The sequence below is a fragment of the Leclercia sp. UBA5076 genome (assembly GCF_002416465.1).
Lineage (GTDB): Bacteria > Pseudomonadota > Gammaproteobacteria > Enterobacterales > Enterobacteriaceae > Enterobacter.
On record NZ_DIAO01000012.1, the window covers coordinates 1 to 114750 of the forward strand.

The 114750-nt window shown below is 56.1% G+C and carries 109 protein-coding genes, 2 tRNA genes, 1 other RNA gene and 4 pseudogenes (1 of these 116 only partly in view); 74 read left to right on the forward strand and 42 right to left on the reverse strand.

The features are described 5' to 3' along the window. Positions 1-248: 248 nt before the first annotated feature. Positions 249-1595 (reverse strand): argininosuccinate synthase, encoded by a 1347-nt coding sequence (gene argG / locus B3X29_RS11665; protein ID WP_114316586.1) that lies wholly within the window; start codon positions 1593-1595, stop codon positions 249-251. 286 nt (positions 1596-1881) lie between these two features. On the opposite strand from argG, the gene B3X29_RS11670 reads away from it, so the two are divergent. The 12 genes from B3X29_RS11670 to mtr all read left to right on the forward strand — a co-directional run bounded on the left by B3X29_RS11670 (position 1882) and on the right by mtr (position 15552). Next, a tRNA-Met gene (locus B3X29_RS11670) sits at positions 1882-1958 on the forward strand. A gap of 207 nt (positions 1959-2165) precedes the next feature. Continuing rightward, positions 2166-2618: a ribosome maturation factor RimP gene (rimP, locus tag B3X29_RS11675; RefSeq protein ID WP_139156304.1), complete on the forward strand. Its 453-nt coding sequence runs from the start codon at positions 2166-2168 to the stop codon at positions 2616-2618. A 28-nt stretch (positions 2619-2646) separates the two neighbouring features. Continuing rightward, on the forward strand, positions 2647-4134 hold the full coding sequence (gene nusA, locus B3X29_RS11680) for a transcription termination factor NusA (RefSeq protein WP_290540012.1): 1488 nt from the start codon (positions 2647-2649) through the stop codon (positions 4132-4134). A gap of 24 nt (positions 4135-4158) precedes the next feature. Further along, positions 4159-6846, forward strand: a complete 2688-nt coding sequence (gene infB, locus B3X29_RS11685) for a translation initiation factor IF-2 (RefSeq protein ID WP_103177166.1) — start codon at positions 4159-4161, stop codon at positions 6844-6846. A gap of 101 nt (positions 6847-6947) precedes the next feature. Further along, positions 6948-7349, forward strand: a complete 402-nt coding sequence (gene rbfA / locus B3X29_RS11690; protein WP_103177165.1) for a 30S ribosome-binding factor RbfA — start codon at positions 6948-6950, stop codon at positions 7347-7349. Next, complete coding sequence (gene truB / locus B3X29_RS11695; RefSeq protein WP_159339891.1) at positions 7349-8293, forward strand: tRNA pseudouridine(55) synthase TruB; 945 nt, start codon at positions 7349-7351, stop codon at positions 8291-8293. The genes rbfA and truB overlap by 1 nt, the downstream gene beginning before the upstream one ends. 152 nt (positions 8294-8445) lie before the next feature. Further along, positions 8446-8715 (forward strand): 30S ribosomal protein S15, encoded by a 270-nt coding sequence (gene rpsO / locus B3X29_RS11700; protein ID WP_032614416.1) that lies wholly within the window; start codon positions 8446-8448, stop codon positions 8713-8715. A 240-nt stretch (positions 8716-8955) separates the two neighbouring features. Continuing rightward, a complete protein-coding gene (gene pnp / locus B3X29_RS11705) occupies positions 8956-11091 on the forward strand; it encodes a polyribonucleotide nucleotidyltransferase (RefSeq protein ID WP_103177163.1) in 2136 nt (711 codons plus the stop codon). 110 nt (positions 11092-11201) lie between these two features. Continuing rightward, a complete protein-coding gene (gene nlpI, locus B3X29_RS11710) occupies positions 11202-12086 on the forward strand; it encodes a lipoprotein NlpI (protein WP_103177162.1) in 885 nt (294 codons plus the stop codon). Between the two features lie 106 nt (positions 12087-12192). Further along, entirely contained in the window at positions 12193-12273 is an 81-nt protein-coding gene (yrbN, locus tag B3X29_RS22590) for a protein YrbN (protein WP_103177161.1), read from the forward strand. Beyond that, positions 12266-14164, forward strand: a complete 1899-nt coding sequence (locus B3X29_RS11715; RefSeq protein WP_103177160.1) for a DEAD/DEAH family ATP-dependent RNA helicase — start codon at positions 12266-12268, stop codon at positions 14162-14164. The genes yrbN and B3X29_RS11715 overlap by 8 nt, the downstream gene beginning before the upstream one ends. 143 nt (positions 14165-14307) lie before the next feature. Continuing rightward, positions 14308-15552 carry a tryptophan permease gene (gene mtr / locus B3X29_RS11720; RefSeq protein ID WP_156655271.1) on the forward strand — a complete coding sequence of 415 codons (1245 nt, stop codon included), beginning with the start codon at positions 14308-14310 and terminating at the stop codon, positions 15550-15552. A gap of 82 nt (positions 15553-15634) precedes the next feature. Here the strand turns inward: mtr and B3X29_RS11725 are convergent, their stop codons facing one another. The 3 genes from B3X29_RS11725 to ubiU form a co-directional block, all read right to left on the reverse strand. After that, positions 15635-16642 carry a luciferase-like monooxygenase gene (locus B3X29_RS11725; protein WP_103824913.1) on the reverse strand — a complete coding sequence of 336 codons (1008 nt, stop codon included), beginning with the start codon at positions 16640-16642 and terminating at the stop codon, positions 15635-15637. A 78-nt stretch (positions 16643-16720) separates the two neighbouring features. Beyond that, the gene (locus B3X29_RS11730; RefSeq protein ID WP_156655270.1) at positions 16721-17599 is read right to left on the reverse strand and encodes a U32 family peptidase; all 879 of its coding nucleotides are present in this window, start codon (positions 17597-17599) and stop codon (positions 16721-16723) included. 8 nt (positions 17600-17607) lie between these two features. Next, a complete protein-coding gene (gene ubiU, locus B3X29_RS11735; protein WP_103177156.1) occupies positions 17608-18603 on the reverse strand; it encodes a ubiquinone anaerobic biosynthesis protein UbiU in 996 nt (331 codons plus the stop codon). 220 nt (positions 18604-18823) lie between these two features. Here ubiU and ubiT point away from each other — a divergent pair, with 220 nt between their 5' ends. Both ubiT and B3X29_RS11745 read left to right on the forward strand, forming a co-directional pair. Then, a complete protein-coding gene (gene ubiT, locus B3X29_RS11740) occupies positions 18824-19348 on the forward strand; it encodes a ubiquinone anaerobic biosynthesis accessory factor UbiT (protein WP_103824910.1) in 525 nt (174 codons plus the stop codon). Beyond that, complete coding sequence (locus B3X29_RS11745; protein WP_103177154.1) at positions 19342-19845, forward strand: GNAT family N-acetyltransferase; 504 nt, start codon at positions 19342-19344, stop codon at positions 19843-19845. Before ubiT ends, B3X29_RS11745 begins: the two co-directional genes overlap by 7 nt. Here the strand turns inward: B3X29_RS11745 and B3X29_RS11750 are convergent. After that, on the reverse strand, positions 19832-20131 hold the full coding sequence (locus tag B3X29_RS11750) for a GIY-YIG nuclease family protein (protein ID WP_103177153.1): 300 nt from the start codon (positions 20129-20131) through the stop codon (positions 19832-19834). The genes B3X29_RS11745 and B3X29_RS11750 overlap by 14 nt on opposite strands. Before the next feature lie 55 nt (positions 20132-20186). Here B3X29_RS11750 and B3X29_RS11755 point away from each other — a divergent pair, with 55 nt between their 5' ends. Continuing rightward, entirely contained in the window at positions 20187-20615 is a 429-nt protein-coding gene (locus tag B3X29_RS11755; RefSeq protein WP_159339892.1) for a YhbP family protein, read from the forward strand. Here B3X29_RS11755 and B3X29_RS11760 read toward each other — a convergent pair. Beyond that, positions 20601-21119 carry a type 1 glutamine amidotransferase domain-containing protein gene (locus B3X29_RS11760; RefSeq protein WP_103824906.1) on the reverse strand — a complete coding sequence of 173 codons (519 nt, stop codon included), beginning with the start codon at positions 21117-21119 and terminating at the stop codon, positions 20601-20603. The two genes, B3X29_RS11755 and B3X29_RS11760, sit on opposite strands and share 15 nt — an antisense overlap. Before the next feature lie 126 nt (positions 21120-21245). Here B3X29_RS11760 and B3X29_RS11765 point away from each other — a divergent pair, with 126 nt between their 5' ends. Further along, complete coding sequence (locus B3X29_RS11765) at positions 21246-21890, forward strand: NAD(P)H-binding protein (protein ID WP_103177150.1); 645 nt, start codon at positions 21246-21248, stop codon at positions 21888-21890. Between the two features lie 33 nt (positions 21891-21923). Here the strand turns inward: B3X29_RS11765 and dolP are convergent, their stop codons facing one another. From dolP to B3X29_RS11785, 4 genes are read right to left on the reverse strand one after another with little or no spacing between them, the layout of a single operon-like run. After that, positions 21924-22499: a division/outer membrane stress-associated lipid-binding lipoprotein gene (gene dolP / locus B3X29_RS11770; RefSeq protein WP_103177149.1), complete on the reverse strand. Its 576-nt coding sequence runs from the start codon at positions 22497-22499 to the stop codon at positions 21924-21926. 9 nt (positions 22500-22508) lie between these two features. Continuing rightward, on the reverse strand, positions 22509-23099 hold the full coding sequence (diaA, locus tag B3X29_RS11775; protein WP_032614385.1) for a DnaA initiator-associating protein DiaA: 591 nt from the start codon (positions 23097-23099) through the stop codon (positions 22509-22511). A gap of 21 nt (positions 23100-23120) precedes the next feature. Further along, the gene (locus B3X29_RS11780) at positions 23121-23516 is read right to left on the reverse strand and encodes a YraN family protein (RefSeq protein ID WP_103177148.1); all 396 of its coding nucleotides are present in this window, start codon (positions 23514-23516) and stop codon (positions 23121-23123) included. Then, positions 23474-25591 (reverse strand): penicillin-binding protein activator, encoded by a 2118-nt coding sequence (locus tag B3X29_RS11785; protein ID WP_290540027.1) that lies wholly within the window; start codon positions 25589-25591, stop codon positions 23474-23476. The genes B3X29_RS11780 and B3X29_RS11785 overlap by 43 nt, the downstream gene beginning before the upstream one ends. Positions 25592-25653: 62 nt before the next feature. Here B3X29_RS11785 and rsmI point away from each other — a divergent pair, with 62 nt between their 5' ends. Beyond that, a complete protein-coding gene (gene rsmI / locus B3X29_RS11790; RefSeq protein WP_103177146.1) occupies positions 25654-26517 on the forward strand; it encodes a 16S rRNA (cytidine(1402)-2'-O)-methyltransferase in 864 nt (287 codons plus the stop codon). Between the two features lie 4 nt (positions 26518-26521). Continuing rightward, the gene (locus B3X29_RS11795) at positions 26522-27526 is read left to right on the forward strand and encodes a Fic family protein (RefSeq protein WP_290540029.1); all 1005 of its coding nucleotides are present in this window, start codon (positions 26522-26524) and stop codon (positions 27524-27526) included. 127 nt (positions 27527-27653) lie between these two features. On the opposite strand, the gene garD is transcribed toward B3X29_RS11795, so the two are convergent. Then, positions 27654-29225, reverse strand: a complete 1572-nt coding sequence (gene garD, locus B3X29_RS11800; protein ID WP_103824902.1) for a galactarate dehydratase — start codon at positions 29223-29225, stop codon at positions 27654-27656. A gap of 418 nt (positions 29226-29643) precedes the next feature. Between garD and B3X29_RS11805 the strand changes: the two genes are divergently transcribed. The 8 genes from B3X29_RS11805 (at position 29644) to B3X29_RS11840 (ending at position 37803) form a co-directional block, all read left to right on the forward strand. Then, a complete protein-coding gene (locus B3X29_RS11805) occupies positions 29644-30978 on the forward strand; it encodes an MFS transporter (protein ID WP_103177143.1) in 1335 nt (444 codons plus the stop codon). A gap of 15 nt (positions 30979-30993) precedes the next feature. Then, positions 30994-31764 carry a 2-dehydro-3-deoxyglucarate aldolase gene (gene garL / locus B3X29_RS11810; protein ID WP_103177142.1) on the forward strand — a complete coding sequence of 257 codons (771 nt, stop codon included), beginning with the start codon at positions 30994-30996 and terminating at the stop codon, positions 31762-31764. Positions 31765-31795: 31 nt separating this feature from the next. Next, on the forward strand, positions 31796-32686 hold the full coding sequence (garR, locus tag B3X29_RS11815) for a 2-hydroxy-3-oxopropionate reductase (RefSeq protein ID WP_103177141.1): 891 nt from the start codon (positions 31796-31798) through the stop codon (positions 32684-32686). A 60-nt stretch (positions 32687-32746) separates the two neighbouring features. Continuing rightward, the gene (gene garK, locus B3X29_RS11820; protein WP_159339896.1) at positions 32747-33892 is read left to right on the forward strand and encodes a glycerate 2-kinase; all 1146 of its coding nucleotides are present in this window, start codon (positions 32747-32749) and stop codon (positions 33890-33892) included. 32 nt (positions 33893-33924) lie between these two features. Further along, positions 33925-34302: RNase P RNA component class A (gene rnpB, locus B3X29_RS11825), an RNA gene on the forward strand. Positions 34303-34451: 149 nt separating this feature from the next. After that, the gene (locus tag B3X29_RS11830) at positions 34452-34862 is read left to right on the forward strand and encodes a Spy/CpxP family protein refolding chaperone (protein WP_159339897.1); all 411 of its coding nucleotides are present in this window, start codon (positions 34452-34454) and stop codon (positions 34860-34862) included. A gap of 283 nt (positions 34863-35145) precedes the next feature. Next, positions 35146-36477, forward strand: a complete 1332-nt coding sequence (locus B3X29_RS11835) for an amino acid permease (RefSeq protein ID WP_159339898.1) — start codon at positions 35146-35148, stop codon at positions 36475-36477. 21 nt (positions 36478-36498) lie between these two features. Then, positions 36499-37803, forward strand: coding sequence for a serine dehydratase subunit alpha family protein (locus B3X29_RS11840; RefSeq protein WP_159339899.1), 1305 nt, complete (start codon positions 36499-36501; stop codon positions 37801-37803). Positions 37804-37841: 38 nt separating this feature from the next. On the opposite strand, the gene B3X29_RS11845 is transcribed toward B3X29_RS11840, so the two are convergent. Then, positions 37842-38543: a pirin family protein gene (locus B3X29_RS11845; RefSeq protein WP_159339900.1), complete on the reverse strand. Its 702-nt coding sequence runs from the start codon at positions 38541-38543 to the stop codon at positions 37842-37844. A gap of 105 nt (positions 38544-38648) precedes the next feature. On the opposite strand from B3X29_RS11845, the gene yhaJ reads away from it, so the two are divergent. Further along, positions 38649-39545 (forward strand): DNA-binding transcriptional regulator YhaJ, encoded by an 897-nt coding sequence (gene yhaJ, locus B3X29_RS11850; RefSeq protein WP_159339901.1) that lies wholly within the window; start codon positions 38649-38651, stop codon positions 39543-39545. A gap of 39 nt (positions 39546-39584) precedes the next feature. On the opposite strand, the gene B3X29_RS11855 is transcribed toward yhaJ, so the two are convergent. The 11 genes from B3X29_RS11855 to B3X29_RS11905 all read right to left on the reverse strand — a co-directional run bounded on the left by B3X29_RS11855 (position 39585) and on the right by B3X29_RS11905 (position 46946). Beyond that, a complete protein-coding gene (locus B3X29_RS11855) occupies positions 39585-39950 on the reverse strand; it encodes a DUF805 domain-containing protein (protein WP_103177134.1) in 366 nt (121 codons plus the stop codon). Positions 39951-40057: 107 nt separating this feature from the next. Continuing rightward, positions 40058-41044: a glutathione S-transferase family protein gene (locus B3X29_RS11860; protein ID WP_159339902.1), complete on the reverse strand. Its 987-nt coding sequence runs from the start codon at positions 41042-41044 to the stop codon at positions 40058-40060. A gap of 65 nt (positions 41045-41109) precedes the next feature. Then, positions 41110-41502 (reverse strand): DoxX family protein, encoded by a 393-nt coding sequence (locus tag B3X29_RS11865; protein ID WP_168191992.1) that lies wholly within the window; start codon positions 41500-41502, stop codon positions 41110-41112. 220 nt (positions 41503-41722) lie between these two features. After that, complete coding sequence (locus B3X29_RS11870; RefSeq protein ID WP_103177131.1) at positions 41723-42037, reverse strand: YqjK-like family protein; 315 nt, start codon at positions 42035-42037, stop codon at positions 41723-41725. Continuing rightward, positions 42034-42432: a phage holin family protein gene (locus tag B3X29_RS11875; protein WP_103177130.1), complete on the reverse strand. Its 399-nt coding sequence runs from the start codon at positions 42430-42432 to the stop codon at positions 42034-42036. The genes B3X29_RS11870 and B3X29_RS11875 overlap by 4 nt, the downstream gene beginning before the upstream one ends. Before the next feature lie 2 nt (positions 42433-42434). Next, entirely contained in the window at positions 42435-42740 is a 306-nt protein-coding gene (locus B3X29_RS11880) for a DUF883 family protein (protein ID WP_103177129.1), read from the reverse strand. A 29-nt stretch (positions 42741-42769) separates the two neighbouring features. After that, the gene (locus B3X29_RS11885) at positions 42770-43138 is read right to left on the reverse strand and encodes a DUF1090 domain-containing protein (RefSeq protein WP_103177128.1); all 369 of its coding nucleotides are present in this window, start codon (positions 43136-43138) and stop codon (positions 42770-42772) included. Between the two features lie 154 nt (positions 43139-43292). After that, a complete protein-coding gene (mzrA, locus tag B3X29_RS11890) occupies positions 43293-43676 on the reverse strand; it encodes an EnvZ/OmpR regulon moderator MzrA (protein ID WP_103180990.1) in 384 nt (127 codons plus the stop codon). Positions 43677-43680: 4 nt separating this feature from the next. Next, on the reverse strand, positions 43681-44343 hold the full coding sequence (gene yqjA / locus B3X29_RS11895) for a DedA family general envelope maintenance protein YqjA (RefSeq protein ID WP_059307126.1): 663 nt from the start codon (positions 44341-44343) through the stop codon (positions 43681-43683). A gap of 350 nt (positions 44344-44693) precedes the next feature. Continuing rightward, positions 44694-45470, reverse strand: a complete 777-nt coding sequence (gene exuR / locus B3X29_RS11900) for a transcriptional regulator ExuR (RefSeq protein WP_159339903.1) — start codon at positions 45468-45470, stop codon at positions 44694-44696. Positions 45471-45647: 177 nt separating this feature from the next. Next, complete coding sequence (locus B3X29_RS11905; protein WP_159339904.1) at positions 45648-46946, reverse strand: MFS transporter; 1299 nt, start codon at positions 46944-46946, stop codon at positions 45648-45650. Positions 46947-47417: 471 nt separating this feature from the next. On the opposite strand from B3X29_RS11905, the gene uxaC reads away from it, so the two are divergent. After that, the gene (uxaC, locus tag B3X29_RS11910) at positions 47418-48830 is read left to right on the forward strand and encodes a glucuronate isomerase (RefSeq protein ID WP_159339905.1); all 1413 of its coding nucleotides are present in this window, start codon (positions 47418-47420) and stop codon (positions 48828-48830) included. A gap of 17 nt (positions 48831-48847) precedes the next feature. Then, positions 48848-50335, forward strand: coding sequence for a UxaA family hydrolase (locus B3X29_RS11915; RefSeq protein ID WP_159339906.1), 1488 nt, complete (start codon positions 48848-48850; stop codon positions 50333-50335). An 86-nt stretch (positions 50336-50421) separates the two neighbouring features. Here B3X29_RS11915 and sstT read toward each other — a convergent pair whose 3' ends face one another. From sstT to B3X29_RS11935, 4 genes are all read right to left on the reverse strand, one after another. Continuing rightward, positions 50422-51663: a serine/threonine transporter SstT gene (gene sstT, locus B3X29_RS11920; RefSeq protein WP_159339907.1), complete on the reverse strand. Its 1242-nt coding sequence runs from the start codon at positions 51661-51663 to the stop codon at positions 50422-50424. Positions 51664-51960: 297 nt separating this feature from the next. Continuing rightward, positions 51961-52929, reverse strand: coding sequence for a TerC family protein (locus B3X29_RS11925; RefSeq protein WP_103177120.1), 969 nt, complete (start codon positions 52927-52929; stop codon positions 51961-51963). 272 nt (positions 52930-53201) lie between these two features. Continuing rightward, complete coding sequence (locus tag B3X29_RS11930) at positions 53202-54200, reverse strand: Gfo/Idh/MocA family protein (protein ID WP_103177119.1); 999 nt, start codon at positions 54198-54200, stop codon at positions 53202-53204. A gap of 70 nt (positions 54201-54270) precedes the next feature. Continuing rightward, positions 54271-54774 (reverse strand): YgjP-like metallopeptidase domain-containing protein, encoded by a 504-nt coding sequence (locus tag B3X29_RS11935; protein ID WP_103177118.1) that lies wholly within the window; start codon positions 54772-54774, stop codon positions 54271-54273. Between the two features lie 85 nt (positions 54775-54859). Between B3X29_RS11935 and rlmG the strand changes: the two genes are divergently transcribed. After that, positions 54860-55996 (forward strand): 23S rRNA (guanine(1835)-N(2))-methyltransferase RlmG, encoded by a 1137-nt coding sequence (rlmG, locus tag B3X29_RS11940; protein WP_159339909.1) that lies wholly within the window; start codon positions 54860-54862, stop codon positions 55994-55996. Positions 55997-56078: 82 nt separating this feature from the next. On the opposite strand, the gene B3X29_RS11945 is transcribed toward rlmG, so the two are convergent. The 3 genes from B3X29_RS11945 to lsrR all read right to left on the reverse strand — a co-directional run bounded on the left by B3X29_RS11945 (position 56079) and on the right by lsrR (position 60869). Next, positions 56079-58100 (reverse strand): NADPH-dependent 2,4-dienoyl-CoA reductase, encoded by a 2022-nt coding sequence (locus tag B3X29_RS11945; RefSeq protein WP_159339910.1) that lies wholly within the window; start codon positions 58098-58100, stop codon positions 56079-56081. 184 nt (positions 58101-58284) lie between these two features. Continuing rightward, complete coding sequence (gene lsrK, locus B3X29_RS11950) at positions 58285-59865, reverse strand: autoinducer-2 kinase (protein ID WP_159339911.1); 1581 nt, start codon at positions 59863-59865, stop codon at positions 58285-58287. Positions 59866-59897: 32 nt separating this feature from the next. Beyond that, the gene (gene lsrR, locus B3X29_RS11955) at positions 59898-60869 is read right to left on the reverse strand and encodes a transcriptional regulator LsrR (protein ID WP_103177114.1); all 972 of its coding nucleotides are present in this window, start codon (positions 60867-60869) and stop codon (positions 59898-59900) included. 214 nt (positions 60870-61083) lie between these two features. Between lsrR and lsrA the strand changes: the two genes are divergently transcribed. Genes lsrA through lsrG form a run of 6 tightly spaced genes read left to right on the forward strand, consistent with a single transcriptional unit; the run spans position 61084 to position 66769 of the window. Beyond that, on the forward strand, positions 61084-62571 hold the full coding sequence (lsrA, locus tag B3X29_RS11960) for an autoinducer 2 ABC transporter ATP-binding protein LsrA (RefSeq protein ID WP_159339912.1): 1488 nt from the start codon (positions 61084-61086) through the stop codon (positions 62569-62571). Then, complete coding sequence (lsrC, locus tag B3X29_RS11965) at positions 62568-63599, forward strand: autoinducer 2 ABC transporter permease LsrC (protein WP_159339913.1); 1032 nt, start codon at positions 62568-62570, stop codon at positions 63597-63599. The genes lsrA and lsrC overlap by 4 nt, the downstream gene beginning before the upstream one ends. Continuing rightward, the gene (gene lsrD, locus B3X29_RS11970) at positions 63600-64577 is read left to right on the forward strand and encodes an autoinducer 2 ABC transporter permease LsrD (protein WP_159339914.1); all 978 of its coding nucleotides are present in this window, start codon (positions 63600-63602) and stop codon (positions 64575-64577) included. Position 64578: 1 nt separating this feature from the next. Continuing rightward, positions 64579-65580 (forward strand): autoinducer 2 ABC transporter substrate-binding protein LsrB, encoded by a 1002-nt coding sequence (lsrB, locus tag B3X29_RS11975; protein WP_103177110.1) that lies wholly within the window; start codon positions 64579-64581, stop codon positions 65578-65580. 11 nt (positions 65581-65591) lie between these two features. After that, a complete protein-coding gene (lsrF, locus tag B3X29_RS11980; RefSeq protein WP_103177109.1) occupies positions 65592-66479 on the forward strand; it encodes a 3-hydroxy-5-phosphonooxypentane-2,4-dione thiolase in 888 nt (295 codons plus the stop codon). After that, positions 66476-66769 (forward strand): (4S)-4-hydroxy-5-phosphonooxypentane-2,3-dione isomerase, encoded by a 294-nt coding sequence (lsrG, locus tag B3X29_RS11985; RefSeq protein WP_103177108.1) that lies wholly within the window; start codon positions 66476-66478, stop codon positions 66767-66769. Before lsrF ends, lsrG begins: the two co-directional genes overlap by 4 nt. A 191-nt stretch (positions 66770-66960) precedes the next feature. Here lsrG and B3X29_RS11990 read toward each other — a convergent pair whose 3' ends face one another. After that, a complete protein-coding gene (locus B3X29_RS11990; RefSeq protein WP_159339915.1) occupies positions 66961-67650 on the reverse strand; it encodes a B3/B4 domain-containing protein in 690 nt (229 codons plus the stop codon). Between the two features lie 63 nt (positions 67651-67713). Here B3X29_RS11990 and B3X29_RS11995 point away from each other — a divergent pair, with 63 nt between their 5' ends. Then, entirely contained in the window at positions 67714-68295 is a 582-nt protein-coding gene (locus tag B3X29_RS11995) for a helix-turn-helix domain-containing protein (RefSeq protein ID WP_409454955.1), read from the forward strand. A gap of 68 nt (positions 68296-68363) precedes the next feature. Here the strand turns inward: B3X29_RS11995 and ygjG are convergent, their stop codons facing one another. Next, positions 68364-69743 (reverse strand): putrescine aminotransferase, encoded by a 1380-nt coding sequence (ygjG, locus tag B3X29_RS12000; RefSeq protein WP_201304744.1) that lies wholly within the window; start codon positions 69741-69743, stop codon positions 68364-68366. A 420-nt stretch (positions 69744-70163) separates the two neighbouring features. Between ygjG and B3X29_RS12005 the strand changes: the two genes are divergently transcribed. Both B3X29_RS12005 and B3X29_RS12010 read left to right on the forward strand, forming a co-directional pair. After that, a complete protein-coding gene (locus B3X29_RS12005; protein WP_103177105.1) occupies positions 70164-71684 on the forward strand; it encodes a methyl-accepting chemotaxis protein in 1521 nt (506 codons plus the stop codon). Positions 71685-72019: 335 nt separating this feature from the next. Further along, positions 72020-73570 carry a methyl-accepting chemotaxis protein gene (locus tag B3X29_RS12010; RefSeq protein ID WP_103177104.1) on the forward strand — a complete coding sequence of 517 codons (1551 nt, stop codon included), beginning with the start codon at positions 72020-72022 and terminating at the stop codon, positions 73568-73570. On the opposite strand, the gene B3X29_RS12015 is transcribed toward B3X29_RS12010, so the two are convergent. Next, positions 73567-74109, reverse strand: coding sequence for a PadR family transcriptional regulator (locus B3X29_RS12015; protein WP_159339918.1), 543 nt, complete (start codon positions 74107-74109; stop codon positions 73567-73569). The genes B3X29_RS12010 and B3X29_RS12015 overlap by 4 nt on opposite strands. Positions 74110-74345: 236 nt before the next feature. Here B3X29_RS12015 and B3X29_RS12020 point away from each other — a divergent pair, with 236 nt between their 5' ends. After that, positions 74346-75110 carry a siderophore-interacting protein gene (locus B3X29_RS12020; RefSeq protein ID WP_159339919.1) on the forward strand — a complete coding sequence of 255 codons (765 nt, stop codon included), beginning with the start codon at positions 74346-74348 and terminating at the stop codon, positions 75108-75110. Here the strand turns inward: B3X29_RS12020 and B3X29_RS12025 are convergent, their stop codons facing one another. Continuing rightward, entirely contained in the window at positions 75111-76280 is a 1170-nt protein-coding gene (locus B3X29_RS12025) for a DNA repair protein (protein WP_159339920.1), read from the reverse strand. It abuts the gene before it with no gap. Positions 76281-76437: 157 nt separating this feature from the next. Between B3X29_RS12025 and B3X29_RS12030 the strand changes: the two are divergent. From B3X29_RS12030 to B3X29_RS12055, 6 genes and pseudogenes are all read left to right on the forward strand, one after another. After that, positions 76438-76716: pseudogene (locus B3X29_RS12030) on the forward strand (VENN motif pre-toxin domain-containing protein); the annotation flags it as partial. Positions 76717-76758: 42 nt separating this feature from the next. Beyond that, complete coding sequence (locus tag B3X29_RS12035) at positions 76759-77106, forward strand: hypothetical protein (RefSeq protein ID WP_103177100.1); 348 nt, start codon at positions 76759-76761, stop codon at positions 77104-77106. Then, positions 77103-77543 carry a hypothetical protein gene (locus tag B3X29_RS12040; RefSeq protein WP_156655252.1) on the forward strand — a complete coding sequence of 147 codons (441 nt, stop codon included), beginning with the start codon at positions 77103-77105 and terminating at the stop codon, positions 77541-77543. The genes B3X29_RS12035 and B3X29_RS12040 overlap by 4 nt, the downstream gene beginning before the upstream one ends. A 39-nt stretch (positions 77544-77582) precedes the next feature. After that, positions 77583-77805, forward strand: a pseudogene (locus tag B3X29_RS22595) (VENN motif pre-toxin domain-containing protein); the annotation flags it as partial. Positions 77806-78084: 279 nt separating this feature from the next. Then, the gene (locus tag B3X29_RS12050) at positions 78085-78558 is read left to right on the forward strand and encodes a ribonuclease domain-containing protein (protein ID WP_197431825.1); all 474 of its coding nucleotides are present in this window, start codon (positions 78085-78087) and stop codon (positions 78556-78558) included. Next, the gene (locus B3X29_RS12055) at positions 78555-78851 is read left to right on the forward strand and encodes a barstar family protein (protein WP_103177098.1); all 297 of its coding nucleotides are present in this window, start codon (positions 78555-78557) and stop codon (positions 78849-78851) included. Before B3X29_RS12050 ends, B3X29_RS12055 begins: the two co-directional genes overlap by 4 nt. A 38-nt stretch (positions 78852-78889) precedes the next feature. Here B3X29_RS12055 and B3X29_RS12060 read toward each other — a convergent pair whose 3' ends face one another. Continuing rightward, positions 78890-79027, reverse strand: a complete 138-nt coding sequence (locus B3X29_RS12060) for a SymE family type I addiction module toxin (RefSeq protein WP_156655251.1) — start codon at positions 79025-79027, stop codon at positions 78890-78892. A 63-nt stretch (positions 79028-79090) separates the two neighbouring features. On the opposite strand from B3X29_RS12060, the pseudogene B3X29_RS12065 reads away from it, so the two are divergent. The 15 genes and pseudogenes from B3X29_RS12065 to B3X29_RS12135 form a co-directional block, all read left to right on the forward strand. After that, positions 79091-79363 (forward strand): annotated as a pseudogene (locus B3X29_RS12065) (hemagglutinin repeat-containing protein); the annotation flags it as partial. A 313-nt stretch (positions 79364-79676) separates the two neighbouring features. Continuing rightward, on the forward strand, positions 79677-80354 hold the full coding sequence (locus B3X29_RS12070) for a CsgG/HfaB family protein (protein ID WP_159339922.1): 678 nt from the start codon (positions 79677-79679) through the stop codon (positions 80352-80354). A gap of 12 nt (positions 80355-80366) precedes the next feature. Then, positions 80367-80711: a DUF4810 domain-containing protein gene (locus B3X29_RS12075; RefSeq protein ID WP_159339923.1), complete on the forward strand. Its 345-nt coding sequence runs from the start codon at positions 80367-80369 to the stop codon at positions 80709-80711. An 11-nt stretch (positions 80712-80722) separates the two neighbouring features. Next, entirely contained in the window at positions 80723-81385 is a 663-nt protein-coding gene (locus B3X29_RS12080) for a DUF799 domain-containing protein (RefSeq protein WP_103177093.1), read from the forward strand. A 460-nt stretch (positions 81386-81845) separates the two neighbouring features. Continuing rightward, positions 81846-82418, forward strand: coding sequence for a cellulose biosynthesis protein BcsO (bcsO, locus tag B3X29_RS12085; protein WP_103177092.1), 573 nt, complete (start codon positions 81846-81848; stop codon positions 82416-82418). After that, positions 82409-83215 (forward strand): annotated as a pseudogene (gene bcsQ / locus B3X29_RS12090) (cellulose biosynthesis protein BcsQ). The gene bcsO and the pseudogene bcsQ overlap by 10 nt, the downstream one beginning before the upstream one ends. 22 nt (positions 83216-83237) lie before the next feature. Next, positions 83238-85358, forward strand: a complete 2121-nt coding sequence (gene bcsA, locus B3X29_RS12095; protein ID WP_114316629.1) for a UDP-forming cellulose synthase catalytic subunit — start codon at positions 83238-83240, stop codon at positions 85356-85358. Next, positions 85355-87814 carry a cellulose biosynthesis cyclic di-GMP-binding regulatory protein BcsB gene (bcsB, locus tag B3X29_RS12100; RefSeq protein ID WP_159339924.1) on the forward strand — a complete coding sequence of 820 codons (2460 nt, stop codon included), beginning with the start codon at positions 85355-85357 and terminating at the stop codon, positions 87812-87814. The genes bcsA and bcsB overlap by 4 nt, the downstream gene beginning before the upstream one ends. Positions 87815-87827: 13 nt before the next feature. Next, entirely contained in the window at positions 87828-91700 is a 3873-nt protein-coding gene (locus B3X29_RS12105) for a cellulose biosynthesis protein BcsC (RefSeq protein WP_159339925.1), read from the forward strand. Continuing rightward, on the forward strand, positions 91700-92167 hold the full coding sequence (gene bcsD, locus B3X29_RS12110) for a cellulose biosynthesis protein BcsD (protein ID WP_103824860.1): 468 nt from the start codon (positions 91700-91702) through the stop codon (positions 92165-92167). Before B3X29_RS12105 ends, bcsD begins: the two co-directional genes overlap by 1 nt. A 9-nt stretch (positions 92168-92176) precedes the next feature. Then, a complete protein-coding gene (locus B3X29_RS12115) occupies positions 92177-93166 on the forward strand; it encodes a glycosyl hydrolase family 8 (protein ID WP_159339926.1) in 990 nt (329 codons plus the stop codon). A 337-nt stretch (positions 93167-93503) separates the two neighbouring features. Next, positions 93504-93956, forward strand: a complete 453-nt coding sequence (locus B3X29_RS12120) for a hypothetical protein (RefSeq protein WP_103177085.1) — start codon at positions 93504-93506, stop codon at positions 93954-93956. Positions 93957-94271: 315 nt separating this feature from the next. Continuing rightward, positions 94272-95693, forward strand: coding sequence for an integrase family protein (locus B3X29_RS12125; RefSeq protein ID WP_290540059.1), 1422 nt, complete (start codon positions 94272-94274; stop codon positions 95691-95693). Continuing rightward, positions 95690-96415, forward strand: a complete 726-nt coding sequence (locus B3X29_RS12130) for a hypothetical protein (RefSeq protein ID WP_290540061.1) — start codon at positions 95690-95692, stop codon at positions 96413-96415. Before B3X29_RS12125 ends, B3X29_RS12130 begins: the two co-directional genes overlap by 4 nt. A gap of 142 nt (positions 96416-96557) precedes the next feature. Continuing rightward, positions 96558-96767: a helix-turn-helix domain-containing protein gene (locus B3X29_RS12135; protein WP_290540063.1), complete on the forward strand. Its 210-nt coding sequence runs from the start codon at positions 96558-96560 to the stop codon at positions 96765-96767. 296 nt (positions 96768-97063) lie between these two features. Here the strand turns inward: B3X29_RS12135 and B3X29_RS12140 are convergent, their stop codons facing one another. Further along, the gene (locus B3X29_RS12140; protein ID WP_097363435.1) at positions 97064-97243 is read right to left on the reverse strand and encodes a hypothetical protein; all 180 of its coding nucleotides are present in this window, start codon (positions 97241-97243) and stop codon (positions 97064-97066) included. A 130-nt stretch (positions 97244-97373) separates the two neighbouring features. Between B3X29_RS12140 and B3X29_RS12145 the strand changes: the two genes are divergently transcribed. The 10 genes from B3X29_RS12145 to B3X29_RS12190 all read left to right on the forward strand — a co-directional run bounded on the left by B3X29_RS12145 (position 97374) and on the right by B3X29_RS12190 (position 104851). Continuing rightward, positions 97374-97625, forward strand: coding sequence for a host cell division inhibitor Icd-like protein (locus tag B3X29_RS12145; protein WP_290540066.1), 252 nt, complete (start codon positions 97374-97376; stop codon positions 97623-97625). After that, positions 97618-97929 carry a hypothetical protein gene (locus B3X29_RS12150; protein ID WP_290540068.1) on the forward strand — a complete coding sequence of 104 codons (312 nt, stop codon included), beginning with the start codon at positions 97618-97620 and terminating at the stop codon, positions 97927-97929. Before B3X29_RS12145 ends, B3X29_RS12150 begins: the two co-directional genes overlap by 8 nt. Beyond that, on the forward strand, positions 97926-98294 hold the full coding sequence (locus B3X29_RS12155) for a hypothetical protein (protein WP_290540070.1): 369 nt from the start codon (positions 97926-97928) through the stop codon (positions 98292-98294). The genes B3X29_RS12150 and B3X29_RS12155 overlap by 4 nt, the downstream gene beginning before the upstream one ends. Then, a complete protein-coding gene (locus B3X29_RS12160) occupies positions 98291-100090 on the forward strand; it encodes a DNA primase family protein (RefSeq protein WP_290540071.1) in 1800 nt (599 codons plus the stop codon). The genes B3X29_RS12155 and B3X29_RS12160 overlap by 4 nt, the downstream gene beginning before the upstream one ends. Positions 100091-100619: 529 nt before the next feature. Beyond that, complete coding sequence (locus B3X29_RS12165) at positions 100620-101111, forward strand: hypothetical protein (RefSeq protein ID WP_290540073.1); 492 nt, start codon at positions 100620-100622, stop codon at positions 101109-101111. 449 nt (positions 101112-101560) lie between these two features. Further along, positions 101561-101752, forward strand: coding sequence for a hypothetical protein (locus B3X29_RS12170; protein WP_290540075.1), 192 nt, complete (start codon positions 101561-101563; stop codon positions 101750-101752). After that, positions 101749-103656, forward strand: coding sequence for a ClpP-like prohead protease/major capsid protein fusion protein (locus tag B3X29_RS12175; protein ID WP_290540077.1), 1908 nt, complete (start codon positions 101749-101751; stop codon positions 103654-103656). Before B3X29_RS12170 ends, B3X29_RS12175 begins: the two co-directional genes overlap by 4 nt. A 224-nt stretch (positions 103657-103880) precedes the next feature. Continuing rightward, positions 103881-104057 (forward strand): DUF1441 family protein, encoded by a 177-nt coding sequence (locus B3X29_RS12180; RefSeq protein WP_146052347.1) that lies wholly within the window; start codon positions 103881-103883, stop codon positions 104055-104057. Further along, positions 104054-104653 (forward strand): tail assembly protein, encoded by a 600-nt coding sequence (locus B3X29_RS12185; RefSeq protein ID WP_103822936.1) that lies wholly within the window; start codon positions 104054-104056, stop codon positions 104651-104653. The genes B3X29_RS12180 and B3X29_RS12185 overlap by 4 nt, the downstream gene beginning before the upstream one ends. 6 nt (positions 104654-104659) lie before the next feature. Next, positions 104660-104851, forward strand: a complete 192-nt coding sequence (locus tag B3X29_RS12190; protein WP_103822935.1) for a hypothetical protein — start codon at positions 104660-104662, stop codon at positions 104849-104851. A 38-nt stretch (positions 104852-104889) separates the two neighbouring features. On the opposite strand, the gene B3X29_RS12195 is transcribed toward B3X29_RS12190, so the two are convergent. Next, a complete protein-coding gene (locus tag B3X29_RS12195; RefSeq protein WP_103822934.1) occupies positions 104890-105177 on the reverse strand; it encodes a DUF3892 domain-containing protein in 288 nt (95 codons plus the stop codon). A 486-nt stretch (positions 105178-105663) separates the two neighbouring features. Further along, a tRNA-Ile gene (locus B3X29_RS12200) sits at positions 105664-105739 on the reverse strand. Between the two features lie 125 nt (positions 105740-105864). On the opposite strand from B3X29_RS12200, the gene mug reads away from it, so the two are divergent. Continuing rightward, on the forward strand, positions 105865-106371 hold the full coding sequence (gene mug, locus B3X29_RS12205) for a G/U mismatch-specific DNA glycosylase (RefSeq protein WP_103177016.1): 507 nt from the start codon (positions 105865-105867) through the stop codon (positions 106369-106371). A gap of 61 nt (positions 106372-106432) precedes the next feature. On the opposite strand, the gene rpoD is transcribed toward mug, so the two are convergent. From rpoD to rpsU, 3 genes are all read right to left on the reverse strand, one after another. Then, entirely contained in the window at positions 106433-108322 is a 1890-nt protein-coding gene (gene rpoD, locus B3X29_RS12210; protein ID WP_255410825.1) for an RNA polymerase sigma factor RpoD, read from the reverse strand. A 122-nt stretch (positions 108323-108444) separates the two neighbouring features. Beyond that, positions 108445-110190 carry a DNA primase gene (dnaG, locus tag B3X29_RS12215; protein ID WP_103177014.1) on the reverse strand — a complete coding sequence of 582 codons (1746 nt, stop codon included), beginning with the start codon at positions 110188-110190 and terminating at the stop codon, positions 108445-108447. A gap of 116 nt (positions 110191-110306) precedes the next feature. Continuing rightward, positions 110307-110522 carry a 30S ribosomal protein S21 gene (rpsU, locus tag B3X29_RS12220; RefSeq protein WP_001144069.1) on the reverse strand — a complete coding sequence of 72 codons (216 nt, stop codon included), beginning with the start codon at positions 110520-110522 and terminating at the stop codon, positions 110307-110309. Between the two features lie 237 nt (positions 110523-110759). On the opposite strand from rpsU, the gene tsaD reads away from it, so the two are divergent. Further along, a complete protein-coding gene (gene tsaD / locus B3X29_RS12225; protein WP_159339927.1) occupies positions 110760-111773 on the forward strand; it encodes a tRNA (adenosine(37)-N6)-threonylcarbamoyltransferase complex transferase subunit TsaD in 1014 nt (337 codons plus the stop codon). A 20-nt stretch (positions 111774-111793) separates the two neighbouring features. On the opposite strand, the gene B3X29_RS12230 is transcribed toward tsaD, so the two are convergent. Beyond that, positions 111794-112462, reverse strand: a complete 669-nt coding sequence (locus B3X29_RS12230) for a response regulator transcription factor (protein WP_103177012.1) — start codon at positions 112460-112462, stop codon at positions 111794-111796. Between the two features lie 369 nt (positions 112463-112831). Here B3X29_RS12230 and B3X29_RS12235 point away from each other — a divergent pair, with 369 nt between their 5' ends. Continuing rightward, on the forward strand, positions 112832-114750 hold the 5' portion of the coding sequence (locus B3X29_RS12235; RefSeq protein ID WP_159339928.1) for a S8 family peptidase. The gene runs 166 nt beyond the window's last position; the window shows 1919 of its 2085 coding nt (coding positions 1-1919); its start codon is at positions 112832-112834; its stop codon lies beyond the right edge, outside the window.

The following is a 114750-nucleotide window of genomic DNA, read 5'->3' on the forward strand; positions in this document are numbered from 1 at the left end:
GAGGTGGTGGAATTGGTAGACACGCTACCTTGAGGTGGTAGTGCCCTAACGGGCTTGTGGGTTCGAGTCCCATCCTCAGTACCAATATTCCGAAAGAAAGACGTCGAAAGACGTCTTTTTTTTCGTCTGTGCGTTGTCTTTTCGTAGGCCCGGCAAGCGTTGCACCGCCGCGCTTGCCCGCCCTACATGTCACGAAATTCGGCAATAAAAAAGGCGCCCTCAGGCGCCTTTTGCATCTTAATTCGCGATTACTGCTTATCGCTGTTTTCCAGATTCTCAACCTGCGGCAGGCCGTTACCGGTGGAGACGGAGAGCAGACCGTTCTCGGTATAGGTGAACAGCTTGGCGCGGGTATCGGTGATATCCAGATTACGCATCGTCAGCTGACCAATACGGTCGTCCGGCGAGAAGACAGAATCACCTTTTTCCATGGTCAGACGCTCTGGCTGGTAGGTCAGGTTGTCAGAGACCGTATTCAGAATCGAGTAGTCATTGCCGCGACGCAGTTCTAAGGTCACTTCACCGGTGATGGCGCTCGCCACCCAACGCTGCAGGGCATCACGCAGCATCAGCGCCTGCGGATCGAACCAGCGGCCCTGGTACAGCAGTTTACCTAACTGGCGACCGTGGGAGTGATACTGCTCGATGGTATCTTCGTTATGAATGCCGGTCAGCAGACGCTCGTAAGCGATGTGCAGCAGCGCCATCCCCGGGGCTTCATAGATGCCACGGCTCTTCGCTTCGATGATACGGTTTTCAATCTGATCGCTCATACCCAGACCGTGACGGCCACCAATGCGGTTAGCTTCCAGCATCAGTTCCACGTCGTCAGAGAAGGTCTGACCGTTCAGGGCAACCGGGTGGCCGCGTTCAAAACGCACGGTCACTTCTTCTGCCTGGATTTTGACGTTTTCGTCCCAGAACTTCACGCCCATGATCGGGTTGACGATCTTCACGCTGGAGTTCAGGTATTCCAGGTCTTTTGCTTCGTGGGTAGCACCCAGCATGTTGGAGTCGGTTGAATAGGCTTTCTCGACCGACATTTTGTAATCGAAACCGCAGGCGATCATAAATTCAGACATTTCATGACGGCCGCCCAACTCATCGATGAAATCGGTATCGAGCCACGGCTTGTAGATCTGCAGCTCGGCGTTAGTCAGCAGGCCGTAACGATAGAAGCGCTCGATATCGTTGCCTTTATAGGTACTGCCGTCGCCCCAGATGTTGACGCCATCTTCTTTCATGGCAGCAACCAGCATCGTACCGGTAACAGCACGGCCCAGCGGCGTGGTGTTGAAATAGGTCAGCCCGCCGGTAGTGTTGTGGAAAGCGCCGCACTGAATAGCAGCGATACCTTCGGCAACCAGCTGCTTACGGCAGTCAATCAGGCGTGCGTTCTCTGCACCGTACTCCATGGCGCGACGCGGGATGGCTTCGTAATCGTCCTCATCCGGCTGACCCAGGTTCGCAGTATATGCATACGGAACCGCTCCCTTCTGGCGCATCCACAGCAGTGCAGCGCTGGTGTCCAGACCGCCGGAAAAAGCGATGCCAATACGTTGTCCTTGCGGAAGATGCTTGAGAATCGTCGTCATAAAATAAAACCCTGCTTGATTGACTGATGAGTGATCGCTTCACTCTAAAATGCATGTTTATGCAGAATAAGTGAGTTTTCATTTAATCATCTTTTGGCAAGTACCGAAAGAGATTCATGTATTTTTTGTAAAAATTTCCCGCCTGAATCGCTGCTGTTCACAGGGTTGACAGCGGGGGTACGCTATCAATATACTGTATGCCGATTTTACGTCCCGTCCTCGGTACCAAATCCCAGCATTATTTGCATTTTTTACCCACAGCGAGTAGAATTTGCCACGTTTCAGGCGCGGGGTGGAGCAGCCTGGTAGCTCGTCGGGCTCATAACCCGAAGGTCGTCGGTTCAAATCCGGCCCCCGCAACCACTTTCCTATAAAGTCCTTTTTCAAATATACTGTGAAGACTTAGCGCCTTCGTAGCTGGATTTGAAAAAATTCTTTTTGAAAGTGCTCCAGGCCACAGTTGTGGCTATAGGGTTCAGTTATCTAAAGCCCCGATTTATCGGGGTTTTTTGTTATCTGACTACAGAATAACTGGGCTTTATGCCCTTTTTTTACGTCTTGGGGGTGGGCTTGTCCACATTAGAGCAAAAATTAACAGAGATGATTACAGCACCGGTCGAAGCACTGGGCTACGAACTGGTCGGCATCGAATTCGTTCGGGGTCGTACATCCACGCTGCGCATCTATATTGATAGTGAAGATGGCATCAATGTTGATGATTGTGCTGATGTCAGCCACCAGGTGAGTGCGGTTCTTGACGTTGAAGATCCCATTACTGTTGCCTACAACCTGGAAGTTTCCTCGCCTGGTCTCGACAGACCAATGTTCACGGCTGAACACTACACGCGCTTTACTGGTGAAGAAGTGGCTCTCGTTCTGCGCATGGCCGTACAGAACCGCCGTAAATGGCAAGGCGTTATTAAAGCCGTTGATGGTGAGATGATCACGGTTACAGTCGAAGGCAAAGATGAAGTGTTCGCGCTGAGTAATATCCAGAAGGCGAACCTGGTTCCCCACTTTTAACAGTCTGGATTGAGGTGAAAAGCCCGCGATGAACAAAGAAATTTTGGCTGTTGTTGAAGCCGTTTCCAACGAGAAAGCCCTGCCGCGTGAGAAAATTTTCGAAGCGCTGGAAAGTGCACTGGCTACGGCAACCAAGAAAAAATATGAACAAGAGATCGATGTCCGCGTTGAAATCGATCGCAAAAGCGGTGACTTCGATACTTTCCGTCGTTGGCTTATCGTTGAAGAAGTGACCCAACCCACGAAGGAAATCACCCTCGAAGCGGCGCGTTTCGAAGATGAAAGCCTGAACATTGATGATTACGTTGAAGATCAGATCGAATCTGTGACCTTCGACCGTATCACCACGCAGACCGCGAAACAGGTTATCGTACAGAAAGTACGTGAAGCTGAGCGTGCGATGGTTGTTGACCAGTTCCGCGAGCACGAAGGTGAGATCATCACCGGCGTGGTGAAAAAAGTTAACCGCGACAACATCTCCCTGGATCTGGGTAACAACGCGGAAGCGGTTATCCTGCGTGAAGATATGCTGCCACGCGAAAACTTCCGTCCGGGCGACCGTATTCGCGGCGTACTCTATTCCGTGCGTCCAGAAGCCCGCGGTGCTCAGCTGTTCGTGACCCGTTCTAAGCCTGAGATGCTGATCGAACTGTTCCGCATCGAAGTGCCGGAAATCGGCGAAGAAGTTATCGAGATTAAAGCAGCTGCCCGCGATCCGGGTTCCCGTGCGAAAATCGCGGTGAAAACCAACGACAAACGTATCGATCCGGTCGGTGCTTGCGTCGGTATGCGTGGCGCGCGCGTTCAGGCCGTTTCGACTGAACTCAGCGGCGAGCGTATTGATATCGTTCTGTGGGACGACAACCCGGCGCAGTTCGTGATTAACGCGATGGCTCCGGCGGATGTTGCCTCTATCGTCGTCGACGAAGATAAGCACACCATGGATATCGCCGTTGAAGCCGGTAACCTGGCACAGGCGATTGGCCGTAACGGTCAGAACGTCCGTCTGGCGTCGCAGCTGAGCGGCTGGGAACTCAACGTGATGACCGTTGACGACCTGCAGGCGAAGCACCAGGCTGAAGCCCATGCAGCGATTGATACCTTCACTAAGCATCTGGACATTGACGAAGAGTTCGCCACCGTTCTGGTTGAAGAAGGCTTCTCTACGCTGGAAGAACTGGCCTATGTGCCAATGAAAGAACTGCTGGAAATTGACGGTCTGGATGAAGCCACCGTTGAAGCCCTGCGTGAACGCGCTAAAAACGCACTGACCACCCTGGCACTGGCTCAGGAAGAAAGCCTTGGTGATAACAAGCCGGCTGATGACCTGCTGAATCTGGAAGGTCTTGATCGTGCGATCGCGTTCAAGCTGGCTGCCCGTGGTGTTTGTACGCTGGAAGATCTCGCTGAGCAAGGCGTTGATGACCTGGCCGATATCGAAGGTTTAACCGACGAGAAAGCCGGCGAACTCATCATGGCCGCACGTAATATCTGCTGGTTCGGCGATGAAGCGTAATAAACTGTAGCAGGAAGGAACAGCATGACTGATGTAACTGTAAAAACGCTGGCTGCTGAGATTCAGACCTCCGTGGATCGCCTGGTACAGCAATTTGCTGATGCAGGGATCCCGAAGTCCGCTGATGACTCGGTGACCGCGCAAGAAAAACAAACCTTGTTAACGCATCTGAACCGTGAACATGGTTCAACGCCTGACAAGTTAACGCTGCAGCGCAAAACGCGTAGCACGTTAAACATTCCAGGTACCGGTGGAAAAAGCAAATCGGTACAAATCGAAGTCCGCAAGACGCGCACCTTTGTAAAACGTGATCCGCAAGAGGCAGAGCGCCTCGCTGCGGAAGAGCAGGCACAGCGTGAAGCGGAAGAGCAAGCCCAGCGTGAGGCGGAAGAAAACGCCAAACGTGAGGCAGTATTAAAAGCTGAACGTGAGGCCGCAGAAAAAGCGAAACGTGACGCCGCTGAAAAAGCGAAGCGCGACGCTGCGGAAAAAGACAAAGTGAGCAATCAACAGACTGACGATATGACCAAAACCGCCCAGGCAGAAAAAGCCCGCCGTGAAAATGAAGCAGCTGAGCTGAAGCGTAAAGCGGAAGAAGAAGCCCGCCGCAAGCTCGAAGAAGAAGCCCGTCGCGTTGCTGAAGAAGCGCGCCGTATGGCAGAAGAGAACGAGAAAAACGGGGTGAATACCGCTGAACCGTCCGAAGACACCAGCGACTATCACGTCACTACCTCCCAGCACGCGCGTCAGGCAGAAGATGACAACGACCGTGAAGTTGAAGGTGGTCGTGGCCGCACGCGTAGTGCAAAAGCCGCGCGTCCAGCCAAAAAAGGCAACAAGCACGCCGAATCAAAAGCTGACCGTGAAGAAGCACGTGCTGCCGTTCGCGGTGGTAAAGGCGGCAAGCGTAAAGGTTCCGCTCTGCAGCAGGGCTTCCAGAAGCCAGCGCAGGCCGTTAACCGTGACGTTGTGATCGGCGAAACCATCACCGTTGGCGATCTGGCTAACAAGATGGCGGTTAAAGGCTCTCAGGTCATCAAAGCGATGATGAAGCTGGGCGCAATGGCGACCATCAACCAGGTTATCGACCAGGAAACTGCACAGCTGGTTGCCGAAGAGATGGGCCACAAAGTTATCCTGCGTCGTGAAAACGAGCTGGAAGAAGCGGTAATGAGCGACCGTGACACTGGCGCAGCAGCTGAGCCGCGTGCACCGGTTGTGACCATCATGGGTCACGTTGACCACGGTAAAACCTCTCTGCTGGACTACATTCGTTCTACGAAGGTTGCCTCCGGCGAAGCAGGCGGCATTACCCAGCACATCGGTGCATACCATGTAGAAACCGATAACGGGATGATCACCTTCCTGGATACCCCGGGGCACGCCGCGTTTACCTCCATGCGTGCACGTGGTGCTCAGGCAACGGATATCGTTGTTCTGGTTGTCGCAGCAGACGATGGCGTCATGCCACAGACAATCGAAGCTATCCAGCACGCGAAAGCGGCGCAGGTGCCTCTGGTTGTTGCAGTGAACAAAATCGATAAGCCAGAAGCGGACATGGATCGCGTTAAAAACGAACTGTCCCAGTACGGTGTTATGCCGGAAGAGTGGGGCGGTGAGTCTCAGTTCATCCCGGTTTCTGCAAAAGTGGGTACCGGTATCGATGACCTGCTGAACGCTATCCTGCTGCAGGCTGAAGTTCTGGAGCTGAAAGCGGTTCGCAATGGTATGGCGAGCGGTGCGGTAATCGAATCCTTCCTGGATAAAGGCCGTGGCCCGGTTGCGACCGTTCTGGTACGTGAAGGTACCCTGAACAAAGGCGACATCGTGCTGTGTGGCTTCGAATATGGCCGTGTTCGTGCAATGCGTGACGAACTGGGTCGCGAAGTGCTGGAAGCGGGTCCATCCATTCCTGTGGAAATCCTGGGTCTCTCCGGTGTTCCGGCTGCCGGTGATGAAGTGACCGTTGTTCGTGACGAGAAGAAAGCGCGTGAAGTTGCGCTGTACCGTCAGGGCAAATTCCGTGAAGTTAAACTGGCTCGTCAGCAGAAATCTAAACTCGAGAACATGTTCGCCAACATGACCGAAGGCGAAGTTCACGAAGTGAACGTGGTTCTGAAGGCTGACGTTCAGGGTTCTGTGGAAGCGATCTCCGACTCTTTACTCAAACTCTCTACCGACGAAGTGAAAGTGAAGATCATCGGTTCCGGCGTAGGTGGTATCACCGAAACCGACGCAACCCTGGCTGCAGCGTCCAACGCGATTCTGGTTGGCTTCAACGTGCGTGCTGATGCCTCTGCGCGTCGCGTGATCGAAGCGGAAAGCCTGGATCTGCGTTACTACTCCGTCATCTATAACCTGATCGACGAAGTGAAAGCGGCGATGAGCGGTATGCTGTCTCCGGAACTGAAACAGCAGATCATCGGTCTGGCTGAAGTGCGTGACGTGTTCAAATCACCGAAATTCGGTGCGATCGCGGGCTGTATGGTTACCGAGGGTAACATCAAACGTCACAACCCAATCCGCGTACTGCGTGACAACGTGGTTATCTACGAAGGTGAGCTGGAATCCCTGCGCCGCTTCAAAGATGACGTTAACGAAGTCCGTAACGGCATGGAATGTGGTATCGGCGTTAAGAACTACAACGACGTTCGCGTTGGCGATATGATCGAAGTGTTCGAGATCATCGAGATCCAACGCACTATCGCGTAATCTTCGCTAAGATTGCCGATTGTAGGCCGGGATCGCCTCGCGCCACCCGGCATTAAATTTCAAAAGGGGCTTTGGCCCCTTTTTTGTCTGGAGAATTTATTATGGCGAAAGAATTTGGTCGCCCGCAGCGCGTGGCTCAGGAGATGCAAAAAGAGATCGCAATCATCCTTCAGCGTGAAATCAAAGACCCGCGCCTGGGGATGATGACCACCGTGTCTGGCGTGGAAATGTCCCGCGACCTGGCGTATGCCAAAGTGTTTGTGACCTTCCTGAATGACCAGGATGAAGACGCGGTTAAGAACGGTATTAAAGCGCTGCAGGAAGCCTCTGGTTTCATCCGCTCTCTGCTTGGCAAAGCGATGCGCCTGCGTATCGTGCCAGAGCTGACCTTCTTCTACGACAACTCACTGGTCGAAGGGATGCGCATGTCCAACCTGGTCACCAGCGTGGTGAAGCAGGATGATGAGCGTCGTGTGAACCCGGACGATAAAAAGGAGGACTGATGAGTCGTCCTCGTCGTCGCGGTCGCGACGTGCACGGCGTGCTGCTGCTGGATAAACCGCAGGGTGCATCCAGCAACGACGTGCTGCAAAAAGTTAAGCGTATATATAACGCCAACCGCGCGGGGCACACCGGGGCGCTGGATCCGCTGGCGACCGGTATGCTGCCGATTTGTCTGGGTGAAGCGACCAAGTTTTCCCAGTATCTGCTGGATTCGGACAAACGCTACCGCGTGATTGCAAAGCTTGGCCAGCGCACGGACACCTCCGATGCCGATGGTCAGGTTGTCGAAGAGCGTCCGGTGACGTTCAGCAGCGAACAGCTTGATGCCGCGCTCGAGAGCTTCCGTGGCGACACCCAACAGGTGCCGTCCATGTACTCGGCGCTGAAGTATCAGGGCAAAAAGCTCTATGAGTATGCGCGTCAGGGGATTGAGGTGCCACGCGAGGCCCGTCCGATTACGGTCTATGAGCTGCTATTCATTCGTCACGAAGGCGATGAGCTGGAGCTGGAAGTGCATTGCTCAAAAGGCACCTATATCCGCACCATCATCGACGATCTGGGTGAGAAGCTGGGCTGTGGCGCGCACGTTATTTATCTGCGTCGTCTGGCAGTCAGCAAGTACCCGGCTGAACGTATGGTGACGCTGGAGCAGCTGCAGGCGCTGGTGGACCAGGCGCATGAGCAGGGCACAGAGGCTGCGGACCTGCTTGACCCATTACTGATGCCAATGGACAGTCCTGCTTCGGACTATCCGGTTGTCAATCTGCCGCTGACCTCCTCCGTTTACTTTAAAAACGGCAACCCGGTGCGCACGACGAATGTCCCGGCGCAAGGGCTGGTGCGCGTTACGGAAGGGGATGACAACACCTTTATCGGGATGGGTGAAATCGACGACGAAGGTCGTGTTGCCCCACGCCGTCTGGTGGTTGAATATCCGGCATAAGCTGACGCCTTGCCTTGCGATAAGCAGGGGAGGCGGGTAGAATATTGCGGCTTAACGTCTGGTAAATTGTTTAACAATTGGCAAACGTTATACATGGGAAAGCTGAATTAGAGATCGGCTTCCTTTCATTCTTTAAATTTTGGAGTTTTAAAATGTCTCTAAGCGTTGAAGCTAAAGCTAAAATCGTTTCTGAGTTTGGTCGTGATGCTAACGACAGCGGTTCTACCGAAGTTCAGGTTGCACTGCTGACTGCACAGATTAACCACCTGCAGGGTCACTTTGCAGAGCACAAAAAAGATCACCACAGCCGTCGTGGTCTGCTGCGCATGGTTTCTCAGCGTCGTAAACTGCTCGACTACCTGAAACGTAAAGATGTTGCACGCTACACCGCGCTGATCGAGCGTCTGGGCCTGCGTCGCTAAGTCTTGCGAGTTTCAGAAAAGGGGGCCTTATGGCCCCTTTTTTCAACCAGACCGCAGCAATTCACTGGAAACTAATGTATTGTTGCTATAAATGATCTTCATTGCAGAGGTTCGCGCGGCTAATGAGAGGCTTCACCCATGGGGGTGTCGGTTGTCATTAGTCGCGAGGATGCGAAGAAGGTCCGGTAAAAGTCAGCACGCCTTTGGTGTGCTGTCATTCATTTAAGAAAGGACAGAATCTTGCTGAATCCGATCGTTCGTAAATTCCAGTACGGTCAACATACCGTTACGCTGGAAACCGGCATGATGGCACGTCAGGCTACTGCTGCTGTTATGGTAAGCATGGATGACACCGCGGTATTCGTGACCGTTGTTGGCCAGAAAAAAGCTAAACCAGGTCAGGACTTCTTCCCACTGACCGTAAACTACCAGGAGCGTACTTACGCTGCCGGTAAAATCCCGGGTGGTTTCTTCCGTCGTGAAGGCCGTCCAAGCGAAGGCGAAACCCTGATCGCGCGTCTGATTGACCGCCCGGTTCGTCCGCTCTTCCCGGAAGGCTTCGTTAACGAAGTTCAGGTTATCGCGACCGTTGTTTCCGTTAACCCACAGGTTAACCCGGACATCGTTGCGATGATCGGCGCATCCGCAGCCCTCTCCCTGTCTGGTATTCCATTCAACGGTCCTATCGGTGCTGCGCGCGTGGGTTACATCAATGACCAGTACGTTCTGAACCCAACTCAGGACGAGCTGAAGTCAAGCAAGCTGGACCTGGTTGTTGCCGGTACAGAAGCGGCGGTACTGATGGTTGAATCCGAAGCAGAACTGCTGAGCGAAGACCAGATGCTGGGCGCGGTGGTCTTTGGCCACGACCAACAGCAGATCGTTATCCAGAACATTAACGACCTGGTGAAAGAAGCTGGTAAACCACGTTGGGACTGGCAGCCAGAAGCGGCAAACGACGCGCTGAATGCGCGCGTTGCAGCCCTGGCCGAAGCGCGTCTGAGCGATGCTTACCGCATCACCGACAAGCAAGAGCGTTATACCCAGGTTGACGCGATCAAATCTGAAACCATCGCTACGCTGGTGGCAGAAGATGAGTCCCTGGACGCTAACGAGCTCGGCGAAATCCTGCACGCTATCGAGAAAAACGTTGTTCGTAGCCGCGTTCTGGCAGGCGAGCCGCGTATCGATGGCCGTGAAAAAGATATGATCCGTGGTCTGGATGTGCGTACTGGCGTGCTGCCACGTACTCACGGTTCCGCGCTGTTCACCCGTGGTGAAACGCAGGCGCTGGTTACCGCGACCCTGGGTACTGCCCGTGACGCACAGAACATCGACGAACTGATGGGCGAGCGCACTGACAGCTTCCTGTTCCACTACAACTTCCCTCCGTACTCCGTAGGTGAAACCGGTATGGTTGGCTCGCCGAAGCGTCGTGAAATTGGTCACGGTCGTCTTGCGAAGCGCGGCGTGCTGGCTGTGATGCCAGATGCTGATAAATTCCCGTACACCGTTCGTGTGGTTTCTGAAATCACCGAATCTAACGGTTCCTCTTCTATGGCTTCCGTGTGCGGTGCTTCTCTGGCACTGATGGATGCGGGCGTACCGGTGAAAGCGGCCGTTGCGGGTATCGCAATGGGTCTGGTGAAAGAAGGCGACAACTTCGTTGTTCTGTCTGACATCCTGGGCGACGAAGATCACCTGGGTGACATGGACTTCAAAGTCGCGGGTTCCCGCGAAGGTATCTCTGCTCTGCAGATGGATATCAAAATTGAAGGCATCACCAAAGAGATCATGCAGGTTGCGCTGAACCAGGCTAAAGGTGCACGTCTGCACATCCTGGGCGTGATGGAACAGGCGATCAACGCGCCGCGTGGCGATATTTCTCAGTTCGCTCCACGTATCCACACCATTAAGATCAGCCCGGACAAGATCAAAGACGTTATCGGTAAAGGCGGTTCTGTTATCCGTGCTCTGACCGAAGAGACTGGCACCACCATCGAAATCGAAGATGACGGTACTGTGAAGATCGCAGCGACCGACGGCGAGAAAGCGAAATACGCTATCCGTCGTATCGAAGAGATCACTGCCGAGATCGAAGTGGGCCGTGTCTACAATGGTAAAGTGACCCGTATCGTTGACTTTGGCGCATTCGTTGCCATCGGTGGCGGTAAAGAAGGTCTGGTTCACATCTCTCAGATCGCTGACAAGCGCGTTGAGAAAGTGACCGATTACCTGCAGATGGGTCAGGAAGTGCCGGTTAAAGTTCTCGAAGTTGACCGTCAGGGCCGTATTCGTCTGAGCATCAAAGAAGCGACCGAGCAGTCTCAGCCTGCCGCTGCGCCGGAAGCTCCGGCTGGCGAACAGGGCGAGTAAGGTTGCCGTTTGCCCCCCGTGCAAGCGGGGGGCTTGTTATCAGGCAGGACGCCTTGTTAAGCCGCCGGGGGACAGGACGTTCATCCAATAGTTGTCTTCGGGAGTGGGAAATGAAGCCTTTTCTGCGCTGGTGTTTCGTTGCGACAGCTTTGACGCTGGCAGGATGCAGCAACTCTGCCTGGCGTAAAAGTGAAGTCCTCGCAGTGCCACTGCAACCGACTTTGCAGCAGGAAGTGATTCTGGCACGCATGGAACAAATTCTTGCCAGTCGGGCTTTAACCGATGACGAACGCGCACAGCTTTTATATGAGCGCGGAGTGTTGTATGATAGTCTCGGTCTGAGGGCACTGGCGCGAAATGATTTTTCACAAGCGTTGGCGATCCGACCGGATATGCCTGAAGTATTCAATTACTTAGGCATTTATTTAACGCAGGCAGGCAATTTTGATGCTGCCTATGAAGCGTTTGATTCTGTACTTGAGCTTGATCCAACTTACAACTACGCGCACTTGAATCGCGGTATCGCATTGTATTACGGCGGTCGTGACAAGTTAGCGCAAGATGATCTGCTGGCGTTTTATCAAGACGATCCTAACGATCCTTTCCGTAGCCTGTGGCTTTTCATTGTTGAGCAGAAGCTCGACGAAAAGCAGGCTAAAGACGCGTTAAAGCAACGCTTCGACAAATCGGACAAGGAGCAGTGGGGATGGAATATTGTCGAGTTCTACCTGGGCGACATTAGCGAAGCAACGCTAATGGAACGCTTGAAGGCGGACGCAACGGATAACACCTCGCTCGCTGAGCATCTCAGTGAAACCAACTTCTATTTAGGTAAGTACTACCTAAGTCTGGGGGATACGGACAGCGCTACGGCACTGTTCAAGTTAGCGGTTGCTAACAACGTACACAACTACGTTGAGCACCGTTATGCATTGTTGGAATTATCGCTCTTGGGCCAGGAGCATGACGACCTGGCAGAATCGGACCAGCAATAGCTGACGACATAAACATCAGCCCGTAATCTTTTGATTGCCATCACCTTTACTGGTGAGGGCGTTGTTGTTCGTCAATACACCTACTTTGAGCCGGTTCACACTTTCAATGAAAATTACTGAAAATTTTCACGATAAGTTATGTAGACTGGCCGCCATTGACATTGAGGCACTCGTACTACATGGCTGAATTCGAAACCACTTTTGCAGATCTGGGCCTGAAGGCTCCTATCCTTGAAGCCCTTAACGATCTGGGTTACGAAAAACCATCTCCGATCCAGGCAGAATGTATCCCACATCTGCTCTCTGGTCGTGACGTGCTGGGCATGGCCCAGACTGGTAGCGGTAAAACCGCAGCGTTCTCGCTGCCGCTGCTGAATAACATTGACCCGGACCTGCGTGCACCGCAGATCCTCGTACTGGCTCCGACCCGTGAACTGGCTGTTCAGGTGGCGGAAGCTATGACTGAATTCTCTAAACACATGCGCGGCGTAAACGTGGTTGCCCTTTACGGCGGCCAGCGTTATGACGTGCAGTTACGCGCCCTGCGTCAGGGTCCACAGATCGTCGTCGGTACGCCGGGTCGTCTGCTGGATCACCTGAAACGCGGTACGCTGGATCTCTCTAAACTGAGCGGTCTGGTACTGGATGAAGCTGACGAAATGCTCCGCATGGGCTTCATCGAAGACGTAGAAACCATCATGGCGCAGATCCCGGAAGGTCATCAGACCGCCCTGTTCTCTGCCACCATGCCGGAAGCGATCCGTCGCATTACCCGCCGCTTCATGAAAGAGCCGCAGGAAGTGCGCATCCAGTCCAGCGTGACCACTCGCCCGGACATCAGCCAGAGCTACTGGTCTGTGTACGGTATGCGTAAAAACGAAGCGCTGGTGCGTTTCCTGGAAGCAGAAGATTTTGATGCGGCGATCATCTTCGTTCGTACCAAAAATGCGACCCTGGAAGTGGCAGAAGCCCTGGAGCGTAGCGGCTACAACAGCGCAGCGCTGAATGGCGACATGAACCAGGCGCTGCGTGAGCAGACGCTGGAGCGTCTGAAAGACGGTCGTCTGGATATCCTGATTGCAACCGACGTGGCAGCACGTGGTCTGGACGTTGAACGTATCAGCCTGGTTGTTAACTACGACATCCCGATGGACTCCGAGTCTTACGTTCACCGTATCGGCCGTACCGGTCGTGCAGGTCGTGCGGGCCGTGCGCTGCTGTTCGTTGAGAACCGCGAGCGTCGTCTGCTGCGTAACATCGAACGCACCATGAAGCTGACCATTCCAGAAGCAGACCTGCCAAACGCAGAGCTGCTGGGCAAACGCCGTCTGGAAAAATTCGCCGCGAAAGTCCAGCAGCAGCTGGAGAGCAGCGATCTGGATCAGTACCGTGCGCTGCTGACGCAGATCCAGCCGACCGCCGAAGGCGAAGAGCTGGATATCGAAACGCTGGCCGCTGCACTGCTGAAGATGGCGCAGGGCGAACGTTCTCTGATCGTGCCGCCAGATGCACCGATGCGTCCTAAGCGTGAGTTCCGTGACCGTGACGATCGTTTCGAACGTCGTGGCGACCGCAACGATCGTGGCCCGCGTGGCGACCGTCCAGAGCGTGGTGGTGAAGACCGTCCACGTCGCGAACGTCGTGATGCTGGCGAAATGGAACTGTACCGCATTGAAGTGGGTCGTGATGATGGTGTTGAAGTTCGTCATATCGTTGGCGCGATCGCTAACGAAGGCGACATCAGCAGCCGTTACATCGGTAACATCAAGCTGTTCGGTACCCACTCCACCATCGAACTGCCAAAAGGTATGCCGGGCGAGGTTCTGCAGCACTTTACCCGTACCCGCATCCTGAACAAGCCGATGAACATGCAGCTGCTGGGCGATGCTCAGCCGCGTCCGGACCGTGGCGGCGAACGTCGTGGCGGTGGCCGCAGCTTCGGTGGCGAGCGTCGTGAAGGCGGTCGTGGTCCTCGTCGTGAAGGGGCTGCACCAGGTGCAGGCCGTTTCAGCGGTGAGCGTCGTGAAAGCCGTGGCCCACGTCGCGAAGATGGCCCGGTTCGTCGTCGTGACGCGTAAGCTTCACGCCCTGTAGCGTAAAGTAAAATATACAGCCCCGATATTTTTATCGGGGCTTTTTTTATTCCTTTTGTACTATTGTACTGGTACAGTGCAGCACATTAAGATGCAGGTCCCAAATTATTGACTGGAGAAAAGGCTGTATGGCGACACTAACCACCACCCAAACGTCACCTTCACTGCTCGGCGGTGTGGTGATCATCGGCGGCACCATCATAGGTGCGGGGATGTTCTCCCTGCCGGTGGTCATGTCCGGGGCGTGGTTCTTCTGGTCGCTGGCGGCGCTGGTCTTTACCTGGTTCTGTATGCTGCACTCGGGGCTGATGATCCTCGAAGCTAATCTCAACTACCGCATTGGGTCGAGCTTTGACACCATCACCCGCGACCTGCTGGGCAAGCGCTGGAATATCGTCAACGGTATCTCCATTGCCTTTGTGCTCTATATCCTGACCTACGCCTATATCTCGGCGAGCGGTTCGATTCTGCATCACACCTTCGCAGAGATGTCGCTGAACGTACCGGCGCGGCTGGCGGGGCTCTGCTTCGCCCTGGGTGTGGCGTTTATCGTCTGGATGAGTACCAAAGCGGTGAGCCGGATGACGGCCATTGTGCTGGGCGCCAAAGTCATCACCTTTTTCCTGACCTTCGGCAGCCTGCTGGGGCATGTTACGCCCGCCACGCTGTTTAACGTGGCGCAGAGCAACACGTCGTATTCACCCTATCTGCTGATGACCCTGCCGTTCTGTCTGGCGTCGTTTGGCTATCACGGTAATGTGCCGAGCCTGATGAAATATTACGGCAAAGATCCGCGCACCATCACCCGCTGCCTGGTCTACGGCACGCTGCTGGCGCTGGGGCTGTATGTCATCTGGCTGCTGGGGACGATGGGTAACATTCCGCGTCCGGAGTTCATCGGCATTGCGCAGAAGGGCGGGAATATTGATGTGCTGGTGCAGGCGCTGAGTGGCGTGCTCAACAGCCGCAGTCTGGACCTGCTGCTGGTGATCTTCTCCAACTTCGCCGTGGCGAGTTCGTTCCTTGGCGTGACCCTGGGGCTGTTTGACTATCTGGCCGATCTCTGTGGCTTTGATGACTCTGCGCTGGGGCGTCTGAAAACCGCGCTGCTGACCTTCCTGCCGCCGGTCATTGGTGGCCTGCTGTGGCCGAATGGTTTCCTGTATGCCATTGGCTATGCGGGGCTGGCGGCAACGATCTGGGCGGCGATTGTTCCGGCGCTGCTGGCGCGTAAATCACGCAAGCGCTTCGGTAGCCCAAAATTCCGCGTCTGGGGCGGCAAGCCAATGATTGCGCTGATCCTGATCTTCGGTATCGGCAACGCAGTGGTCCACGTGCTGTCGAGCTTTAATCTGCTGCCTGTATATCAGTGAACATAATGCCCGGTGGCGCTTCGCTTACCGGGCCTACAGGGATGGAGTAGGCCGGGCAAGCGCAGCGCCGCCCGGCAAAAAACTACCCCACCAGCTCCTCTTTCACCTGCATCGCCAGATCGAACGAATGCAGACGCGCCTGGTGATCGAAGATCTGCCCGTTGACCATGATCTCATCAGCCTGCGTCTCACGCAGCACCGCTTCCAGCCCGTGACGCACCTTCGCTTTATCCCCTACCAGCGACATGCTTAACGCCTGCTGCACGCCATACTGTTCTGAGGCCGACCACAGCTGGTGCATATTCTCCACCGGCGGTGGCAGTTGCCCCGTCTCGCCGCGGCGCAGCTTCATAAAGGCCTGCTGCATGGAGGTAAACAGGAATTCCGCATCGCGGTTGCTGTCAGCGGCAATGATGTTGATGCACACCATCGCATACGGTTTTTCCAGCCGCGCCGAAGGCTTAAAGTTAGTGCGATAGAGATGCAGTGCCTGGTGCAGCATATCCGGCGCAAAGTGCGAGGCAAACGCAAACGGCAGGCCCAGCTGCGCGGCCAGCTGCGCGCTGTAGAGGCTGGAGCCTAACAGCCACACCGGGATCTGCTCGCCGTAGCCCGGCACCGGACGCACCTGCGGATTTGGGTCACGGGCATCAAACCACTCCACCAGTTCAAGCACGTCGCGGGGGAAGTTATCGATGTCACCGCTCATATGGCGACGCAGGGCGCGCATGGTAGGCTGATCGCTGCCCGGTGCGCGGCCCAGTCCCAGGTCGATACGGCCCGGATAGAGGGTATTGAGGGTGCCAAACTGCTCGGCAATAACCAGCGGCGAATGGTTAGGCAGCATCACGCCGCCCGAGCCTAAATGGAGCGTCGTGGTATTCGCCGCCAGATAGCCGAGCAGCACTGAGGTGGCGGCGCTGGCGATCCCGACCATATTGTGGTGTTCCGCCAGCCAGTAGCGATGATAGCCGCGCTGTTCAGCCAGGCGGGCGAGATCCAGTGAGTGGGTAAAGGCTTCCCTTGCCGAGGAGCCTTCAGGGATCGGCGCCAGGTCCAGCACCGAAAACGGAATGGATTTATCAGTCATAGCAGCTCACTTTGTCGACGGTGAATCTTTAATAGTGCATTAAAATTTTACAGTCGTTGTTAACAAAGTGAGCCTTTTTTAGTCCTGCAGCTCCAGCCCGGCGAGACGTCGCCAGTAGCCGTTGCACTCGCTGTTCGCCGTCAGCGGCAGTGGGGCAGCGCCATTTTCATTGGCGCGGAAGGCGTCGATCATGGCGAAGGTATCGGTGCCCAGCGGCGACAGACGCACCATATCCACCAGCCCTTTCATTGAGGCCAGTTCGTTGCCGAGGTTGTAAACGTAGCCGCTCATGGTCTGAATGCCGTTGAGGACAAACACCTGCTGTTTCTCCTGCGACAGCATACTGCGTCCGTTGGGGTATTTGATGCAGCAGGTTTCGCACTCATCTTTCGGCAGGTTCTCTGAACGCGCGGTAAAGCAGCGGGCGGAGTAAGCCAGCGGCAGATGCCCGTAGCTGAGCACTTCCACTTCAAACTGATTGCGGATCCCCAGCTCGTCGCACTGCGCCAGGATGTTCACCAGCCAGTCTCGGGAGAGTTCCACCGGCATACACCAGCGCGTCATCCCCTGTCTGAGCAGCAGGCGCAGCGCCACGGCGTTGTAGCAGTTCAGCGCATGCCCGGCGACAAACGGCAGCTTGCGCTCGGCGCACAGGTTCACTACGCCGAGATCGCTGGCCTCCAGCAGAAATTCACCGTTCTCCACGTAGCGCTTGAGCTCATTCAGTTCTGACGAGGCCTGAACCAGCGCCAGCGTAGAGAGCACGACCTGCTTGCCACTGTCGGCCAGGGTTTTCGCCATCTCCAGCCAGTCACCCACCTTTGTAGCGCGACGCTTACTACAGACCGCCTCGCCGAGGTAGATCACATCCGCCTGGCTGGTTGCCGCCTGCTGATAAAAGTCTTCCAGCGTCTCTTTCGACCAGTAATAGAGCACCGGTCCTAATGAATATTTCATGCTTTATCTCACTGCCATTTACGGTGATACGCACCCAGCGTGGTCTGCGTGCCTTCGGACATCGAGCCGAGCGTCTCCATCCACGCCGGTTCTGGCGTATAGCTCTGCGGATTTGCCATGCAGCGATCGATCGCCTGGCGCCACACTTTTGCCACCTGGCTGACATAGGCCGGGCTGCGCTGGCGTCCTTCGATTTTCACCGAGGCGATATTGGCGGCCAGCAGTTCCGGCAGCAGTTCAAGGGTGTTCAGGCTGGTGGGCTCCTCCAGCGCATGGTAGCGCTCGCCATCCACCAGATAGCGACCTTTGCACAGCGTCGGATAGCCGGCGTTTTCATCATCCTGATAGCGGTCAATCAGCACCTCGTTCAGACGCGACTCCAGCCCCTGCGGGGTTTGCTGCCAGCGCACGTAGCGGGCAGGGGAGCAGGCGCCCACGGTGTTGGGCGATTCCCCGGTGAGATAAGAAGAGAGGTAGCAACGCCCTTCAGCCATGATGCACAGGCTGCCAAAGGCAAAAACTTCCAGCGGAACTGGCGTGACCCGCGCCAGTTGCTTAACCTGATGAATAGAGAGCACGCGCGGCAGCACCACGCGCGACACCTCAAAATGTCGATGATAAAAGCGTATGGCCTCTTCGTTGGTAGCAGACGCCTGTACGGAGACATGGCGCTCAATGTGGGGATAGCGTTCTGCGGCATACTCCAGCATGGCGAGATCGGCCAGAATCAGGGCGTCGGCACCCAGCTGTGCCGCCATATCCACCGCGCGCTGCCAGCGTTGATAGCCGTCGGGGTGGGCAAAGGTATTGATAGCGATATGCAGTTTACGGCGATGAAGATGTACGAAGCTCACCGCTTCCTGCAGTTTTTTCTCGGTAAAATTGAGACCAGCGAAGTGACGGGCATTGGTATCGTCCTTCAGCCCGATATAAACCGCATCGGCGCCGTTTTCGATGGCCGCCTTTAGCGCCGGTAAGTTCCCGGCAGGGCAGAGCAGCTCCATAATTTATCCTGACGTTCGCAGCCCCAGAGGGATGCAAAATTGTTATCGAACAGGGATTTTAATTAACCATCCGGCGACAATTTTTGATTTAAGGCAGCTAATGGCGTATTGATGACACCAATAATGGGTTACGCCGGATGTCAGTTTGTTGATTTACCCCGCTATACCGACGACTGGATATGGCAAAATATCAGGACCATAGATATCAGGAGTATTGCTCGTGCTGGATAAACTGCGTTCACGTCTCGTACAATTTGGCCCGTCGCTGCTGAGCGTGCCGGTTAAGCTCGCGCCCTTTGCCCTGAAGCGCCAGGTACTGGAGCAGGTGCTCAGCTGGCAATTCCGCCAGGCGCTGGCGGATGGCGAGCTGGAATTTCTTGAAGGGCGCTGGTTACGTATCGAGGTGCGGGATATTGGTCTGCGCTGGTACACCTCCGTTGAAAATGAACAGCTGGTGGTGCGCGAATCCGCCGAGGCGGACGTCAGCTTTAGCGCTGACGCCAGCGATCTGCTGATGATCGCGGCACGCAAGCAGGATCCCGACACGCTCTTCTTCCAGCGTCGTCTGGTGATTGAAGGCGATACCGAGTTAGGTCTGTATGTCAAAAACCTGATGGATGCGATTGAACTGGAACAGATGCCGAAGCCGCTGCGCGTGGCCCTGTTGCAACTGGCCGATTTTGTCGAGGCGGGTCTGAAAACTCCGCCGGAAAGTAAACACACTTCTGTAGGTGAGCCATGTTGATTCGAGTAGAAATTGGCATCGATGCCCCGGGTATTGACGCCTTATTACGCCGGTCGTTTGAAGGGGAAGGTGAAGCGCAACTGGTTCGCGATCTTCGTGAAGACGGCCTGATTACGCTGGGTCTGGTCGCCACCGATGATGAAGGTCAGGTCGTTGGCTACGTGGCCTTTAGCCCGGTCATCGTGCAGGGCGAAGAGCTGCAGTGGGTTGCCATGGCGCCGCTGGCGGTGGATGAAAACTATCGCGGACAGGGCCTGGCGCGCCAGCTGGTCTACGAAGGGCTGGATTCACTCAATGAGTTTGGCTACGCCGCGGTCGTGACGCTGGGCGATCCGGATTTCTACAGCCGTTTAGGCTTCGAGAAAGCGGCACATTACGATCTGCGTTGCCGCTGGCCGGGCACCGAGTCGGCTTTCCAGGTCCACCGTCTGGCCGACGATGCGCTTAACGGCGTGAGCGGCCTGGTGGAATACCACGATCGCTTCAATAGCTTTTAACCGGCGGCCTTTGCAGGCTCTCGCGTAGCGCCTCAAACGTCCCGTCTCCGCTGACGAGGCGCTCTTTCTGGCGCTTCGTGAGCTGTTTAATGCGGTACTCCAGCCGGAGCGCCAGCGAGCGATCGCCTGCGACCGCGGAAAACGCCAGCGTCAGCTCTCCTTTACCCCTCAACGCCTTCGCCCCTTTTCCCGTCTGATGTTGCAGGAAGCGGCGCGGCACATCGGTTGTGATGCCCGTATAGAGCGCATTATCAGCGGTTCGAACAAGATAGAGAAACCAGCACACGGCGACAGATTCAGTATGTTAAGGTGAGTGCACCTTAGCATGAGAGAGAAGCGAAATGGAAACTCTGGCCGCCATCAACCGCTGGCTGGCGAAGCAGCACGTGGTCACCTGGTGCGTACACCATGACGATGAGCTGTGGTGTGCCAATGCCTTTTACTATTATGACCCGCAGCGCGTCGCGTTCTACATCTTAAGCGAAGACAAAACCCGTCATGCGCAGATGAGCGGCAAACAGGCGAAAGTTGCAGGCACCGTCAACGGGCAGCCCAAAACCGTGGCGTTAATCCGCGGGGTGCAGTTCAAAGGGGAGATTCGTCGTCTGGAAGGAGAGGAAAGCGACGTGATGCGCAAGCACTATCTTCGTCGCTTTCCGGTTGCCGCTGCCATGCCAGCTCCGGTATGGGAGATCCGTCTGGATGAACTGAAGTTCACTGACAACACGTTAGGCTTTGGCAAAAAACATCACTGGCTACGCGCCGAGTAAGCGCAACGCCTCACGGTTAAAGGCGATAAGATCTTCTGGCGTCCGGCTGGTAACCAGCTGATCGTTATCGATGACTACCTCCTGATCGTGAAAATCGGCCCCGGCGTTTTTCAGATCGATGGCGATCGATTTCACGCCCGTCAGTTTACGTCCGCGCACAACCTCAGCGCTGATGAGCAGCTGTGGACCGTGGCAGATAGCAAAGACCGGTTTCCCGCTGGAGACAAAATCCCGGGTAAAGGTCACGAAACGCGTATCGCTGCGTAGCGAGTCCGGGGAGTGCCCACCCGGCAGTAACAGGGCGTCAAAGTCAGACGGGCTCACCTCATCGATGGTTTTATCGATGGTCACGCTGGCCTCGCCCTTATGGCCTTTAACCGTTTTGCCTGCCTCTTTTTCAATGGTGATCACCTCATGGCCCGCCTTACGAAACGCCTCGGCAGGTGAGGTAAATTCTGAATCTTCAAACTCGTCGGTAATCAAGACCGCAATTTTCTTGCTCATGCTTCCTCCGTTGTTTTGGCTTCAGACAGCTTTTTTCCAGCTTGTGGTAAATACTTAACGTTCAGACCACTAAGTGTGGTTGAGCGGCATGAAATCGCATACGGACTAATCTGCAAAGGAGGAGTAATGAGTCAGGTTTTAATTACCGGCGCGACCGGCCTTGTGGGTGGGCACCTGCTGCGTATGCTAATCCAGGAGCAGAAGATCAACTATATCGCCGCCCCGACGCGTCGCCCGCTGGGCGATATCGAAGGGGTGTTTAATCCCCACGATCCGCAACTGACCGATGCGCTGGCACAGGTTCAGGATCCGGTAGATACCGTCTTTTGCTGTCTGGGCACCACCCGGCGTGAGGCGGGCAGCAAAGAGGCCTTTATCCATGCCGATTACACGCTGGTGGTGGATACTGCGCTGACCGGCAAACGACTCGGGGCGAAGCATTTTCTGGTAGTGAGCGCCATGGGAGCTAACGCGCATTCACCGTTCTTCTACAACAAGGTGAAAGGCAAAATGGAAGAGGCCCTGATCGCCCAGAAGTGGGAGCGGTTGACCATTGTTCGTCCTTCAATGCTGCTGGGGGAGCGGGAGAAGCATCGCTTCAGCGAGTCGCTGTTTTCCCCGCTGTTCAGTCTGCTGCCAGGCAACTGGAAGTCTGTCGAGGCGCGGGATGTGGCGCAGGTTATGCTACAGGAGGCGCTGGGTGCAGCACCGGCAGGAGTCAATGTTATTCCGTCGGCGAAAATCAGGGAGCAGGCGCAGGGAGAGGAATGAGCGCCCTCTGCCAGCGGCAGAGGGCGGGGGAGATTACTTGATGTAGGTGAAGGCGGTAGTCACATGTTTCACGCCACTCACCCGGCTGGCGATATCCGCCGCCGCTTTACCTTCACGCTCGGTCACCAGGCCGAGCAGGAAGACTTCGCTGTTCTCAGTGGTCACTTTCACGTTAGAGGATTTCACCTGATCGCTACCCAGCAGCTGGGAGCGCACTTTGGTGGTGATCCAGGTGTCATTTGAGGCGGCACCCAGGCCAATCGGCTGGCCCTGACGTATTTCGTTAAATACCTCGGTCGTCCCTTCTACACCCATCGCAATTTGCTTCGCGCGGGAGGCAAGTTCGGTATTCGGCGCCTGGCCGGCCAGTAAAACCTTGCCCTGATAAGCCGTTACGTTAATTCGCGCTTCTTTCTTAATCTGTTGGTCTTTGGAGAGTGCGCTGTTCACGCGCAGTTCAAGGGTGCCGTCATCCACCTGCGTGCCCACGGTACGCGGGTCAGTCGCGGCTTTGGTACTCACTGCGGCGGTACCCACTACCGCTGCAGCCACACATCCCTGAAGCAGCAGCGCAGAAATAAGGACTGCGAGGGGCGAAAGTGCCTTCATGTTTACTCCTTAATCATCCTGGTGAGGGAAAAGCGTGTTATCGATCAGATCGCATAAACAGTTCACCGTCAGCATATGCATCTCCTGAATGCGCGCGCTGCGGTGGGAAGGAATACGGATCTCAACATCATGCGGACCTAACAGCCCTGCCAGCTCACCGCCGTCGTAACCGGTCAGCGCAACGATGGTCATATCGCGCGTGACGGCCGCTTCCACGGCTTTCACGATGTCGCGGCTGTTGCCGCGCGTGGAGATGGCCAGCAGGACATCACCGGCATGCCCTAACGCGCGCACCTGCTTGGCGTAGATCTCATCATGAAGACGATCGTTAGCAATCGCCGTTAAGACCACGTTATCGGTATTAAGTGCAATGGCAGGTAAACTGGGGCGCTCTGTCTCAAAACGATTGATCATACTGGCAGCAAAATGCTGTGCGTTGGCGGCCGAGGTGCCATTACCACAACAGAGAATTTTGTTGCCGTTAAGCAGGGACTGAACCAGCGTCATCGCCGCGCGGGAGATGGCGTCCGGCAGCGCTTCTGCTGCTGCAATCTGAGTCTGAATGCTTTCCGTGAAGCAAACCTTAATTCTTTCGAGCACGGTATCCCTTAACGATCTGATTTACGCGTCTTCGCCGAAGGCGTTTTTGAACCATTCGATGGCGTTTCCGGTGAAGGCTACCACATCGAACCGGCAATCCACAGTGTCAAAGCTGCCATTATGCCGGGCAAGCCACAACTGGGCGGTGTGTAACAATTTTTGTTGCTTGGCCCGGGTCACGCTGGCGGCGGCCCCGCCGTAACGGGATGACTGGCGGTAGCGCACCTCAATGAACACGATGGACGGGCCGTCCTGCATGATAAGGTCAATTTCACCGCCGCGTCCGCGAACGTTGGCGGCGATAAAGCGCAGTCCTTTGCGCTCAAGCCAGCGACGCGCCTGTAATTCGCGCGCGTCGCCGGTCTGTTTGCGGGTTAACTGGCCGGAACGATCTGTCCCTGCTGGTATTTGAGCCATGATAACTTCCTGTTAATCACGCAGTCCTGAGTGGCGGTGAGATCGCCGGTATTGCCGTTAAGGGTAAAGCCCGGCACCTGGCGCATCTGGGTGAAGTGGTTCGCCAGCGCCCAGGCATCCACGCCCATGGCATACAGGCGCGCCAGCGAGTAGTCGTTACGCACGCTGCTGAGCGCCTGCTGCATCAGCTCTGGGTTTGCCCCTGCGAGCATCGGGATTTCGCTGTACTGCAGCCCTTCCATCTCAAGACGGAAGTCCGGGCCTGCGGTGCCCTGTGCGCTGCGTGAGCTGGCGTACAGCGACACGCCCGCATGGCTGCCGTTACGCATGGCGATCATCGGTTTGATAAAGGCGATCTCTTCCGGGGTGGCGACAATGTAGGCCGCATCCACGTTACCGCCGCCGCTGATCTGCGCATCCGTTGGCGGAGCCGGGATAGTCAGACCACCAATCGTCACGCTCTGCTGCTGCGGCAGGCTGGCAGTCACCGGGCTACCGCTGAGGGCAATACCCGCTCCGCCGTTCACGCCTGCGCGCAGTTCTGAGGCTGAGCCAAATTTCTGCTGCAGGACGATGCCGCCACCCAGCTGTTGCCACTCCTGGGCAAAGGCAGTCGCGACGCGATCGCCCAGTTGGCTGCGCGGGATGAGCAGCAGAGGAGCCTGCTTACCTTGCTCATGGATATGGCGGGCCGCATCGCGGGCTTCGTCTTCTGGCGACAGGGCAAAGTAGCAGACGTTCGGGCGATTCTGTACCTGCTCCGGCTGGTTCAGCGCCAGCACGTTCAGCGGGGTGTTGCTTCTCACCAGCTCGTCCACGTTGTTTTTCAGCAGCGGGCCGACTACGATGCTGGCGCCATCCTGCTGCACCTGACTCAGCACCTGATCGAGCGGCTGGTTGCTGGTGTCATACACTTTTATCTCCGCAGATGGGTTACCCATGACCTGTGGTTGGGCGACGGTCTGCGTCTCTTGTGTCGTGACCGGAGTCTGCACCGGCTCCTGCACGTTACCTTCCTGTACGTTGCCTTCCGGCGCGGCGACAGGCTGAGGGGTGGCAGGGGCCTGCACCGGATTCTGGAGCGTGCCTGGCTGGGCAGCGACAGGTTGGGTCGCGGTCAGATCGTTGGTTTCGGCACTGGATGGGCTCACCACATCACCGGCATTAGCGGCCTGGGCGACCTGGGCGGGAACTGCGCTGCCCGCGACGGCGGCAGTACCGTTTCTCGCCGCTTCAAAACCCTGCTGGATCGTGCGGCCAAAGACGGCGGCCTGGCCACCTAATGGCAGCAGCAGGGCGATTTTGCTGGTGGAGGCTGGCTTGAAGTTCTGTACATTAACCAGTTGCGTTGGCAGCATGCTTGCGCCCGGGTTATTCGGATAGCGGGTTTGCCAGTCTTTAATTCCGGCCTTCAGCATATCCGGATCGTTGCGGTTATCGAACCAGACGCGCTGCAGATCCAGCCAGCCCTGCAGGATATTCTCGTCGGCGTTAATCACCAGCGCATTGGCCTGATCGGGGTTCATGGCGGAGAGCGTCTGCCAGGTGGCATCGATATTTTTCTGTTTTTCGGCAGCGGAGAGCAGCGGCTCCTGGGCGATCAACGCCCGCAGCAGCGTCAGGGAAGGACGCCCCTGCTCAGCGGCGATACCGGCCTGCCAGAAACGCGCCTGCTGATTTTTATCCAGCGCGCTGATGTCGATATTGCCGAGGAGCTTCTTAGCGCCGGCAGCATCGTTCTGCGCAATTTTCAGCTCGGCGGCCAGCAGGGACTGTTCGCGACGCTGGGTATCGGTCAGATCCTGCGGCAACTGGTTAAACAGATCGGTGGCATGCTGGGTTTTACCCTCTTTCAGCAGTGCACGAATGGCGAGTAATTGCCAGTTGATCCTGGTATCATTCGAGCTCTGCTCCATCTGGTGCAGATAGAAGCCGGAGTCAGCCTGGGCTGTACCCTCCATGTGGGCAGCACTTTGATCGGGCGCCTGTGTGCCACAGCCTGCAAAGAACAGGGCTGCCAGCACCAGCGGAAGGCTGCGCGTGGCTTTATTATGAAAAAACGTTAAGGGTACCATACTGTATCCAGTGATATTTTTTACGCAATGCTCAATATTAAATCGGCAATACGGATGAAACAATGAAACAACACGAAACGGCAGATAATTCTCAGGGTCAGCTATATATTGTACCTACTCCTATCGGGAATTTATCTGATATTACCCAACGTGCGCTCACCGTATTGCAAAGCGTTGATCTTATTGCGGCTGAAGATACCCGCCACACTGGCCTGCTGCTGCAACACTTCGCCATTAACGCCCGCCTGTTTGCCCTGCACGATCATAACGAGCAGCAAAAGGCCGAGACGCTGGTGGCAAAGCTGAAAGAGGGGCAGAACATCGCCCTGGTCTCCGATGCCGGCACGCCGCTGATTAACGATCCGGGCTATCACCTGGTCCGCACCTGCCGCGAGGCGGGCATTCGGGTTGTCCCGTTACCGGGGCCGTGTGCCGCCATTGCCGCCCTGAGCGCGGCGGGCCTGCCGTCTGACCGCTTCTGCTACGAAGGCTTCCTGCCTGCCAAATCCAAAGGTCGTCGCGACGTGCTAAAGGCGCTGGAGGCCGAACCGCGCACGCTGATCTTCTACGAATCGACCCACCGTCTGCTGGAGAGCCTGGAAGATATGGTCGCCGTCTGGGGAGAGGCGCGTTACGTGGTGCTGGCCCGTGAGCTGACCAAAACCTGGGAGACCATCCACGGCCTGCCGGTTGGCGAGCTGCTGGCATGGGTGAAAGAGGATGAAAACCGCCGCAAGGGCGAGATGGTGCTGATTGTCGAAGGGCACAAGGCCGAAGAGGACGCCCTGCCTGCGGATGCCCTGCGCACCCTCGCGCTGCTGCAGGCTGAACTGCCGCTGAAGAAAGCGGCCGCGCTGGCAGCAGAGATCCACGGCGTGAAAAAGAACGCGCTGTATAAATATGCGCTGGAGCAGCAGGGGGAGTAAGCTCGTGAGCCGTTATCAACCGCCTTTTACGATTACGTCTGCAATCCTTAATCTGGTGGTTGAAACGGGAGAACTGCTGGGACACTGGGCTGCTTATACGGGGCGAGCTTCACCTCTGCTGCGTAAAGAGAATCGTATTCGTACTATCCAGGCGTCGTTAGCCATTGAACATAATTCGCTGACCACCGGGCAGGTGACCGCAATTATGGATGGAAAGCGGGTGCTGGCCCCGGCAAAAGATATTCAGGAAGTCAGAAACGCCATCCAGGCCTATGAGCACCTGAATATCTGGCAAGCCAGTCGTCTGAAAGATTTGCTGAGTGCCCATCGGCTCCTGATGAAGGGGCTCGTAGATAATCCCGGGCAACTGCGCCAGGGGGATGTCGGGATCTATCGTGGTAACCAACTGGTGCATATGGCACCTCCTGCATCTCAGGTACCTCGTCTGGTGGATGAGCTGCTTGGCTGGCTTAATGCCACAGACTTGCACCCGCTAATTGCCAGCTCTGTATTCCACTATGAATTTGAATTTATCCATCCCTTTGCCGACGGTAATGGCCGTATGGGGCGTCTCTGGCAGACTCTTATCCTCAGCCACTGGCGTGCCGAGCTGGCCTGGTTGCCGGTGGAAACGCTGATCCACTTTCAGCAAGAGCGGTACTACGCCATCCTTGGGCAGTGTGATAAAGCCAGCGATTGCACGGCTTTTGTAGAATTTATGCTACACAATCTTGCCGATGCGCTGCGTGAAAGTATCGCAACCCCGCATGCATTGTCGGAACAAATGTCGGAACAAATGTCGGAACAAATGTCGGAACAAATGTCGGAAAAAGAGGATGCCATCCTGCAACTTCTGATTGCCCAGCCAAAAATGACAGCTTCTACCCTGGCCTCAATGCTCGGTGTAACCTCCCGTACGGTAGAACGCTACCTTAGCGCATTACAAAGCAAGGGTAAGGTACAACGGGTCGGTGCCAGAAAAGGTGGGTACTGGCAGGTCTTAAGATAGGCAGCGCTTGTCCCGTCAGACGATAATTACTTCAGATCGGCAAAAATTCGGAATGGCGCGCATCAGCCAGAACGAAAGGCAAAAAAAAGCATGGCCGAAGCCATGCTAAAGGAGGTTTACTGCAAACTCAGGTCACCGGAGCCGGGTTAAATACCGCCAGCTGGTTATGTAATCCCCATTGATCGGAGAAAGTCTTCTTACGTCCACTCGCCACGTCGAGGATGAAGTGGAACAGCTTCCAGCCCACATCCTCAATGCTCTCTTCGCCGGTAGCGATAGTGCCCGCGTTGATATCCATCAGGTCAAACCAGCGGTTCGCCAGCTCGGTACGGGTCGCCATTTTAATGACCGGCACCGCCATCAGGCCGTACGGGGTGCCGCGACCGGTGGTGAAGACCTGAACGGTGATCCCGGAGGCCACCTGCTGGGTACCGCAGACGAAATCACTGGCTGGCGTGGCGGCGTAGATCAGGCCACGTTTAGTCGGGCGCTGACCCGGGGAAAGCACTTCAACGATGGCGCTCTTGCCCGATTTGGCGATGGAGCCCAGCGCTTTTTCTACCACGTTCGCCAGGCCGCCTTTCTTGTTGCCCGGTGACGGGTTGGCGCTGCGGTCGGTCTTGCCCATGTCGAGATAGTTATCGTACCAGGCCATCTCCTCCAGCAGGCGTTTGCCCACCTCTTCGTTGATGGCGCGCGGCGTCAGGAGATGGATCGCGTCGCGCACTTCGGTCACTTCGGAGAACATTACCGTGGCGCCACAGCGCACCAGCAGATCCGAGGCATAGCCCACTGCCGGGTTGGCGGTCACGCCCGAAAAGGCATCGCTGCCGCCGCACTGCATTCCCACCACCAGCTCAGAGGCCGGGCAGGTTTCACGCTGGCGCTGATTCAGTTTTGCCAGATGGCGCTCAGCGACCTGCAGAATGTCATCCACCATCGACCGGAAGCCGACATGCTGCTCATCCTGCAGACGCACGATGCTGGCGTCATCCACCGGGATCGCCTGCACGTCTTCAGTACCCTGGAGCAGCTTTTCGGGTTGCAGCTTCTCGCAGCCGAGGCCGATAACCATCACTTCGCCGCCGAAGTTCGGGTTCAGGGCGATATTGTGGATGGTGCGGATAGGGACAATTGCCGCCGGAGCGTTGATCGCCACGCCGCAGCCGTAAAGGTGGTTCAGACCCACCACGCCGTCGACGTTGGGGTATTTTGGCAGCAGATCGCGTTCGATGATCTTCACTACATAATCGACCACGCCCGCCACGCAGTGCACGCTGGTGCTGATGCCGAGCAGGTTTTTGGTGCCTACGCTGCCGTCCGCATTGCGATAACCTTCAAAGGTGTAGCCTTCAAGCGCAGGTAGCGGCTCCGGTACGCGGGTTGCCAGTGGCAGGGTGTGCAGCGGCGGGGCTTCCGGCAGGGCAACCAGCGACTCATCAATCCAGCTGCCCTGGGGGATGGCGCGCACGGCGTAGCCGATGACTTCGCCATAACGCACGATTTCGCCCTGCGCCGGGATATCCACCAGCGCCACTTTATGGCCCTGTGGAATATGCTCGATGAGTTCAAGTCCGTCCGGGAAACGCGTTCCGGCTTTTAACCCCTGATCGTTAACAATAATCGCCACGTTATCGGTCTCATGTACCTTAATATAAAACGCGGTCGGCGACGTTTGACGAATTTCGATGTCGGCCATTGTCCAGTATTCTCCAGCGCGTGGGGGATAATTAATTGATCAAAGAGTAACTATATTTTCTCGTTATAAAAAATAAAGACTCTGCTCAGTGGAATAAAGAATGTCAGGCATGGGGAATTAATAATGTGATCGCGATCACTCATTTATGACGGTGGCCTGCCCATAAGGGGAGCAATGGCGAAATCTGTGCATCAGCGCCCAGGGGTTTGTGCATATGCTCAAAATAATATTCACAATAAAGTTGATAATTGAGCAATGCGACAATGCGTGGTGGTGGGCGCTTGATTATACTCATTAACGCTTTCATGGATTTGGTTAATTAACCGTAATTACCTCTCTCTAATGAGCAAAATAATCAGGACTGCCTCTTTCTTAAAACAATAAAAATAATTTCATTGATGTACCAGAGGAAATAAATATGTTGCTGGATACTACCGTTGAAACTAAAAAGGGTTTCCCCACCCGTTATTTAATATTACTCATCATTTTTATTGTTACCGCTGTCAATTACGCTGACCGCGCCACGCTCTCTATTGCCGGAACGGAAGTCGCCAAAGAGCTGCAATTAAGTGCCGTGTCGATGGGCTACATCTTCTCCGCCTTCGGCTGGGCCTATCTGCTGATGCAGATCCCCGGCGGCTGGCTGCTGGACAAATTCGGCTCGAAAAAGGTCTACACCTACAGCCTCTTCTTCTGGTCGCTGTTCACCTTCCTGCAGGGGTTTGTCGATCTTTTCCCGCTGGCGTGGGCGGGCATTTCAATGTTCTTTATGCGCTTTATGCTCGGCTTCTCCGAGGCGCCATCCTTCCCGGCTAACGCCCGTATCGTGGCGGCCTGGTTCCCGACCAAAGAGCGCGGTACGGCATCAGCTATTTTTAACGCCGCGCAATATTTCTCGCTGGCGCTCTTCTCCCCGCTGCTCGGCTGGCTGACCTTCGCCTGGGGCTGGGAACATGTCTTTACCGTAATGGGGGTGATTGGCTTTGTGCTGACCGGCATGTGGGCGAAGTTTATTCATAACCCGACCGACCATCCAGGCATAAGCGCCGATGAACTGAAGTTCATTAAGGAGGGCGGCGCGGTGGTCGATATGGACCACAAAAAGCCAGGCGACAAAGCGGCCAGCGGTCCGAAGCTGCATTACATCAAACAGTTATTGTCTAACCGCATGATGCTGGGCGTCTTTTTCGGGCAATACTTTATCAACACCATCACGTGGTTCTTCCTCACCTGGTTCCCGATTTATCTGGTGCAGGAGAAGGGGATGTCGATTCTGAAAGTGGGCCTGGTGGCATCCATTCCGGCGCTGTGCGGCTTTGCCGGCGGCGTACTGGGCGGCGTATTCTCGGATCACCTGATTAAGCAAGGCAAGTCGATTACCCTGGCGCGTAAGCTGCCGATCGTGCTGGGTATGCTGCTGGCCTCCTCAATCATTCTGTGCAACTACACCAACAACACCACGCTGGTGGTCGCGCTGATGGCGCTGGCCTTCTTCGGTAAAGGGTTTGGTGCCCTGGGCTGGCCGGTCATATCCGATACCGCACCGAAAGAGATTGTTGGCCTGTGCGGGGGTGTGTTTAACGTCTTTGGCAACGTAGCGTCAATCGTCACTCCGCTGGTGATTGGCTATCTGGTCAGTGAACTGCATTCGTTCAACGCGGCACTGCTGTTCGTAGGGTGTTCGGCGCTGATGGCGATGTTCTGCTACCTGTTCGTAGTGGGCGACATCAAACGTATGGAATTGCAGAAATAAGCAAAGGTATAAGCGATGAGTAACGATATTTTCCCAAACAAATTTAAAGCGGCCCTCGCGGCACATCAGATTCAGATTGGCTGCTGGTCCGCGCTGGCAAGCCCAATCAGCACCGAAGTGCTGGGGCTGGCAGGTTTTGACTGGCTGGTGCTGGACGGTGAACATGCGCCGAACGACGTCACCACCTTTATCCCGCAGCTGATGGCGCTGAAAGGCAGCCACAGCGCGCCGGTGGTGCGCGTGCCGACCAATGAGCCGGTGATCATCAAGCGCCTGCTGGATATTGGTTTCTATAACTTCCTGATCCCGTTTGTGGAAAACGTCGAAGAGGCGGTGCAGGCGGTGGCCTCCACCCGTTATCCGCCAGAAGGCATTCGCGGCGTGTCGGTCTCCCATCGTGCCAATATGTTTGGCACCGTGCCGGACTACCTCGCCCAGTCGAACAAAAACATCACCATCCTGGTGCAGATTGAGAGCCAGCAGGGCGTGGACAACGTCGATGCCATCGCCGCCACTGACGGCGTAGACGGCATCTTTGTCGGCCCAAGCGATCTGGCGGCCGCCTTTGGCCACCTGGGGAACGCAAATCACCCGGAAGTGCAGCGCGCCATCCAGCATATCTTTGCCCGTGCCAAAGCGCACGGTAAGCCGTGCGGCATTCTGGCACCGGTCGAGGCTGATGCCCGCCGCTATCTGGAATGGGGCGCAACCTTTGTCGCCGTCGGCAGCGATCTCGGCGTGTTCCGCTCCGCCACCCAGAAGTTAGCGGATTCCTTCAAGAAATAACCACCACCACTGAATAAAGAGAGACGCAATTATGACACTGAAAGTTGGTTTTATTGGCCTGGGTATCATGGGTAAACCAATGAGTAAAAACCTCATCAAAGCAGGTTACTCACTGGTGGTTGCAGACCGTAACCCGGAAGCCATTGCCGAAGTGATCGCCGCAGGCGCAGAAACGGCCACCACGGCAAAAGCCATTGCTGAGCAGTGCGATGTGATCATCACCATGCTGCCAAACTCCCCGCACGTTAAAGAGGTGGCGCTGGGCGAAGGCGGCATCATCGAAGGGGCAAAACCTGGCACCGTGCTGATCGACATGAGCTCCATCGCACCGCTGGCCAGCCGTGAAATCAGCGAGGCGTTAAAAGCAAAAGGCATCGACATGCTGGATGCGCCGGTGAGCGGCGGCGAGCCGAAAGCTATCGACGGCACCCTCTCTGTGATGGTGGGCGGCGACAAAGCCATCTTCGACAAATACTACGACCTGCTGAAAGCGATGGCCGGCTCCGTGGTGCATACCGGTGAGATTGGTGCCGGTAACGTCACCAAGCTGGCAAACCAGGTGATTGTGGCCCTGAACATCGCCGCGATGTCTGAAGCCCTGACCCTGGCGACCAAAGCGGGCGTTAACCCGGATCTGGTGTATCAGGCCATCCGTGGCGGCCTGGCGGGCAGCACCGTACTGGATGCCAAAGCGCCAATGGTCATGGATCGTAACTTCAAGCCGGGTTTCCGTATCGATCTGCACATCAAGGATCTGGCGAACGCGCTGGATACCTCTCACGGCGTGGGGGCACAGCTACCCCTGACCGCGGCGGTAATGGAGATGATGCAGGCCCTGCGCGCAGATGGGCTGGGAACGGCAGACCACAGCGCCCTCGCGTGCTATTACGAAAAACTGGCGAAAGTGGAAGTTTCTCGCTAACAAAGACGGGCGCGGGAACGCGCCCGCTATTTTTGCCTTAAGCGGTAACAGGCTATAACTATGAAAATCGTAATCGCCCCTGACTCTTACAAAGAAAGCCTGTCTGCCACCGAGGTAGCGCAGGCGATAGAAAAAGGCTTTCGGGAGATCTTTCCCGATGCAGAGTATGTTTCGGTTCCCGTTGCGGATGGCGGGGAAGGCACGGTTGAAGCGATGGTTGCCGCCACCAATGGCACGATGCAGCATGCAGTAGTAACGGGGCCATTGGGCGAAAGTGTCAATGCCTGCTGGGGGATCTCCGGCGATGGCGTGACGGCGTTTATTGAGATGGCGGCGGCGAGCGGACTGGCACTGGTTCCTCCGGCACAGCGCAACCCGCTGATTACCACCTCCCGCGGGACGGGCGAGCTGATCCTTGCCGCACTCGATAAAGGTGCGCGCAATATCATTATCGGGATTGGCGGCAGCGCAACCAACGACGGCGGCGCAGGGATGGTTCAGGCGCTGGGGGCAAAACTGACCGATGCCAACGGCACCGAGATTGGCCACGGCGGTGGCAGCCTGATGGCGTTAAACAATATTGATATTTCGTTGCTCGATCCGCGTCTCAAAACCTGCGCGATACGGGTGGCCTGCGACGTGAGCAATCCGCTGATCGGCGAGCAGGGTGCCTCCCGCATCTTCGGCCCGCAGAAAGGGGCGACAGAAGCCAATATCACCGAGCTCGACAACAATCTTTCTCACTACGCCGATGTGATTAATACCGCGCTGCGTATTGAGGTTAAAAATGTCCCCGGTGCGGGTGCGGCAGGCGGCATGGGCGCCGCGCTGATGGCGTTCCTCGGCGCGGAGCTGAAGAGCGGCATTGAAATCGTCACCCAGGCGCTGAATCTCGAAGAGCATATTCACGACTGCACCTGGGTGGTGACCGGCGAAGGGCGCCTGGACAGTCAAAGTATTCACGGCAAAGTGCCGGTGGGCGTGGCGCGCGTCGCCAGTAAATATCGCAAGCCGGTCATCGGCATCGCCGGCAGCCTGACCAGCGACGTCGGGGTGGTTCATCAATATGGCATCGATGCGGTGTTCAGCGTCCTGACCAGTATCAGCACCCTGGAAGAGGCGTTCCGCGGCGCGTTTGACAATATTTATCGCGCCTCGCGCAATATTGCCGCCACCCTACGGGTAGGGATGCTCACCGAAGGGTGACAGCGGGGCGCAAACCCTCTATACTGCGCGCCGAAGCTGACCAGACAGTCGCCGCTTCGTCGTCGTCCCTTTCGGGGGAGACGGGCGGAGGGGAGGAAAGTCCGGGCTCCATAGGGCAGGGTGCCAGGTAACGCCTGGGGGGGAAACCCACGACCAGTGCAACAGAGAGCAAACCGCCGATGGCCCACGCAAGTGGGATCAGGTAAGGGTGAAAGGGTGCGGTAAGAGCGCACCGCGCGGCTGGTAACAGTCCGTGGCACGGTAAACTCCACCCGGAGCAAGGCCAAATAGGGGTTCACATGGTACGGCCCGTACTGAACCCGGGTAGGCTGCTTGAGCCAGTGAGCGATTGCTGGCCTAGATGAATGACTGTCCAACGACAGAACCCGGCTTATCGGTCAGCTTCAACTCTTTAGAAACCCCGCTTCGGCGGGGTTTTTGCTTTCTGCCCTCATCCCGGCATTTACATTTAAAATTGTTTATATACTTCCTCACAGATCAACATCCGTAATTGAAAAATACTCCGGTTCTTCCCTGACAGATAATTGAGGATTGTGAGATGAAAAAGATTTTCCGGATCGCGCTGCTGACGGCAACGATGACAGGCTTTGCGGGTGTGGCGCAGGCGGCAGAAGTGACAACCGCACCGCAGCCTGCCCAGGATCCTATCGTTCAGCAATTAAAACTCAGCAGCGAACAGACCGCGAAAATTAAGGCTCTGCACCAGCAGCTGGAAGAGAACGTGCAGAAAATCCCGACCAGCGATGTGAAAAATGGCACGTTGATTGACGTGATCCAGTCCGGCAAATGGGATGAGAAGGCAGTGAAAGATCAGCTGGCTGCGTTTAGCCGCATTGAGGAGCAGGCGCGTTACTATCGCGTGAAATATTACTTCGATGTGAGCCAGGTCCTGACGGCAGAGCAGCGGGCAGAGGTCAGATCGCAAATCGGCCAGACTCTGAGCGAATAAGTTGTCATTAACGTACCAGTGCTCAACAACCCGCGCGTGTCGCGGGTTTTTTATTCCTTGAAGTGCGTCACAATGAGAAAAGTAGCCCCACTTCTTTTTTAAAAAGAGTAACTTTTTCTTTTTTTAGCCAAAAACCCCACTAACGTTGTGATTTTTTTCTCTTCCTCTCCGGATATGATATTTCCACACGAATAACAAACGCCTGCACCTCTCTGGTCATTATCGCTGATGAGCAGATATCCATAAAAATAACTGTTTACCCTACAAAATAAGCGAGAGCCTAATGGATACGGCGACAAATAATAGCGTAATTGTGAGCGACTCACCGGCAGCAAGACGGGCTGGAATGAGTGAGAGTGAATGGCAAGAAGCGATTAAATTCGACAGTAATGATACCGGTTGGATAATTATGAGTATCGGCATGGCAATCGGTGCCGGTATTGTTTTTCTCCCGGTTCAGGTGGGATTAATGGGCCTGTGGGTTTTTCTGCTCTCTTCTATCATTGGTTATCCGGCGATGTATCTCTTTCAGCGCCTGTTTATTAATACGCTGGCGGAATCGCCGGAGTGCAAAGATTACCCGAGCGTGATCAGCGGTTATCTGGGTAAAAACTGGGGGATTCTGTTAGGGGCGCTCTATTTTGTCATGCTGGTTATCTGGATGTTTGTATATTCCACGGCGATTACCAACGACAGCGCCTCTTATCTGCATACCTTCGGCGTGACGGACGGTTTGCTGTCAGAAAACCCTTTCTATGGCTTATTATTGATCTGTATCCTGGTGGCGATCTCTTCCCGGGGTGAAAAACTGCTGTTTAAAGTCTCCAGCCTGATGGTGCTCACCAAACTGCTGGTGGTAGCGGCTCTGGGGATCTCAATGATTGGCATGTGGCACCTCTATAACGTTGGCGCGCTGCCGCCGATGGGGCTGCTGATCAAGAATGCCATCATTACGCTGCCGTTTACCCTCACCTCCATTCTGTTTATCCAGACGCTCAGCCCAATGGTGATCTCCTACCGCTCCCGCGCAAAATCGATCGAAGTGGCGCGGTACAAAGCCCGGCGGGCGATGAATATCGCGTTTGGCATTCTGTTTGTGACGGTCTTTTTCTACGCGGTCTCTTTTACCCTCGCGATGGGGCATGAGGAAGCGGTCAAAGCCTACGAACAGAATATTTCCGCCCTGGCAATTGCCGCGCAGTTTATTAGTGGTGATGGTGCGGGTTGGGTAAAAATCGTCAGCGTTATTCTGAATATCTTCGCTGTGATGACCGCTTTCTTTGGCGTCTATCTCGGCTTTCGTGAAGCGACGCAAGGCATTGTGATGAATATCCTGCGCCGCAAATTGCCGGCGGATAAAATCAATGAATCCACCGTACAGCGCGGCATTATGGTGTTTGCCATACTGCTTGCCTGGAGCGCCATTGTATTAAATGCTCCTGTGCTGAGCTTCACCTCTATCTGCAGCCCTATTTTTGGCATGGTGGGCTGTTTAATTCCGGCGTGGCTGGTCTACAAGGTCCCTGCGCTGCATAAATACAAAGGCGTGTCGCTGGTGATTATTATTATCACCGGGCTACTGCTTTGTGTTTCTCCTTTCCTCGCTTTTTCCTGATGTGCAATAAAGGTCGTAACGATGTCTGAACAAATAAACCCTTTATGGAACCTGTTTATTCACGCGGTGCAGGAAGAGGTTAAACCTGCCCTGGGATGTACAGAACCTGTCTCGCTGTCGCTGGCTTGTGCCATCGCGGCTGAACAGCTAAGCGGAGAAATCACGCAAATTGAGGCGTGGGTTTCACCGAATTTAATGAAGAATGGACTGGGTGTAACAGTACCGGGTACTGGCATGGTTGGCCTGCCTGTTGCGGCTGCGCTGGGGGCGATTGGTGGCAACCCCCGGGGCGGGCTGGAGGTTTTAAAAGATGCTTCGCCCGAGGCGATTGCCCGCGCTAAAGCGTTGCTGGCGGCAGGAAAAGTGCAGGTAAAACTGCAGCAACCCTGCGACGAAATCCTCTATTCCCGCGCCATTGTCTATGCCGGGGCGGAGTCGGCAAGCGTCACCATCGCGGGAGGACACACGCGGGTCGTGCAGATCAGCTATCAGGGCGAAACACGCTTTATGCTGGATGAGCAGCCGCAGAGCTCTGGCGGCGATCCCCTGAGAGTGCTGTCGAGCACGTCGCTGTCGCAGATCCTGGAGTTTATCGAGCATGTTCCGTTTTCCGCCATTCGTTTTATCCTGGAAGCCGGGCATCTAAACGACGCCCTCTCCAGGGAGGGATTAACCGGCAAATGGGGACTCCATATTGGCGCGACGTTGCATAGACAGCAGGCGCGCGGCTTTATCGACCAGGGGTTAGGATCGGAGATAATCATCCGCACCAGCGCCGCGTCAGATGCCCGAATGGGCGGAGCGACACTGCCTGCGATGAGCAATTCCGGCTCGGGTAATCAGGGGATCACGGCAACGATGCCGGTTCTGGTCGTGGCGGAATATCTCCAGGCTGATGAGGAAAAACTGGCGCGGGCCCTGATGCTTTCGCACCTCTCGGCCATTTATATCCATTACCAGCTTCCTCGCCTGTCGGCATTGTGCGCGGCGACGACCGCGGCCATGGGCGCGGCAGCAGGTATGGCATGGCTGCTGGACGGGGGCTATAAGGCGATTGAGATGGCGATCAGCAGTATGATTGGCGACGTCAGCGGAATGATCTGCGATGGAGCATCGAACAGCTGCGCGATGAAAGTCTCAACCAGCGTCAGCAGTGCCTGGAAATCGGTAATGATGGCGCTTGATGATTGCGCCGTGACCGGCAACGAAGGGATTGTGGCGCACGATGTGGAACAGTCCATCGCCAATCTGTGCTCACTTGCATGCCGTTCAATGCAGGCAACGGATAAACAGATCATTGAGATCATGGCGAAGAAAGTCGCCTGAAATAACGGCCTCTCCTTGTACGGGGAGAGGCCGGCGGTTCAGACCGGCAAATCAATCAACAGCGCACGCAGCGGCGTATCGGCCACCAGGGTGATATTCGCCTCGTCGCGAATAAACGCACCATCTCCGCAGGTCAACGCTTCACGCTCCTCAGCGGGCGTCTGCGCATGTACCGTGCCGTGGATAGATTGCAGGTAGGCGCGCGGGCCATGCAGCTGAAAACTCAGACGCTCCCCTTTATCCAGCTCGATATGATGCAGCCATACCTGCTGGCGGAGCTGCAGGCTGCCTGCGCTGCCATCTGGCGAGGCCAGCAGCTGCTGTTTGGCATCCAGCAGATCGATCTTCTGGAGCAGCGGATTTTCCCGCTCCGGGCAGGCATCTAACCACAGCTGCAGGCGCGTCAGCGTCTTGTCTTTGCTGAGGTTATGCTCGCTATAGCTAATACCGGGCTGAGTGGCTATCAGCAATGCTTCACCGACTTTCGCCTGGACATGGTTGCCCTCGCTGTCGCGATACTCTGCTTCGCCTTCAAGAATCAGATTCAGGATATCCACTTTTGGATAAGTACGCGGCTGGAATGAGGCGCCGGGTGCGAGCACCTCCTGGTTCAGCACGCGCAAAGAGGCATAGCCCAGCAGTTTCGGGTCAAAGTAGTGTCCAAAGGAAAAGGTGTAGCGGGCCTGCAGCCAACCGAAATCGGCTTGTCCGCACTGTTTAGCTGTTCTTGTCGTAATCATAAAACTTGACCTCTCTTTACACTAAAACAATGGTAAAGGTATGGACGCTGCATTGTTAGCCAGATATTCTGCCCGGTATGTTCAAATTTCCTGAATGAGAACGCCATGGCTAAAGAGAGAGCATTGACCCTTGAAGCGCTGCGCGTGATGGACGCCATCGATCGTCGCGGCAGCTTTGCGGCGGCAGCGGATGAACTGGGGCGCGTACCCTCTGCCCTGAGTTATACCATGCAGAAACTGGAAGAAGAGCTGGATGTGGTGCTGTTTGACCGCTCTGGTCACCGAACAAAATTCACCAATGTTGGCCGCATGCTGCTGGAGCGCGGGCGCGTGTTGCTGGAGGCGGCGGATAAACTGACCACCGACGCCGAAGCGCTGGCCCGCGGCTGGGAAACGCATCTGACGCTGGTCACCGAAGCGTTGGTACCCACCACTGCGCTCTACCCGCTGGTGGATCGCCTGGCGGAAAAAGCCAATACCCAGCTTTCAATTATTACCGAAGTGCTCGCCGGGGCGTGGGAGCGCCTGGAGCAGGGCCGGGCGGATATTGTGATCGCGCCGGATATGCACTTCCGCTCCTCGTCCGAAATCAACTCCCGCAAGCTCTATACCGTGATGAATGTCTATGTCGCCGCACCGGATCATCCGATTCATCAGGAACCCGAGCCGCTGTCGGAAGTGACCCGCGTAAAATACCGCGGCGTGGCGGTGGCCGATACCGCCCGCGAGCGCCCGGTACTAACCGTTCAGCTGCTTGATAAACAGCCGCGCCTCACCGTCAGCACCCTTGAAGATAAGCGTCAGGCGCTGCTGGCTGGGCTAGGCGTGGCGACCATGCCGTATCCGTTCGTTGAGAAAGATATTGCCGAAGGGCGGCTGCGGGTGGTGAGCCCGGAATATACCAGTGAAGTGGATATTATTATGGCGTGGCGTCGTGACAGCATGGGCGAGGCCAAATCCTGGTGTCTGCGTGAGATCCAGAAGTTGTTCACCCATAAGTAAATTGCAGGCCCGGCAGGCGCAGCGCCGCCGGGCAAACTATCAGTTGTTTAGCAACGGATCCGGCCCAAAACGGTTTTCACCTGGCGTACCGCGCTGGCAGTTGAAGATCAGAATAATGATCCAGCCCAGCACCGGGATAAGCACCAGCAGCAGCCACCACGCTGAACGGTCAGTATCATGCAGCCGGCGAAACAGCACGGCCCAAGATGGCAGAAGTACCAGCAAGCCATACACGGTGGTGAGAATGCCTTCGCCGCCAGCCCGCTCCCAGCCCAGCATCTTGTCGATCAGCCCCAGCACGCAGATCAGAATGAAGTTCACCAGGGTGAACATCCAGAACTCTTTGCGGCGGGCGCGCCCTTTGAACCCAATATAATTTCGAAGTACTTTCAGATACCAGTCCATTTCTTGTGGCCTCCGCAGCAATTAATTATTTGTTTTTTAAGCGATCCACTAAAGCATAGACGGGAATAAAAGGGGGGTAAAGGGCGCCAGAAAAGCGCCCCTGAGGCTTAGCCAAAGCGGACGTCGCGCCCGTGCGGTTCGTTCAGATCCTGCCACGGGCCAATGGAGATAATGCCCGTCGGATTAATGGTTTTATGGCTGCGATAGTAATGGTTACGGATATGGCCAAAATCGACCGTCTCCGCAATCCCCGGCATCTGATAGATGTCGCGCAGGAATCCGTGCAGGTTGAGGTAATCGCTGATCCGGTGTTTGTCGCACTTGAAGTGGGTCACATAAACCGGGTCAAAGCGCACCAGCGTGGTCCAGAGGCGGATATCGGCTTCGGTCAGCTGGTCACCGGTGAGATAGCGGTGCTGGCCGAGGATCTGCTCCAGCCGCTCCAGCGAGGCAAAGACATTGGTCACCGCTTCGTCGTAAGCTTCCTGGCTGGTGGCAAACCCGGCCTTATAGACGCCGTTGTTCACGTTGTCGTAGATCCAGCTATTCAGGTCATCGATCTTATCGCGCAGCGCGGGCGGATAAAAATCGCCTGCCCGGGCGCCGTGAGCATCAAACGCGGTGTTAAACATGCGGATGATCTCAGCCGACTCATTGCTGACGATGGTCTGATTTTTCTTATCCCACAGTACCGGAACGGTAACGCGGCCGGTGTAGTGGGGATCGGCGCGCAGGTAGAGCTGGTAGAGAAAATCATGGTGATAGAGCGAGTCGCCGGTCGCCGCCGGGAAATCATCGCCGAAAGTCCAGCCGTTCTCCAGCATCAGCGGATGCACCACCGAGACGGGGATCAGCGCTTCCAGCCCCTTCAGGGCACGGACGATCAGGGTGCGATGCGCCCACGGACAGGCCAGAGAAACATAGAGGTGGTAACGATCTTTCTCAGCCGCAAAGCCGCCTTCGCCGCTCGGGCCAGGCGCGCCGTCGGCGGTGAGCCAGTTACGGAAGGCCGAAACAGAACGTTTGAAACGCCCCCCGGTTGATTTGGTGTCATACCAGGTATCCTGCCAGACGCCGTCTACGAGTTGTCCCATCTATTCCTCCTTAGATAGCAAAAGCGAGGAGAGATCCCCTCGCTTTTTGATTCAGTATAGCGTGCTTACCACTTCTTATTCAGGACGCGGTCAATACTGAACGCGCCAGGACCGGTGATAGCCAGCAGCAGATAACCGCCTGCGATAGTCAGGTTTTTCATGAACATCAGAGAGTTCACCCCTTCCGCAAAGTTGCTGTGGAACAGGAACGCGGTCAGCAGTGTGAAGCCTGCGGTGAACAGTGCGGTAGTCCGGGTCAGGAAACCGAACAGAATGGCCAGGCCACCCCCCAGTTCAAGCAGAATGGTCAGCGGCAGCAGGAACCCCGGAACGCCCATCGCTTCCATATACTGTTGCGTACCGGCGTAGCCCCCGATTTTGCTCCAGCCAGCGGTAATAAACAGGATTGGCATCAGAACGCGCGCTACCAGTACACCAACATCTTCTAATTTTTTCATCTTACTCTCCAGGGAACCACTTGGGCTGTAAATACTATTTATTGTGCAAAATCGCGCGTATGCCGCGGTCTCGCTGTCGATGGAGAGAATCATAAACGGGGCGAATGGGGATTGTTAGCAAGGAAAACTGTCAATCTTTATCAAAGATATTGAGTAATAATAAGGGAAGGATAAAAGTAAAGCGCCAGGAGGCGCTTTACAGGGTGAGGCAGGGTAAACGTCAGCGGGTTTCTTGTTTGCGGAGCTGCTGCTGGGTAAGGGTGGTTTTAATCATCTTCCACGCGCTCCAGATGCCCAGACCGCGGCGCGCCCAGCGGATCAGCATATTCGGATGGCGCACGGCCCTCACCGCCAGAATGCTGCTCCCTATCAGCGCCCATGCCCGCAGGTTCAGAAACATATTCCACCCGCGGTCATAGCTGTGCGTGGCTTCCAGCCAGTCACGGCTGCCAGCCGACAGATCCAGCCGTTGCTGCTGGATCTGGCTCAGCAAAAATGCCTTTTCTCGCTCACGTTCCGCTCGGCTTCTGCTCACTTTTTGTCATCCTCCAGCAGTGACCGGTCGTTGGCGAGTTCCTTACGGGTATGATGTAGCAGGGTCGACTGGCGCACTTTGCGCATCGTCCATATTCCCCCTATCAGAGCAGCAAGCAGCAGCACCACGGTGGTGCCAATCATCACATTAAGACGATACTGCGGATCGACTGCCCAGATAATCAATACCATCAGGCTCATCAGGCCAAAGGCGGCGAAGAGCATAGTCAACCCCAGCATCAGTAGCAGCTGGAAGAGGTTCGCTTTCTCTTCTTCCAGTTCAACTACTGCCAGCCGGATACGCGTCTCTGCGATGCCGACGAGAGTAGTCAAAATCCGCTGTCCGATACCGAGAACGTTTTTTGCGGGCCCTTGTGGTTGACGTGAATCTTCCATAATTAACGTCGCGTAAGCAGCATGCCGATGACAACGCCAACCGCAGCACCGATACCTACGCCGGCCCACGGATTCTCACGCACATACTCATCAGCGCGCGCGGCAGCCTCACGGGTCTGTTTAGCCAGCGCATCGCTGGTTTCGCCCAGACGATAGCGGCTTTCGTGCAGGGCCTGCTCCGCTTTATTACGCAGTTTGCTCAGCTCTTCTTTCGACTTATTGCCAGAGGAGCTCAGTACCTCTTCCAGGGTATCCGCCAGGGACTTCAGTTCAGCGCGTAAATGGTCTGACGTGGTATCTTTTGACATGATTCTCTCCTGTTACGATGTCCGTTAAATCAGTAATCGCGAGACTCCAGCGCTTTCAGTTCGTTCTGCGCTTCTTGCAGTTTCTGCTCACGTTTGGCAACTTTGTCTGCATCGCCTTTCTCCTTTGCCTCCGCCAGATCCCGGCGGCGTTCAGCAATTTCTTCTTTCTGTTCGGCAATTTTGTGCTGATGATCGGCACGCAGTTTGCTATCAGAACAGTTAGCTTTAACTTCGCTCAGCGCTTTATTCAATCCATTGATTCTGCTCTGATTGTTATGCTTTTCAGCGTAACTGATCTCGCGTTGAATATCCTGTTCCTTCTCCTGACAAAGAGACGAAGCGAACGAAGCTGTGCTCAAAGAAAAAAGGGCGAGGCCCAGGGCGATGCGGTAATTCATTATTGAAACCTTCCATTGTTTTCGACGTAACCTGCGGAAATGTCGAATTCCAGAGTCGTGCGGAGTACGTGTGAGAGGTGCTCCGCGTACTTAAGCATAGTAAGTAAACGGGGATATCACCAAAGTAAGTGAAAAGATTCAGAATAGTGGAAATTTAGCCTAACAGACGCGATGTATCACGCAGACGGGTCAGCCAGACCACCGCCTGATTGTCATTATCCTGTTGAGCAATGATATAGCCATGCGGCAGGCTGCGATCGAGCACCTTTTTCGCGGCAGCGCTCTGTACGCTGGAGTCGAAGGTGATCAGCAGCACATCTTTCTGCGGAGTAATACTTTTGAACTGAATACCGTTGGCATCCAGGTGATGCCAGATGGAGAAACCATCCGGCATGCTGACGCCCTGATTGACCGCGCGGATCGCCAGCGTCGATTCCTGTTTTTGCAGCGCCGCCCAGGCCAGCAGCAGGGCGCTGAACATCACCAGCGCGACCATGGCGTAAGAGAGACGGCGCATTGACGCGTTAGGATTGGCCATGTCGTTAGCCCTGACTTCCATGTTTTTTCTTCCAGAGAACCACCAGCGAACCAATCAGCCCGAACACCAGCAGCACGACCGGCAGCAGCATCAGGCAGGACATCAGCTGATCTTCATATTTCAGGAACACCGGCGTTTTGCCAAGCAGATAGCCCAGTGTGGTAAGGATCAGCACCCACAGCAGGCCGCTCATCCAGTTAAAGAACTGAAAACGCGTGCTGCTAAGGCCGGAAAGGCCGGCAATGGTTGGCAGCAGTGTACGGACAAAGGCGATAAAGCGGCCCACCAGCAGCGCGGAAAGCCCGTGCTTGTGGAACAGGTGATGCGCCCGTTGATGATAGTGTGCCGGCAGGTGCGATAGCCAGTTCTGCACGATACGCGTATTGCCAAGCCATCGCCCCTGGATATAGCTCAACCAGCAGCCGAGGCTGGCGGCAATGGTCAGCAGCAGGACGGTTTGCGGAAATTGCATTGCCCCTTTTGCGCACAGCACGCCAACCAGCACCAGCAGACTATCGCCAGGCAGGAAAGCGGCAGGAAGCAGACCGTTTTCAAGAAACAGAATCATAAACAGGACAAAATAGAGCATGCCAATCATGGACGGATTGGCCAGCGTTTCGAAATCCTGGGCCCATAAGGCATTAAGTAGTTGGGTCAAAAGTTCCATTCAGTGTTCCTGGAAAGCGGTTAACGACGCACCTGTCAACCGGGTCAAACAGCACGGCGACATTTTTTATAATTTCATTATGGTCGCTCGCGGACACAGTGTGTGGCCAAACTGTTCCCTGTTAAATGGCTAAGTAAGCAAGCACTAACTAACAAGCTAAACGGCAAATTGCATCTAATTGTAACAAACGCCAATGGGATCCGTCACAGTATTTGCATGTACCGCAGATAGATTTTGTCTTAACCCAGGGAGGAGACGCGAGGCTATTTACAAAGGCTGACACTATATATGTTTACTTACCCATCGTGGCCGGAAGGCGCAGCGAAGCGCCTGCCGATGCGTGAAGAAAACTATTTTGCGTGACTGACGGCGCTATCGAGGTGAACCACCGGATTCTCAGCAAAAAGATAGCGGTCGGCGTTAAATTCGAAGTCGTCGCTAGTTTCATTGAACAGCATCTGTTTGGTATTTTCGAGATGCTGCCACATCGCCACTTTTGCCGCATGCGGGTCTTTACGAATCAGTGCCTTAAGGATTTTATCGTGGTCGTCACACCAGTTATCCACGGTGCGGGAATCGATATGATCGTGCAGTTTTTTCCAGTACGGGTTATGAACGCGCTGAGTCCACATTTTTTCGACGATTGCCGCAAGCGCACTGTTTTGCGTCGCCAGCGCCACCTGGACATGAAACTGCAGGTCCCATTCGGAGTCGCGGAAGCATTTCTCTTTACGCGCGTTGTCCTGGATCTCCATCAACTTCATGATGTCCTGCTTGGTCACCTGCGTCGCCGCGAACTCGGCGATATTACTCTCAATAAGCTGACGAGCCTGGAGCAGCTCAAAGGGGCCGTAATTGGCAAATTCCAGATTTTCGTCCGGGGCCGGGGAGTGTTTTGGCTGGCTGGAGATAACATGAATGCCAGAACCTTTACGCACTTCAACATAGCCTTCCACTTCCAGCATGATGATGGCTTCACGAACCACGGTGCGGCTTACGCTCTTCTCATCAGCGATAAAACGCTCGGCAGGTAACTTGTCGCCTACCAGATAAACGCCTTGCTCGATGCGCGATTTCAGCTCGGCAGCAAGTTGCTGATAAAGACGACGGGGTTCGTTGATTTCCATATGCGCTCCAGGCAAGGTATGGCTAATGATTTGTTATACCACTTTTACCCCTTTGTCTCCAGATTTGACCCGCAAAAAAGCCGCTCGGGAGCGGCTTTTATATACCAGGCTGCGCTTCGCTTGCGCGCCCTGGCGGTTTAGTAGGCCGGGTAAGCGAAGCGCCACCCGGCAATAAATCTAGCTCTGAGTCGCGGGCCTTCCAACGGACTCTTGCAACAGCTCCTCTGCGGACTTGCTTTTCAGCACCGTCCAGATAAGCACTGCACCCAGCAGGTCGAAGATAGCCAGTACCGCGAACAGCGGGCTAAAGCCGATGGTGTCAGCCAGCGCACCGACCACCAGGGCGAACAGGGTGCTGGCGGTCCAGGCTGCCATCCCGGTCAGGCCGTTAGCGGTCGCCACTTCATTACGCCCGAAGACATCAGAAGAGAGGGTGATCAGCGCACCGGAGAGAGACTGGTGAGCAAAGCCCCCGACGCACAGCAGCGCAATCGCGATATACGGGCTGGTGAACAGACCAATCATCCCCGGGCCAATCATCAGTACGGCACCCATGGTGACAACCATTTTACGGGAGACGATCAGGTTCACGCCGAACCAGCGCTGGAACAGCGGTGGCAGGTAACCCCCGACGATACAGCCCAGGTCTGCGAACAGCATTGGCATCCAGGCGAACATGGCGATCTCTTTCAGGTTAAAGCCGTAAACTTTAAACATGAACAGCGGGATCCAGGCGTTGAACGTACCCCATGCAGGCTCAGCCAGGAAACGCGGCAGGGCGATACCCCAGAACTGACGGGTACCCAGAATCTGCAGAACAGACATCTTCTTGCCGTTATTGGTCTGGTGCTGGGACTCCTGGCCGCCGATGATGTAGTCGCGTTCTTCATCAGAGAGTTTCTTCTGATCGCGCGGGTGTTTGTAGAAGATCAGCCAGCACATCGCCCAGGCGAAGCTCAGTACGCCGGAGAGAATAAACGCCAGCTGCCAGCTGTGCATCACGATAGCCCATACCACCAGCGGCGGAGCAATCATCGCGCCGATAGAGGAACCCACGTTGAAGTAGCCCACCGCGATGGAGCGCTCTTTCGCCGGGAACCACTCGGATGCCGCTTTCAGACCCGCAGGGATCATCGCCGCTTCCGCAGCACCTACCGCGCCACGGGCCAGCGCCAGGCCACCCCAGCTGCCTGCCAGCGCGGTTGCGCCGCAGAAGATGGCCCAGGTGACGGCGAATACGGCGTAGCCAACTTTCGTACCCAGAATATCCAGCACGTAGCCTGCTACCGGCTGCATGATGGTGTAAGCCGCGGAATAGGCCGCGATAATATAGGAGTATTGTTGCGTGGAGATGTGCAACTCTTCCATCAGCGTTGGCGCAGCCGCCGCTATGGTATTACGCGTCAGGTAGCCCAGCACGGTGCCGAGCGTCACCAGTGCGATCATGTACCAACGTAACCCTTTAATTTTACGCATGTAAAACCTCATCGTTATGTTATTGCCGCACCGGAGTACGGGCATCTCTATGCATTGCGTGAGATGTTTTCAACGGGAGGGCGTAACCGGGAATGCTCCCGGTACGGCCCGAACCTTGCCATAAGTAACGTGCATAATTCGGTATCCTTACCGCTGAGTCCGACGCCTGTGGCACCGGTAATGCATTCCGTCGGCTTATAATTTGCGACGGCAGAACGATAACTTGTCATACAACTTTAAAAGGTGAGTGACATCACAAATGTGTCAATAATTGTAAGGGTAATGTCGAGTCTGTGTCAGGCCAGAGCTGGCGCGGCGTTAAGCGCTGTTTAACACTTTAGATGTAGATTATTTGTCGACGTTTATTGATCTAACTCACGAAAAAATCATCGGCCTCTGGAAATTGGTGTGATAACTTTGCAGCATCTGAACATTGCTGTTTTCTGACGTGCCCGTTAAGAGGATGACGACATGACGCCGTTTATGACTGAAGATTTTCTGTTAGATACCGAATTTGCCCGCCGCCTGTACCATGATTACGCGAAAGACCAGCCGATTTTCGACTACCACTGCCATCTTCCGCCGCAGCAGGTCGCCGAAAATTACCGTTTTAAAAACCTGTATGACATCTGGCTGAAAGGCGACCATTACAAGTGGCGCGCCATGCGCACCAACGGGGTGGCGGAACGCCTCTGTACCGGTGACGCGTCTGACCGTGAAAAATTCGATGCCTGGGCAGCGACCGTGCCGCACACCATTGGTAACCCGCTCTACCACTGGACCCATCTGGAGCTGCGCCGTCCATTCGGGATCACCGGCAAGCTGCTCTCTCCGTCTACCGCGGATGAGATCTGGAACGAATGTAATGAGCTGCTGGCCCAGGATAAATTCTCTGCCCGCGGCATCATGAAGCAGATGAACGTGAAGATGGTCGGCACCACCGACGATCCGATTGACTCTCTGGAGCATCACGCCGTTGTCGCGAAAGACAGCTCGTTTGACGTGAAAGTGCTGCCAAGCTGGCGCCCGGATAAAGCGTTCAACATTGAGCAGGCGACCTTTGCCGACTACATGGCGAAGCTGAGTGAAGTCTCTGATACCGAGATCCGCCGTTTCGGCGATCTGCAGACCGCGCTGACGAAGCGTCTGGATCACTTCGCGGCTCACGGCTGTAAAGTGTCTGACCATGCTCTGGACGTGGTGCTGTTTGCTGAGGCGAACGAAGCCGAGCTGGACAGCATCCTGGCGCGCCGCCTGGCGGGTGAAACCCTGAGCGAGCATGAAGTGGCGCAGTTCAAAACTGCGGTACTGGTCTGGCTGGCGGCAGAATATGCCCGTCGCGGCTGGGTGCAGCAGTACCACATTGGCGCGCTGCGCAACAACAACCTGCGTCAGTTCAAGCTGCTGGGCGCCGACGTCGGTTTCGACTCCATCAACGACCGTCCGCTGGCCGAAGAGCTCTCCAGACTGCTGAGCAAACAGAACGAAGAGAACCTGCTGCCAAAAACCATTCTGTACTGCCTGAACCCACGCGATAACGAAGTGCTGGGCACCATGATCGGTAACTTCCAGGGCGAAGGGATGCCGGGCAAAATGCAGTTCGGTTCCGGCTGGTGGTTCAACGACCAGAAAGATGGCATGGAGCGTCAGATGACCCAGCTGGCGCAGCTTGGTCTGCTGAGCCGCTTTGTCGGCATGCTGACCGACAGCCGCAGCTTCCTTTCCTATACTCGCCATGAATATTTCCGCCGCATTCTGTGCCAGATGATTGGCCGCTGGGTCACCGCAGGCGAAGCGCCGGCCGATATTCAGCTGCTGGGCGAAATGGTGAGAAACATCTGCTTTAACAATGCGCGCGACTACTTCGCTATTGAACTGAACTAAGGCCGTCTGAGGTTGATATGCAATACATCAAAATCCATTCGCTGGATAACGTTGCGGTCGCGCTGGCCGACCTGAGCGAAGGCCTGGAGGTGACGTTTGACAACCAGACCGTCACCCTGCGCCAGGATCTGGCACGCGGGCACAAGTTTGCCCTGCAGCCGATTGCCAAAGGGGAGAACGTTATCAAATACGGTCTGCCTATCGGCCATGCCCTGGCGGATATCGCGGCGGGTGAATTTATTCACTCCCATAATACGCGCACCAATCTGAGCGATCTGGATGAGTACAGCTATCAACCTGAGTTGCTGGCTGAGAGCCGCCAGGCGGCAGATCGTGACGTTCAGATCTACCGCCGCGCCAGCGGTGAGGTGGGGATCCGCAATGAACTGTGGATCCTGCCCACCGTCGGCTGCGTCAACGGCATAGCCCGTCAGATCCAGAGCCGCTTCCTGAAAGAGACTAACCAGGCGGAAGGCACCGACGGCGTCTTCCTGTTCAGCCACACCTACGGCTGTTCCCAGCTGGGTGACGATCACATCAACACCCGCACCATGCTGCAAAACATGGTCCGCCACCCGAACGCCGGGGCGGTGCTGGTGATTGGCCTCGGTTGTGAAAACAACCAGGTGGATGCCTTCCGTGAGACGCTGGGGGATTTCGACCCTGCCCGCGTACACTTTATGGTGTGCCAGCATCAGGACGATGAAGTGGAAGCCGGTCTGGAGCATCTGCATGAGTTGTATGAGGCGATGCGCCATGATAAGCGTGAGCCAGGCAAGCTGAGCGAGCTGAAGTTTGGTCTGGAGTGCGGCGGCTCTGATGGGCTGTCCGGCATTACCGCTAACCCGATGCTGGGTCAGTTCTCTGATTATGTCATCAGCAACGGCGGCACCACCGTGCTGACCGAAGTGCCGGAGATGTTCGGCGCGGAGCGCATTTTGATGAGCCACTGCCGCGACGAAGCGACGTTTGAAAAGACCGTCACCATGGTCAACGACTTCAAGCAGTACTTTATCGCCCACAACCAGCCGATTTACGAGAACCCATCCCCGGGCAACAAGGCGGGCGGGATCACCACGCTGGAAGAGAAATCCCTCGGCTGTACCCAGAAAGCGGGTGCCAGCCAGGTGGTGGACGTCCTGCGCTACGGCGAGCGGTTGAGCACGCCGGGTCTGAACCTGCTTAGTGCGCCGGGTAACGATGCCGTTGCAACCAGCGCCCTGGCGGGGGCGGGCTGCCATATGGTGCTGTTCAGCACCGGTCGCGGCACCCCATATGGCGGTTTTGTGCCAACGGTGAAAATTGCCACCAACAGCGAGCTGGCGGCGAAGAAAAAGCACTGGATCGATTTCGATGCCGGTCAGCTGATCCACGGCAAAGCGATGCCGCAGCTGTTAACGGAATTCGTGGATGTGATTGTGGATATTGCCAATGGCAAACAGGCTTGCAACGAGAAAAACGACTTCCGCGAGCTGGCGATCTTCAAGAGTGGTGTGACGCTGTAGGTGTGGTGTCGGGTGGCGCTAACGCTTACCCGACCTACGAACCAAAATCAGGCCCGGTAAGGCGTAGCCGCCACCGGGCTTTTTTATTAATTACGTAAAGCGTTCTTAGCCAGACGCGCATCTTCAGCCTGACACGCCGCGGCGGTAAACAGCACGTCGGTGGAGGAGTTCAGCGCGGTTTCGCACGAGTCCTGCAGCACGCCAATGATAAAGCCCACAGCCACAACCTGCATCGCCACTTCATTCGGAATACCGAACATGTTGCAGGCCAGCGGGATCAGCAGCAGAGAACCGCCCGCCACACCCGATGCACCACAGGCGCACAGCGACGCCACAACGCTCAGCAGCAGCGCGGTTAACAGGTCGACCGGCACGCCCAGGGTATGCACGGCAGCCAGGGTCAGCACGGTGATGGTGATCGCCGCACCTGCCATGTTCACCGTCGCACCCAGTGGGATAGAGACGGAGTAGGTGTCACGATCCAGGTTCAGCTTCTCGGCCAGCGCCATGTTAACCGGAATGTTCGCCGCGGAGCTGCGGGTAAAGAAGGCGTAGACGCCGCTCTCACGCAGGCAGGTCAGCACCAGCGGATAAGGGTTACGGCGGATCTGCCAGAACACCAGCAGCGGGTTGATGACCAGCGCCACCAGCAGCATGCAGCCCACCAGTACAACCAGCAGTTGCGCATAGCCCCACAGGGTTTCAAAGCCGGTGGTTGCCAGAGTAGAAGAGACCAGGCCAAAGATACCGATCGGCGCAAAGCGGATCACCACTTTCACTATAAAGGTGACCGCGTTAGAGATATCGGTGATCAGATTTTTGGTGGTGTCGTTGCCGTGGCGCAGGGCGAAGCCCAGCCCGACGGCCCATACCAGAATGCCGATGTAGTTAGCATTCAGCAGCGCGTCAATCGGGTTAGAGACCATGCTCATCAGCAGGCCGCGAAGCACTTCCACGATGCCCGATGGTGGGGTGATATCGCCCGCTGCAGAGGTGAGGTGCAGCGTGGAGGGGAACACGAAGCTAAAAATGACCGCCGTCAGCGCGGCAGAGAAGGTGCCCAGCAGATAAAGGAACAAAATCGGGCGAATGTTGGTTTTCTGTCCTTTCTGATGGTTGGCAATGGAGGCCATAACCAGCATCAGTACCAGGACTGGGGCGACGGCTTTTAACGCGCCAACGAACAGGGTGCCGAGCAGGCCGGTGGCAATTGCCGCCGGTTTGGAAACCAGTGCCAGTAAAATACCCAGCACCAGACCTACCAGTATTTGTTTAACAAGGCTGCCCTGCGCCAGACGCGCGAGCAAACCCGGGGATTGCATGGTCATAAAAATTCCTTCAGTGAGATTGCGTTCCGTCCCGGAGATGCTCTCAGGCACTTATATTCCGGTTAGAGGTGTGTGTTTGTCAGGATGAGTATATTGAATGCGAGAAGTCTGGGAAGAGCAAAATGCTGGAATTTACGTACTGCGTCATGTTTTTTAACTGTCTGGTTACATTTTTGCCGGGTAGCGCGTTTTACTCCGCTGCGTGTTGTCATACCGGGTGGCGCTGCGCTTACCCGGCCTACAAAACCGTAGGCCCGGCAAGCGTCGCGCCGCCGGGCACCAGACCGCACAATCCCCTTACTGGATCTGCCGCTTCTTATCGTTCTGGTGGTTCACCCAGGCGTTAATAAGCAGGGTCACAACCAGGATGCCAAACACCACGCCCAGCGAGATGGCGATTGGGATGTGATAGAAATCGACAATCAACATCTTAATGCCGATAAAGACCAGGATCACCGACAGACCATACTTCAGCATTGAGAAGCGCTCCGCCACGCCCGCCAGCAGGAAGTACATCGCACGCAGACCGAGGATCGCAAAGAGGTTTGAGGTCAGCACGATGAACGGGTCAGTGGTCACCGCGAAGATCGCCGGAATACTGTCGACCGCGAAAATCACATCGCTCAGCTCCACCATGATCAGCACCAGCAGCAGCGGCGTGGCATACAGCAGGCCGTTTTTACGCACAAAGAAGTGCTCGCTTTCGATGGTGTCGGTCATACGCATATGACCACGCAGCCAGCGCACCAGCGGCTTCTCGCCAATACCGGTTTCATCTTCCTTCGCCAGCGCCATCTTCACGCCGGTAAAGAGCAGGAAGGCGCCGAAAACATAGAGCAGCCATTCGAACTGGGTAATCAGCCAGCTACCGGCAAAGATCATGATGGTACGCAACACGATCGCGCCCAGCACGCCATACACCAGCACCCGACGCTGCAAGGCTGCAGGCACCGCAAAATAGCTGAACAGCATCAGCCAGACGAAGACGTTATCCACCGCCAGGGCTTTTTCAATCAGATAGCCGGTGAGGAACGCCAGCGCCTGGGGATCGGCGACCGCGCGGCCTTGCGTCACGGAGAGATACCACCAGAAGGCGGCACAGAAGAGCAGGGAGAGGGTGACCCATACCAGCGACCAGGCGGCCGCCTGCTTCATGGTCATGCCATGCGCGCCGCGCCGACCCTGCAAAAAGAGATCGATCGCCAGCATGATGACCACAACGATGGCGAATCCTCCCCACATCAGCGGAGTACCGACAGTATTCATACAATTTTCCTTCCACAAAAAAAAACGGCTAACGTCAGAAGACGATAGCCGTTGCGTTTTTTGTGCATAGACCTCGCCTTCCGGCAAGGTCTCACTTACAACAAGAAAGGAATACGCTCACGTATTCCTTTTTCGTTGCCCGGCGACCGGATGCGGTATTACACGCATCGTAATGACGATCCACCGACCAGGAAGTTACTCCCCTTTGCAGGTAACAAAATATGTCAGGCCATTGGTTTCGTCAATGGCCTGCGCTAATTCATTACACAGCTTTACGCGGTAACTTCTGCGTTAAGGCCGTCAGCCGGGAAAACCACCCCCGTCTGGCGACGGATTTCGGTTTGCAGCTTCGCCGTGGTACGGCTCACCGCAAGGCCCGGATGGTTAACTTCCTGGGTTTCGACCAGACGCGCAAACACCTCTGCCTCATACAGCATAGTGTTGATATGCTGAGGCTGCGTCAGTTCCTGAGGCTTGCCGCCGCGCGGCACGTAGCTCAGCTTCTGGCACTCAGAGATCTTCTCGATCACCAGCGCGCCGTTCTCGCCCTGGATCTCGCTTGGCAGCACCGAGTCACTCACCTTGGAGTGCTGCAGCGTCACGCTGAAATCGCCATAATCCAGCACTACCAGACCGTGGGCATCCACGCCGCTTTCCAGCAGGCTGGCGGTCGCCTGCACCCGGTGCGGCTCGCCCCACAGCGCCACCGCCGAGGCCAGGCAGTAGAAACCGATATCCATAATCGAGCCGTTGGAGAACTGCGGATTAAAGGTGTTCGGATTCTCGCCGTCCAGGTAGCGCTGGTAGCGCGACGAATACTGACAATAGTTGATAAAGGCTTTGCGGATGCGGCCCACTTTCGACAGCGACTGCTGCAGCAGCAGGAAATTCGGCAGGCTGGCGGTTTTGAAGGCCTCGAACAGCACCACCTGGTTTTCCCGCGCAAGGGCAATAGCGGCTTCAACCTCATCGATATTAGAGGCAAGCGGCTTCTCGCAAATCACATGTTTTTTATGGCTGAGGAACAGCTTCGTCTGCGGGAAGTGCAGAGAGTTGGGGCTGGCAATATAAACCGCGTCAATCGCATCGCTTTGCGCCATCTCCTCCAGCGAGGTAAAGAGATGTTCGACGAGGTAGTCGTTCGCAAAGGTCTGGGCCTGTTCAAGGCTGCGGGAATAGACTGCGGTAAGTTTATATTTGCCGGTCTCATGGGCGGCATCGACGAACTGACGGGTGATCCAGTTCGTCCCAATGACTGCGAAACGTATCATAAACGTTTACGTACTCCGTAGCAGGGAACCTTTAGCCACTGTAGCACGTCATCATGACAAATCGCGTGCGCTAATCCGCATTACTCTTTAACGATAGATGCGTCAGCCACAGCCGGGTATCAAACTCCAGCTGATGGTACTGCGGCTCCATGTGGCAGCAGAGGGAATAGAAGGCTTTGTCGTGCTCCTTCTCTTTCAGGTGCGCCAGCTCATGCACCACGATCATGCGCAGGAACGCCTCCGGCGCGTTGCGGAATACCGTCGCCACGCGGATCTCGGCTTTGGCCTTCAGCTTGCCGCCCTGCACGCGGGAGATGGCGGTATGCAGACCCAGCGCGTTCTTCAGGACGTGGATCTTGTTGTCATACATCACCTTATTGATCGGCGGGGCGCTCTTCAGGTAACGGCTTTTGAGATCCTGCGTATACTGCCAGAGGGCTTTATCGGTAGCGACATCGTGGGTGCCGGGATAGCGTTTTTCCAGCACCGCGCCCAGCTTCTGCTCGGCAATCAGGCTACGAACCTGAGAAAGTAAATGCTCCGGGTAGCCCTGGAGATAAGGAAGTTGGTTCATCAAAAGCCCACATCAGTGTGAAAACGGGTATACTCACGCACCCTTTTCAGGGATAACGCCGAAATTTTACCACTCAGGAGGGCCGATGAGCCACTTAGACAACGGTTTCCGTTCACTCGACTTAAAACGTTTTCCGGAAACGGACGACGTTAACCCGCTGCAGGCGTGGGAAGCGGCGGATGACTATCTGCTGCAACAGTTGGATGACACCGAAATCAGCGGCCCGGTTCTGATCCTGAATGATGCTTTCGGCGCCCTGGCTTGCGCCCTGGCCGAACACACCCCTTACAGCATCGGTGATTCATACATAAGCGAGCTGGCGACGCGGGAAAACCTGCGTTACAACGACATCGATGAAGGCAGCGTGAAATTCCTCGACAGCACCGCGGATTACCCGCAGGCGCCGGGCGTGGTGCTGATCAAAGTGCCGAAAACGATGGCGCTGCTGGAGCAGCAGCTCCGTGCGCTGCGCAAGGTGGTGACGCCAGAGACGCGCATTATCGCCGGTGCTAAAGCGCGTGATATCCATACCTCTACGCTGGAACTGTTCGAGAAAGTGCTGGGGCCAACCACCACAACGCTTGCCTGGAAGAAAGCGCGCCTCATCAACTGTACTTTCACGGCACCAGACCTGGCCGACGCGCCAGAGACCCTGAGCTGGAAGCTGGAAGGCACCGACTGGACCATCCACAACCACGCCAACGTCTTCTCCCGTACCGGGCTGGATATCGGGGCGCGTTTCTTTATCGAGCATCTGCCGGAAAACCTGGAAGGGGAGATCGTCGATCTCGGCTGCGGTAACGGGGTGATCGGCCTGACCCTGCTGGCGAAGAACCCGGAAGCGAGCGTGGTCTTCAGCGACGAATCGCCGATGGCCGTAGCCTCCAGCCGTCTCAACGTGGAGACCAACATGCCGGAGGCGCTGGATCGCTGCGAGTTTATGATCAACAACGCGCTCTCGGGGGTGGAGCCGTTCCGCTTCAACGCCGTGTTCTGCAACCCGCCGTTCCATCAGAAGCACGCCCTGACCGATAACGTCGCCTGGGAGATGTTCCACCACGCGCGTCGCTGCCTGAAAATCAACGGGGAGCTCTACATCGTCGCCAACCGCCACCTGGACTACTTCCACAAGCTGAAGAAGATCTTCGGTAACTGCACCACCATTGCGACGAACAACAAGTTCGTGGTGCTGAAAGCGGTTAAGTTGGGTCGCCGCCGTTAAGATTGTTTTGCCCGGCGGCGCTACGCTTACCGGGCCTACAAAACCGTAGGCCGGTGCAAGCGTAGCGCCGCTCGGCAATGCTTTAGATCGCTAATGCTAACGCCGTCCCCTGGGCAATCGCCCGCCGGGCATCCAGCTCCATCGCCACATCACACCCGCCAATCAGATGCACCGTTCTGCCCGCCTCGCGCAGCGGCTCGGCCAGATCGCGCTTCGGCTCCTGTCCGGCACACAAAATGACATGATCGACGGGCAGCAACTGCGGTTCACCGCCGATCAATAGATGCAGCCCTTCGTCGTCGATCTTCTGATAACTCACCGCCGGGATCATCTTCACGCCGCGGGCGAGGAGGGTGGCGCGGTGGATCCAGCCGGTGGTTTTCCCCAGCCCTTCGCCAGGTTTGCTGGCCTTGCGTTGCAGCATCACGATCTGGCGCGGGCTTTTTGGCAGCTGGGGCCCTTCCGGACGCAAGCCCCCCACCTGATTCAGGCTGGTGTCGATGCCCCATTCTGCGCAGAATTCCGCGATATTCTGGCTGGTGGCCTCGCCCGTCTGGCTCAGGTACATGGCGGTATCAAAGCCGATCCCGCCGCAGCCGATGATCGCCACCCGATCGCCCACCGGCGCTTTGTCGCGCAGCACGTCGAGGTAGCTCAGCACTTTCGGATGATCGATGCCCTCGATCGCAGGCAGACGCGGGGCGATCCCGCTGGCGAGGATCGTCTCGTCAAAGTCGGCGAGATCGTCCGCGGTCACCCACTGGTTGAGCCGCAGATCCACGCCGGTAACCTCGATCATCCGGCGGTAGTAGCGCAGCGTCTCGTAGAACTCCTCTTTGCCGGGGATCTGCTTGGCGATATTAAACTGCCCGCCAATCTCAGCGGCGGCATCAAACAGCGTCACGCTGTGCCCGCGTGCGGCGGCATTCACCGCAAACGCCAGCCCCGCGGGACCTGCGCCCACCACCGCCAGCCGCTTTTTGCTGATGGCCGGAACGATGGGCATGCGGGTTTCATGACAGGCGCGCGGATTCACCAGGCAGGAGGTGACTTTGCCGACGAAGATCTGATCCAGGCAGGCCTGGTTGCAGCCGATACAGGTGTTGATCTCATCCGCACGGCCGCTTTGCGCTTTGGAGAGGATCTCCGCATCGGCGAGGAAGGGCCGCGCCATCGACACCATATCGGCATCGCCATTCGCCAGCAGATCGTCTGCGACTTGCGGATCGTTAATGCGGTTGGTGGTCACCAGCGGGATCGACACTTTGCCTTTCAGCCTGCGGGTTACCCAGCTGAACGCCGCGCGCGGCACCGGGGTGGCGATGGTCGGAATGCGCGCTTCGTGCCAGCCAATCCCGGTGTTGATGATGGTCGCGCCCGCCGCCTCTATGGCCTGCGCCAGCTGGACGGTTTCCTCGAAGGTGCCGCCGCCCTCCACCAGATCCAGCATCGACAGGCGGAAGATAATAATAAAGTCGCTTCCGGCGCGCTCGCGCACGGCGCGCACCACCTCGACGGCAAAGCGCATCCGGCGTGCATAGTCGCCGCCCCATTCGTCGTCACGCTGGTTGGTGCGTGCAGCGAGGAATTCGTTAATCAGATAGCCTTCGGAGCCCATCACCTCCACGCCGTCGTAGCCCGCCTCCCGCGCCAGCGCCGCACAGCGGGCGAAGTCATCGATCAGGGTCAGGATCTCGTCGTGGGTCAGCGCTTGCGGCTTAAAGCGGTTGATGGGGGCCTGGATCGCCGACGGGGCCACCGGGTTTGGCTGATAGCTGTAGCGCCCGGTATGCAGAATTTGCAGGGCGATTTTACCGCCTTCCTGGTGGACGGCATCGGTCACGATCCGGTGATGGGGCAGCTGTGCCGCATCGTTCAGCACCGCGCCGCCCTCCATCGCCACCCCGGATGGCGCAGGGGCCACACCGCCAGTAACGATGAGCGCCACCCCGTGACGGGCGCGCTCGGCATAGAACGCGGCCAGCCGCTCAGCACCGTCCGGCCGCTCCTCCAGCCCGGTATGCATCGAGCCCATTAACACGCGGTTTTTCAGGGTGGTGAATCCCAGATCGAGGGGGGCGAATAGCGACGGGTAGCGGCTCATAGTCTCTTCCAGTGTAAAATTATTGTTATGTGGTCGGATGAGTTACTAATTTAGCCAGCGGCAGAAGAAAGGTAAAAGCGGGATCGAATGATTGTGATAGATCTCAAAGAACTTCCCCGGTGGCGCTGCGCTTACCGGGGCTACAAAACCGTAGGCCGGATAAACGCAGCGCCATCCGGCGTTTTTACGGCGCCGTGGCGCGCACCAGCCCCGGTGCCTGCCACATGGAGGTGGTCAGCCCGCTGTCCACCAGCCCGAGCTGGTCGGCATAGACCGCCTGCCACTTCTGCATCATGCCGTCGTACAGCTCCCGGTGCGCCGGATTGGGGGTAAATTCCCGGCTCCATTTCACCAGCGACTCTCCCGTGGCAGCCATATCATCATACAGCCCGGCGCCACTCCCGGCGGCGATGGCGCAGCCCAGCGCGGTGGCTTCTTTCACCTCCGGCACCCGCACCGGCAGGCCGGTAACGTCGCTTAAGATCTGGCTCCACAGCGCCCCTTTCGCGCCGCCGCCGGCAAACACCAGGCTGTCAAAGGTGACGCCGGAGAACTGCGAAATCTGCGCCAGGTTGCAGGCGGAGACAATTGCCGCGTTCTCCTCCAGGGCGCGGAACAGGGTAGCCTTATTGCATTTTTCCGGGTCGATGGAGAGGTTAATAAACGACGGCGCAGCGTGATACCACTGCTTAAAGTGCATGGCGTCGGAGAAGATCGGCATCACCCCGTGAGAGCCCGCCGGCACCCGGCTGGCCATCTCCTCCATCAGGGCGTAGGTGTCCATCCCCATGCGTTCGGCAATCAGCTTCTCTTCGGCGCAGAAGGCGTCGCGGAACCAGCGCATGGTCAGCCCGGTGAAGAAGCTGATCGACTCCGCCTGGGCCATACCCGGAATGACGTGCGGGTTCACGCGGATGTTCATCTGCGGATCGGTGCGCACCTGCGGCAGGTTGACCACCTGCTGCCAGAAGGTGCCGCCCAGCACCGCGGTTTGCCCGGCGCGGACCACCCCCAGCCCCAGGCAGCCCAACTGCACATCGCCGCCGCCCATCACCACCGGCGTGCCTTCCCGCAGGCCCGACTGCTGCGCCGCCTCCCGGGTAACGGCTCCCAGCACGCTCCCTGTCTCTTTGACCGGCGAGAGGATATCGGCCCGCAGCCCGGCCATGTCCAGCAGCGCGGGCCGCCAGTCGCGGGAAAAGAGATCTAACATGCCGGTGGTGCCGGCGTTAGAGGGGTCAACGGCCAGCTCGCCGGAGAGCTTCGCCGCCAGCCAGTCGCTGATCATGGTAATGGTCGCCGCGTTGCGGTAGATATCCGGGCGATGGTGCGCCAGCCAGAGCAGGCGCGGCATGGCGCTCAGGGCCAGGGTCTGGCCGGAGACGTCATAGACTTCAGATTCAAAGCGGTAATCGTGGATCTCTTTGAGTTCAGCCACTTCGCGGCTGGCGCGGGCATCGACGTTGGCGCAGGCCCAGATGGCGTCGCCGTTGCGGTCATAGAGGACAATCCCCTCGCGCATCGAGCAGCAGGCGACGGACTGGATATCCGCCGCGCTCAGGTGCGCCCGCTCAAGCGCCTGGTGAATACACTGGCAGGCCAGCCGCCAGTTGGTGTCGAGGTCGAACTCCATCGAGCCGGGGACGTTCTCCACGCTCAGGTGTTTCCATTCGGCCTGGCCGACGGCTATCTGGTTGCCCTGGAGATCAAACACCACGGCGCGAACGCTGCCTGTCCCTGCATCTAACGCTAAAAGGTAACTCATGAGCTTGCCTCGTGTCAGGCGCAGGGCGACTCTTATCCGGCCAGAGCCAGCACCGCGCGGGCTGTCGTCTCTTCCGTCACCAGGCCATTGATACGGCGACCCTTCAGTGCGGCATAAATCGCATCGGCTTTCTCTTCTCCTCCGGCGACGCCAACGATGGTGGGCAACTGCGCCAGTTCATCGAGGGTGACGCCCAGTAACTCACGGTGGATCTCCAGATCCGATACCCGCTCTCCCTCGGCATTGAGGAAATAGCCCAGGATGTCACCCACCGCCCCTTTGCGGGCAAACATCAGCTGTTCCCCTTCGCTGATATAGCCGGAGCGCAAGATGGTGGCATCCCGGCGCTGGTTTACGGCACCAATGCCGACCACGGCGGCGTCGGCGGCGGTGGCGGCGAGGATCACATCCCGCACGCTGGTTTCCCGCTTCAGGATCCCGGCCACCTCTGCGGAGGAGACCCGCAGCGGGGCGGGGATCATGCTGACGCTGCAGGCGGCATCCAGCTGACCAATGCCGGTCATATAGGGCCCGACGCCGCCGGAGAGGGTCACCAGCCGCACCTGCTGGGAGCTGATAAAGCCGCTTAAGTGCTGAATGCAGCTCATGGTGGTTTCACCAAATCCCACCGCCAGCAGTTGCCCCGGCTCCAGCACGCCCATTAACGACTGCGCGGCGCCAATCCCTAAGCGCACGCTCATCGCCGGGGTATTCAGGGCGGGCAGCACGCGCACCAGCTTCAGGCCGAAACGCTGCTGAAGCGCGGTCTCCAGCGCCAGACACCCTTCGTAGCGGGAGTTGATCTGCACGCGAATCACCCCGGACTGTCGGCCCTTTTCGAGCAGCCGTGAAATCTTGAGCCGCGGTAAACCCAGCCGTTCGCCGATATCGTTCTGCGTCAGGCCGTCGTGGTAGTAGCACCACGCCACGCGCGCCACCAGTTCCTCTTCCGTCAGTGCCAGTCCGGCAAATCGTCCCTCTTCGGCAACGCGTTTCTCAGCCATATTTGAACTCTTATCAAAATTTAGATCATATGTTCGCTTTGCCGCAGCTTGAATCTGTGAGCCACACGGCAAAACGGATATTCCGGAATGTTTCAGCATTATCGGGATCATATCCATAAAACTGTGATCCCTGCACGGTTGTAAATATAGTTCACCGTCTACGCTTTTGAACATTATTAATTTCAAAAATCATTTGTTCAATAGCGGAGCGATAATGAGAGCACTGATTGAGGCGCGCGGGATCCAGAAGCAGTTCTCCGGCGTTCCAGTATTGAAAAACATTGATTTCACTCTGCTTGCGGGCCAGGTGCATGCCCTCATGGGGGGCAACGGCGCCGGGAAATCGACCCTGATGAAGATTGTCGCCGGGGTCGAAACGCCCGACCGCGGTCAACTTTCTATTGAGGGCCAGCCTTTTGCTCGCCTCAAACCGGGCCAGGCCCACCAGCTCGGCATCTATCTTGTGCCCCAGGAGCCGATGCTGTTTCCGAACCTCAGCGTGCGGGAAAACATTCTCTTCCGCCTGCCGCGCGGGCAGGCCACCGCCCAGCGTCTTGGGGATAAGCTGGAGCAGCTCCAGTGCCAGCTCAATTTAGACGCTGCCGCCAGCACCCTGGAGGTGGCGGATCAGCAGATGGTGGAGATCCTGCGCGGGCTGATGCGCGAGGCGAAGATCCTCATCCTTGATGAACCCACCGCCTCGCTGACACCGGGCGAAACGGAGCGCCTGTTCCGCCAGATCCGCGCGCTCCAGGGGACGGGGGTCGGGATTGTCTTTATCTCTCACAAGCTGCCCGAAATTCGTCAGCTCGCCAGCCATGTCTCGGTGATGCGCGACGGGGCGATCGTGTTGAGCGGCGAAACCGCGCAGTTTGACGATAACGCGCTCATTGCCGCCATGACCCCGGTCAGCCGCGACCCGCAGTTGAGCGACACGCAAAAGCTGTGGCTGGCGCTGCCGGGCAATCGCCGCACCCAGGCGCAGGATTTTCCGGTGCTGCGGGTGGAGACGCTCACCGGGGAGGGCTTTATCGATCTTAGCCTTGAGATCTACGCCGGGGAGATCGTCGGCCTGGCGGGATTAGTAGGCTCCGGGCGCACCGAGTTTGCCGAAACGCTCTACGGCCTGCGCCCGTCGCGGGGCGGGAGGATCTGGCTCGAAAACCAGCAGATCGACCGCGATCCGGTCAGCGCCCGGCTGGAGAAAGGGCTGGTCTATCTCCCGGAAGATCGGCAGGTCTCCGGCCTGTTTCTCGATGCGCCGGTACGCTGGAATACCGTGGCGCTGAACGAACCTTCGCTCTGGCAGCAGCGCAAACGCGAGGCGGCGGTGGTGGAGCGCTATCACCGGGCGCTGGGGATCAAACTCAACGGCCCGGATCAGACCGTGCGCACCCTGTCGGGCGGCAATCAGCAGAAGGTGCTGCTGGCCCGCTGCCTGGAGGCCAATCCGCTGCTGCTGATTGTTGATGAGCCGACCCGCGGCGTGGACGTCTACGCCCGGGCCGATATCTATGGGCTTCTCAAAAGCGTGGCGGCGCAAAACGTGGCGGTGCTGATGATCTCCAGCGACATGGATGAGTTTCCCGGCCTGGCGGATCGGGTACTGGTGATGCACCAGGGGGTGCTCAGCGGGGAACTGCCGCGCCACGCCGTCAGCCTCGATCGCATGATGGCCCTGGCCTTCGGAGGGCAGGCATGAAAACACTCCTGAAAAACCGCGAGCTCAGCGCCCTGCTGGCGATCCTCGCCCTGTTTGTGGTGCTGGTGGCCCTGAATCCGGCCTATCTCAGTTTGCAGACCCTGGGGATGATCTTCGCCAGTTCGCAAATCCTGATCCTGCTGGCTCTCGGCGCCGGGCTGGTGATGCTGACCCGCAATATCGACGTGTCGGTCGGCTCGATTGTCGGGCTGTGCGCCATCGCCGTGGGGGTGGCGCTGAACAACGGCTACGGCCTGCCGGTGGCGATCCTCTTTGCGCTGGCGATCGGGGCGCTGGCGGGGGCCTTCAACGGCCTGCTGGTGGTGGGGCTGCGCATTCCGGCGATTGTCGCCACCCTCGGCACGCTGGGGCTGTGGCGCGGGGCGATGCTGCTCTGGACCGGCGGGAAGTGGATTGAAGGGCTGCCGGTGAGCCTGAAAGCGCTGTCGGAGCCGGTGGCGCTCGGGGTATCGCCCCTGGGGTTTGTGGTGCTGATGATCGCCGCTCTCGGGGCCTGGACGCTGTCGCGCACCGCCTTTGGCCGCGATTTCTACGCCGTGGGGGATAACCTCGCCGCCGCTCGCCAGCTGGGGGTGGCGGTCAACCGCACCCGGATGGTGGCCTTCACCCTCAACGGTGTGCTGGCCGCCTGCGCCGGGATCGTCTTTGCCGCGCAGATCGGCTTTGTGCCGAACCAGACCGGCAGCGGGCTGGAGATGAAAGCCATCGCTGCCTGCGTGCTTGGGGGCATCTCCCTGCTCGGCGGTACCGGTACCTTAATCGGCGCCCTGCTGGGGGCCTTCTTCCTGACCCAGATCGACACCGTGCTGGTGCTGTTCCGCCTCCCGGCGTGGTGGAATGACTTTATCGCTGGCCTGGTGCTGCTGGGGGTGCTGGTACTCGACGGACGGCTGCGCCAGGCGCTGGCGCGTCATCAGCGGGCCCTGAAGTACAGCCGTTTCCAGCCGGGCAACAAAGGGGGGAAGCACGTCACCCCATTTCCCAAACGCAAAAAAGAGGTGGCGTAGATGAAGCTTAACTGGGAGTGGGCGCTGCTGCTGTTACTGGTGCTGGAGATCCTGCTGTTTGGCACCCTTAACCCGCGGATGCTCGACATCAACATGCTGCTGTTCAGTACCAGCGATTTTATCTGCATCGGCATTGTGGCGCTGCCGCTGACGCTGGTGATCATCAGCGGCGGGATCGACATCTCCCTCGGCTCGACCATTGGCCTGTGCGCCATCGCCCTGGGGGTGATGATGCAGTCCGGCGTGCCGATGGCGGCGGCGATCCCGCTCACCCTGCTGCTCGGGCTGCTGTGTGGTCTGTTCAACGCTTTGCTTATCCACTACACCGGCATCAGCCCGCTGGTGATCACCCTCGGCACGCTCTACCTCTACGGCGGCGGGGCGCTGCTGCTCTCGGGCATGGCCGGGGCGACCGGTTACGAAGGCATTGGTGGTTTCCCGGAGAGCTTCACGGCCTTTGCCAATCTCACGGTTATCGGGCTGCCGATCCCGCTGGTGCTGTTCGCGATCATCACCTTTCTCTTCTGGCTGATTACCCATCGCGGGCGCTTTGGCCGCCATCTGTTTCTGATTGGGCAGAATCCGCGCGCGGCGCGCTATGCGGCGCTGTCGGTTAACGGCATGTCCTACGCGCTCTATGGCCTGGTGGGGGTGGCTTCGGCGATTGCCGCGCTGGTGATGGTCTCCTATTTCGGCTCGGCGCGCTCTGATTTAGGGCGCGACCTGCTGATGCCCGCGCTCACCGCGGCGGTGCTGGGCGGGGCGAATATCTATGGTGGTTCAGGTTCGGTATTGGGTACTGCGCTGGCGGCATTGCTGGTGGGGTATCTGCAACAGGGGTTACAGATGGTCGGCATCCCCAACCAGGTGTCGAGCGCGCTGTCAGGGGCGCTGTTGGTTGTGGTGGTGATGGGACGTTCACTGAGTCTGCACCGTGAGTGGGTGCGATCTCTCTTCACAAAACTACCCGGAGCGTAAGATGAAAATAAAACTGATGGTGCTGGCCGTAGCATTAAGCGTTGCCTCGGCGCAGGCCGCCGACCGCATTGCGTTTATCCCGAAACTGGTGGGGGTCGGCTTCTTTACCAGCGGCGGCAACGGGGCGAAAGAGGCGGGTAAAGCGCTGGGCACGGACGTCACCTACGATGGCCCCACCGAGCCGAGCGTCTCGGGGCAGGTGCAGCTGATCAATAACTTCGTCAACCAGGGCTATAACGCCATTATCGTCTCCGCCGTGTCGCCGGACGGCCTCTGCCCGGCGCTGAAGCGCGCCATGCAGCGCGGAGTGAAAGTCCTGACCTGGGATTCCGACACCAAACCGGAGTGCCGCAGCATCTACATCAACCAGGGAACCCCGGAACAGCTCGGCGGCCTGCTGGTGGAAATGGCCTCGAAGCAGGTGACCAAACCGGACGCCAAAGTGGCCTTCTTCTACTCCAGTCCCACCGTCACCGACCAGAACCAGTGGGTGAACGCGGCGAAAGCCAAAATCGCCAAAGATCATCCTCAGTGGCAGATCGTCACCACCCAGTTTGGCTATAACGACGCCACCAAATCCTTGCAGACCGCCGAGGGGATCTTAAAAGCCTACCCGGATCTGGATGCGATCATCGCCCCGGATGCCAACGCCCTGCCGGCGGCAGCCCAGGCGGCGGAAAACCTGAAGCGGGAAGGGGTGGCGATAGTCGGCTTCAGCACGCCGAACGTTATGCGTCCGTATGTGGAGCGCGGCACGGTGAAAGCCTTCGGCCTGTGGGATGTGGTGCAGCAGGGCAAAATTGCGGTCAATGTCGCCGATCGTTTGTTGAAAAAAGGCGATCTTAACGTCGGCGACAGCGTGGAGATCAAAGATATCGGCGCCCTGAAGGTCGAGCCGAACAGCGTGCAGGGCTATCAGTATGAAGCGAAAGGCAACGGCATTGTGCTGCTGCCGGAGCGGGTGGTGTTTACCAAAGAGAACATCAACAACTACGACTTCTGACGGGAGAGAACATGGCTGATTTAGACGACATCAAAGAGGGCAAGAACTTTGGCATCGACCGGCCGCAGCAGAATGTGCCTTTTACCCTGAAGGGGTGTGGGGCGCTGGACTGGGGGATGCAGTCCCGCATGGCGCGCATTTTTAACCCCACCAGCAACCGCACGGTGATGCTGGCCTTCGATCATGGTTATTTCCAGGGGCCAACCACCGGGCTGGAGCGCATCGATCTCTCTATTGCGCCGCTGTTCGGCGAAACCGATGTGCTGATGTGTACCCGCGGCATTCTCAGAAGCACCGTGCCGCCCGCCACCAACAAGCCGGTGGTGCTGCGCGCCTCCGGGGGCAACTCGATGCTGGGTGAACTCTCCAATGAGTGTGTGGCGGTGGCGATGGAGGATGCGCTGCGCCTCAACGTCTGTGCGGTGGCGGCGCAGGTCTATATCGGCAGTGAGTATGAGCATCAGTCGATCAACAACATTATCAAGCTGGTGGATGCAGGCAACCGCTACGGTATGCCGACCCTGGCGGTGACCGGTGTGGGTAAGGAGATGGCCCGCGACGCGCGCTATTTCTCGCTGGCCAGCCGTATTGCCGCCGAGATGGGGGCGCAGTTCGTTAAAACCTATTTTGTGGAAGAGGGATTCGAGAAAGTGACCGCCAGTTGCCCGGTGCCGATTGTCATCGCCGGGGGTAAAAAGCTGCCGGAGCACGAGGCGCTGGAGATGTGCTTCCGCGCCATCGATCAGGGGGCGTCGGGTGTCGATATGGGACGCAATATCTTCCAGTCCAGCGCGCCGCTGGCGATGCTGAAGGCGGTGAAGAAGGTGGTGCACGAGAAGATGAGCGCCCGCGAGGCGTACCAGTTCTGGCAGGAGGAAAAACAAGGAGAAACACAATGAACGTGACCTTAGTGGAGATCAACATTAAGCCGGACAAGGTGGACGAGTTCCTGGAGGTATTTCGCGCCAACCATGAAGGGGCGATCCAGGAGCCGGGCAACCTGCGGTTTGACGTTTTGCAGGATCCGCGGGTGAAAACCCGGTTCTTTATCTACGAAGCTTACAAGGATGAGGAGGCAGTAGCGGCGCATAAACAGACCCCGCACTATCTGGCGTGTGTGGAAAAGCTTGAGGATCTCATGTCGGAGCCGCGTAAAAAACGTTGTTTTGTCGGGTTGATGCCGGCGTAAAAATCGCCCGGTGGCGCGTTGCTTACCGGGCCTATGGGCTTGTGCGGTCTGTTGCCCGGTGGCGCTGCGCTTACCGGGCCTACAGGGATGGTGCGGTTTGTTGCCCGGTGGCGCTGTGCTTACCGGGCCTACAATGGTTCAAATGGTGCGGGTTTTGTAGGCCGGGCAAGCGCAGCGCCGCCCGGCGTTTTTCAGACCAGCTCCAGCAGCTGAACCCGCGCTGTTGCCCCCGGCATCAGCCGTTGCAGGTTGCTGACCAGCTCATCCCCGGCCGCTTCCAGCGCCGCTAACGGCATGGCGGGCAGGCTTTCGAGAATAAACCACATGGTCTGCGCCTGGCTGTCCAGCCGGGTACGCACTCCCTGTCGCCAGTTCCAGCATCGGCAGGTCACTCCCACGTCGTCGCGCCAGATAACCTCGCCCACCTCGGGATATTCCATGCCCGGCTGACCCTCTTTAACGGTATCAAACGGCTCGCTGCCGTCGGCCAGCGTCAGCCGCGGAGCCCCGGTATAGGCGGCAAGATTTTCCCCGCCCACCGGGATGGCGTAGCGGATACTGACCGCATTGTAGATATCCACCACCGGATCGAGCGGCGGCAGAGTGCCCTCTTTCAGCACCCGTTTGCGCAGAGCGCTGGCGGAGCAGGGGGTGCGTTTCGGTTTGGCGCCAAAGGCTTTAAACACCTCATCCCAGGCGGCGAGATGGGCTCCGGCCCAGGAAAAATCATCGTTTAACACCTGCTGGCAGGCCTGAGCTAATGCGGCGGAGGCCACTTCCGGGGCGGTAATGGGCGCGGCTTCAACCACGATGCTCAGCGCGCGGAACCCCGGCGCGATCCCGGCAAGACGCGGATCTATTGACGGCGTAAGGAGGGACATAAATAATCCTGTATCGACTGTTTTATACCATGGTAATGACCAGTGACTGATAAAGTCAATATAATGACCGAGAACGGTGCAGACGTGGCCCAGGTAAGCCTGGCGGTCGCGAACCGTATCCGCAACTGGCGGAAAGAGAAAAAACTGTCGCTGGACGAGCTGTCGCGCCGCGCCAGCGTCAGCAAAGGGATGCTGGTGGAGATCGAAAAAGGGGCCGCCAACCCCAGCATTGCGATCCTCTGCAAGCTGGCGGCGGCGCTGGGCGTCTCGGTGGCGGAGATCGTTAACGTCGCCAGCGAGCCGCAGGTGCATATTATCGAGGAAGCGGCGATCCCGGTGCTCTGGCAGGGGGAGAAGGGCGGTAGCGCCCGGCTGCTGGCGGGGACGGCTGGCCCGGATATGATTGAACTCTGGCGCTGGGAGATGCAGCCGGGGGAGTGCTTTACCTCACCGGGGCATCCGGCGGGCACCTTTGAACTGATCCACGTGGAAGCGGGAGTACTCACGTTGAAGGTGAAGGAGAGCGTGATGCAGGTGGTCGCTGGCGCGTCGGCGGTGGCAAAAACCGAAGCGGCGCACAGCTATGGGAACGAAGGGGCAAACGTGCTGCGGTTCACCATGACGGTGGCGGAGTTTCATCGGTAAAAAAACGCCCGGTGGCGCTGCGCTTACCGGGCCTACAAAAACCAAAGCCGTTGTAGGCCCGGCGGTTTTTACGCTTCAGTTACACTCACCCGCAGCGCCGCCAGCGCCTTACGGGCCGCTTTCAGCACCTGCTCACACTGCTCAATGGTCAGCGTCAGCGGCGGTTCGATGCGAATGGTCTTCGAGTTGTTGAGCGTGCCTGCTACCAGCACCCGCTGGCGGAACATCTCGCTGGCGAAGCTGTAGCCGGTTTCGTTATCGACAAACTCAATCGCCATCAGCATCCCTTTGCCGCGCGCCTCCTGGACCAGGTCCGGGTATTCACGCCCCAGCTGACGGAAGCCATCCAGCAGCATGTCGCCTTTCTGCTCCGCCTGGGCGGGCAGGTTCTGCTCCAGCAGCACGTTGATGGTCGCCAGCGCCGCGGCACAGGCCAGCGGATTGCCGCCAAAGGTGGTGGTGTGCAGGAAAGGATTATCGAACAGCACCGAGAAGACCTCTTCGGTGGCGACGGTCGCGCCAATCGGCATCACGCCGCCGCCCAGCGCTTTCGCCAGGCACAGAATGTCCGGCTGCACGTTCTCGTGCTCGCAGGCAAACATCTTGCCGGTACGCCCCATGCCGGTCTGTACTTCATCCAGGATCAGCAGCGCGCCAAACTCATCGCAGAGCTTACGCACCGCGGGCAGGTAGCCCTGCGGAGGCAGGATCACGCCGCCTTCGCCCTGGATAGGCTCGAGGATCACCGCCGCCACCTCATCGCCGGTTTTATGGCATTCCGACAACATGGTGCGCATGGCGTTGATATCGCCGAACGGCACATGGCGGAAGCCCGGCAGCAGCGGCATAAACGGCTTACGGAAGGTGGATTTCGCTGTGGCAGAGAGTGCCCCGAGCGACTTGCCGTGGAAGGCGCCGCTGGTGGCGATAAACGTGAATTTCCCGCGCGGCGACTGGTACGCTTTGGCGAGTTTGATCGCCGCTTCGACCGATTCCGTGCCGCTGTTACAGAAGAAGCTGTATTTCAGTTTCCCCGGCGTCAGTGCCGCCAGCGTTTTTGCCAGCATCGCCCGTAAGGGGTCAAGCAGTTCCTGGCTATGAAGGGGTTGTTTTGCAAGCTGATTTTGTACGGCGGAAACCACTACTGGATTACGGTGCCCCACGTTGAAAATACCAAATCCACCCAGGCAATCTATAAACTCCTGTCCCTGAGTGTCGACAAGCGTATTCAAACTTCCCGCCTGCCACTCTACGGCTCCGTAATCCCCGCCTGCCGTTACCGATTTCCTGTATTCGAGAAAACCTGGATTGACATGCTCTTTGAAGTAATCAATCACCTCGCGGTTAAGTTGTTTCATCTCCTCATGATCAAGCGTTCGCTTCTCAATGAGATTCAAGGCGTGCGCGGTACAGGCAAGGGCCGACGCGCTGGAAGGTAACCTGTTCAAGATGTGCTCCCGGGGATGGCGTATCACATGATACTGGATTAAGTATTGCAGGCTTTACGCCACATCCAGGGCCTTAACAAAAATCGGGATAAACGCCAGGTTAAAATAATGTTACACAATATTTAATCATGCAAAAGCGCAGCCTGGCCGCTGCGGCAGGGAATTTTCAGAAACAGAGATGCCCGCTAGCAGTGCATTTGCTCTGTTTTAGGGCGGTGAGAGAGCAGATACGGATCCTCCTTCAGGAGTAGTTTCGTATCGAAATCATTAGAAATCAATAGATTAAGAAAGCGTACAAAAAATGCGGTTTAGTGGCGTTTTGCGATCTCAGGCATGTTTAACAACTAAAGATATGTTCGTTACCGCCGTAAAATATTTACGCCACAAAAATAACATTCAAGTAACCTGCAAGGGATGCCTATGTCGCCTCAACCGTTTGTCACGCAGTGTGAATACCCGCTGCAAGATGACACCACCCTGATGTCCACCACCGATCTGCACAGCTACATTACGCAGGCCAACGACACGTTTGTGCAGGTAAGCGGGTATACGCTTGCCGAACTGTCAGGACAGCCGCACAACCAGGTCCGCCACCCGGATATGCCAAAAGCGGCCTTTGCCGATATGTGGTACACCCTGCAACAGGGCGAACCCTGGAGCGGAATTGTGAAAAACCGCCGCAAAAATGGCGATCACTACTGGGTGCGCGCGAATGCGGTGCCGATGGTGCGCAACGGTCAGACCACCGGGTATATGTCCATCCGCGTGAAGGCCACGCCGGAAGAGATCGCCGCTGTCGAGCCGCTCTATAAGGCGCTGAACGAAGGGCGCAGCAAAAAGCGCGTGCATAAAGGGCTGGTGGTTGCCAGAGGCTGGACCGGCAAACTCCCGTCGATGCCGCTGCGCTGGCGGGTCCGCGGCGTGATGACCGCGTTATTTGCCGTGCTGGCGGCCACCCTGTTTGCCACCGGTGCGGGATGGGCAGCGCTGGGCGCCAGCGCGCTGGTCATGCTGCTGGGTACGCTCCTGTTTGAGCAGCAGATCGTGCATCCGATCGAGAACGTAGCGCGTCAGGCGCTGAAGGTGGCGACGGGCGAGCGCAACAGCGTTGAGCATCTCAACCGCAGCGACGAGCTGGGGCTGACCCTGCGGGCGGTCGGTCAGCTCGGGCTGATGTGCCGCTGGCTGATCAATGATGTCTCCAGCCAGGTCGTCAACGTGCGTGACGGCAGCGAGCAGCTGGCGAGGGGCAACGACGACCTCAACGATCGCACCCACCAGACCGTCTCGAACGTGAAGCAGACCGTGGAGACCATGAACCAGCTGGCAATGACCGTACAGAACAACACCAGAACCGCCGTTGACGCCGATAAGCTCTCCATCGCCGCCAGCGACGCCGCCACCGAAGGCGGACACGCGATGCAAACCGTGGTCAAAACCATGGACGAGATTGCCGACAGCACCCAGCGTATCGGCTCTATCACTAAGCTGATCAATGACATTGCCTTCCAGACCAATATTCTGGCGCTGAATGCGGCGGTAGAAGCGGCCAGGGCAGGGGAGCAGGGCAAAGGCTTTGCGGTGGTAGCCGGAGAGGTGCGTCATCTTGCCAGCCGCAGCGCCACCGCCGCCAACGACATCCGCAAGCTGATCGACGCCAGCGCCAGTAAAGTGCTGTCGGGCTCGGAGCAGGTCAATGCCGCCGGGCGCACGATGGACGATATTGTTGAGAAAGTGCAGAACGTCACCCGGCTTATCGCGGAGATCAGCCATTCGACCTCCGAGCAGGCGTCCGGGCTGTCGGAGCTGACCCGCGCGGTAGCGGAACTGGATTCGATTACCCAGAAAAACGCCGCGCTGGTGGAAACCAGCGCCCAGGTGTCGGCGATGGTGAAACACCGGGCTAAACGCCTTGAGGATGCGGTCACCGTCCTTCACTGAGTCAGTAATGTTCTAAAAAAGCCGTTTACGCTTCACAGCGTAAGCGGTTTTTTTATGGCGAATTGTCATTATTTTTATCATTTATTGTTACTTAAATATTAAATAATTAAAAAAATCGCCACGGTTAATTCTCTCTGCCTGCGTCTGTTTTCCCTGAGGCGTTGTCAAAAAAACGGTTCCGGTGGTTGTATAACGATCGATGAGTTAAAATTAATAGTCTGCGCCTATCCATTGCGGTGATTATGAAATAAAAAAGCGATCAAAGTCATAAAGTTAGCGGTAGAGTTACCGATAACGCTGATCGTCTGAGAAATAATCACATCGATGGAGTAAATATGTTCTTACACGACGTTAAAATCGGCACGAAATTATTTCTGGCGTTTGGATTCTTTATTGTCCTGATGGGGATAAGTGCGAGTTTATCTCTGTTGAGCCTGAACCGGGCAAATAACGGGATGCAATCCATCATCACCAGCGATTATCCCACGACCGTAAAAGCCAACCAGTTAATCGAAAATTTTCAGGAATTTATTAGCACCCAACAGCTGATGCTGCTGGACGATCAGGGCACTTACACGGCGCAGTCAGAGCAGCATCTGAAGGCGATCAGCGAGCGTATCACCCTGATCCTCGGGGAGCTGGACAAGGCCCTCCAGGATAAGCAATCCCAGCAGGTGCTGGCCGATATCCGCGGCGTTCGCCAGCAGTATCTTGACTCCCGCTATCGCATTTTGCAGGCGGTGCAGAACAACGATCGGGCGGGGGCGATTCAGGAGATGATGACCAACACCCTCAGCCTGCAGCAGGCTTATAAGGCGAAGGTGCAGGCGCTGATTGCGATCCAGAACACCCAGATGCAGCGCGCAGGTGAAGAGGTGGAGGGCGATTTTAAAAGCAACCGCCTGGTGCTGATCCTCATCACGCTCTTCAGCGTGGTGGCGGGCAGCCTGATGGGCTGGTTTATCGTGCGCTCCATTACCCGTCCGCTGGGCGAGGCGGTGGGCTTTGCCCAGTCCATTGCCGAGGGCGATCTCACCCGCAACATTGCCTCGCACGGGAAAGATGAAACCGGCCAGTTGCTCACGGCGCTGATGGAAATGAAAGCCCGTCTGCTGGAGATTGTGCAGCAGGTGCAGACCGGTTCGGAGAGCATCTCCAGCGCCGCGGCGCAGATTGTGGCGGGCAACCAGGATCTGGCGGCGCGTACCGAAGAGCAGGCCAGCTCCGTTGAACAAACGGCGGCGTCGATGGAGCAGATCACCGCGACGGTGAAAAATACCGCCTCACATACCGGCGAGGCGACGAACCTCTCTGCGGACGCTGCCCGGGTGGTGAAACACAACGGCGAGATGATGCAGCAGGTCACCAGCAAAATGCGCCTGATTAACGAGACCTCCAACCGGATGTCCGACATCATCAATCTGATCGACTCCATCGCCTTCCAGACCAATATCCTGGCGCTGAACGCAGCGGTAGAAGCGGCGCGCGCGGGCGAGCATGGCCGCGGCTTTGCGGTGGTGGCCGGTGAAGTTCGCCAGCTGGCGCAGAAAAGCGCCACCTCGGCCAGCGAAATTCGTCAGCTGATTGAAAGCTCAACCAGCCAGACCCAGGACGGGATGGCGCTGGTGGAAAAAGCCAGCGGGCTGATTAATGGCATGGTGGGTAACGTGGAGGAGATGGATGTCATCCTGCGTGAGATCCGCCAGGCAAGCCATGAGCAGACGGAAGGCATCTCGCAGATCAACAGCGCCATTGGCCTGATTGACTCCACCACCCAACAGAACTCCGCCCTGGTGGAGGAGTCCGTTGCGGCGGCATCATCCCTTAACGAGCAGGCGATGAACCTGAAAGCGCTGGTGAAAGTGTTCCGCGTCGCCGCCGCTTAATCGAGCTGGGAGATCTCCAGCGCCGCGCGGTCGATCACGCCGATAATCTGTTTGATCTGCGCGTCGCTGGTCTCTCCCTGATTCACCTTCAGATCCAGCACCGCTTTAAAGTTATCCAGCGCCCGCTTCATCTGCGGGTTTTTGCGCAGCTCAAAGCCCACGCAACGCGCTTTGACGCGCGCCAGAATGTGCTCCAGATGGTCTATGTTTTCATCCAGCCACTGCTGTCCGGCAACGGTGATCTCAATCTTTTTACGCCCGTTCTCCTCCTCTTTAAGCGTAATAAACTGCTGATCCTCCAGAAAATCGAGCGTCGGGTAGATGACGCCCGGGCTGGGGGTGTAGTTGCCCTGGGTCAGGGTCTCGATCGCCTTAATCAGCTCGTAACCGTGGCTGGCGTTGCGGGTCAGGATATCGAGGATCACCAGCCGTAATTCGCCGTGTCCAAAGAAGCGCTGGCGGCGGCCGCCGTGATGGTGTTCGCCGCCGCGTCCGCGGTGAGGGTGATCGCGGTGGTCATGGTCGTGAGAGTGTCGCATCGTCTTTCTCCGTATTTTTGATATATCTAATTTATATCTAAATCTTAAAAACAAGCAACGTCGTCGCACGTAATTTATTTAAGTTACTAATATTTAAGGTTTTTAATGTGTGTGGTTGGCTTTGGGATTGCGAAATCTTTCTATATCAAAAAAATCTTGCAATTCTGCTTATTAGCAATCATTATCATTTAACTTTCATTTCCGATATATCGATTTCACTTTCACGAAGGCACATTATGACCACTACCCGCTACCCTCAACGTGTCCGCAACGACCTGCGCTTTCGCGAGCTGATTGTGCTCCGCGTGGAGCGCGTCAGTACCGGTTTTCAGCGCATCGTACTGGGCGGCGAAGCGCTGGAGGGCTTCAGCTCCCGCGGCTTCGACGACCACTGCAAACTCTTTTTCCCGGAACAGGGCACGACCTTTGTTCCTCCGGTCGTGACGGACGAGGGCGTGGAGTGGGGTGAGGGCGTCCGTCCGCAGGCGCGGGATTACACCCCGCTGTATGATGCGGCCCGTCACGAGCTGGTGCTCGATTTCTTTATCCACGACGGCGGCGTGGCAAGCCAGTGGGCGGTAGAGGCAACGCCGGGAGATACCCTCTCTATCGGCGGCCCGCGCGGTTCGCTGGTGGTGCCGGAAGATTACGCCTGGCAGCTGTACGTCTGTGATGAGTCGGGCATGCCCGCCCTGCGCCGTCGTCTGGAGACCCTGCGCGCGCTGCCGGTGCGCCCGGAAGTGCACGCCGTGGTGACCGTGAGCGATGCCGCCTGTCAGGACTATCTGGCGCACTTAAGCGAGTTCAACATCACCTGGGTGGTGGGGCATAACGAGCAGGCGGTGGCGGATCGTCTGGCGGCGCTCAGCGTGCCGGCAGACGATTACTTCATCTGGCTGACGGGGGAAGGGAAGGTGGTGAAAAACCTGAGCCGCCTGTTTGAAACCGACGCCATCGATCAGAAGCTGGTGCGTGCCAGTGCGTACTGGCACGCCAAATAGTCAGGCCACGTCGTCGAGCTGCGCTTCGCTGACCTGATGTTCCAGCGAGGCGCGTACATCGTGCAGGGCTTTCTCCTGCTGGGCGAAGTAGGCTTCCATGTTGCTCAGCGAGGAGACCAGCAGCCAGGACTCCTCTTTTTCCAGCTCCGCCAGCTCGCTCACCAGGGTGTCGATCTGTTCGCGAACCTGGGCCATTTTTTTGCGGATACGCGTCAGATCGTTTAGCCGGTCGCTGGCCATCAGCGGCTCCAGCCCCTGATGCAGGCGGGCCACCAGGGAGCGGATCGCTTTCACGTCGCCGCGCTGCTTCGCCTGGTTGAGCTGCACCATCATGGCGTTCGCCTCTTCTTTCAGCTCGTCCGCCACCAGATCCGGATGACAGAGCTTGCTCGCCTGGCGCCAGAGCCGTTTTAACTCGTTCTGATCCTCTTCGGAGAGGTCTTTGCCTTTGCGCAGCCGGATCTCCGCCTCATGCTGCTGCTCGCGGTATTTTTCATACTCGTCGTTGGCTTCATCCCGCGCCTGGCGGGCGGGCTCCTCTTCCCGGGTTAAGCCCGTTTCCAGCTCCTGGGCTTCGGCCAGCAGGTTGGCAACCAGGTTGCTTTGCTGCTGCAGTTGTTTGCGCGCCGTGGCGGCCTGCACCGAGTCGGCAGGCAGATCCCGCCAGTGTCGGGTCAGGGTAGCCAGCACTTCCACCGCCTGGGCGACATACTGCTGGCAGCGGCGGTAATCCGCTTCCCGGCGGCGCGCCTCCGCCTGCTGGCGGCGCAGATTCAGCTCCGCCAGGGTTTTACGCAGGGCGAGGATCTGGCTCATCAGCGGGCCGAGGCGGGTGAGGTAGAGATCGTTAAATTCGTCCAACTGCTGGACGCGGGCGTTACGGCGATCGATGAGATCGCGCAGGCGTTCTTCCAGCGCTTTCAGCTCCAGCTTGCTGGCGGCCAGCTGCGGATCCCGCCAAGTGGTAACGGCACGCTGGCTCTGTAGCCATTCGGTAATGGCCGCCATCGCCCCGGTGTAGTTTTTCTGCTCAAGCGCCACGACGATCGCCTGAAGCTCATCGTCAAAGGCTTCGCTTTTTAACCGTGCCAGCTGACTCTCGATGATGTCGTCATCTTCCAGTTCGATAGCATTTTTAATGATTTCCAGCCGTTTGATCGGTGTGCTCATGATGCTTTTCGCTTTTGCGCTTAAGTATTTGAGTTAAGGATAGTTGTCAGGAAAACAACAGGGAATAATACACATGTCTGATGAATGGCGCGACGGGGGAATGCGTTAATCTTACCGTATCGGTCACGGTTCCGACCTGAGCGATGAAGCGAAGGTGGTGGCCCATACCATTCTGGGCGGTGCCGTGGCGGCAATCCAGGGTAACAGTGCAGCGGCAGGTGCCGCGGGTGCGGCCACGGGCGAGCTGGCGGCGAAAGCCATCGCGGGTGTGCTCTATCCTGACGTAAAAGACCCGTCGAAGCTGAGTGAGGAGCAGAAGCAGACGGTCAGCGCCCTGGCGACGATTTCGGCGGGAATGGCCGGCGGGCTGGCGGGGGACAGCACGTCCTCAGCGGCAGCCGGGGCGGGGGCCGGGAAGAATGCGGTTGAGAATAACTAGCTGAGTAAGGATAAGCCCGGTATCTTCGATATAAATCCGATGTTGAAAATTGGAATTGAAGGTGCAGATGGCGATCCGCTGAAAGGTGGTGGTGGTGTAGCAAAAAGCAACAGTAGCACTATGCTGGGTCAGTATGGTGTTCAAACGGCCAGCAAGACTATATGGAAAGGAACGGGCAAAGAACGTATCGATGTCGAAAATCCTAATCCAGGCCAAAGGCCAGGAAAATTGCACTATCAAGATAATAAGGGTAATAAATATATCTATGATCCTAAAACTTATTCTTTCCCGGACGCGCCAAAATCAGTGAATAATTTATTGAAAGACACATCTTTTGAAAAGGCTATAGATAAAGGAATGATTCAATATTTGGGAGAGAAAAAATGATATATAATTCGCTGATGTTAGAGGCATTGCGTAATGCTTGTTGGAGTGACTTAGTATTGCCAAAAGAACTCTGTTTATGGGTTGAGAAAGGTTTTGTAAAGCAAGCAGACTGTTTTTTTCTTGCAGCTCTTTTTACAGTCTATCCAAATGATAACTATTTGATGGATAAGACTGGTGTTGAGTGTTTTGTTAACTCTTTTCATATAGATGATTATGTTTCTGAACGATACTTAGACTATGCTTGTTTGTTTTGTAATACCATTTTGAATAAATGGTCCCTTGAACGAAACGATAAAAAACTGAATATGATAGTGTCGATGGATGAATTTGGTGCGGTGGTTAAATTTCATGTAATACGGCAAGGTGAGACTTGGTTAAGTAATAACCTTGAGAAGTATGAAGAAGCAATTTTTGCAACGACTGATGTCATAAGTTAATAATCTCCTAAGATGCGCAAACGCGGCTCCCGCTACCACGGACGCGGCTGCGGGGAGCTTGCGGCGAAAGCGGTAGCGGGGTGGAGGGTTTTATCCTGACGTGACCGACCTGTCGAAGCTGAGCGAGGAGCAGAAGCAGACGGCCAGCGCCCTGGCGACGATTTCAGCGGGAATGGCCGGAGGGCTTGCCGGGGACAGCACGGCGTCTGCGGCAGCGGGGGCGGGAGCAGGGAAGAATGCTGCTGAGAATAACCTGCTGAGCGGAACGGAAGACGGTCATACTGTATTCGTGCAGGAACGCGCTAAAAATGTCATGTCCTGCACAACGGATCCAGGTTCCGAAAGTTGCAAAAAGGGCCTGGCGATGCAGAATGCGCTGATGGTGGCGTTGCCAGCCGGTCTGGGTGGTGGAGTACTGGCGGCTGCGACACCTGAGATAGTCGCGGCAGCACAGGCCGCTATCCAGGCCTATACCGGAAATGTGGTGCTGTGTCTGAATAATGCCGGTATCTAATTATCGGAAGCTATTGTACCGGGTGGCGTGGGTGCTGCCGGTGCGATAGGGATAGGGAAAACGACTGCAGAAGCCATTGCGGCGAAAGCTGAATCTGTGGCGGCTAATGCAGCCCACAACGCGGCAAACTATGCTGGGTTGAAGATGGATCTGAAAACAACTGAAGCAGCAAACGAACTTGTGGATAGTTTACGTAACACAGGGCAGTTGCCTCAGAACTATGTAAATAAAGCAGAGGCCATGGCTAATGGGTGGAAACCAGGGAAAGCATTAAATAATACAACTCCAAATGGACAGATAGGAGGGGATGTATTTGAGAACTCGACCAATTTACTTCCTTCTGCACCAGGACGTGTATGGCACGAAGCCGATGTCGGCTTGAGCAACACAATGTCACGCAGCAACCAAGCAGGTACAAGGCTTTTATATTCCGATGATGGTCTTCTCTACATCACCACAGATCATTATAGAACGGCGACTTCAATAGGTACGTGGAAATGACTGACAACGAAATTATATTGGATGGACAAAATATACATACGGAATCTGACTTTCACAGTCTTCTCGCTCAACTATTAGATTTTGGCCCATACTACGGGAAAAATCTGGATGCGTTATGGGATAGGTTAAGTACGGATGTGGAAAGACCTGTCAAAATAATATGGCTACATTCGGAACTATCGAGTCAACGTCTTGGTGTATGTTTTGACAAAATCATTCAAATCTTTGAGCGAACTAAGCAGCAGGATATTAAATTTTCTTGGGATGATAAATTTGATTATGTTCTGAAATAACGAAATTTCCGGCCTCAGCGCCGGGATCTTTTTACCTGTCAGCCCTTAACCGGTTCGATCACCAGTCTTCCCTGCTCAACGCTGATTATGACCGGCGTGTCGGTGCTGAATCCCGCTTCTGCCAGCCAGTTACCGTTCAGTCGCAGGCAGGGGCTGAATGAATACCAGATGGACATGCAGATACAGGCTTTTTAACAGCTTTGGTAAAAATGGAACGCGGGGCATAAAACCGCGTATCGGGCGTGGGGGTCAGCATCGGTGGCGGCACCAGCGGCTACGGTATCGGCGTCTTTGCCAATGTGAATGCGGCGAAGGGCCATGAGAAGGGTAACGGTACTGCCTGGACGGAAACTACCCTCGACAGCGGCGGCACGGTCTCGATGACCAGCGGGCGCGATGCCATCCTCGACGGCGCGCACGTGAGCGGTAACACCATCGTGGCCGATATCGGACGCGACCTCCTGATGCGTAGCCAGCAGGACAGCAACGATTATAAATCCAGGCAGAACAGCGCGACGCGGACAGCACAACCTGATGATAGTCAGCACCTATAAAAAAATCGGCACAGCATCTTTATTGTTAAATGAAAAAAAGCAAACCCCAAAATAATCTGAAAATGTTACCAACATAAGGTAATTAAATTGCCACCTGTCATAATAGATGCCCCAATAAAAATATGCGTCAGGAGAATAACAGGAAGTAATCAATTTGGTATTCATGAAAAAACCAGTGACTCATGGTTTGATTTATAGAAAATGATTGTCAGTGAGAGGCGCTAATAATTTTTTTAATTAGCCTGTTTTATTATAAGGAAATTTGAATAGCATGATAACAAAAGGACTAATCAGTTCGCTCTGCCTGAGCGCGTTACTGCTGACAGGATGTGCAACGGAATCCTCCCGTTCCGTCGAAGTCGCGAAAGTCGCCACCTATAACACCGCCTGGCAGGGCCAGCGCAGCCTGATATCGGTCGGCAAGTTTGATAACCGCTCCAGCTATATGAATGGAATATTCTCCGATGGTGTCGACCATCTGGGGAACCAGTCCAGGACCATTTTGATTACTCACCTGCAGCAAACAGGCCGTTTCAACGTGCTGGATCGCGCGAACATGGAAGAGATTAAAACCGAGTCCGGCATCAGTGGTCAGCGCCAGCAGTTGAAAGGGGCAACTTATGTCATTACTGGTGACGTGACGGAGTTTGGCCGTAAGGAGACCGGCGACAGGGCGCTGTTTGGCATTCTGGGGCGCGGGAAATCACAGGTGGCTTATGCAAAAGTGGCCCTGAATGTGATCAATGTCCGCACCTCTGAAGTGGTCTACTCCTCGCAGGGAGCAGGTGAATACGCGCTCTCTAATCGTGAAGTACTCGGCTTTGGCGGCACCGCCAGTTACGACGCTACGCTCAACGGCAAAGTGCTGGATCTCGCCATTCGCGAAGCGGTTAATAATCTGGTTGCCGGGACGGAGAACGGCGGCTGGAACCCGTCAAATACACATTAAAAGGAATTGATGATGGCAACTATAAATAAGCTCGTTACTGGCGCAGCACTACTGCTCCTGGCAGGTTGTGCAACCAATACGCCGCAAAAGAACTATACGTGGGGGGATTATCAGACATCGGTCTATGACTACTTCACCGGTAAAACCAGCCCGCAGGAGCAAATTGCTTCCCTGCAGAAGCTAATCGACGCGTCACGGGCAAGCAGCAAGCCTGTTCCACCCGGCGTGCATGCCCAACTGGGAATGCTCTACAGCAATACGGGTAACAGAGAGCTGGCGATGGCCGAGTTTAATGCCGAAAAAACGCAGTATCCGGAATCGGCTTCGTATATTCATTTCCTGACCACGAAAAAATAAAGGGACGTAACATGAAAGGAATCTCAGCCCTCCTTACCCTGGCACTGACGCTGATCGTTACGGGTTGCTCCACCAATAAAACACCGCCCGCTGATTATTCTGCCTTTCGGGAAAGCAAACCACGCAGCATCCTGGTGTTGCCGCCAAAAAATACCTCTCCGGACGTGAACGCCAGTCACGGCTTTCTGAGCAGCGTCACTCTGCCGCTTGCCGAGTCCGGTTACTACGTGTTCCCGGTTGCGGTGGTGGAAGAGACGTTTAAACAAAACGGCGTGACCAATCCGGACGATATCAGCGCGATCCCGCTGAAAAAACTGCACGAGATCTTTGGTGCTGATGCGGTGATGTACATCACCCTCACCGATTACGGCACCTCATACCAGGTGATTAGCAGCGAGACGCGCGTGAGCGCAGCGGCGCGGTTAGTGGATTTACGCACCGGGAAAGAGCTGTGGAAAGGCATTGCCACGGCTTCAAGCAATGAGGGTCAGAGTAATTCTGGCGGTGGCTTGTTGGGTATGTTGATCAGCGCGGCGGTGACCCAGATTGCGCATTCGGCAACCGATAAAGCGTATGATGTCGCTCAGGTGACCAGCGCCCGTCTGTTCAGCGCAGGGCCTGGCGGCTTGTTGTACGGGCCTCGTTCGCCAAAATATGGACAGACTGCCCTGTAATCTCCTTCAGTCCCGGCCCCTGCGCCGGGATTATTTATCTGCAACTTTCCCATTACCCGCCAGGCTGCCGTGCACCCGCCATACTCACCCCTTTATCCTGTTTTTCATAAACCCTGCTTATAGTTTCCTGTCGATATTAAGCTTTGCGTGCTATATTTTTGCTGGATTAATCTTTCGCCTGGGCGACATGGAGCGATATTTTATCTGTATGTTGGGGGTTGCTGCTGGCAGAAAGTGGAGAAATTACGCGATCTGTCGATAAGCTTGTACATAGTATTAGCTCTACGTAATATGCATTAGAATATTTACTAAGCAAATATGACTACCCGTAAAGGGAATGCTTTATGGCGGTTGTTAATCACTGATCCCCTTTACACGTTCGTATTCCCACAAAAAGGTTGTCCCTGGCAAAGTCATGCAGGAAACAAATAATACTGACTTGTAAATCACGAGTAATGCCATGAAAAATTATGATGATTTGCAGCGTTTCAAGGATAAAACGCGCACCGGTGACATCAACTTCAAGGACTTGTCTGCGCAAAACAAGCAGGCTTCCAGTAGCGGCTGGGCGATCATCAACCAGCTGGCAGGTGTGAATAATGACGCGGCGCTGGCGAAAGCGGGCAGCGTCGCCGTACCGGTTCCCCAGGCAGTGCAACCCGGTGAGCTGGATGCTGCCTTTGCCAGTCTGACGAAGGCGCCTGCCGTTTCCTCGCCGTCGATCATGCAAAGCATGAATGTTGACCGCACCGAAAAAGAGGCGCCGATGCAGCCTGCGCCCTCGCTGTTCGAACAGCTTAAACCTGAGGTGGCAAGCCAGCCGCCGGTGAAAGAGGCGCCTGCGCCGCAACCTGAGTTTCGTGCTACGCCTGCGCCGGTAGTGCCCATTGCGCACGCTACCCCTGCGCCTAAACCTGCAGAGCCGGTGCGCTTTGAGCAGCTGTTCGCCACCAAAGCGTCTGAACGTGCCAGCCATCCGGTGAAAGATCTTCCGTTACAACCGCTCCTGGAGAGAATCGCTTCATGCCGTTAGTGTGTATTTGCTCGCCAAAAGGCGGAGTCGGGAAAACTACGGTCACGGCCAACCTCGCTTATGCTCTGGCACGTTCCGGCAGTAAAGTTCTGGCCATTGACTTCGACGTACAGAACGCGCTGCGTCTGCATTTTGGCGTGCCGTTATCTGACGGACGCGGCTACGTTGCCCGCGCCAATGAATCCGCCGACTGGAGCCAGTCGGTGCTGACGGCGGGCAACAATATGTTTGTCCTGCCCTAAGGTGAAGTGACGGAAGAGCAGCGCCTGATCTTTGAACATAATCTCACCAGCGACAGCAATTTCCTGGCGCGTGGGTTAAGTTCTCTGCTGAACTATCCGGGGCTGGTTATTCTGGCCGACTTCCCGCCAGGGCCGAACCCGGCGCTGAAGGCGATCTCCCCGCTGGCCGATCTGCACCTGGTGACCCTGCTTGCCGACACCGCATCGCTGTCACTGCTGCCACACATTGAAAACCACCGGCTGACCGGCGGCGAACCGCCGAACAACAAGGCCGGATACTATTTCCTGGTGAACCAGAGTGACAACCGGCGCCATATCAGCCGTGACGTCACCGCCTTCTTACAGCAACGCCTCGGCGATCGCCTGCTTGGTGTGATCAACCGGGATGAAAGCGTGCCTGAGGCCAATGCCTCACAGCAATCGATACTGGATTTCAGCGCCACCTCGGCGGCGGCGTTCGATATCGAGCTGGTGAGTAAGCGTATCGCGGGCATTTTGGGTATCCAGGTGGGGGACGGCGCCGTACACGCCAACCTGAGAACCTCCAGTTTCTGACGACAATTTCCAGGGACGTCCTATGAAAAAGGCGCTGTTTTATCTACTGCTATTGGTCTTAGCACCTATCGCCGTGCTCATTATTATCACCCCAATGGATAGCCAGAAGCAGTATATCTTCGGCTTAATCAGCATTGGGGCGCTGCTGCTGCTCGGCTTTAGCAAACATCACCGCGTATCGGTAATCATGATGATCGTGGCGGTGTTAATGTCCACACGATATATCTGGTTCCGGGCCACGCAGACGCTGCACTTTAATTCCGAAATTGAGGCCATCCTGGGGATCGGGTTATTTCTCGCCGAACTCTATATCTGGATAACCATTATTTTGAGTTATCTGCAAAACCTTTTTCCGTTACAGCGCAAGATTGTGCCGCTGCCGGATGATATGTCGCAGTGGCCGACGGTGGATATCTATATCCCGTCCTATAACGAAAGCCTGGACGTGGTGCGCGATACCGTGCTGGCGGCGCAGTGCCTGGATTATCCGGCGGATAAGCTGAAGATCTATCTGCTGGATGACGGCAAGCGCAGCGAGTTCGCGGTGTTTGCCGCCAACGTCGGGGTAGGGTACATCACGCGTAACGACAACTCCCACGCCAAAGCGGGCAACCTCAACCACGCGATGAAGCTCACCAAAGGCGAGCTGATCTGCGTCTTTGACTGTGACCATGTGGCGACGCGTATCTTCCTGCAGGCGACGGTTGGAGCCTTCCTGCAGGATCCGAAGCTGGCGCTGATGCAGACGCCGCACTACTTCTATTCGCCGGATCCGTTCGAGCGTAACCTCTCCGCAGGCCGCGATATCCCTAACGAGGGGCAGCTTTTCTATGGGCAGATCCAGCGCGGTAACGATAACTGGAACGCCACCTTCTTCTGCGGCTCATGTGCGGTGATCCGTCGTAGCGCGCTGGAAGAGATTGGCGGCTTTGCGGTGGAAACCGTTACCGAAGATGCCCACACCGCGCTGAAGATGCAGCGCCTGGGCTGGAAGTCGGCCTATCTGAATATTCCGCTGGCCGCAGGGCTGGCGACGGAGCGCCTGGTGGTGCACGTGATCCAGCGTACCCGTTGGGCGCGCGGCATGACGCAGATTTTGCGGGTCGATAACCCCCTGCTGGGCCGCGGCCTGAAGTGGCAGCAGCGTCTGTGCTACCTCAACGCCATGCTCTCGTTCCAGTTTGCGTTGCCGCGCGTGGCGTTCCTCACCGCGCCGCTGGCCTACCTGCTGTTTAACCTGAACATCATCCACTCCTCGGCGAGCCTGATTTTCGCCTATATGCTGCCGCACCTGTTCCTCTGCATCTATGTGAACTCGCGGGTCAACGGGCGCTTCCGCTACAGCTTCTGGGGGGAGATCTATGACCTCGTGCTGGCCTTCCATCTGGTGCTGCCGACGGTGATTACCCTGATCTTCCCGAAACGCGGCAAGTTCAACGTAACCGATAAAGGCGCGCTGCTGGACGTGGGCTATTTCGACTTCAGCATTGTCCGCCCGCACCTGATTATTGCGGTGCTGTTGGCGGCAGGGGTTGTCGCCGGGATCACGCGCGCCGTCGCGCATGACTATTTCAACGTCGATCCGATGGTTATCGCCCTGAACGTCGGCTGGGGTATCTACAGCCTGATCTTCCTGCTGGCGGCCATTGCCGTGGCGCGGGAAACCCGCCAGACGCGTAAGACGATCCGTATCGATGCCAACGTGCCGGTGGTGATCCACTACGCCAGCGGCATCTCCTCGCGCAGCCATACCCTGGATCTCTCCATGGGCGGCTGCCGTATTGCGGTGGTGGACGACCGTCACCTGACCGATGAGATCGAAGAGATTGAGCTACAGCTGCAATCCGGGGCGATCAGTATTCCGGTGAGCGTCATTGCCCACGATGAGCAATACATTCGCCTGATGTTTGCCGAGATCCCGCTGGAGCGCCGCCGCGAGCTGGTGCGCGTGGTGCTGGCCCGCGCCGATGCGTGGATCAACCCGCCTAAGCCGCAGGACAATCCGTTCCGCTCGTTGTTTATCATTATTCGCAGCGTATTTGATCTGTTCTGGCTGACCTGGAAAGACCGTCGTAATAAGCGTCGTCAACGCCATGAGGATGCAGGGCGCAGGAATAACGCCACCGAGGATACCGCTGTATGAAAGGGATGACCCGCAAAGCGCTGCAGATGTTGTTTGTATTTGGCGTCCTGGCGCAGCCGGTGACGGCGGAAGAGCCGACCACCGTGGAATCGCTGCTGCCGGTGGATTTCCCGCCCGCGACGGACACAGCGCAGTCCACTGAGGATGCGGCGCCGGCTTCCCTGCCTGCACCCGATACGCTGCCCGCTTTCCAGACCCCGCCGGCGGCAGAGGCGGCTGCGGAACCGGCTGCCAGCCCGGCACCGGATGCCATGCCGGTGACGCCCGACGCCGTTCCTGCTTCTCCGGTGCCGATGGGGATCACCCCTGGCACCAGCAGCAGCATCACCGTTGCCCAGATGGGGCAGCCCAATGGTGTGGTGTTAAGCGGTGGGCAGCTTCAGGGGGGGATCGATTTCACCCTCTCGGCGGACCAGGTGATCACCAATGCCCAGCTGGAGCTGAACCTGAAGGTCTCTCCGGCGATGGCGGCCCGTAATACCACCCTGCAACTGATGCTTAACGGCCAGCCGCTGGGAACCGTGCCGTTGGGCTCTGCCGACAGCAACGTGTCGAGCTATCAGCTTGAGATCCCGGCGGCGATGGTGGTGTCGCGCAACAATATCAGCTTCAAAATCAACGACGGCGACGCCCTGTTGTGCCAGCGGGATCTGTCGGACAATTATCAGGTCACCATCATGCCGAACACGCGTCTCGACCTGGAGGCGCAGCAGCTGAACATTGGCGCGGATCTGAGCCATTTCCCGCGTCCGTTCCTTGATGAGATGCAGATGACGCCGACCACGCTGACCTTCGCCTTCCCGGCCAAAACCCTGCCGGAGCAGGTGGGCGCGGCGGCGCTGATCGCCTCGTGGCTGGGGATCGAAGCGGACTACCGCGGTATTTCGTTTGACGCCCTGCATGATCAGCTGCCGGAGAAAAACGGCATCCTGTTCGGCAAACCGGGCGAGTCGATTGGCGGCCTGACGCTGCCCGCCTCTAACGGGGCGATGCTCCAGGTGGTGGATAACCCGGCCAACCCGATCTACAAACTGCTGCTGGTGGTGGGCAATAACGAGCAGCAACTGAAAAGCGCCGCGTGGCGTCTGACCCGCGGAGAGTTCAGCGGCCAGACCACCAGCCTGCCGGTGGAGGCCCAGAACATCCCGGTCAGCAAGCCTTATGACGCCCCGCGCTGGATCGCCACCGACCGCCCGGTGTTGCTGAGCGAGCTGATGCGTAAAGATCAGAGCCTGACGGTAACCGGCATCTGGCACGAGCCGCTGACCCTTGGCTTCCGCGCCGCACCGGATCTCTTCATGTGGGATGGCGACACCATTCCGCTGAAAATAGCCTATCGCTTCCCGTCCGAAAGCTGGATCGACGAACAGCGTTCGTACCTGTCGATGACCTTTAACGGCACCTTCCTGCGTAACCTGCCGGTAAATAAACAGGGCCTGCTGGAAGGGCTGTGGCACAAGCTCGGCGGCGATGCGCGCCAGGAGAACTTTGTCATGCCGCTGGAGCCCTATCTGATTTACGGCGACAACCAGCTGCAGCTCTATTTCAACATCCAGACCAAAGAGAACGCGCCGTGCAGCGTGCTGCTCAATAACAACATCAAGAGCCGTATCGACGAAGACTCCAGCATCGATCTGAGCAATTCGCGCCACTTCGCGCTGCTGCCAAATCTCTCTTACTTCGTCGGCGCCTCGTTCCCGTTCACCCGTCTGGCGGACTTCTCGCAGACGGTATTACTCCTGCCGGAAAACCCGAGCGAAAGCGAGATTGGCACGCTGCTGGATCTCGCCGCCCGCTCCGGGAACGCCACCGGGACCGCGCTGAACAACAACCGCGTGATGTTCGGTCTGCCCTCTGGCGGGGCGAACCTGCTGCGCCTCAGTGAAAGCGATGTGCTGGCGGTCTCCACGCTGGACCAAACCGCCTTCAACCGCGCGCTGCTGGCCCAGTCGCCGTTTATCAGCAACGAGCACACCTTTGGCGTGCGCGAGCCGAAGATGCTGGAAAAAGCGCAGCGCTTGCTGGAGGGCGACTGGAACGCGTCGGGCGTCGATGCCGACCGCTACTTCTCGTCGAACGAATCCTGGCGCGGCTTTGTCAGCTTCCGCTCCCAGTGGAACCCGGAACGTCTGGTGGTGATGGCGATTGGCAGCAATGATCAACAGCTTTCGCGTCTGCATAACGACCTGGACTCGGCCCGCATCAACGCCGGGATCCGCGGCGATACGGCGATCATCACCGATGAAAACGGCGTGCGCAGCTTCCGCGTCGGCCCGCAGTTCCCGAGCGGCCAGATGCCCTGGTACATGATGGTGGTGTGGTATGCCACGCAGCACTCCGCCATGCTGGCAATTTTTGGCCTGCTGTTCGCGACGATTATTGGCCTGAGCCTCTACTCGTTACTGAAAAAACGCGCGCATAAACGACTTAACCCACAGGATTCAGATCGTGAGTAAGGGTGGTAACACTATGGAAAATAAAAACAAAACCGCCAGACATCTGCCTGTGCTTTGCCTGTTCAGCGGGCTGGCGCTCGGGGGCCTTCAGGGCGCCCAGGCGGCGGATGCTGCGCAGTCGGCCAATAACCCGGCGCTGAAAGCGCTGTTCGACCAGGCGAACTACTGGCACGAAAAGTCTCACGATAACCTGGCGATGGAATCGCTGAAAAAAGTGCTGATGGTGGACCCCAACAACACCCAGGCGCTCTACCTGATGGCGCTGTGGTCACAGCAGGCTGGGGACATGAAAGGGGCCGCGCAGTGGCGTGAGCGCTTAACGGCGGTCTCGCCGCAGGATGCGAATCTACAGGCGCTGGATAACGCCAAACAGATGCAGCAGGTGCCGCGCGGGCAGCTGGAGCTGGCCCGCCAGCAGGCGCGCAGCGGCAATATTCCCACCGCGCTTAGCACCTGGCAGAGCCTGTTTACCGGCAACCAGCCGCCGCCGAGCCTGGCCCCGGAATACTATCTGACCATGGCGGGGGACAAATCCCTCTATCCGCAGGCGGTAAGCGAGCTGCGTCAGCTGCGCGTGCAGTACCCGCAGGATAACAACGTCAAAATTGCGCTGGGCAAAGTGCTCACCTATCAGGAGAGCACCCGCCGCGAGGGGATGGATATTCTCCAGGATCTGGCAAGCGGCAGTCAGGACGCGGATAAATCCCTGCGTCAGGCTCTGCTCTGGCTGGGGCCGCAGGCGGGTGACGAAGCCTATTACCAGACCTACCTCCAGCGCCATCCCACCGATACCGCAGTGCAGGATTACTTCCGTAAAAGCATCGGCGGGGCGGCCAAAGGCGAAGGCTATGTGGCGCTGAACAGCGGCAATACCGACACCGCCCGCAGCCAGTTTGAGCAGGCGCTGAAGACCAACCCGGAAGATGCCGACGCGCTGGCCGGGATGGGCTACGTGGCCCTGCGCAAGGGCGACTACGCCGCAGGCGCGCAGTACCTGAACCGTGCGGCAAGCCTGGGCGGAAGCGCCTCTGAGGAGCGCAAGCAGCAGGCGCAGGATGCCGAGTTTTACGGCCAGCTGGCCCAGGCGCAGGCGGCTTACAAACAGGGTAACGTCAGCCAGGCGCTGGCCCTGAGCGCACCGCTCGCCCAGCGCAGTGGCGAACAGGGGGCGGCGGCGAAGCTGTTCCGCGCCGACGTCCAGCGGCATAACAAAGATTACACCTCGGCGGAGCAGACCCTGCGCGGCCTGCTGACCGAGCAGCCGAACAACGGCGCGGCGCGGGAAAACCTCTACTACGTCCTGCGCGAGCAGAACAAAACCGCCGAAGCCCAGGCGATGTTGCAGACCCTGCCGGCCAGCCTGCAGGCGAGGCTCCAGCCGCGCGTCTCCGGCGGCAACCCGACCGATCCGTTGCGTCGTCAGGCGCAGCAGGCGGCGGCCAACGGCGATCCGCAGCGCGCCATTGCGCTGTTGCAGCAGGGGACGGCCCGCTATCCGTCCGATCCCTGGCTGCGTCTCGATCTTGCGCGTCTGTTGCAGAAACAGGGACGCGACGCAGAGGCGGCCAACACCATGGCACCGGCCTTCCGCCCGAACGCCAGCAACAGTGAACTCTACGCTGCCGCGCTGTTCGCCAGTGAAAACAACGCCTGGCAGCAGTCGCAAACCCTGCTGTCGCGCATTCCAGCCTCCAGCCAGAATCGCGATATGCGCGAGCTGTCGCAGCGGGTCAACTACAACCTGCAGATGAACGTCGCCGAGCGCTATCTGGCGCAGGGCGATCGCACCGCGGCGGCCAACACCCTGAAAGCCCTGGCGGCGCGTCCGCCACAAAGCCCGGCGGATGCGGGCAAGCTGGCGCGGATGCTGGCCCAGAGCGGGGATGTCACCACTGCGGTGAGCGTGGTCCACGACAACATGCGCCGCGGCGTGCAGGGTAACGCCGGGGATTATGCCGATCAGGTGGCGGTGCTCAATCAGGCGGGGCTGGGCAGCGAAGCCCAGGCCTGGCTTGCCAGCCCGGAGTTGCAGTCCCGCAGTACGCCAACCCAGCTGGCGAGCATTCGTAACGGCTACGTGATCAACGAGGCCGATCGTCTGCGCACCCAGGGCAACTATGCCGCGGCCTACGACAAGCTGATCCGCGCCATGCAAAACGATCCGCAGAACACCGATCTGATGTTTGCGATGGCCCGCGTCTATCAGTCCGGCAAGATGAATAAAGAGGCAGGGGTGGTCTACGACTACCTGATGACCCGCGATACCCCGCAGCAGGATGCGCGGGCCGGGGCGATCGATGTGGCCCTGGCCAGCAAAAATGTCGATAAAGCGAAGCAGCTGAGCGCCGGGCTGACCAACGACGGTACGCCGGAGCGCCTGCTGCTGCTGGCGCGGGTCTCCGAGGCGGAAGGTAACCATCAGCAGGCGATGAGCTATCTGCGCACCGCGCGCGGCAAGCTGCTCGGCCTGCAGAATAACACCGGTGAAACCGCCCCAATGCTGGGCGGCCTGGCACTGGCCGACAACCCGTTTGTGGGTACCTCCAGCACCGGCGAGGTGGCGGCGTCGCCGTCCCTCTACGGCCAGGCGATGCCGTGGCAGGTGGCCCAGCTGGCGCGTAATCCACAGACCGCGCCGCCGGGTACTGTGCGCACCGATCTGCCGGTGGAAACCGCCCAGGCCGGTACGCTGCGCCAGGTGGATAACATGATGGAGATGCTGGTGGATAAAACCGCCACCTGGGCGCGGGGATCAACCTCCCTGCGCGCGCGTGACGGCGAAGATGGGCTCAGCAAGCTCACCGAGATCAAGGCGCCATTGCAGTGGTCCACCGTGCCGTTCGGTGATTCCCGCCTGGACGTTAACGTCACGCCGATAAGCCTCGATGCGGGTACCTCGTCCGATGAATCCAGTCGCCGGTTTGGTACCGGGGCGCTGATTCAGGGCGGCGTGGCCGAAGAGCTCTATAACGCCTCCACCACCACGCCGCCTGAGCTGCCGAATATCGACAAAATCAAGGTGCCGTCCCAGGGCTCGCAAAGCGCCCAGGGTGTGGAAGTGGCGATGGCGCTCACCGGGGATCAATACAAAATTGACGTTGGCTCCACGCCGCTGGGCCAGGATCTGAATACCGTCGTGGGTGGGATCCAGTGGTCGCCCCAGCTGACCGATTACCTCAAGCTGGTGCTTACCGGCGAGCGTCGTGCGGTGGTAGACAGCCTCCTCTCCTATGTTGGCGTTGAGGACAAATACAGCGGCAAGAAGTGGGGCCAGGTCACCAAAAACGGCGGCAGCGCGCAGCTGAGCTATGACAATACCGATGCAGGTTTCTACGCCGGGTTTGGCGTGTACGACTATGTCGGGGAGAACGTGCCGAGCAACACCAGCGTCACCGGCTCTGCGGGGGTCTATTTCCGCCCTTACTACGCCGCCGACCGCGAGCTGAAAGCCGGCATCAACATGAACTACATGAACTTCGACAAAAACCTGAGCTACTTCAGCTACGGGCAGGGGGGCTATTTCAGTCCGCAGGACTATATCAGCGTCTCCTTCCCGGTGGATTACACCCAGAAATATGACAACTGGAACCTGGGGTTAGGCGCGTCGATTGGTTATCAGTCCTACTCCCAGGATGAGAGCCCGTACTTCCCGACGGACGCGGCCATGCAGCGCCAGCTGGAAGATTACGTCTCCCGTGGTTTCGCCAAAGAGGCGTTCTACAAAGGCAACAGCGAAAACGGCCTGGGCTACAACCTGCGCGCGTCCACGGACTACAAACTCAACAAAGATATGACCATCGGCGGGCAGATTGGGTATGACACCTTCGGTGATTACAACGAAAGCACCGCAAGCCTCTACTTCCGCTACCTTCTGGGGAACAAGTAATGAACGATCAACAGCTTTTGCACTATTACCAGCATCAACAGTCCCAGTCGGGCTGGTTTGGACTGATCCATGTGATGGTTGAGACGATGGTGGCGAACGTCGGCGAGGCGCAGAGCCGCGCCTTTCTCGTGCAGATGGGCGACGCCCTGGGCGAGCGCTTCCCGCTGACGCTGGCGCACACGGTGGGCGAACTCGAAGAGCAGATCAACGCCCGGCTGGCGGCCTTTAACTGGGGCTATATTGATATTGATGCCAGCGACACGGCGATCCGCATCGTGCATACGGCATTGCCGGTGCCGCCTGAAGAGGCAAAGCAGATGGCCTGGAACCACGCCTTCAGCGCGGTGCTGGAGGGACTCTATGCCCGCTGGCTGCGCGAGCAGGGCGGAAAATCGCACGTTTCACTGTGGCGGGAGGCATCCCCCTCGGCTACGGTTATCCATTTCAGATATCAAAACAATCAATAAGGATCGGCCATGTGGCAGCGAATTAAAATCGTGGTTCTGGCGCTGGGGCTGTTGTTAAGCCATCAGGTTTTCGCTGGAAGCGCATGGGAGAGTTACAAGGCGCGGTTTTTGATGCCGGATGGTCGCATCATTGATACCGGCAACAACAGCGTGAGCCATACCGAGGGGCAGGGCTTCGCCATGATGATGGCGGTGCGCAACAACGATCGCGCGGGTTTTGACAAAATCTGGAGCTGGACCAAAAAGAATCTGCAAAACCCACAGACCGGCCTGTTCTACTGGCGCTTTAACCCGGTGGCCGCCGATCCGGTTATGGATAAAAACAATGCCACCGACGGCGATACCTTTATCGCCTGGGCGCTGTTAAAGGCGGGCACCCAGTGGAATGACAGCAATTACCTGAACGCGTCGGACGCTATCACCAAAGAGCTGGTGGCCCGCAATGTGATCAGCTTTGCCGGTTACCGCGTGATGCTGCCTGGCGCGAAAGGCTTTAACCTCAACAGCCATGTGAATCTCAACCCCTCCTATTTTATCTTCCCGGCCTGGGAGGATTTCGCGAAGCGCAGCCATCTGACGGTGTGGCGCGATCTGATCAACGACGGGCAGAAGCTGCTGGTGAAAATGCGCTTTGGCAACACGCAGCTGCCGGCGGACTGGGTTTCACTGTACGCCGACGGGCGCGTAACCCCGGCCAAGGAGTGGCCTGCGCGATTTAGCTATGACGCGATCCGCGTGCCGCTCTACGTGAAGTGGTATCAGCCAACCAGCCCGCTGATGGCGCCCTATACCGCCTACTGGGGACGTTTTGCCCGTACCCAGACGCCAGCCTGGGTGAACATCACCACCAACGATCCGGCGCCCTATATGATGGACGGCGGCTTGCTGGCTGTGCGTGACCTGGCGATGGGGCAACTCCCGGCGGGCGAGCCGCAGATCACGGCTCAGGAGGATTATTATTCGGCGAGTCTGAAGATGCTGGTGTCGCTGGCGAGATAAGTTTTATCTTCTCACATTGAGATTCTGGAAAGCGCCTCGCAAGAATGACTTGCGGTGGCGCTTTTTGTTTTGTGTGGGGGAGAGCAGGGCGTAGAGTCTCCTCGTTGCGGTGAAACCTGCAACCGGGCGTAGGAACCCGCTTTAGTACAAGGTGACCCAGATTCACGATCTGGTGTCCTGCCAGCGCGTATCCCGATATGATTACGGTGGCGCTGGCGGAGCAGCCGAAAGGCTGGCCGATCCCCTTGTACGTCGGCATTCCTACCTCCGTCAGCGTCACCCCCCGAGCGTAGGAACTCTGGTGGTGATCTTATTTCTCGTACAAGGAGGATGCCTTATGGCTACGATCCCAACCCTGACTTACCCCGAATCTGACGAAAGCGTTATCCGCCACTTGCTCACCTCGCCCCTGCCTGCCTCTGCTGACCTGTTTGAGGTCACGGATCGTTGCGCGGCTCTGGTAACAGTTCTGCTTGAAACTAAAGAAATTACCGCGCGTCTGGCGTTATGCGGACGGCTGTCGCACGTGCTCACCCGACTGGCGCAACTGTGTGATGAAGATTTACCCCCACACCTTATTGCCCAGCTCACCGTTGATGAGCTGCCGGATTCCGCCATGCCGGACTGCTGGCAGGATACCTGTTTGATGGTGGGATATCTGCGTTCGCTGAATCAGGCGTTACTGGGGAATATGCTGCCGGGCGCAGTCGCGGAGGATCTGACCGGGCTGCTGCACGATCTGGTGTATATCTTGCGGGATTATGTGAGGGAGCCGTACCGGACGCACTGAGAGCGTGCTAGAAGCTACTTATTAGTGTTAGCGTAAAAAAAAGCCACTCACTGGAGTGGCTTAATTCTTTGATTTTAAAGCCAAAATCTGGTGGCCCCTGCTGGACTTGAACCAGCGACCAAGCGATTATGAGTTAAGCATCAATACCTTACCTAAAAATACTTTACCATAACTATCAATAACTTAACTTATTTAACAACCACTGTATAAATACCTGTATATACTCAAAAATACCTCGCTGCGGTATCCTATAGGTATCCTGGAGCAAAACAAGCGATTCGTAGGATATCCCGATCGCTTGTTAATGAGGTGACAGTGGAAACTTTCAAATTCACCAAAGCCAAAATTGAAAGCCTACCGCCAGCGGAAAAAGGCCAAGTGGAATACGGCGATACCGTAGTTAATGGCCTGCGCGTTCGCGTCGGTACCAGTGGCGTTAAGAGCTTTTGCATTTCAAGAAAGCGTAGCGGCAAGTTTATCCGCGCAACGCTCGGGAGATTTCCCGATCTCTCTGTAGACAATGCCCGGGCGAAAGCACTCGAATTGCTTGGTGGTGTTGCAACCACAGGACAAAACCCTAACGTAGCGAAGCGGGTAAACGAAAAAGCAGCCGTAACTCTATGCGATGCCCTGGACACCTACATTCAAAATCGTGGCCACCGCCTGAAACCAACAACCGAAAAGCAATATCGCGCCATCCTGCAAAATTACTCAGGCGACTGGATGAAACAATCCCTCGCTACCATTTCGCGTGAGCGCGTTGAGTATCGCCATAAAGCTGTTACCGATGGCTCCGTTTGGTTCGGTGCTGACAAGGGGACACTAAGAGCCGGGGTTGGGGCTGGCAGTAAAGCACAGGCTGATTTATGGGCCAGGGCACTGCGTGCCGTTTATCGTTTCGCGCATGATCACTATCGAGATGAAGAGGGAAAAACGCTCCTACCTGATCCACCAACACTGGTGCTGAGCACAAAGCGCCAGTGGCATGGCACGATCAGAAAAACGGAGCGCATCCGCACTCATGATTTCGCGCGCTGGCTGGACGCCGTCTCGGTAGTGCGTGATACAGCTGAAAAAGGCCGGGATGATGTGGCGGCTGCGATATGTGACGCTGTCGAAATGTCGATTTTTACCGGTTTACGCAAATCAGAGATTTTTGGTCTCACCTGGGACCGCGTGAACATGGGGGGGCGGTATTTCTGGATTGATATCACCAAGAACGGAGACCCGTTGGAGCTACCTATGACGGGTACTTTGCTCGAGCTTTTCCGGCGTCGGCTGAAAATGAAATCTGGTGATGAGGCATTAGTGTTTCCCGGTGCGAAAGGCATCATTAAAGAATACCGGCATGTTATCGATCGCATCAGTTCCGCAACCATCCCAAACCCCAACCCCGATATGCTGCAGCCAATACCTTTCAAATGGCACGATGGTCGCCGTACCTTTGGCACCGTTGCCGAGCTGGTGGGCGTGGGAAGTTACATTCTTAAGCGGCTGATGAACCATCGAACAATGCGAAGCGCAGACGTAACGCAGGGTTATCTTCATTTTGGTGCTGACGAGCTACTCGAGCCAGCCACCCGAATTGAACGGGCCATCCTGGAACATGCTGGTTTGATTGAAAGCAAAAGAGATATTAATACTCAATTAATGTCTGTTTTGGCGAGTCTTAGTGAAGAAGAAAAAAGAGAATTAATCTTCGCAATCTCGAATGATAAAAAGGGGTGTCAGATATGACGCATGGTGAAATGAGTATTAGGGCTGCAATTGTAGCTACGTTTATAAACGAGCTTTTTACTGATGGCACTGATTCTATGGCCATTTCAATCTTGCGCGACGGCTTTAAGATAGATGCCTCTGCAAGCTTGGCGCGAAATATGGTTAATAATATCATTCATTATTTCGAATGTTCCGATAACCCAGTTGAAGAATTTCTCTATTTTATTGGGATAGAGAGCGCTGAAACCGAGAGGGGTGACCAGTCAATCAACACATTGTTGTACATGGATGAAAAACAGACACCATTTTTAACCGATATACCATTATCAGGTGATGGAGTCACAGTGTTGAATGCTGCGCTTGCGTTACATTTTGTTGGAATGAAAAATAATGCAGATTCTCTTGCGAGAATTGGTATTAAGTTGCTAATGGAAGGTGTTTTTAGCGACGAATTATCTATCAGAGAGTTTAATGAAATAGCGCAAAAGGCGATTTCAGAAGCTCAGAGAGAAAAGGCAAAAAGGCCCCGTAATCCATATTATTCAGAAGTTATTGAAGTTATTAAACTTACGTGGGGAAAATATCCTTGTGGTGCAAAAACAGCGCTACTTGATGCCTTGGCTGCTCACTATCATGGCAAGGTAAGCCGTAATGCATTGGATAACTGGATCTCCCTCTCTGGATTGAGGCCCCCAAAACCAGAAAAATATACACGACTTGAATTAGTTTTCCCCCAATAGCTGGCTGCTGGGGGACTGTTACTGGTTATTGTACCGTTGCATCCGGCAGTTGAGAACCATTAGCCAGTTACTGGGCTGATAAGTCATTACGTCATAATAGATATTTATCACTGTTGTTAACCATTAATACACGGTGATAAATATGAAGTTAGTCAACTCTCCTTTCTCGTTAGAACGCCTTACCCGTGCTGAAGCGGCTGCTTATCTTGGTGTTAATTCTCAAACTTTGGCTAATTGGGCTCACACCGGAAAGGTGGAAATTCCACATCATAAGGTTGGTCGCAAAGTTATCTATATGCGGTCGGATCTTGATGGTTATCTTGCATCAACTCGTCGTACTCAGACTCTCTGAGGGGGATGTATGCTGGATAAAACAAAGGCGGCCTTGCAGGGCCGCCAGTGGGATCATTCGAAACAAAATCAGCATACCAGGCCAGCAGCTGGTGGTCAAAGCCAGAGGGCTCCTGTTATTACAGGAGCTGAGCCATCGCCTGAAATTTCAAGAGATATCGGAACTGCGCCATTGGCGCGGTTAGGGTTTCGCGTTCAAGACTTTCGCCAATGGCGGGGGTATACGGCATTGCCGCACACCCCTAAAGTGATCGCCCCAAAAATGGGGAGATCTGGAGTTGCATATTTGCAACTCGGTCAGCCTTTAGACTCAATGCCTCGCTGCTGCAATTCCTTGCGGATAATGCGTTTAATCCAGGCCGCTAGAGATTCATCACCATCCTGCTGCTGGGCCTGTTCCATTAGCTCACGTAACTCTGGATCTAGTCTGAACTGGAATGGTGGATTACCACGTCTTTCATTTTTGTGTGTTGACACGTCAATTACACCCGATGTAATGTACTTATGTGTAATTACACATTACACACATGCATTGCAAATAGCAACGCCCCGGAGTGCGGGAACACTGCCGAGGCGTCTGACCAAACCGTTATACGAGGTAACAGTTATGGCTGATCAACAGCATACCCAAACTCACCCCAAATTTACATGGTTGTTCCTGGCAACCCCTAAGCGTCATGCGGACGTTCGTCCGGTGATTGTCCGTTTCAATGCAGACACAGAAGAAAAAGCCCGCGACGCGTTCCCCGGCTGGGACCTTGTTTTCGCGGCAAAGATCCGCTCTGAATGCCCGCTCTATCAATATGCCAACGGTACATTCGAATTGAATCTTTCTGGGCTGGAGGTGCGTCATGCGTGATATCTACCATCAGCTTGTTAAGCACTCCCCAGACTTTGAACGCCTTAATGACGATGACCTGAATGATGCTAGCGATGTTTATGGCGACGGGGTTTTTGCCATAACCAGTGCGCTTACTCTGATCGGTAATTTGACCTCTGATGCTACGGAGAGTGAAAGCTATGCCGATGAAGATGCGCGCCGTGATTTAGTCCTGCTTGGGAATGCTCTTCGTCATTTACCAAGAATGGCACAGGCACTGGAGCAAAACAGCCGTACGGCAAACTTCGTTCTCAGAATGCGACGCGGGGAGGTAGTTCGATGATCAGTAACGTTAAATTCAACGAGCTGGAAAAGCGAGTGGATCTGTTAGTTGAACGAGTGCTGACCTTAGAAGAGCATATCCGCACCTTAACTGATAGCCAGGGCGGTGAAATCCCTCCAGGAATGACGCCTGTGGCCACGCTGGCGGCCGAGTACGGCATCTCTACTAAAAAGGCTGAAGAACTGGCGAAGAACACTGGTGTAATGCTGGTCAAGATGAAGTCTGGCGGATTCATTGCCCCCGATGAGAAATTCCGGGAGGCGGCGCGCCTGGTACTGCGCAGTGCCAAACGCAAATACGGATCGGCATACTGGTTTCATCCGCTGTTGGGTAAATTTCAGATGAGCGGAGGGATTCCGCAATGAAAAACGCGCCTAATCTCAAACACCTGCCAAAGGAAAAATTTACCGAGGCGATAATTTTTGCTGGTGCTGATGCTTACGCCCATGCGAAGGGGTGGGAAGAGGGACTGGGGAAGAAGATTGCCGAAGATACAACGCCGCCTATCTATCTGGGACCAAAGCAGCTGGCGGAACTGGATAACTTGCAAATTATCGATAAAGGGCGGCGTACGGCCCGTGTGTATCTGGCAGGGAATATTGAACAGATACTAATTAATGCTATTGGCGAGAAGCTGGCACTGGCAGGCGTGCAGGATGCCAAGCTGTATAAGGGCATTCCGGATCGTCAGCCAGAGGACTGGCGTGATTACCTAGAGAGGATCAGGAGGGATAGCGTCGTTGTCGATCTCCCGATCTCGAAACGCGAACCGGCTAATAGTGGTGTGGCACCAGCATTGAATCAGATGGGGGCCAGCCAGCGAGGTGAGGTACTTCTGGCTCATTATGATGGCGATCTGGCTATACATGCCGACTCAGACACGGTCCATCACTATAACGGCGTAGTGTGGAACCCACTGCCGGATAAAGAGCTGCAGCGTGAAATGGCGCAGATTTATATCGATGCTGAGGTGGCCTATTCGCAGAACGCCATCAAATCAGCGGTGGAGACCATGAAACTGAGCCTTCCGGTGATGGGCGTGACGGCCCGAAACCTAGTCGGTTTTAGCAATGGGGTATTTGATACCCGAACGGGGCAATTCCGGCCGCACAACAAAACTGACTGGCTGCTGATCGCCAGTGAGCTGCCTTTCAGCCCACCAGCCGAAGGGGAAACGCTGGCCAGCCATGCGCCAAACTTCTGGAAATGGCTTCGCCGTTCCGTGGCCAACAATGACCGTAAGACAGATCGCGTACTGGCTGCGCTGTTTATGGTGCTGGCGAACCGGTACGACTGGCAGTTATTCCTGGAGGTAACAGGGCCGGGTGGTAGCGGTAAGAGCGTGATGGCAGAAATCTGCACCATGCTGGCGGGCAAGGCCAATACGGTGTCGGCCAGCATGAAGGCGCTGGAGGATGCGAGGGACAGGGCGCTGGTGGTCGGTTATTCTCTGATCATCATGCCGGATATGACCCGCTACGCTGGCGACGGTGCCGGGATAAAGGCTATTACCGGCGGTGATAAGGTTTCTATCGACCCAAAACACAAAGCGCCGTATTCGACCCGGATACAGGCTGTCGTGCTGGCCGTCAATAACAACGCTATGACGTTCAGCGACCGCAGCGGCGGTATTTCGCGCCGGCGGGTGATATTCAACTTTACCGAGGTGGTGCCAGAAAACGAACGCGACACATTGCTGGCCGAGAAGATAGAGGGTGAACTGGCCGTAGTGATTCGCCACCTTCTGACACGTTTTGCGGATCAGGACGATGCGCGGCGTTTACTGCACGAACAGCAGAAGTCAGAGGAGGCGCTGGCGATTAAGCGTGAAGGTGATTCGCTGGTGGACTTCTGCGGCTACCTGATGGCGTCAGTAGTGTGCGATGGGATGTTTATCGGCAATGCCGAGATAGTGCCTTTTAGCCCGCGTAAGTATCTGTATCACGCTTACCTGGCATACATGCGAGCCAATGGCCTTAGTAAGCCAGTATCGTTAATGCGGTTCGGTACTGATATGCCTGGCGCAATGGCTGAGTATGGGAAGGCGTACCAGAAGAGGAAAACCAAACATGGTATACGCTCTAACGTAACCCTGCATGATGACTCTGGTGACTGGATGCCATTATGTGCTGCCACTATTGAGAATGAAGGGGTAGAGTAAAGTTATCGATAAAGTGTTCACCAGTATTCACTCTGTTAAAAAACTGATTAATAACAGGGCATTAAAGGGTGAACACTTATTTGTTAGGTATTCATCAAGTATTCACCTGTTCACCTTTTTTTTCTTTTTGCCCAAATGGGTGAAGGGTAGGGTGAACACTAATGAATACCTATAGTTATAGTGTTCATCACTTAATTAATTGAATATGAACAATAAAATTGAAATGGTGAACAGGTGAATACCTAAAGATGGTATTTAGAAGTTTATTAGGCGCTGCTTAATACTTTATCACCTCTCACTGCATCTCACTGCATCTCACTACTACTCATTGCATCCCAATACATCTCACTGCATCCCAATGCATCTCACTGCATCTCACTACACCTCACTCCAATTCACTCTGACTCACGATGAGAGCCTAATCCAGTCGATCTCTAAAAGATCTTGTGTGTTGTGATCTTGCGCGGTTGGGATTGTTGTGCCATTATGCTTACATGTTGAGCTCTACCAGCTTAAGGAGGTTAGAGTTATGGACTTATCCAAAGCTAACTTTTACCGTTTTATCGATAAATATGTGGAAGTTACTGGGGCTTCTCCAAGCACTGCCGGTAATGTACGTAGCGTTTGCTATCTGGTTAAAGATTCCATCTCAGACACTGAAAATGCAGAAAGTTGGGATACTGAGGACATCATTAACACTTACGTTATGACAAATGGCATTGCTGAGGATACGCAAAAATCCTATATCAGCCGCTTTAACGGGGCTGTTGCAAAATTCATTGCGCATGAGAAAGGAGAAGATGTGACGGTGAAACAGCGCAGATCGCCAGTAAAAAGCACTCAACCACCTGCAGTTAGTTCGCAGAATACTTCTATTAAGACTTTCGAGCTTCCTATTCCTCTACGTGATGAGCTGACCGTGGTCATTGGTAACCTTCCACGTGACTTAACGAAAGACGAAGCAAAACGAATTAGCACAATTATTGAGTCCTTCGCAGTTTCACTCCCAGCAAGCGACTAAACAAAAAAGCCCTGCTAGATAGCAGGGCTTTAGGGGGAAGAAAACTGATTTTCTTCCAGAGTGCAGGTTAACCGCAGCTCTTTAGCGTGGAAACTTAAGAATAGCGGTTAACCTGCGTTGATACAAGGCTGGACAGGATTACAGCTTGTATATAAGCACAGGTATTGTTTATGGCAAACGGAATCTGTCCAAAGTGTGGTAACGCTTGTGAGGTCATTTTTAGACCTTACAAACGTAATCCAGACGGGACGCTGAGTTACCCTAAACGGGCGAAGGTGTTCGCTATCCCCGTTTGCAACTGCTGAATATCAGTTGTAATGAAACCAACCCGACTTCGGTCGGGTTTTTTTTTATCTAATTAATCTGTTTTTCTGATAGAACTCATTTTACTTACCACTTTTTCTGATCAATGATTGTCTGTGTATCATTAATTACGTTAAGGATCAGAAATGGAAAACGATACCAGTAGTCTTAATCTTGGTGGGCCAAAAAGTACTTCAATGCATATTGATGCGGCCACCAACCAGCGTCTGAAGCAGTATCGCATCCGCTTTATTAAAGAAAACCCGGGTAAACCAGTACCGGGAATGGCACAGATTGTTCGCCACGCAGTGAATCAGTGGTTGGATGGTGCTGAATGAAGAACTGGTACAGCATCAAAGCATCAGCAACTGGTGGCGCGGCTGACATCCACATTTACGACGAGATCGGCTACTGGGGCATTACGGCGAAGAAATTTGTGAGTGACCTGAAAGCCATTTCAGATGCCACCAGTATCAACCTGCACATCAACTCCCCGGGTGGTGACGTATTTGACGGCATCGCCATCTACAACGCCCTTAAAGGCCTGAGTATTCCGATCACCGCTTATGTTGACGGCTTGGCCGCTTCAATGGCTTCCGTCATCGCGATGGTCGGTAATCCAGTAATCATGCCCGCGAACGCGATGATGATGATCCACAAGCCGTGGGGGGCGTCGAGCGGCAATGCCAATGCAATGCGTGATTACGCCGAGCTCCTGGACAAAGTAGAGAGCGTGCTGATCCCCGCCTACGTCGAGAAAACCGGAAAAAACCCAGAAGCCGTAGCCGCAATGCTTGAAGACGAAACCTGGCTTACCGGCGCTGAATGTGTGGCGCATGGTTTTGCAGATCAGGTTACTGAATCGGTGCGTGCTATGGCCTGCATCGAATCCAAACGAATTGAGGAATTTGAACATATGCCTGAATCACTGAAAGGGATGATCACCAGCCCGAAAGCGTCTATTACCGGCGCTGCACCAGAACAGGACCGCATTAATGGTATTAAGGATCTGTTTGCGATGTTCGGTGGTAAGCACGACGCGTTGAAGATGCAGTGTCTCGAAGACGCTGGTTGCACCAAAGAAAAGGCTAAAGATCTCTTGCTGGCGCAGATGGGGCGTAATAGCTCTCCGTCCGATAAGACTCATGTCTATGCAGGAAATGGCAACATTACTGGCGATGGTATTCGTCAGGGGTTGTACGCGCGTCTGGGCCACGAGCGTGCAGAACGCGGCAACCCATACGCAATGATGAGCCTGTTTGAAATGGCGCAGGCCTCGCTGGTGGATCGCGGTATCGGCATCAGCAGCTTCGGTAACCGGTCGCAAATTGTGAACCTGGCGTTTACGCATAGCAGCAGTGACTTTTCACACATCCTCGCTGGTGGCGCTGAAAAGTCAGTGCTGGCAGGCTGGCAGAACAGCGGTGAGACTTTCCAGCAATGGACCAAAGCGGGCTCGCTCAGCAACTTCCATGAAGCGAAGCGCGTTGGCCTGAATGGATTCTCTAAACTGCGTCAGGTACGTGAGGGCGCGGAATATAAATACATCACCACAAGTGATAAAGGCGTACCTATCGCGCTGGCCACATATGGTGAGATCTTCTCTATCACCCGCCAGGCAATCATCAACGATGACCTCACTCAGCTGAGCACCATCCCGACAGCTATGGGGCGGGCTGCATCCCGTACGGTTGGCGAGCTGGTCTATCTAGTGTTGACCACCAACGAGGCATTCACTGACGGTAAGGCCCTGTTCCACGCTGATCACAAGAACACGATCGCACTGGACATGAGCACCGAAGGCCTTGATGCCGCGCGCAAAGCTATGCGCCTGCAGGAGGACGCCAACGGTGATCCGGTGAACGTTACTCCATCATTCCTCATTGTGCCGGCAGCACTCGAGGGAGCGGCCAACCGGGCGATTCTGTCCTCTTCCTCACTATTCCCGGTAGACAGCAGCGGCACACTGAACCAGAACCCGGGGATCGTTAACGTAGTGAAAGACATGGCGAAGGTCATTGTTGAGCCACGCCTTGATAAGCACAACGCCAAAGAGTGGTATGTAACCGCAGCTCAGGGCATGGACACCGTGGAGGTTGCATATCTTGACGGGATGGATTCACCGTACCTCGAACAGCAGGAGGGCTTCACTGTTGATGGTGTTGCATGGAAGGTGCGCATCGATGCTGGCGTAGCGCCGCTGGACTATCGCGGTCTGGTCAAGTCTACGGGCAAACCGTAAGGCGCAGAGGCGGCGAAAGCCGCCCCTCGCAGCCTGGATCGGTCGGGTCCTCCCGGAGGGGGGACCAGCCACGAGGCGGCGGGCACGCGGAAAACGGCTAGTTTTTAGATTCTGTAGTCATCATCATCATCCGATAACCTACTGATTTAATTAAGACTAGTTTTGGTTAAAACAGGAAAGATGATGGATTGTATGTTTTTTGTTCGACATCATGAGGGGGCGCGATGCGGCAGATAAAGCTGACAATCAGTGAGCTCGCTGCAGTTACCGGCATTCATCGTCAGACCATATCGAAGCGACTGAAAGATACTGAATCTTTACCGGGCAGCAGCTGTAAGAAAAAGATTTATGACCTCAAAGCAGCTCTGCCTGCGATCTATAAGACAGGAGTGAATCAATGAATACCGCAAATCGTGAAACGATGGCAACAATCCGTATGTTTGGCCCGCTGGGTAAGATTTTTGGTAAAACTCACCAGCGCCTGATCCATACCACGCATGAAGCGTTTCAGGCGTTAGCCGCTACAGTTCCGGACTTCGAGAGGTATATGAATTCCAGCAAAGCGCGCGGTTTAACGTATGCGATTTATGTCGGGAAAAAGAACATTGGAGAAGATGATCTGGAGTTTCCGAATAATGGGAGTGAGATACATATTGTGCCTGTGTTAATCGGCAGCAAAAAAGCAGGGGTGATGCAAACTATTCTCGGCGCGGTGCTGGTGGCGGCGTCAATCTGGATGCCTGGTATTGGCATTGCAGCCAGTAACATGATGTTTGCTGCTGGTTCAGCGATGGCGGTAGGTGGTGTAATGCAAATGATATCTCCACAGGTGCCAGGCCTTGCCAGCAAGCAAAGTGCCGATAATAAAGCCTCGTATGCGTTTGGAGGTGTCACCAACACTGCTGCCCAAGGCTATCCGGTACCGTTGCTTTACGGTAAGCGCCGTATTGGCGGTGCAATTATCTCGGCGGGGATCTATGTCGAAGATCAGCTGTAAGTATGCATGATGAAGCGAGATACTATCGAGGCGGTAATAACAGAGATGGCCCGCCAGCAGGGACACGATCTGAATGGACAGGAAATGTTGCAGATCCGTACCAGTGTTGCATCTTCCCTTGCTGCTAAAGAACGCTATCGTCAGAGAAAGAATGCCGGTCCTTTCCAATGGAAGAAACCGGATAAGCCATGGCGTTAAACAAAAAATGATGGCTGCATTATGCAGCCATCAAAATATTAGCAGTGCGGGAGTGAAAGTAAGTTGTTATTCCATCTACCATCTGCATAGGTCCGGATATATTTTTTCCTACCACTTCCAGGATCGACCACGCCTACGTCAGCACGTTTTCCATAGGCATCTGTTACATGAAATGTATGCAGTTTGTTCTCAATAGCATTGATCACTTGAGCCACAGTCCATTTGCTACCCTTGGGGTTAAACTGAGGGCTTCCAACGTGCGTAATGTGCTCATGCGCTGCATTAGTATCGGATAGGGTGATACAAGTAATACGTACATCGACCATAAAACAACTCCTTTTGCTGTAAAAGAACGAGTTGAAATTGAAGCTGAATTAACGCTATTACAGATCTACGCGTGGGTTGGCCCGGCTTGCGCCGGGCCGAGCTTGATACGCTATAAGTGACGTAAAAGGATCATTAGGGCTACTGAACTCAGCAAAGCTACCAACGGTGCAATACCACCGGTAGTCAATGCAGTAAACAGGCCACAAAAAACCGTTACACGCACTGACAGCAGGTCTGAGCCCTTTGTGAAGTTGATCATGCTAACTCCTTAAAGGTTCTTGCCGTCTGCTTGATGAGATGGGGGCAAGAATTACAGACCCGTGGCACTTTTATCTTTAGAAGCAGTTACTCCGGCTGCCACGACCCAACTGCACGTTTAGGCCTTTCAGCCAAATCGTTACTCCATGATACTTACTTGCAGTATCCTATGGGTATCCTGGAGAATACATAAAAGTTAAGCTTATTGCGTAACTCATTGATATATTTGGTGGCCCCTGCTGGACTTGAACCAGCGACCAAGCGATTATGAGTCGCCTGCTCTAACCACTGAGCTAAGGGGCCGTGGCGGAGGATTATAAAGTAACTGCTCGCTGCAATCCAGCCATACGCACCTGCCTGCTGTTTTTATAAACAACGCATTTTCAATCTTTTATACTTAAAGCCTGAATCAATAAGCAGGAGTAATAATGATCAGTGATATCCTGGCGCCAGGCCTGCGGGTGGTGTTCTGCGGCATCAATCCGGGCAAGTCTTCCGCCCATACTGGTTTTCACTTTGCGCATCCCGGTAATCGCTTCTGGAAAGTGATTTACCAGGCCGGGTTTACCGATAAATTGCTCAAGCCGGAAGAGGAGCAGCAGCTGCTGGATACCCGCTGCGGCATCACCATGCTGGTGGAGCGGCCCACGGTGCAGGCGAGTGAGGTAAACCTGCATGAGCTACGCAGCGGCGGGCGCGAGTTAGTTAAGAAGATGGAGGACTATCAGCCCGCGGCGCTGGCGGTCCTCGGCAAGCAGGCGTATGAGCAGGCTTTTAGCCAGCGTGGGGTGCAGTGGGGAAAGCAGAAGATCACCATCGGCGTAACGCAGGTGTGGGTGCTGCCCAATCCGAGCGGCCTGAACCGGGCAACGCTGGAGAAGCTGGTGGAGGCGTACCGGGAGCTGGACGAGGCGCTGGTCGTGCGGGGGCTATAAGCTCTGAAGCGTCAGCCATAAAAAAAGCTCCCCGTAGGGAGCTTTTTTACATCAGGACGAATTAGTCGTCCAGGAAGCTACGCAGCACTTCAGAGCGGCTCGGGTGGCGCAGTTTACGCAGCGCCTTCGCTTCGATCTGACGGATACGTTCGCGGGTAACGTCGAACTGTTTACCCACCTCTTCCAGCGTGTGGTCGGTGTTCATATCGATACCGAAACGCATACGCAGGACTTTCGCTTCACGGGCGGTCAGGCCAGCCAGTACGTCGTGGGTGGCGGCACGCAGGCTCTCGGTGGTGGCAGAGTCTAGCGGCAGCTCGAGGGTGGTATCCTCGATGAAATCACCCAGATGCGAATCTTCATCATCACCGATTGGTGTTTCCATGGAGATTGGCTCTTTAGCGATTTTCAGCACCTTACGGATCTTGTCTTCCGGCATCAGCATGCGCTCGGCCAGCTCTTCCGGCGTGGGCTCGCGGCCCATCTCCTGCAGCATCTGGCGGGAGATACGGTTGAGCTTGTTGATGGTCTCAATCATATGCACCGGAATACGGATGGTGCGCGCCTGATCCGCGATAGAGCGGGTGATCGCCTGACGGATCCACCAGGTTGCGTAGGTGGAGAACTTATAACCACGACGGTATTCGAACTTATCAACCGCTTTCATCAGACCGATGTTGCCTTCCTGAATCAGATCCAGGAACTGCAGACCGCGGTTGGTGTACTTCTTGGCGATAGAGATAACCAGACGCAAGTTCGCCTCAACCATCTCTTTCTTCGCACGGCGGGCTTTCGCTTCACCGATGGACATACGACGGTTGATGTCTTTTACCTGCTCGATGGTCAGGCCGGTCTCTTCTTCAATCTGCTGCAGTTTCTGCAGGCCACGATGTACCTCTTCAGTCACGTCGCGCAGTTTTTCAGACCACGGCTTGTTCATCGCGATAGCGGCGTTGAACCAGGTCTCGCTGGTTTCGTTGCCGGTGAAGAGGGTGATGAAGTTCTTCTTCGGCATTTTGCACTGTTCAACGCACACCTTCATGATGATGCGTTCCTGGGTACGTACGCGATCCATCATCACGCGCATGCTGTTTACCAGGTAATCGAACTGTTTTGGCACCAGACGGAACTGTTTGAACACTTCAGAGAGCTTCAGGATCTCTTCCTGCGCGGCTGCGTGGCTGCGGCCTTTGGCTTTAATGGTGTCACGGGTGACAACGTACTGCGCGCGCAGTTCAGCGAACTTCTCGCGAGCCAGTTCAGGGTCGATGCTGTTGTCATCATCGCTGCTGTCGTCATCGCCATCTTCGTCGTCTTCGTCTTCGTCATCATCCATCTCTTCCTGAGAGAGTTCAGAACCGACGTGCGTCGCCGTTGGGGCCATGTCTTCTTCCGCGTTCGGATCGACAAAACCGGTGATCAGATCGGAGAGGCGGGCTTCTTCTGCCTCAACGCGATCGTACTGCTCCAGCAGATAGGTGATCGCTTCCGGGTATTCGGCAACGGAACACTGCACCTGGTTGATCCCGTCTTCGATACGTTTAGCGATGTCAATTTCGCCTTCGCGGGTCAACAGTTCAACGGTACCCATTTCGCGCATGTACATGCGAACCGGGTCGGTGGTGCGGCCGATTTCAGATTCAACGCTCGACAGAACCTGTGCAGCAGCTTCCTCTGCATCTTCGTCGGTGTTGTTTGAGTTTTCAGCAAGTAACAGATCATCGGCATCAGGGGCTTCTTCCATCACCTGAATACCCATGTCGTTGATCATTTGGATGATGTCTTCGATCTGATCGGAGTCGACGATATCTTCCGGCAGATGGTCATTGACCTCGGCATAGGTCAGATAGCCTTGCTCCTTACCACGTTGGACAAGAAGTTTCAGCTGTGACTGCGGGTTTTGCTCCATAAGACGGTATCCACACTTATTCGTTTGATTGGTGTCGGCGATACGGCTGCCAACCTTTAAAGCGAGGGCGTACTTGTATTTTTGCCGCTGCCTCTCAGTGCGGCTGTCGGGATCTACCCGATCGATATTCGGCACTTAAGCCGTTAAATACTTTTGTCTTTCTGTTATTTCTTTGCCAGCTCCTGGCTAATCATCCAGAGCTCCCGGCGTTCTTCGCTGCTTAAACCGTGTGTGCGCTCGCGAGCAATCAACTCTTCCTGGCGCAGTTCAAGCATCGAATCAAACATATGGTTGAGCGAGTCGGTGAAGGTCTCTTCAGCAATCTCTTTATCTGCTATATCGTCCCACATCGACAGTTTTTCAAGGGTTGCGGAGGCTTTTGTTCCGCGATAGTGCTCTAAAAGTTGCCCGGTGGTCAGACCTGGCTGTGACAAACAAGTGTTGACCAGTTCTGCAAATAAGCCAAGTCCAGGCAGCTTTTCGTGGTCTAAACCCGCCAGAGAGGGCACGCGTGGGGCCAGCTCCGGGTTTTGCACCAACAGTCCTATCAGTATACGCATGGTTGTGCGTTTTAGCTGAGGCGCGGGGCGAACCGCTCCGCTTTCAGCCAGTTTTGGCATTAAACGTTCAAGCTGGCTGTCATCCAGGATGCCAAGTTTCTTGCCCAGCTCCTGGCGCAGATAGATGCGCAACGTTTCGCCCGGCACCTGAGTAATCAGCGGTAACGCCAGCGTGCTCAGCTGGGCGCGGCCATCCGGGGTGCTCAAATCTACCTGCGGCATCAGGCTGTTAAACAGAAACGTGGAGAGCGGCTGAGCCTGCTCCATCCGCGCCTCGAATGCCGCTTTGCCCTCTTTACGCACCAGCGTATCCGGGTCTTCGCCGTCGGGCAGGAACATAAAGCGCAACTGACGCCCGTCGGTCATATAAGGCAGCGCCGTTTCCAGCGCGCGCCAGGCGGCTTCGCGTCCGGCCCGGTCACCGTCGTAACAGCAGACGACCGTGTTGGTCACCCGGAACAGCAGCTGGATATGGTCGGCAGTGGTAGAGGTACCCAACGACGCCACGGCATAGTTAATGTCGAACTGCGCCAGCGCCACCACATCCATATAGCCTTCGACCACCAGCAGCCGCTGCGGTTCAGCGTTATTCTGCTGGGCTTCATACAGGCCATACAGCTGGCGGCCTTTATGGAAAATATCGGTTTCCGGGGAGTTGAGGTATTTCGGCAGGGCATCGCCCAGCACGCGGCCACCAAAACCAATTACCCGGCCACGCTTGTCGCGAATAGGGAACATCACCCGTTCGCGGAAGCGGTCATAGCTACGTCCCTGGTCGTTAGTGACCAGCATGCCCGCGTCGATGAGTGATTTACGATCTTCGCTATTGCCGCCAAAACGCTTCAACACGTTATCCCAGCCGGGCGGGGCGTAACCAATAGCGAAACGCGCAATAACATCGTCGCTCAGTCCGCGCTTGTTCAGATACTGACGCGCAGGCTCAGCAGCAGGTTGCTTGAGAGACTGTTGGTAAAACGAATTCAGGCCATCCATCAGCTGATACAGCGTTTGTCGTTGATGACGCTCTATCTGGCTGGGGCCACTGCCTGCTTCATAAGGCACTTCAAGATTGTGCATGGCAGCCAGCTCTTCGACGGTTTCAACGAACTCGAGCTTGTCGTAGTTCATCAAAAAGTCGACGGCGTTGCCGTGCGCGCCACAGCCGAAGCAGTGGTAGAACTGCTTTTCACCATTTACGGTGAAAGAGGGGGTTTTTTCATTATGGAATGGACAGCACGCGTGATAGTTCTTGCCCTGCTTCTTCAGCTTTACCCGCGCGTCGATGAGATCGACAATGTCGGTTCTTGCCAGCAGATCGTTGATAAATACGCGTGGAATTCGTCCAGCCATAGGCCCCAGAAATTTTTAGGAACGTATAAACGAAAACAAGCCGCGCATTCCTTCCGGAAGCACGGCCTTACGACTACTACTCTGTCTGACGACTGAGGACGTGCGTCCTCAATAGATTAGTACAGACGAGTACGGCGTGCGTTTTCGCGAGCCAGTTTCTTCGCGTGACGTTTCACAGCAGAAGCTTTAGCGCGCTTACGTTCGGTCGTTGGTTTTTCATAGAACTCACGACGACGAACTTCAGCCAGAACACCTGCTTTCTCGCATGAACGCTTGAAGCGACGCAGTGCTACGTCGAACGGCTCGTTTTCACGTACTTTAATTACCGGCATGTAACTCTCACCTTTATAAATTCGGTTTGCCGCTGGCATCAACGCCAGCTTATTTCAAAATGGTGCGGAATTTTACTGCAATTGCTGCTGCTTTGTAAAGCACCGCGGCCGTTTTTGAAAGGGGACTTTTATAAGGGTGAGGAGTATACACGAAGTGAACTCCAGGGGTGAGGAAAGTTTTACATCAACCCGCCCAGGCTCTACACTGCGCGGTATCTGAGTGAGGTAAAACAAGTCATGCGTGTACTGGGTATTGAAACATCCTGCGATGAAACCGGCATCGCGATCTACGACGATGAAAAAGGGCTGGTCGCCAACCAATTGTATAGTCAGGTAAAATTGCATGCCGACTACGGTGGCGTCGTGCCAGAACTGGCCTCCCGCGACCATGTGCGTAAAACGGTGCCCCTGATCCAGGCGGCGCTGAAAGAGGCTGGCTTTACGGCAAAAGATATTGACGCTGTGGCCTACACGGCGGGTCCGGGTCTGGTGGGGGCGCTGCTGGTGGGCGCCACTGTCGGGCGTTCGCTGGCGTTCGCGTGGGATGTTCCGGCTATCGCGGTTCACCATATGGAAGGGCATCTGCTGGCGCCGATGCTGGAAGAGAATCCCCCTGAATTTCCGTTTGTGGCGCTGCTGGTTTCCGGCGGTCATACGCAATTGATCAGCGTCACCGGTATTGGCCAGTACGAACTGCTGGGCGAGTCCATTGACGATGCGGCGGGTGAAGCGTTCGACAAAACCGCCAAGCTGCTGGGGCTCGATTACCCTGGCGGCCCGATGCTGTCGAAAATGGCCTCGCAGGGTACCGAAGGGCGCTTTGTCTTCCCGCGGCCAATGACCGACCGTCCGGGTCTGGATTTTAGCTTCTCCGGCCTGAAGACCTTTGCCGCCAATACCATCCGGAATAATGACGACGACGAGCAGACACGCGCCGACATCGCCCGCGCCTTTGAAGATGCGGTGGTGGATACTTTAATGATCAAGTGCAAACGCGCGCTGGATCAGACCGGCTTTAAGCGCCTGGTGATGGCGGGGGGCGTTAGCGCCAACCGCACGCTGCGCGCGAAGCTCGCTGAGATGATGCAAAAACGCCGCGGTGAAGTCTTCTATGCCCGCCCGGAATTTTGTACCGATAACGGGGCGATGATCGCCTATGCCGGTATGGTGCGTCTGAAATCGAACGCCACGGCGGATCTCAGCGTCTCCGTGCGCCCGCGCTGGCCACTGGCCGAACTGCCTGCGGCCTGATCTTTCACCCGGCCCGGATGTTAAAAGGTAATATCAAACATCCGGGTGCGGGCCAGCAGGCAGTAAAGCTGGCAGTCATTTTTCACCCGCAGCTTCTCCATCGCCCGAATTTTATGCGCGCTCACGGTCTTAATGCTCAGGTGCATGCGACGCGAGATATCCGTCAGGCTCCCTCCTTTACAAAGTAAACGCAGCACGTCCACTTCTCTGGCGGAGAGCGTCTCCGCGGCCGGCTTTTCACCGGGGAAGAGCAGCTCCAGCAGCGCCGGTTCGACGTAGACGTCGTCATTCATTAAGCAGGTGAGCGCGTCGCGAAGGGTTTTCGCGTTTATATTGTGGCTAACGTACCCCTTTGCTCCTGTCTCAATGGCCAGGCGGAGAAGCTGCGGATTCTTGTAGCGGGCCAGCAGAAGTATTTTGAGCCCCGGAAAACGCTGGCGCAGGCCTTTTACCAGCGCCAGCCCCTCCATACGGCTTAGCGGATCGGCGCTGTGGGCGCCGTTAAGCGTGTAGCCCAGCAGCAGGATATCGGGAAGCTCTCGGGTCAGCGTTTTCAGCAGATCGGATGTCGACTCCGTTTCATCGTTGATTGCAATCGCTGCGCCAGCGCTATTCATGTCGTCGATCATCGCCCGGACGCCCCGGCGAATCAGCGGGTGCTCATCGGCAATGGTTAAATTTAATCGCATCGTAATTCTCCAGCATTGAACGCTGAGACGATAACGGCCAGCGTATTTATAAAACCAATTTTAACCCCCGCGAGAGCGTATTAATTATCCTTTGGAAGATATTTTTAATATTAGAAATGTCTTGCGCTATGGCGGCTGGTATTATTCGCCTGAGTGCCTGTCGTTTTCGCGTTATGCATATTATTTTGGTTATTTTTACTCTGCGTTGCGGTTGACATTTTCGCGTTCAAAAAAGATCGGGAAACTAATACACATAGAGACAGTTCTTATTTATTAGAAGAACGCTCTTATTGGCTGGATGATGATTTTCTTTCATTGTGAAAAAAGGGATTTCACATAAATAAATGTCATTAAGGAACGTTGGCAAAAATGAAAAAAAGAATTTTATCGTTACTGATCTGTGCGATCGTCTCCAGCACCGCCTGGGCCGATACCGTACCTCAGGCCACCCTGGCGGAGGAGGGCGTTGCCTACGATGCGATCATTGTTAAGCTGAAACCGTCGACAGACGCGGGCGCCCAGCCTTCGCTGACCCTGAGCGACCCTTCACTGGCAGCCACCGCCATGTATCCCGCCGATAAAAATACCACCGAAATGGCGGCGATAAATAAGCGCTACGGCTTCGATCGCTATTTGCGTATTAATCTTCCGGGCGATAAGAACCAGGATAAGAACTACATCAACAGCATTATTAGCGAGCTGGAACATAATCAAAATATTGAAGCGGTCTATCCGGAATCACTTCCCGTTTCGCTGGAAGAGGAGCAGGGAGAGAACAGCGCCGTCAGACCTGGCTTAAGAGCATCCAGCGGCAGCCTCGGTGCGGTTTCAGTGCCGGATTTTCGCCATCTCCAGGATTATTTAAAAGCGCCGGATGAAAAGCGCGCGGGCTATTTTATGGGCGGGGTTAACCGCGACAGTGTCAACCTTTATAAAGGCAATGAGGGGGAAGATATTACCCTTGTCTCTTCAGAAAACTGCGCCTGGAACCCGCAACATGTCAATTTACCGCCCATCGCGTTCAGCCAGGGCAGCGCCACCAGTACCAGTGCCGCCTGCTCTGAGCGGGAACATGGTACAGCTTCCATGGGTATTCTGGCCGGGCGGGATATCGGGGCCGGGGTGCGCGGGCTGAGCTGGAAGAGCAAGGTGGGCTATGCCGGTTGGCCTTCAAGCAATCTGTATAAGCTGATCCCTCAGCTCAAAGCCGGGGACGTGGTGTCGCTGAACATGCAGACCTACGGCGGTGAAGTGGCCGGTACCTGTCAAAAAAACTGTTACATACCGATTGAAAACGATCAGAGCTACTTCAATGTTATCAAAGCCCTGACTGACAAAGGGGTGTTTGTCGTCACCGCCGCAGGCAACGGCAATATCAACCTGGATGCGCCGGGCTTTAACGGCAAGTGGGATACCAACGTTCGCGATTCCGGGGCGATTATCGTCGGCGCGCTTTGCGCCAAAGATGGTAAACGCGCCCACTTCAGTACTTACGGCAAGCGCGTCACCAGCTCCTCCTGGGGCTGCAACGATGTCACCACCACCGGTTACGGCCCGCTTTATAACGCCCCTAACGCCAACTATACCAGCAGCTTCAACGGCACCTCATCCGCAACGCCCATCGTGGCGGGCGTGGTGGCCAGCCTGTCTGGGATCGCCAAAGCGCATGGGATCACCGTGACGCCGCTACAGATGCGTCAAATCCTCCAGGAGACCGGAACACCGGCCGCCAGCGGCACCGGGCAGACCATCGGCACCCAGCCGGATATGGCGCGGGCGGCGGCCAAAATATTGGCCCTGAAGGATGGGGGCGATACCCTGCCGGCGCCGACGGCAGCAGCGGGCGCGGATTACAGCATGGAGTCACCCACGTCGGGGGTGAAAACCTGGCCGCTGGACGGCAGCCAAAGCCTCAATGCAAAATCGTATAACTGGAGCGTGACCAAAGGCGCTGGCACCTTCTTTGTGCAGCAGAACCTGAACGGTACCCTGAGCAGCAGCGTGAACAGCGCCCATGCCTACGCGGTGATCCCGGCGAATACCGAGGGCGATGCGGTCTTTACCCTGACCACCACCGGCGCGGACGGCCGCACAGCGCAGGACAGCATGACAATTAAGGTCAGCAAGCCGGCCATCCCGGCGCAGGACGAGACCCCGGCCCAGGACGAGACCCCGGCCCAGGATGAAACCCCGGCCCAGGATGAAACTCCGGCCCAGGATGAAACTCCGGCCCAGGATGAAACTCCGGCCCAGGATGAAACCCCAGCCAAAGAGACCGTTCCGGCCTA

Bases quoted from the DNA above. Each gene is read 5' to 3' on its own strand.
- B3X29_RS12015 (WP_159339918.1), bottom strand. From the start codon at position 74,109: ATGCGACACTCTCACGACCATGACCACCGCGATCACCCTCACCGCGGA.
- lsrC (WP_159339913.1), top strand. From the start codon at position 62,568: ATGAAAACACTCCTGAAAAACCGCGAGCTCAGCGCCCTGCTGGCGATC.
- lsrB (WP_103177110.1), top strand. From the start codon at position 64,579: ATGAAAATAAAACTGATGGTGCTGGCCGTAGCATTAAGCGTTGCCTCG.
- B3X29_RS11745 (WP_103177154.1), top strand. From the start codon at position 19,342: ATGTTGATTCGAGTAGAAATTGGCATCGATGCCCCGGGTATTGACGCC.
- sstT (WP_159339907.1), bottom strand. From the start codon at position 51,663: ATGACCATGCAATCCCCGGGTTTGCTCGCGCGTCTGGCGCAGGGCAGC.
- truB (WP_159339891.1), top strand. From the start codon at position 7,349: ATGAGTCGTCCTCGTCGTCGCGGTCGCGACGTGCACGGCGTGCTGCTG.
- B3X29_RS11925 (WP_103177120.1), bottom strand. From the start codon at position 52,929: ATGAATACTGTCGGTACTCCGCTGATGTGGGGAGGATTCGCCATCGTT.
- rbfA (WP_103177165.1), top strand. From the start codon at position 6,948: ATGGCGAAAGAATTTGGTCGCCCGCAGCGCGTGGCTCAGGAGATGCAA.
- B3X29_RS12115 (WP_159339926.1), top strand. From the start codon at position 92,177: ATGTGGCAGCGAATTAAAATCGTGGTTCTGGCGCTGGGGCTGTTGTTA.
- B3X29_RS11725 (WP_103824913.1), bottom strand. From the start codon at position 16,642: ATGACTGATAAATCCATTCCGTTTTCGGTGCTGGACCTGGCGCCGATC.
- bcsB (WP_159339924.1), top strand. From the start codon at position 85,355: ATGAAAGGGATGACCCGCAAAGCGCTGCAGATGTTGTTTGTATTTGGC.
- B3X29_RS12160 (WP_290540071.1), top strand. From the start codon at position 98,291: ATGAAAAACGCGCCTAATCTCAAACACCTGCCAAAGGAAAAATTTACC.
- B3X29_RS11935 (WP_103177118.1), bottom strand. From the start codon at position 54,774: ATGAACCAACTTCCTTATCTCCAGGGCTACCCGGAGCATTTACTTTCT.
- B3X29_RS11765 (WP_103177150.1), top strand. From the start codon at position 21,246: ATGAGTCAGGTTTTAATTACCGGCGCGACCGGCCTTGTGGGTGGGCAC.
- B3X29_RS12010 (WP_103177104.1), top strand. From the start codon at position 72,020: ATGTTCTTACACGACGTTAAAATCGGCACGAAATTATTTCTGGCGTTT.
- B3X29_RS11880 (WP_103177129.1), bottom strand. From the start codon at position 42,740: ATGTCAAAAGATACCACGTCAGACCATTTACGCGCTGAACTGAAGTCC.
- ubiU (WP_103177156.1), bottom strand. From the start codon at position 18,603: ATGGAGCTGCTCTGCCCTGCCGGGAACTTACCGGCGCTAAAGGCGGCC.
- yhaJ (WP_159339901.1), top strand. From the start codon at position 38,649: ATGGCTAAAGAGAGAGCATTGACCCTTGAAGCGCTGCGCGTGATGGAC.
- dnaG (WP_103177014.1), bottom strand. From the start codon at position 110,190: ATGGCTGGACGAATTCCACGCGTATTTATCAACGATCTGCTGGCAAGA.
- B3X29_RS11855 (WP_103177134.1), bottom strand. From the start codon at position 39,950: ATGGACTGGTATCTGAAAGTACTTCGAAATTATATTGGGTTCAAAGGG.
- B3X29_RS11840 (WP_159339899.1), top strand. From the start codon at position 36,499: ATGTCTGAACAAATAAACCCTTTATGGAACCTGTTTATTCACGCGGTG.
- lsrK (WP_159339911.1), bottom strand. From the start codon at position 59,865: ATGAGTTACCTTTTAGCGTTAGATGCAGGGACAGGCAGCGTTCGCGCC.
- B3X29_RS11785 (WP_290540027.1), bottom strand. From the start codon at position 25,591: ATGGTACCCTTAACGTTTTTTCATAATAAAGCCACGCGCAGCCTTCCG.
- B3X29_RS11755 (WP_159339892.1), top strand. From the start codon at position 20,187: ATGGAAACTCTGGCCGCCATCAACCGCTGGCTGGCGAAGCAGCACGTG.
- B3X29_RS12185 (WP_103822936.1), top strand. From the start codon at position 104,054: ATGAATACCGCAAATCGTGAAACGATGGCAACAATCCGTATGTTTGGC.
- lsrA (WP_159339912.1), top strand. From the start codon at position 61,084: ATGAGAGCACTGATTGAGGCGCGCGGGATCCAGAAGCAGTTCTCCGGC.
- mzrA (WP_103180990.1), bottom strand. From the start codon at position 43,676: ATGGCCAATCCTAACGCGTCAATGCGCCGTCTCTCTTACGCCATGGTC.
- tsaD (WP_159339927.1), top strand. From the start codon at position 110,760: ATGCGTGTACTGGGTATTGAAACATCCTGCGATGAAACCGGCATCGCG.
- B3X29_RS12150 (WP_290540068.1), top strand. From the start codon at position 97,618: ATGCGTGATATCTACCATCAGCTTGTTAAGCACTCCCCAGACTTTGAA.
- B3X29_RS12055 (WP_103177098.1), top strand. From the start codon at position 78,555: ATGACTGACAACGAAATTATATTGGATGGACAAAATATACATACGGAA.
- B3X29_RS11730 (WP_156655270.1), bottom strand. From the start codon at position 17,599: ATGAAATATTCATTAGGACCGGTGCTCTATTACTGGTCGAAAGAGACG.
- B3X29_RS12120 (WP_103177085.1), top strand. From the start codon at position 93,504: ATGGCTACGATCCCAACCCTGACTTACCCCGAATCTGACGAAAGCGTT.
- B3X29_RS12025 (WP_159339920.1), bottom strand. From the start codon at position 76,280: ATGAGCACACCGATCAAACGGCTGGAAATCATTAAAAATGCTATCGAA.
- nusA (WP_290540012.1), top strand. From the start codon at position 2,647: ATGAACAAAGAAATTTTGGCTGTTGTTGAAGCCGTTTCCAACGAGAAA.
- rpsO (WP_032614416.1), top strand. From the start codon at position 8,446: ATGTCTCTAAGCGTTGAAGCTAAAGCTAAAATCGTTTCTGAGTTTGGT.
- uxaC (WP_159339905.1), top strand. From the start codon at position 47,418: ATGACGCCGTTTATGACTGAAGATTTTCTGTTAGATACCGAATTTGCC.
- infB (WP_103177166.1), top strand. From the start codon at position 4,159: ATGACTGATGTAACTGTAAAAACGCTGGCTGCTGAGATTCAGACCTCC.
- B3X29_RS11805 (WP_103177143.1), top strand. From the start codon at position 29,644: ATGTTGCTGGATACTACCGTTGAAACTAAAAAGGGTTTCCCCACCCGT.
- B3X29_RS12075 (WP_159339923.1), top strand. From the start codon at position 80,367: ATGGCAACTATAAATAAGCTCGTTACTGGCGCAGCACTACTGCTCCTG.
- B3X29_RS11845 (WP_159339900.1), bottom strand. From the start codon at position 38,543: ATGATTACGACAAGAACAGCTAAACAGTGCGGACAAGCCGATTTCGGT.
- mtr (WP_156655271.1), top strand. From the start codon at position 14,308: ATGGCGACACTAACCACCACCCAAACGTCACCTTCACTGCTCGGCGGT.
- B3X29_RS12130 (WP_290540061.1), top strand. From the start codon at position 95,690: ATGACGCATGGTGAAATGAGTATTAGGGCTGCAATTGTAGCTACGTTT.
- B3X29_RS12175 (WP_290540077.1), top strand. From the start codon at position 101,749: ATGAAGAACTGGTACAGCATCAAAGCATCAGCAACTGGTGGCGCGGCT.
- garK (WP_159339896.1), top strand. From the start codon at position 32,747: ATGAAAATCGTAATCGCCCCTGACTCTTACAAAGAAAGCCTGTCTGCC.
- B3X29_RS12020 (WP_159339919.1), top strand. From the start codon at position 74,346: ATGACCACTACCCGCTACCCTCAACGTGTCCGCAACGACCTGCGCTTT.
- garD (WP_103824902.1), bottom strand. From the start codon at position 29,225: ATGGCCGACATCGAAATTCGTCAAACGTCGCCGACCGCGTTTTATATT.
- B3X29_RS12155 (WP_290540070.1), top strand. From the start codon at position 97,926: ATGATCAGTAACGTTAAATTCAACGAGCTGGAAAAGCGAGTGGATCTG.
- garL (WP_103177142.1), top strand. From the start codon at position 30,994: ATGAGTAACGATATTTTCCCAAACAAATTTAAAGCGGCCCTCGCGGCA.
- B3X29_RS11760 (WP_103824906.1), bottom strand. From the start codon at position 21,119: ATGAGCAAGAAAATTGCGGTCTTGATTACCGACGAGTTTGAAGATTCA.
- B3X29_RS12060 (WP_156655251.1), bottom strand. From the start codon at position 79,027: ATGTCCATCTGGTATTCATTCAGCCCCTGCCTGCGACTGAACGGTAAC.
- B3X29_RS12165 (WP_290540073.1), top strand. From the start codon at position 100,620: ATGGACTTATCCAAAGCTAACTTTTACCGTTTTATCGATAAATATGTG.
- B3X29_RS12195 (WP_103822934.1), bottom strand. From the start codon at position 105,177: ATGGTCGATGTACGTATTACTTGTATCACCCTATCCGATACTAATGCA.
- B3X29_RS11905 (WP_159339904.1), bottom strand. From the start codon at position 46,946: ATGCGTAAAATTAAAGGGTTACGTTGGTACATGATCGCACTGGTGACG.
- yqjA (WP_059307126.1), bottom strand. From the start codon at position 44,343: ATGGAACTTTTGACCCAACTACTTAATGCCTTATGGGCCCAGGATTTC.
- B3X29_RS12080 (WP_103177093.1), top strand. From the start codon at position 80,723: ATGAAAGGAATCTCAGCCCTCCTTACCCTGGCACTGACGCTGATCGTT.
- B3X29_RS12035 (WP_103177100.1), top strand. From the start codon at position 76,759: ATGTTGAAAATTGGAATTGAAGGTGCAGATGGCGATCCGCTGAAAGGT.
- B3X29_RS12145 (WP_290540066.1), top strand. From the start codon at position 97,374: ATGGCTGATCAACAGCATACCCAAACTCACCCCAAATTTACATGGTTG.
- B3X29_RS11930 (WP_103177119.1), bottom strand. From the start codon at position 54,200: ATGATACGTTTCGCAGTCATTGGGACGAACTGGATCACCCGTCAGTTC.
- lsrG (WP_103177108.1), top strand. From the start codon at position 66,476: ATGAACGTGACCTTAGTGGAGATCAACATTAAGCCGGACAAGGTGGAC.
- bcsO (WP_103177092.1), top strand. From the start codon at position 81,846: ATGAAAAATTATGATGATTTGCAGCGTTTCAAGGATAAAACGCGCACC.
- B3X29_RS12230 (WP_103177012.1), bottom strand. From the start codon at position 112,462: ATGCGATTAAATTTAACCATTGCCGATGAGCACCCGCTGATTCGCCGG.
- bcsD (WP_103824860.1), top strand. From the start codon at position 91,700: ATGAACGATCAACAGCTTTTGCACTATTACCAGCATCAACAGTCCCAG.
- B3X29_RS11830 (WP_159339897.1), top strand. From the start codon at position 34,452: ATGAAAAAGATTTTCCGGATCGCGCTGCTGACGGCAACGATGACAGGC.
- argG (WP_114316586.1), bottom strand. From the start codon at position 1,595: ATGACGACGATTCTCAAGCATCTTCCGCAAGGACAACGTATTGGCATC.
- B3X29_RS11990 (WP_159339915.1), bottom strand. From the start codon at position 67,650: ATGTCCCTCCTTACGCCGTCAATAGATCCGCGTCTTGCCGGGATCGCG.
- B3X29_RS11865 (WP_168191992.1), bottom strand. From the start codon at position 41,502: ATGAAAAAATTAGAAGATGTTGGTGTACTGGTAGCGCGCGTTCTGATG.
- B3X29_RS11945 (WP_159339910.1), bottom strand. From the start codon at position 58,100: ATGAGCCGCTACCCGTCGCTATTCGCCCCCCTCGATCTGGGATTCACC.
- rsmI (WP_103177146.1), top strand. From the start codon at position 25,654: ATGAAACAACACGAAACGGCAGATAATTCTCAGGGTCAGCTATATATT.
- exuR (WP_159339903.1), bottom strand. From the start codon at position 45,470: ATGGAAATCAACGAACCCCGTCGTCTTTATCAGCAACTTGCTGCCGAG.
- B3X29_RS11915 (WP_159339906.1), top strand. From the start codon at position 48,848: ATGCAATACATCAAAATCCATTCGCTGGATAACGTTGCGGTCGCGCTG.
- B3X29_RS11875 (WP_103177130.1), bottom strand. From the start codon at position 42,432: ATGGAAGATTCACGTCAACCACAAGGGCCCGCAAAAAACGTTCTCGGT.
- B3X29_RS12190 (WP_103822935.1), top strand. From the start codon at position 104,660: ATGATGAAGCGAGATACTATCGAGGCGGTAATAACAGAGATGGCCCGC.
- B3X29_RS11835 (WP_159339898.1), top strand. From the start codon at position 35,146: ATGGATACGGCGACAAATAATAGCGTAATTGTGAGCGACTCACCGGCA.
- lsrD (WP_159339914.1), top strand. From the start codon at position 63,600: ATGAAGCTTAACTGGGAGTGGGCGCTGCTGCTGTTACTGGTGCTGGAG.
- lsrF (WP_103177109.1), top strand. From the start codon at position 65,592: ATGGCTGATTTAGACGACATCAAAGAGGGCAAGAACTTTGGCATCGAC.
- dolP (WP_103177149.1), bottom strand. From the start codon at position 22,499: ATGAAGGCACTTTCGCCCCTCGCAGTCCTTATTTCTGCGCTGCTGCTT.
- mug (WP_103177016.1), top strand. From the start codon at position 105,865: ATGATCAGTGATATCCTGGCGCCAGGCCTGCGGGTGGTGTTCTGCGGC.
- rlmG (WP_159339909.1), top strand. From the start codon at position 54,860: ATGAGCCACTTAGACAACGGTTTCCGTTCACTCGACTTAAAACGTTTT.
- B3X29_RS11715 (WP_103177160.1), top strand. From the start codon at position 12,266: ATGGCTGAATTCGAAACCACTTTTGCAGATCTGGGCCTGAAGGCTCCT.
- garR (WP_103177141.1), top strand. From the start codon at position 31,796: ATGACACTGAAAGTTGGTTTTATTGGCCTGGGTATCATGGGTAAACCA.
- B3X29_RS12170 (WP_290540075.1), top strand. From the start codon at position 101,561: ATGGAAAACGATACCAGTAGTCTTAATCTTGGTGGGCCAAAAAGTACT.
- B3X29_RS12040 (WP_156655252.1), top strand. From the start codon at position 77,103: ATGATATATAATTCGCTGATGTTAGAGGCATTGCGTAATGCTTGTTGG.
- B3X29_RS12005 (WP_103177105.1), top strand. From the start codon at position 70,164: ATGTCGCCTCAACCGTTTGTCACGCAGTGTGAATACCCGCTGCAAGAT.
- B3X29_RS12135 (WP_290540063.1), top strand. From the start codon at position 96,558: ATGAAGTTAGTCAACTCTCCTTTCTCGTTAGAACGCCTTACCCGTGCT.
- rpsU (WP_001144069.1), bottom strand. From the start codon at position 110,522: ATGCCGGTAATTAAAGTACGTGAAAACGAGCCGTTCGACGTAGCACTG.
- yrbN (WP_103177161.1), top strand. From the start codon at position 12,193: ATGAAAATTACTGAAAATTTTCACGATAAGTTATGTAGACTGGCCGCC.
- B3X29_RS12180 (WP_146052347.1), top strand. From the start codon at position 103,881: ATGCGGCAGATAAAGCTGACAATCAGTGAGCTCGCTGCAGTTACCGGC.
- bcsA (WP_114316629.1), top strand. From the start codon at position 83,238: ATGAAAAAGGCGCTGTTTTATCTACTGCTATTGGTCTTAGCACCTATC.
- B3X29_RS11995 (WP_409454955.1), top strand. From the start codon at position 67,714: ATGACCGAGAACGGTGCAGACGTGGCCCAGGTAAGCCTGGCGGTCGCG.
- B3X29_RS11885 (WP_103177128.1), bottom strand. From the start codon at position 43,138: ATGAATTACCGCATCGCCCTGGGCCTCGCCCTTTTTTCTTTGAGCACA.
- B3X29_RS11780 (WP_103177148.1), bottom strand. From the start codon at position 23,516: ATGGCTCAAATACCAGCAGGGACAGATCGTTCCGGCCAGTTAACCCGC.
- lsrR (WP_103177114.1), bottom strand. From the start codon at position 60,869: ATGGCTGAGAAACGCGTTGCCGAAGAGGGACGATTTGCCGGACTGGCA.
- B3X29_RS11860 (WP_159339902.1), bottom strand. From the start codon at position 41,044: ATGGGACAACTCGTAGACGGCGTCTGGCAGGATACCTGGTATGACACC.
- B3X29_RS12070 (WP_159339922.1), top strand. From the start codon at position 79,677: ATGATAACAAAAGGACTAATCAGTTCGCTCTGCCTGAGCGCGTTACTG.
- B3X29_RS12105 (WP_159339925.1), top strand. From the start codon at position 87,828: ATGGAAAATAAAAACAAAACCGCCAGACATCTGCCTGTGCTTTGCCTG.
- nlpI (WP_103177162.1), top strand. From the start codon at position 11,202: ATGAAGCCTTTTCTGCGCTGGTGTTTCGTTGCGACAGCTTTGACGCTG.